96 protein-coding genes, 2 tRNA genes and 1 pseudogene (2 of these 99 cut by a window edge) are annotated in these 115,343 nt (G+C 41.6%); 48 read left to right on the plus strand and 51 right to left on the minus strand.

Annotated features, from left to right (window positions below; all coding sequences use genetic code 11):
• From OLM56_RS00240 to OLM56_RS00255, 4 genes are all read right to left on the minus strand, one after another.
• Window positions 1-378: the 5' portion of a putative porin gene (locus OLM56_RS00240; protein WP_264527918.1), read on the minus strand. 1,593 nt of this gene lie to the left of the window's left edge; the window shows 378 of its 1,971 coding nt (coding positions 1-378); it begins with the start codon at window positions 376-378; the stop codon falls past the left edge of the window.
• Between the two features lie 94 nt (window positions 379-472).
• A complete protein-coding gene (locus OLM56_RS00245; protein ID WP_264527919.1) occupies window positions 473-2,329 on the minus strand; it encodes a S8 family serine peptidase in 1,857 nt (618 codons plus the stop codon).
• 112 nt (window positions 2,330-2,441) lie between these two features.
• Complete coding sequence (locus tag OLM56_RS00250) at window positions 2,442-3,971, minus strand: RagB/SusD family nutrient uptake outer membrane protein (protein ID WP_121375072.1); 1,530 nt, start codon at window positions 3,969-3,971, stop codon at window positions 2,442-2,444.
• A gap of 14 nt (window positions 3,972-3,985) precedes the next feature.
• Window positions 3,986-7,126, minus strand: coding sequence for a SusC/RagA family TonB-linked outer membrane protein (locus tag OLM56_RS00255; RefSeq protein WP_121375073.1), 3,141 nt, complete (start codon window positions 7,124-7,126; stop codon window positions 3,986-3,988).
• Window positions 7,127-7,320: 194 nt separating this feature from the next.
• Between OLM56_RS00255 and OLM56_RS00260 the strand changes: the two genes are divergently transcribed.
• Entirely contained in the window at window positions 7,321-7,929 is a 609-nt protein-coding gene (locus OLM56_RS00260; protein ID WP_264527920.1) for a ribonuclease HII, read from the plus strand.
• Here the strand turns inward: OLM56_RS00260 and lipB are convergent.
• Window positions 7,926-8,645: a lipoyl(octanoyl) transferase LipB gene (gene lipB, locus OLM56_RS00265; protein ID WP_264527921.1), complete on the minus strand. Its 720-nt coding sequence runs from the start codon at window positions 8,643-8,645 to the stop codon at window positions 7,926-7,928. The two genes, OLM56_RS00260 and lipB, sit on opposite strands and share 4 nt — an antisense overlap.
• 169 nt (window positions 8,646-8,814) lie before the next feature.
• Between lipB and OLM56_RS00270 the strand changes: the two genes are divergently transcribed.
• The 5 genes from OLM56_RS00270 to OLM56_RS00290 all read left to right on the plus strand — a co-directional run bounded on the left by OLM56_RS00270 (window position 8,815) and on the right by OLM56_RS00290 (window position 13,070).
• Window positions 8,815-9,627 carry a GEVED domain-containing protein gene (locus OLM56_RS00270; RefSeq protein WP_264527922.1) on the plus strand — a complete coding sequence of 271 codons (813 nt, stop codon included), beginning with the start codon at window positions 8,815-8,817 and terminating at the stop codon, window positions 9,625-9,627.
• Window positions 9,628-9,757: 130 nt separating this feature from the next.
• Window positions 9,758-11,461: a lysine--tRNA ligase gene (gene lysS, locus OLM56_RS00275; protein ID WP_264527923.1), complete on the plus strand. Its 1,704-nt coding sequence runs from the start codon at window positions 9,758-9,760 to the stop codon at window positions 11,459-11,461.
• Between the two features lie 309 nt (window positions 11,462-11,770).
• A complete protein-coding gene (locus OLM56_RS00280) occupies window positions 11,771-12,097 on the plus strand; it encodes a hypothetical protein (RefSeq protein WP_264527924.1) in 327 nt (108 codons plus the stop codon).
• A 153-nt stretch (window positions 12,098-12,250) separates the two neighbouring features.
• The gene (locus OLM56_RS00285; RefSeq protein ID WP_264527925.1) at window positions 12,251-12,673 is read left to right on the plus strand and encodes a hypothetical protein; all 423 of its coding nucleotides are present in this window, start codon (window positions 12,251-12,253) and stop codon (window positions 12,671-12,673) included.
• Between the two features lie 79 nt (window positions 12,674-12,752).
• A complete protein-coding gene (locus OLM56_RS00290) occupies window positions 12,753-13,070 on the plus strand; it encodes a hypothetical protein (protein ID WP_264527926.1) in 318 nt (105 codons plus the stop codon).
• Between the two features lie 55 nt (window positions 13,071-13,125).
• Here OLM56_RS00290 and hemL read toward each other — a convergent pair whose 3' ends face one another.
• From hemL to OLM56_RS00310, 4 genes are read right to left on the minus strand one after another with little or no spacing between them, the layout of a single operon-like run.
• Window positions 13,126-14,412: a glutamate-1-semialdehyde 2,1-aminomutase gene (hemL, locus tag OLM56_RS00295; RefSeq protein ID WP_264527927.1), complete on the minus strand. Its 1,287-nt coding sequence runs from the start codon at window positions 14,410-14,412 to the stop codon at window positions 13,126-13,128.
• 48 nt (window positions 14,413-14,460) lie between these two features.
• On the minus strand, window positions 14,461-15,342 hold the full coding sequence (locus OLM56_RS00300; protein ID WP_264527928.1) for a glucosaminidase domain-containing protein: 882 nt from the start codon (window positions 15,340-15,342) through the stop codon (window positions 14,461-14,463).
• Window positions 15,335-16,237 (minus strand): 1-aminocyclopropane-1-carboxylate deaminase/D-cysteine desulfhydrase, encoded by a 903-nt coding sequence (locus OLM56_RS00305; RefSeq protein ID WP_264527929.1) that lies wholly within the window; start codon window positions 16,235-16,237, stop codon window positions 15,335-15,337. Before OLM56_RS00305 ends, OLM56_RS00300 begins: the two co-directional genes overlap by 8 nt.
• 13 nt (window positions 16,238-16,250) lie before the next feature.
• Window positions 16,251-16,592 (minus strand): hypothetical protein, encoded by a 342-nt coding sequence (locus OLM56_RS00310; RefSeq protein ID WP_121375082.1) that lies wholly within the window; start codon window positions 16,590-16,592, stop codon window positions 16,251-16,253.
• A 28-nt stretch (window positions 16,593-16,620) separates the two neighbouring features.
• Here OLM56_RS00310 and OLM56_RS00315 point away from each other — a divergent pair, with 28 nt between their 5' ends.
• From OLM56_RS00315 to OLM56_RS00335, 5 genes are all read left to right on the plus strand, one after another.
• Complete coding sequence (locus OLM56_RS00315; protein WP_121375083.1) at window positions 16,621-16,800, plus strand: DUF5522 domain-containing protein; 180 nt, start codon at window positions 16,621-16,623, stop codon at window positions 16,798-16,800.
• Window positions 16,801-16,894: 94 nt separating this feature from the next.
• Entirely contained in the window at window positions 16,895-18,877 is a 1,983-nt protein-coding gene (locus OLM56_RS00320) for a urocanate hydratase (RefSeq protein WP_264527930.1), read from the plus strand.
• Window positions 18,878-18,895: 18 nt separating this feature from the next.
• Window positions 18,896-19,063 (plus strand): hypothetical protein, encoded by a 168-nt coding sequence (locus tag OLM56_RS00325; protein WP_170148736.1) that lies wholly within the window; start codon window positions 18,896-18,898, stop codon window positions 19,061-19,063.
• Window positions 19,064-19,099: 36 nt separating this feature from the next.
• The gene (locus OLM56_RS00330) at window positions 19,100-19,636 is read left to right on the plus strand and encodes a DUF4136 domain-containing protein (protein ID WP_121375085.1); all 537 of its coding nucleotides are present in this window, start codon (window positions 19,100-19,102) and stop codon (window positions 19,634-19,636) included.
• Between the two features lie 150 nt (window positions 19,637-19,786).
• Window positions 19,787-21,544 carry an aromatic amino acid hydroxylase gene (locus OLM56_RS00335; protein WP_264527931.1) on the plus strand — a complete coding sequence of 586 codons (1,758 nt, stop codon included), beginning with the start codon at window positions 19,787-19,789 and terminating at the stop codon, window positions 21,542-21,544.
• A gap of 32 nt (window positions 21,545-21,576) precedes the next feature.
• On the opposite strand, the gene OLM56_RS00340 is transcribed toward OLM56_RS00335, so the two are convergent.
• From OLM56_RS00340 to OLM56_RS00360, 5 genes are all read right to left on the minus strand, one after another.
• The gene (locus OLM56_RS00340; RefSeq protein WP_121375087.1) at window positions 21,577-22,188 is read right to left on the minus strand and encodes a DUF4230 domain-containing protein; all 612 of its coding nucleotides are present in this window, start codon (window positions 22,186-22,188) and stop codon (window positions 21,577-21,579) included.
• A gap of 75 nt (window positions 22,189-22,263) precedes the next feature.
• Window positions 22,264-23,214, minus strand: a complete 951-nt coding sequence (locus tag OLM56_RS00345; RefSeq protein WP_264527932.1) for a GSCFA domain-containing protein — start codon at window positions 23,212-23,214, stop codon at window positions 22,264-22,266.
• 105 nt (window positions 23,215-23,319) lie between these two features.
• Window positions 23,320-24,324, minus strand: coding sequence for an MvdC/MvdD family ATP grasp protein (locus tag OLM56_RS00350; protein ID WP_264527933.1), 1,005 nt, complete (start codon window positions 24,322-24,324; stop codon window positions 23,320-23,322).
• Between the two features lie 48 nt (window positions 24,325-24,372).
• Window positions 24,373-25,347 carry an MvdC/MvdD family ATP grasp protein gene (locus OLM56_RS00355; protein WP_121375090.1) on the minus strand — a complete coding sequence of 325 codons (975 nt, stop codon included), beginning with the start codon at window positions 25,345-25,347 and terminating at the stop codon, window positions 24,373-24,375.
• 113 nt (window positions 25,348-25,460) lie between these two features.
• Window positions 25,461-25,688 (minus strand): microviridin/marinostatin family tricyclic proteinase inhibitor, encoded by a 228-nt coding sequence (locus OLM56_RS00360; protein ID WP_121375091.1) that lies wholly within the window; start codon window positions 25,686-25,688, stop codon window positions 25,461-25,463.
• Window positions 25,689-26,368: 680 nt separating this feature from the next.
• On the opposite strand from OLM56_RS00360, the gene OLM56_RS00365 reads away from it, so the two are divergent.
• The gene (locus OLM56_RS00365) at window positions 26,369-26,791 is read left to right on the plus strand and encodes an SRPBCC family protein (RefSeq protein ID WP_264527934.1); all 423 of its coding nucleotides are present in this window, start codon (window positions 26,369-26,371) and stop codon (window positions 26,789-26,791) included.
• Between the two features lie 24 nt (window positions 26,792-26,815).
• A complete protein-coding gene (locus tag OLM56_RS00370; protein ID WP_264527935.1) occupies window positions 26,816-27,232 on the plus strand; it encodes a VOC family protein in 417 nt (138 codons plus the stop codon).
• 62 nt (window positions 27,233-27,294) lie between these two features.
• On the opposite strand, the gene alaS is transcribed toward OLM56_RS00370, so the two are convergent.
• Window positions 27,295-29,931 (minus strand): alanine--tRNA ligase, encoded by a 2,637-nt coding sequence (alaS, locus tag OLM56_RS00375; protein WP_264527936.1) that lies wholly within the window; start codon window positions 29,929-29,931, stop codon window positions 27,295-27,297.
• Between the two features lie 232 nt (window positions 29,932-30,163).
• Here alaS and OLM56_RS00380 point away from each other — a divergent pair, with 232 nt between their 5' ends.
• From OLM56_RS00380 to OLM56_RS00400, 5 genes are read left to right on the plus strand one after another with little or no spacing between them, the layout of a single operon-like run.
• On the plus strand, window positions 30,164-31,141 hold the full coding sequence (locus tag OLM56_RS00380) for a M23 family metallopeptidase (protein ID WP_121375096.1): 978 nt from the start codon (window positions 30,164-30,166) through the stop codon (window positions 31,139-31,141).
• Complete coding sequence (locus OLM56_RS00385; RefSeq protein WP_121375097.1) at window positions 31,141-31,473, plus strand: MerR family transcriptional regulator; 333 nt, start codon at window positions 31,141-31,143, stop codon at window positions 31,471-31,473. Before OLM56_RS00380 ends, OLM56_RS00385 begins: the two co-directional genes overlap by 1 nt.
• A 58-nt stretch (window positions 31,474-31,531) precedes the next feature.
• On the plus strand, window positions 31,532-32,119 hold the full coding sequence (locus tag OLM56_RS00390; protein ID WP_182492670.1) for a LemA family protein: 588 nt from the start codon (window positions 31,532-31,534) through the stop codon (window positions 32,117-32,119).
• 12 nt (window positions 32,120-32,131) lie between these two features.
• Complete coding sequence (locus tag OLM56_RS00395) at window positions 32,132-32,569, plus strand: TPM domain-containing protein (protein WP_121375099.1); 438 nt, start codon at window positions 32,132-32,134, stop codon at window positions 32,567-32,569.
• A complete protein-coding gene (locus tag OLM56_RS00400; RefSeq protein ID WP_264527937.1) occupies window positions 32,570-33,382 on the plus strand; it encodes a TPM domain-containing protein in 813 nt (270 codons plus the stop codon). It abuts the gene before it with no gap.
• 66 nt (window positions 33,383-33,448) lie between these two features.
• On the opposite strand, the gene OLM56_RS00405 is transcribed toward OLM56_RS00400, so the two are convergent.
• From OLM56_RS00405 to der, 3 genes are all read right to left on the minus strand, one after another.
• Window positions 33,449-34,903 (minus strand): glycoside hydrolase family 30 protein, encoded by a 1,455-nt coding sequence (locus tag OLM56_RS00405; RefSeq protein ID WP_121375101.1) that lies wholly within the window; start codon window positions 34,901-34,903, stop codon window positions 33,449-33,451.
• Window positions 34,904-34,968: 65 nt separating this feature from the next.
• Window positions 34,969-37,761, minus strand: a complete 2,793-nt coding sequence (locus tag OLM56_RS00410) for an outer membrane beta-barrel protein (protein WP_264527938.1) — start codon at window positions 37,759-37,761, stop codon at window positions 34,969-34,971.
• 203 nt (window positions 37,762-37,964) lie between these two features.
• On the minus strand, window positions 37,965-39,275 hold the full coding sequence (gene der, locus OLM56_RS00415; RefSeq protein ID WP_121376221.1) for a ribosome biogenesis GTPase Der: 1,311 nt from the start codon (window positions 39,273-39,275) through the stop codon (window positions 37,965-37,967).
• Window positions 39,276-39,434: 159 nt separating this feature from the next.
• On the opposite strand from der, the gene OLM56_RS00420 reads away from it, so the two are divergent.
• A complete protein-coding gene (locus OLM56_RS00420) occupies window positions 39,435-39,929 on the plus strand; it encodes a hypothetical protein (RefSeq protein WP_182492674.1) in 495 nt (164 codons plus the stop codon).
• On the opposite strand, the gene era is transcribed toward OLM56_RS00420, so the two are convergent.
• Window positions 39,930-40,814: a GTPase Era gene (gene era / locus OLM56_RS00425; RefSeq protein WP_121375104.1), complete on the minus strand. Its 885-nt coding sequence runs from the start codon at window positions 40,812-40,814 to the stop codon at window positions 39,930-39,932.
• A 117-nt stretch (window positions 40,815-40,931) separates the two neighbouring features.
• Between era and OLM56_RS00430 the strand changes: the two genes are divergently transcribed.
• Both OLM56_RS00430 and OLM56_RS00435 read left to right on the plus strand, forming a co-directional pair.
• A tRNA-Met gene (locus OLM56_RS00430) sits at window positions 40,932-41,004 on the plus strand.
• A gap of 58 nt (window positions 41,005-41,062) precedes the next feature.
• Window positions 41,063-41,135, plus strand: a tRNA-Met gene (locus OLM56_RS00435).
• Window positions 41,136-41,194: 59 nt separating this feature from the next.
• Here the strand turns inward: OLM56_RS00435 and OLM56_RS00440 are convergent.
• The gene (locus tag OLM56_RS00440; protein ID WP_264527939.1) at window positions 41,195-42,136 is read right to left on the minus strand and encodes an NADP-dependent oxidoreductase; all 942 of its coding nucleotides are present in this window, start codon (window positions 42,134-42,136) and stop codon (window positions 41,195-41,197) included.
• 65 nt (window positions 42,137-42,201) lie between these two features.
• On the opposite strand from OLM56_RS00440, the gene OLM56_RS00445 reads away from it, so the two are divergent.
• A complete protein-coding gene (locus tag OLM56_RS00445) occupies window positions 42,202-43,059 on the plus strand; it encodes an AraC family transcriptional regulator (RefSeq protein WP_264527940.1) in 858 nt (285 codons plus the stop codon).
• Window positions 43,060-43,409: 350 nt separating this feature from the next.
• Entirely contained in the window at window positions 43,410-46,526 is a 3,117-nt protein-coding gene (locus OLM56_RS00450) for a choice-of-anchor D domain-containing protein (protein WP_264527941.1), read from the plus strand.
• A 69-nt stretch (window positions 46,527-46,595) separates the two neighbouring features.
• Here OLM56_RS00450 and OLM56_RS00455 read toward each other — a convergent pair whose 3' ends face one another.
• The 4 genes from OLM56_RS00455 to OLM56_RS00470 all read right to left on the minus strand — a co-directional run bounded on the left by OLM56_RS00455 (window position 46,596) and on the right by OLM56_RS00470 (window position 54,553).
• Window positions 46,596-48,497, minus strand: coding sequence for a heavy metal translocating P-type ATPase (locus OLM56_RS00455; protein ID WP_264527942.1), 1,902 nt, complete (start codon window positions 48,495-48,497; stop codon window positions 46,596-46,598).
• A 15-nt stretch (window positions 48,498-48,512) separates the two neighbouring features.
• A complete protein-coding gene (locus OLM56_RS00460) occupies window positions 48,513-49,778 on the minus strand; it encodes an efflux RND transporter periplasmic adaptor subunit (protein WP_264527943.1) in 1,266 nt (421 codons plus the stop codon).
• 7 nt (window positions 49,779-49,785) lie between these two features.
• Window positions 49,786-54,132 (minus strand): CusA/CzcA family heavy metal efflux RND transporter, encoded by a 4,347-nt coding sequence (locus OLM56_RS00465; protein WP_264527944.1) that lies wholly within the window; start codon window positions 54,130-54,132, stop codon window positions 49,786-49,788.
• Between the two features lie 97 nt (window positions 54,133-54,229).
• On the minus strand, window positions 54,230-54,553 hold the full coding sequence (locus tag OLM56_RS00470; protein WP_264527945.1) for a DUF6660 family protein: 324 nt from the start codon (window positions 54,551-54,553) through the stop codon (window positions 54,230-54,232).
• Window positions 54,554-54,894: 341 nt separating this feature from the next.
• On the opposite strand from OLM56_RS00470, the gene OLM56_RS00475 reads away from it, so the two are divergent.
• The 6 genes from OLM56_RS00475 (at window position 54,895) to OLM56_RS00500 (ending at window position 59,395) form a co-directional block, all read left to right on the plus strand.
• Window positions 54,895-55,872, plus strand: a complete 978-nt coding sequence (locus OLM56_RS00475; RefSeq protein WP_264527946.1) for a hypothetical protein — start codon at window positions 54,895-54,897, stop codon at window positions 55,870-55,872.
• Window positions 55,873-55,878: 6 nt separating this feature from the next.
• Complete coding sequence (locus OLM56_RS00480) at window positions 55,879-56,430, plus strand: T9SS type A sorting domain-containing protein (protein WP_121375113.1); 552 nt, start codon at window positions 55,879-55,881, stop codon at window positions 56,428-56,430.
• Between the two features lie 118 nt (window positions 56,431-56,548).
• Window positions 56,549-57,412 (plus strand): helix-turn-helix domain-containing protein, encoded by an 864-nt coding sequence (locus OLM56_RS00485; protein ID WP_264527947.1) that lies wholly within the window; start codon window positions 56,549-56,551, stop codon window positions 57,410-57,412.
• Between the two features lie 88 nt (window positions 57,413-57,500).
• The gene (locus OLM56_RS00490; protein WP_182492685.1) at window positions 57,501-57,734 is read left to right on the plus strand and encodes a hypothetical protein; all 234 of its coding nucleotides are present in this window, start codon (window positions 57,501-57,503) and stop codon (window positions 57,732-57,734) included.
• Between the two features lie 65 nt (window positions 57,735-57,799).
• Entirely contained in the window at window positions 57,800-58,762 is a 963-nt protein-coding gene (locus OLM56_RS00495; protein ID WP_264527948.1) for an NAD(P)/FAD-dependent oxidoreductase, read from the plus strand.
• Window positions 58,763-58,798: 36 nt separating this feature from the next.
• Window positions 58,799-59,395, plus strand: coding sequence for a short chain dehydrogenase (locus OLM56_RS00500; protein WP_264527949.1), 597 nt, complete (start codon window positions 58,799-58,801; stop codon window positions 59,393-59,395).
• Between the two features lie 64 nt (window positions 59,396-59,459).
• Here OLM56_RS00500 and OLM56_RS00505 read toward each other — a convergent pair whose 3' ends face one another.
• The 7 genes from OLM56_RS00505 to OLM56_RS00535 all read right to left on the minus strand — a co-directional run bounded on the left by OLM56_RS00505 (window position 59,460) and on the right by OLM56_RS00535 (window position 65,683).
• A complete protein-coding gene (locus OLM56_RS00505) occupies window positions 59,460-59,873 on the minus strand; it encodes a DUF6157 family protein (protein WP_264527950.1) in 414 nt (137 codons plus the stop codon).
• Between the two features lie 81 nt (window positions 59,874-59,954).
• Window positions 59,955-60,917: a S41 family peptidase gene (locus OLM56_RS00510; RefSeq protein WP_264527951.1), complete on the minus strand. Its 963-nt coding sequence runs from the start codon at window positions 60,915-60,917 to the stop codon at window positions 59,955-59,957.
• 115 nt (window positions 60,918-61,032) lie between these two features.
• Window positions 61,033-61,512: a DinB family protein gene (locus OLM56_RS00515; protein ID WP_264527952.1), complete on the minus strand. Its 480-nt coding sequence runs from the start codon at window positions 61,510-61,512 to the stop codon at window positions 61,033-61,035.
• Between the two features lie 18 nt (window positions 61,513-61,530).
• Window positions 61,531-62,838: an alpha/beta fold hydrolase gene (locus tag OLM56_RS00520; RefSeq protein ID WP_264527953.1), complete on the minus strand. Its 1,308-nt coding sequence runs from the start codon at window positions 62,836-62,838 to the stop codon at window positions 61,531-61,533.
• 71 nt (window positions 62,839-62,909) lie between these two features.
• Window positions 62,910-63,686 carry a hypothetical protein gene (locus OLM56_RS00525; protein ID WP_264527954.1) on the minus strand — a complete coding sequence of 259 codons (777 nt, stop codon included), beginning with the start codon at window positions 63,684-63,686 and terminating at the stop codon, window positions 62,910-62,912.
• Between the two features lie 108 nt (window positions 63,687-63,794).
• Complete coding sequence (locus OLM56_RS00530) at window positions 63,795-65,132, minus strand: tetratricopeptide repeat protein (RefSeq protein ID WP_264527955.1); 1,338 nt, start codon at window positions 65,130-65,132, stop codon at window positions 63,795-63,797.
• Window positions 65,133-65,311: 179 nt separating this feature from the next.
• Entirely contained in the window at window positions 65,312-65,683 is a 372-nt protein-coding gene (locus OLM56_RS00535) for a DoxX family protein (protein ID WP_121375123.1), read from the minus strand.
• Window positions 65,684-65,781: 98 nt separating this feature from the next.
• On the opposite strand from OLM56_RS00535, the gene OLM56_RS00540 reads away from it, so the two are divergent.
• The gene (locus OLM56_RS00540; RefSeq protein WP_264527956.1) at window positions 65,782-66,135 is read left to right on the plus strand and encodes a winged helix-turn-helix transcriptional regulator; all 354 of its coding nucleotides are present in this window, start codon (window positions 65,782-65,784) and stop codon (window positions 66,133-66,135) included.
• Between the two features lie 46 nt (window positions 66,136-66,181).
• Window positions 66,182-66,964 (plus strand): alpha/beta fold hydrolase, encoded by a 783-nt coding sequence (locus OLM56_RS00545; protein ID WP_264527957.1) that lies wholly within the window; start codon window positions 66,182-66,184, stop codon window positions 66,962-66,964.
• Window positions 66,965-66,986: 22 nt separating this feature from the next.
• Here OLM56_RS00545 and OLM56_RS00550 read toward each other — a convergent pair whose 3' ends face one another.
• The 5 genes from OLM56_RS00550 to OLM56_RS00570 form a co-directional block, all read right to left on the minus strand.
• On the minus strand, window positions 66,987-67,262 hold the full coding sequence (locus tag OLM56_RS00550) for a hypothetical protein (protein WP_264527958.1): 276 nt from the start codon (window positions 67,260-67,262) through the stop codon (window positions 66,987-66,989).
• Window positions 67,263-67,266: 4 nt separating this feature from the next.
• Window positions 67,267-68,109, minus strand: a complete 843-nt coding sequence (locus OLM56_RS00555) for an FRG domain-containing protein (RefSeq protein WP_264527959.1) — start codon at window positions 68,107-68,109, stop codon at window positions 67,267-67,269.
• A 177-nt stretch (window positions 68,110-68,286) separates the two neighbouring features.
• Entirely contained in the window at window positions 68,287-68,928 is a 642-nt protein-coding gene (locus OLM56_RS00560; protein WP_264527960.1) for a DUF6266 family protein, read from the minus strand.
• Between the two features lie 502 nt (window positions 68,929-69,430).
• Window positions 69,431-69,730: a bZIP transcription factor gene (locus tag OLM56_RS00565; protein ID WP_121375130.1), complete on the minus strand. Its 300-nt coding sequence runs from the start codon at window positions 69,728-69,730 to the stop codon at window positions 69,431-69,433.
• 177 nt (window positions 69,731-69,907) lie between these two features.
• Window positions 69,908-70,438, minus strand: a complete 531-nt coding sequence (locus tag OLM56_RS00570) for an HD domain-containing protein (protein WP_264527961.1) — start codon at window positions 70,436-70,438, stop codon at window positions 69,908-69,910.
• 203 nt (window positions 70,439-70,641) lie between these two features.
• Here OLM56_RS00570 and OLM56_RS00575 point away from each other — a divergent pair, with 203 nt between their 5' ends.
• A complete protein-coding gene (locus tag OLM56_RS00575) occupies window positions 70,642-71,088 on the plus strand; it encodes a KTSC domain-containing protein (RefSeq protein WP_121375132.1) in 447 nt (148 codons plus the stop codon).
• A gap of 121 nt (window positions 71,089-71,209) precedes the next feature.
• Here the strand turns inward: OLM56_RS00575 and OLM56_RS00580 are convergent, their stop codons facing one another.
• The 4 genes from OLM56_RS00580 to OLM56_RS00595 are packed head-to-tail and all read right to left on the minus strand — an operon-like array spanning window position 71,210 to window position 76,188.
• Window positions 71,210-72,622, minus strand: a complete 1,413-nt coding sequence (locus OLM56_RS00580; RefSeq protein WP_264527962.1) for a sensor histidine kinase — start codon at window positions 72,620-72,622, stop codon at window positions 71,210-71,212.
• A gap of 6 nt (window positions 72,623-72,628) precedes the next feature.
• On the minus strand, window positions 72,629-73,297 hold the full coding sequence (locus tag OLM56_RS00585) for a response regulator transcription factor (protein WP_121375134.1): 669 nt from the start codon (window positions 73,295-73,297) through the stop codon (window positions 72,629-72,631).
• Window positions 73,298-73,330: 33 nt separating this feature from the next.
• A complete protein-coding gene (locus tag OLM56_RS00590) occupies window positions 73,331-74,212 on the minus strand; it encodes a diacylglycerol/lipid kinase family protein (RefSeq protein WP_121375135.1) in 882 nt (293 codons plus the stop codon).
• A complete protein-coding gene (locus OLM56_RS00595; protein ID WP_264527963.1) occupies window positions 74,209-76,188 on the minus strand; it encodes an LTA synthase family protein in 1,980 nt (659 codons plus the stop codon). Before OLM56_RS00595 ends, OLM56_RS00590 begins: the two co-directional genes overlap by 4 nt.
• 140 nt (window positions 76,189-76,328) lie before the next feature.
• Between OLM56_RS00595 and OLM56_RS00600 the strand changes: the two genes are divergently transcribed.
• A complete protein-coding gene (locus OLM56_RS00600; protein ID WP_264527964.1) occupies window positions 76,329-77,204 on the plus strand; it encodes a hypothetical protein in 876 nt (291 codons plus the stop codon).
• Here OLM56_RS00600 and OLM56_RS00605 read toward each other — a convergent pair.
• Window positions 77,187-80,852: a metallophosphoesterase gene (locus OLM56_RS00605; RefSeq protein ID WP_264527965.1), complete on the minus strand. Its 3,666-nt coding sequence runs from the start codon at window positions 80,850-80,852 to the stop codon at window positions 77,187-77,189. The genes OLM56_RS00600 and OLM56_RS00605 overlap by 18 nt on opposite strands.
• Before the next feature lie 99 nt (window positions 80,853-80,951).
• Here OLM56_RS00605 and OLM56_RS00610 point away from each other — a divergent pair, with 99 nt between their 5' ends.
• Complete coding sequence (locus tag OLM56_RS00610; protein ID WP_264527966.1) at window positions 80,952-82,136, plus strand: Pycsar system effector family protein; 1,185 nt, start codon at window positions 80,952-80,954, stop codon at window positions 82,134-82,136.
• Here the strand turns inward: OLM56_RS00610 and OLM56_RS00615 are convergent.
• Entirely contained in the window at window positions 82,133-84,508 is a 2,376-nt protein-coding gene (locus OLM56_RS00615) for a GAF domain-containing protein (protein WP_264527967.1), read from the minus strand. The two genes, OLM56_RS00610 and OLM56_RS00615, sit on opposite strands and share 4 nt — an antisense overlap.
• 414 nt (window positions 84,509-84,922) lie before the next feature.
• Here OLM56_RS00615 and OLM56_RS00620 point away from each other — a divergent pair, with 414 nt between their 5' ends.
• The 5 genes from OLM56_RS00620 to OLM56_RS00640 all read left to right on the plus strand — a co-directional run bounded on the left by OLM56_RS00620 (window position 84,923) and on the right by OLM56_RS00640 (window position 92,171).
• Complete coding sequence (locus OLM56_RS00620) at window positions 84,923-85,984, plus strand: efflux RND transporter periplasmic adaptor subunit (protein ID WP_264527968.1); 1,062 nt, start codon at window positions 84,923-84,925, stop codon at window positions 85,982-85,984.
• 7 nt (window positions 85,985-85,991) lie between these two features.
• Entirely contained in the window at window positions 85,992-89,081 is a 3,090-nt protein-coding gene (locus OLM56_RS00625) for an efflux RND transporter permease subunit (RefSeq protein ID WP_121375142.1), read from the plus strand.
• Between the two features lie 4 nt (window positions 89,082-89,085).
• On the plus strand, window positions 89,086-90,402 hold the full coding sequence (locus tag OLM56_RS00630; RefSeq protein ID WP_264527969.1) for a TolC family protein: 1,317 nt from the start codon (window positions 89,086-89,088) through the stop codon (window positions 90,400-90,402).
• Window positions 90,403-90,480: 78 nt separating this feature from the next.
• Window positions 90,481-90,963, plus strand: a complete 483-nt coding sequence (locus OLM56_RS00635) for a DUF1761 domain-containing protein (RefSeq protein ID WP_264527970.1) — start codon at window positions 90,481-90,483, stop codon at window positions 90,961-90,963.
• Between the two features lie 59 nt (window positions 90,964-91,022).
• Window positions 91,023-92,171, plus strand: coding sequence for an 8-amino-7-oxononanoate synthase (locus OLM56_RS00640; protein ID WP_264527971.1), 1,149 nt, complete (start codon window positions 91,023-91,025; stop codon window positions 92,169-92,171).
• A 5-nt stretch (window positions 92,172-92,176) separates the two neighbouring features.
• Here OLM56_RS00640 and OLM56_RS00645 read toward each other — a convergent pair whose 3' ends face one another.
• Complete coding sequence (locus OLM56_RS00645) at window positions 92,177-93,052, minus strand: diacylglycerol/lipid kinase family protein (protein ID WP_264527972.1); 876 nt, start codon at window positions 93,050-93,052, stop codon at window positions 92,177-92,179.
• 62 nt (window positions 93,053-93,114) lie between these two features.
• Between OLM56_RS00645 and OLM56_RS00650 the strand changes: the two genes are divergently transcribed.
• Window positions 93,115-94,101: an App1 family protein gene (locus OLM56_RS00650; protein WP_121375146.1), complete on the plus strand. Its 987-nt coding sequence runs from the start codon at window positions 93,115-93,117 to the stop codon at window positions 94,099-94,101.
• Between the two features lie 31 nt (window positions 94,102-94,132).
• On the opposite strand, the gene OLM56_RS00655 is transcribed toward OLM56_RS00650, so the two are convergent.
• Window positions 94,133-96,037, minus strand: a complete 1,905-nt coding sequence (locus tag OLM56_RS00655) for an ABC-F family ATP-binding cassette domain-containing protein (RefSeq protein ID WP_264527973.1) — start codon at window positions 96,035-96,037, stop codon at window positions 94,133-94,135.
• Between the two features lie 70 nt (window positions 96,038-96,107).
• On the opposite strand from OLM56_RS00655, the pseudogene OLM56_RS00660 reads away from it, so the two are divergent.
• A pseudogene (locus OLM56_RS00660) lies at window positions 96,108-96,490 on the plus strand (DUF983 domain-containing protein).
• 1 nt (window position 96,491) lies between these two features.
• Here the strand turns inward: OLM56_RS00660 and OLM56_RS00665 are convergent.
• From OLM56_RS00665 to topA, 7 genes are all read right to left on the minus strand, one after another.
• Window positions 96,492-97,541, minus strand: coding sequence for an NAD(P)/FAD-dependent oxidoreductase (locus OLM56_RS00665; protein ID WP_264527974.1), 1,050 nt, complete (start codon window positions 97,539-97,541; stop codon window positions 96,492-96,494).
• A 66-nt stretch (window positions 97,542-97,607) separates the two neighbouring features.
• Complete coding sequence (gldN, locus tag OLM56_RS00670; protein WP_264527975.1) at window positions 97,608-98,495, minus strand: gliding motility protein GldN; 888 nt, start codon at window positions 98,493-98,495, stop codon at window positions 97,608-97,610.
• 49 nt (window positions 98,496-98,544) lie between these two features.
• The gene (gene gldM / locus OLM56_RS00675) at window positions 98,545-100,086 is read right to left on the minus strand and encodes a gliding motility protein GldM (RefSeq protein ID WP_264527976.1); all 1,542 of its coding nucleotides are present in this window, start codon (window positions 100,084-100,086) and stop codon (window positions 98,545-98,547) included.
• 54 nt (window positions 100,087-100,140) lie between these two features.
• On the minus strand, window positions 100,141-100,788 hold the full coding sequence (gene gldL / locus OLM56_RS00680; protein ID WP_121375152.1) for a gliding motility protein GldL: 648 nt from the start codon (window positions 100,786-100,788) through the stop codon (window positions 100,141-100,143).
• Between the two features lie 67 nt (window positions 100,789-100,855).
• On the minus strand, window positions 100,856-102,226 hold the full coding sequence (gldK, locus tag OLM56_RS00685; protein ID WP_121375153.1) for a gliding motility lipoprotein GldK: 1,371 nt from the start codon (window positions 102,224-102,226) through the stop codon (window positions 100,856-100,858).
• A gap of 146 nt (window positions 102,227-102,372) precedes the next feature.
• Window positions 102,373-103,524, minus strand: coding sequence for a formimidoylglutamase (locus tag OLM56_RS00690; protein ID WP_264527977.1), 1,152 nt, complete (start codon window positions 103,522-103,524; stop codon window positions 102,373-102,375).
• A gap of 3 nt (window positions 103,525-103,527) precedes the next feature.
• On the minus strand, window positions 103,528-106,047 hold the full coding sequence (gene topA, locus OLM56_RS00695; protein ID WP_264527978.1) for a type I DNA topoisomerase: 2,520 nt from the start codon (window positions 106,045-106,047) through the stop codon (window positions 103,528-103,530).
• 396 nt (window positions 106,048-106,443) lie between these two features.
• On the opposite strand from topA, the gene OLM56_RS00700 reads away from it, so the two are divergent.
• From OLM56_RS00700 to OLM56_RS00730, 7 genes are all read left to right on the plus strand, one after another.
• Entirely contained in the window at window positions 106,444-107,994 is a 1,551-nt protein-coding gene (locus OLM56_RS00700) for a vitamin K epoxide reductase family protein (RefSeq protein ID WP_264527979.1), read from the plus strand.
• A gap of 252 nt (window positions 107,995-108,246) precedes the next feature.
• On the plus strand, window positions 108,247-108,468 hold the full coding sequence (locus tag OLM56_RS00705; RefSeq protein WP_182492721.1) for a hypothetical protein: 222 nt from the start codon (window positions 108,247-108,249) through the stop codon (window positions 108,466-108,468).
• Between the two features lie 266 nt (window positions 108,469-108,734).
• Window positions 108,735-110,927: a peptidase domain-containing ABC transporter gene (locus tag OLM56_RS00710; protein ID WP_264527980.1), complete on the plus strand. Its 2,193-nt coding sequence runs from the start codon at window positions 108,735-108,737 to the stop codon at window positions 110,925-110,927.
• A gap of 1 nt (window position 110,928) precedes the next feature.
• The gene (locus tag OLM56_RS00715; RefSeq protein WP_264527981.1) at window positions 110,929-112,221 is read left to right on the plus strand and encodes an HlyD family secretion protein; all 1,293 of its coding nucleotides are present in this window, start codon (window positions 110,929-110,931) and stop codon (window positions 112,219-112,221) included.
• Window positions 112,222-112,334: 113 nt separating this feature from the next.
• Entirely contained in the window at window positions 112,335-113,783 is a 1,449-nt protein-coding gene (gene miaB, locus OLM56_RS00720) for a tRNA (N6-isopentenyl adenosine(37)-C2)-methylthiotransferase MiaB (RefSeq protein WP_264527982.1), read from the plus strand.
• A gap of 32 nt (window positions 113,784-113,815) precedes the next feature.
• On the plus strand, window positions 113,816-115,072 hold the full coding sequence (locus OLM56_RS00725) for a sigma-54 interaction domain-containing protein (RefSeq protein WP_264527983.1): 1,257 nt from the start codon (window positions 113,816-113,818) through the stop codon (window positions 115,070-115,072).
• A 27-nt stretch (window positions 115,073-115,099) separates the two neighbouring features.
• Window positions 115,100-115,343: the 5' portion of an LptE family protein gene (locus OLM56_RS00730; RefSeq protein ID WP_264527984.1), read on the plus strand. The gene runs 260 nt beyond the window's last position; 244 of the gene's 504 nt are visible here — the first part of the coding sequence; the start codon lies at window positions 115,100-115,102; its stop codon lies beyond the right edge, outside the window.

Here is a 115,343-nt window from a genome sequence, read left to right on the forward strand (position 1 = left end):
TTCCAAGTAATTGAAATGTTTTCCAGCAAAACCAAAACTTGGATAGGCAGTACTTTTATTAAGTCCGTATTGAAGCGTATTGAATGTCTGTCCTTCATTTGAAAAAGGAAGCAACCCAAAATTATCTTTTCTCAGATAATTAAACTTATATTCTTTTTGAATGGTCAGCGATGTATCTACATACGTAGTATCATGTTGCAAAGTGATTATCTTATACAGATCAATTGTAGCAATCGAGTCATTTTTAGACGGTTCAGCTAATTTAGATTTTTTGGCCTTATTTGTAACAGCGACATTTTCTTTTGTCGGCAAATCTTTCTCTTGTGCAAGCGCAAACAGAGGTAATAAAAATATCGCTACATAAAAAAACTTTGCCATCTAAAAAACAATTTGAGCAAAGATACTTTTTTTAAGTAAAATAAAAACATAAAAAAACCCGCTTTAAAAGCGGGCTTTAGAACATCATATAGAATTATTGTTTGATGAATTTTCTTGTAACCGTTTTATCTTGGCTAGAGAACTTAGCAAAATAAACTCCTGATTGAAGATTAGAAACATTAACAGAATTCGATGAAAAGTCTTTACTTGAAATAACTAATTTTCCTGTAATATCAAAAATAGAGATATCTGACAGCACGATATCATTAGCTAATGAGAAATTAAGATTGTTTGCAACAGGATTCGGATATACAACGATAGAATTATCAGCAATAAAATTATCTCTGTTTAAAGTCAACCCATTATCACTATTTGCAATCAATGCAAATTCTTGCGAACCGTTTACTAAAGTTCCTTTGTGAGTAACTTGAATCGTATAAGTTCCAGCCTGCGCTACATCGATTTCAACTTTTTCAACATTGTCAACTTCGTTATCTGAGTTGCGAGTAGCACCAGAAAATTGATCATCTGGATTCATTTTCCATGGATAGTAAGTAGTACCGTCTTTTAAGATTTTCAAATCCAGATTGTTTCTAAGTCTTGGAACTCTATTATTTAAGGTACCTGCAGTATTTAATGCTCCAACAGGATCTGTCCAACAAATTGTAACTTGTAATTTTTGCGGACCGCTTATGCTAATATTCTTAGTAAAAGTCTGTGCATTTGCCAAAGTATTTTCTTCTAAGATTGTTGTCGTACCTTTACCAGAAATAATTCTAGCAGCTGCTTCAGCATTCGCTAATCCCCATCCAAATTCATAATCAGGACCTGGATTTGCACCTGCCTCACTCGCAGAATGGCAAATTAACCCCCTAACAGTTGCCGCTTTCATGTAAGCTGCATTAATGTTGTTATAGTGTTTTTGTAATAGCACAACCATCCCTGTAATTGCAGGAGCTGCCATAGAAGTTCCATTTAACTCTCCGTAAGCTGTATCAGAGCTGCTCACTGAAGATGACACATTAACACCTTTAGCAGCAATGTCTGGCTTAATACGACCATCATCTGTAGGGCCATAATTACTGAAATCACTCATTACAACACTTCCGGCCCCTGTATAATTCAATACTTCATTTACAGCCGCAACAGTAATTCCGTTTTTTGAAGTTCCAGTTCCAGATAATAAATCATATCCTCCATTCTGAACAACGTGAGCAAAAGACTGATCTCTATCATTACCGGCAGCAATAACAATCTGATAGTAAGGATAAGCATTAGCTAACATATCAATTTCTCTTGAAGAAGTATCGTATTGCCCAAAAAGCCAAACGGGTAATGAGGCAGAAGCATATCCATAGGAATGATTAGAAACCAAGAAACCTTGGCTACCAAAACTAACCATTTCATCATAATCATTATCCCAATCATGAGTAAGTGCTTGTGCTTGATAGGCAATACCTCTACGTGCTCCTAATCCGGCTCCTCTTGCTATAATTGTTCCAGTAACGTGAGTCGCATGTAAGCTTAATGTAGTTGCAGCATCGTTTAATAGTACTCGGCCTGTTTGAAATTCGGTATGTGTATTTCTAACTTTACCGCCATCCCATACACCAGCAGTCATACCAGAACCAGTAATATTAAGACCCAAAGATCCCCCTGGATATAGTGTATTCGTTTTTATGGTCTGAGAAGAACCTGCATTGGAAGTAGTGAAGAATATTGGAATACCATTAAAAATTCGTTGCAAAGAATGTGTTTCACTTTCGACAAATAGATTTTTTGCCTTATAGTCATCAATCAGTTTCTTTTGCTCTAAGCTACGTGCTTTTGAATATTCTTTCAGTTGTTCCACTTCTTTCTTGTCGTAAGAAGTTATAATCTTCTGCCTTTCTTCTGCATTTTGAGAAAAAACATAGACAGGCATTAATAAAAATAGTAGTAATCCCTTCATTTTTAATAGTATTGAATATTTTTAGATTTAACAAATGTAAAATAATAACGAAAGCAATAAAAAAAAAAGCTGTTAAAAAATAACAGCTTTTTAAAATTTTAATTACTAAAAACTAGTAATCTGTATTTTGTTGGATATTTCTATTACCTAACATCTCATCAAGAGGAATAGGCAATGTAAATCTGTGATCAGTAAGAGGCAAACTACAAACAGGAACGTTGTTTTCTTCGCAATCTCTAAAGTATCTGTCGATTGTTACGTTAGCCAAACCACCTAACCTTTTCAAGTCAATGTAACGGTGACCTTCAAAACAAAGTTCGATACGTCTTTCTTTTAGGATATCAGCCCAAGCCTCAGTAGCAGAAGCATAATTTGGAAGAGGCTGAACAAGACCTAGATAGTTTCTTCTATCTCTTATTTGTTTCAAGATAGCAGCTACTGAATTTGTAGCTCCATTTATATTACCAGTTGAAGCTAAAGCCTCAGCTTTGATGAAGTACATTTCAGACAATCTGAAAACTTTCAAATCATTTGTTAAATCACCTCCGGCTTTACCAGGATATTTATCAATCAATAAAACGTCTGCTCCTTTATAATTTGCAACAGTTGCAGGATCAGCAGCAATAACAGAAGTTGGATCAATATAAGCTCTTCTTCTGATATCTCCTTGCTCAAATGTTCCTAACAAGTTGAAAAGATTTCTTCCCATATCGTGGAAAGGACCTCCAGACAAGTTCGTTCTGTTGAAATAGAATGTACCAGCAATACCACCTTGAGCAGCAGGTCTAGCCAAGCTTAAGATAATCTCACCTTGATTAACGTCTGCAAACATTTGACGGTATGGGTTAGTAGTAGTCGCAGTGTAGAAGTTACCTGCTACATAAGGAGTAGCAGCAGTCAAATTCAATCCTGAAGTATTGATTACGATATCAGCATATTGTGCAGCAAGAGTATAGTTACCTCTGTAAGCATACATTCTAGCTCTGAAAGCGTTCAAGAAATTTTTAGATACAAACTTAAAGCTATTAGCTCCAGCTTGGTCAACTAAGTTAGCATCAGCATAAGTCAAATCAGATTCGATTAATGCGAAAACTTCACCGTTTGTATTTCTAGGTAACTCTTCAGTTAATGCAGGAACTCTATCCATCAAGATTACACCCAATGCATTGTCATCTTTGATATTCTCAGAGAAGAAAGAAAGCAATTGGAAGTGACCGAAAGCTCTTAAAGCTCTTGCTTGAGCAACCATAGAATTATACGCAGCTACTTCATCAGCTTCTGGAGTAATTCTAGCGGCACCTCTTAAAAATCTATTTGTATAGTTAATCAAAGTGTAGTGTGATAACCACATAGCAGCAGGCTCAGCTGTTGCACTATTCAATGTATATTTATACAAATCAAGATTTTGACCCGCATTTTGAGAACCTATACCTAATTCATCTGTAAATACAGCACTGAATGCAATCTCATTAGTAATTGTTGCTCTATTGTAAACTTGGTTAAGATACAATTGCATGTCATCTAGAGACTGAAAAGTAACGTTTTCACCGAATTCACCGTCTTGTTCAATACGATAAGCATCCTCGCAAGAAAAAAGCGACAAGCCTATGGCAAACAAAAGTATTAATCTTATTTTTTTCATAATTATCTTTTTTTTTAAAATTGTAAGTCTACACCGAAAGAAATAACTTTAGGAGATGGATATCCTCCTTGGTTGCTAGAGTTTAATCCTTCAACATCAAATCCTCTCCATTTAGACCAAGTCAAATAGTTTTCTAACTGAGTATAGAATTTTACTCCTGAGAATAATGTCTTATCAAGCAATTTAGCAGGGAACTCATATCCAAAAGATAAGTTTCTCATTCTGATATAATCAGCATCAACTAAGTATCTATCAGAGAAAGTCTCAGCAGCATTAATATTTGTAGCTGTTAATGAAGGAACATTAGAACCAGTGTTTGTTGGCGTCCAAGCATTTAAAAGCTCAGAAACTACAGGGCCTGTTCCGATTCCACTAGCTGGATTTGACAAGTTCAAAAGGTCAAAATCAAATCTGTAAATATCAGCTACGAAAGAGAAGTTTGCGTTAACAAAGAATCCTTTGTAAGATGTATTGAAACCAAATCCACCTTGGTATTTTGGGATCATTGATTTTCCAGAATTTCTTCTATCTTCGTTTGTTGGAGTTTCTGTAAGATTATTGTTTCTATCTAAGAACAATAAGTTACCATTATCAGGATTAACTCCTACGTAAGGAACAACAAAATAAGTATTGATTTGGCTACCATTTTGTTGAACAAAATTGTCAGCTACTTGGATAAAATCATTTGCTGGGTTTGGATATACTAAATCAGCCCATTCGTTTTTGTTATAAGAACCGTTTACGAATAAATCCAATTTAAAATCACCTTCTTTGAAAACATCATATCTCAATAACAACTCCACACCACTGTTAATAATACTAGATTGAGTATTAGCAGCGATAGTATAAAGCTGGTTAACAGCTGATACGTAGTTGTCATCAAATAAGTCTATAGTCTTTTTTCTATACACATCTAACGAACCAGATAAACGTTTCCACATTGTGAAATCAATACCCACGTTAGCTTGTTTAGTAGTTTCCCATTGAAGGTCAACGTTTGCAATAGTTGCTACACCAAGTGAAGCTGCGTTGTTATAACCTGCTTGAGAAGAGTTCAAATCTCTTACGTTGTTGTTAGCCAAGTATAGAGGGTTAGCTCCATAAGCCGCTGCCAATACGTTTTGGTTACCTGTAGTACCGTAAGATGCTCTTAATTTTAAAACATCAAAGATTGAGTTTTCCATGAAAGCTTCTTGATCGATGTTCCATCTTGCAGAAACAGACCAGAAAGTACCCCAAGTATTGTCTTGGATAAATTTGTAAGAAGCATCTCTACGAACAGTTGCCTCAACACCATATTTAGAATCATAATCATAACTTGCAGTAGCAAAGTAAGAGAACAATCCAGCATCTCTTTTCAAACCACCAATAATTCTATTATATAATGTAGGTGTTGCTGGGTTGAAAGGAACAAAACCAGTACCTGCTCCTAAAGACCAAGTTCTTGGATCAAGACCTTGTTGTGTCCAGTTTTCAGCTCTTCTGTGAGCTTTGATGTACTCATTAAACACAGATACTTCAACAGTATGTTTATCGTTGAAAGTTTTGTTATAGCTCAACTTGTTAACAAGATTGAAAGAGAAATCTCTATCTGTTTGTTGTTGCTCAATACCACCAAACTGTGCACCTGCTGGTGTTGCAACAATTGCCAAATAAGATTGTGGCGCTCTTGCAAAAAGTCTTTGGTTTAATACATAATCAATACCCATTGTAGTAGTGAAGCTTAATGCATCAGTAAAATTATATGTAGCTGTAGCATTAGCTAAAATTTTAGTCTCTTCGAATGAGCTTGGGATATTTTCAGGATTTAAATAATCCATCAACATGAAAGGATTGATTTCGAAACTTGGCGCTCCAAATTCATCAAACAATTGTTGACCATTCACATACTGCGCTGGGTTTAAATATGGCTGAGAAGCTAAAAGACCTTGTAATGGGTTTTGAAGTGTATTCGCATTAATGTCAGTTCTTGTTTCTTGCTCTAACTGAACCCTTTTAGAGTAAGCAGCAGTTAAATTAGTACCATAAGTAAATTTACCATCTGCAGACTTACCTGTAAAGTTAGTTCTAAAAGTAAATCTTTTGAAACCTGTATTTGGAACAATACCATCTTGGTCGAAATAGCTCAATGACGTAAAGTTTGTCATGTTCTCACTACCTTGAGTAAAGCTAAGGTTATGATTTTTTGAGATTCCAGTTCTAAAGAAAACCTTTTGCCAATCTGTATTTGTACCCCAATATTTAATTTGGTTTTCAGTCAATCCTACTGACAATTCAGGAGTTAATGGAGAATTCCAGCCCGCAACTTGCTCTGGAGTTAACGTTGCACCCATACCAGCACCCACTATGTTCTCCAATGTAAGAAGCTGTTGAGCGTTTGTAAGCTTATAATCGTGATCTTGCAAATTTGTAAAACCTGTTGTAGCAGTGTATCTTACTTTCAATTTTGAATTATAAGAACCTCTCTTAGTTTTTACAACAATAACCCCGTTTGCTCCTCTATTACCATAAATAGAAGTTGCACCGGCATCTTTAAGAACGTCAATACGCTCGATATCCTCAGAGTTGAAACTTCTGAATACGTTTTGGTTAGCAGCAACTCCGTCAATAATGAACAAAGGCTCTGTGTTACCATTCACAGAAGAAAGTCCTCTCAAGATTACGTCAATTTTTGCAGAACCTGGTGAACCAGATGATGTTGCAATATTCAAACCTGCAACCTGAGACTGAAGTGTTTGCAAAAATGAAACGTTAGGTCTTCCTTCCATAGTCTCTGAAGTAATTGTAGCAACAGCATTCGCTGATCTTTTCTTACTTGTAGTTCTATAGCTATCCACAACCACAGTTTCCAAAGAAGTCGCTTCTTCTTGCAAAGCCACATTTACTGAGCTAGAAGCTCCAACAGTTACTGTAGAAGTTTTATGACCTACATACGTAAACACCAAAACCTCTCCCTGACTTGCAGCGATGGAATACTTACCATCAAAATCAGTTTGTGTTCCACGAGTTGTCCCTTTAACTACAACTGCAACGCCAGGCAATGGTAGGCCTTGGCTATCGGTAATTGTACCAGAAATAGTTTTCTCCTGTGCGAACGAAAACTGCATTGAAAACGCTAGTAAAAGCGCAAAAATCCATTTGAACTTCGATCTCATATTTAAATTTATTTGAGTTAGTTATCCTGCAAACTTCTTAATAATTTCTTAAATAAACAAATATTACTCCGGAATAATATTTTTACGAATGTTAAAAAAGACCATTACTTCAGATTTTTGCACATAATCTACCTATTAGATACACAAAAATCAAAAGGTTGCGTTATTTTTTATAGTTTTGCTAAAACGCAGATATGTTACTTACTAGTTATTCCAATTTGACATTTGAATGTGGCACCGACGAAGCCGGCCGAGGATGCCTTGCAGGCCCTGTGACTGCCGCTGCCCTAATACTTCCGGAAAACTTTATCAATGAATTATTGAATGATTCCAAACAGCTTTCAGAAAAAAACAGAGACCTTTTAAGACCTATAATAGAAGAAAACGCGCTTTGTTTCTCGGTAACGCATATTGATCCTATAATTATTGACGAAATTAACATCTTGAACGCTTCGATACATGCCATGCAGTCCTGCATAAAAAAGCTAACTCCCATACCTAATTATATAATTGTAGACGGAAATCGTTTTAAGCCCGTAGAAAACATCCCGCACAGCTGTATCATCAAAGGTGACAGCAAGTACTTAAGCATTGCCGCCGCTTCTGTTTTAGCTAAAACATATAGGGATGAATACATGAATCAAATTCATGAAGAATTTCCAATGTATAATTGGAAACAAAACAAAGGTTACCCGACAAAAGAACATCGCGAAGCCATACGAAACTATGGCACCACAAAATACCATAGGATGTCATTCCGACTGTTGCCAGAACAATTAGAAATCGATTTTCAAGAATTTTAGACTGTTTCTTTTTGGAAAGCCACAAACTGAGATTCGAAAAGCTCGGTAAAATGCTTCTTGATCTTTTCTTTCACTTCGGCCACATCTACTTCTTCAACACCAAGTTCGACATTTAAAGAAGTTACCGCCTTCCCTCTTATTCCACATGGGATAATATTATCAAAATAGCCCAGATCAGAATTTACATTCAAGGCAAACCCATGCATCGTAACCCAGCGGGAAGCACGAACGCCCAAAGCACATATTTTTCTAGCAAATGGCGTCCCGACACCCAACCAGACTCCTGTCTCGCCTTCGCTCCTAGTGCCTGTCAAGCCATAATCAGCCAAAACCCGAATAAAGACTTCTTCTAAAAAACGCAGGTATTTATGGATGTCTGTGAAAAAATTCTCCAAATCCAAAATAGGATAGCCCACGATCTGCCCTGGCCCATGATAGGTGATATCGCCGCCTCGGTTGATTTTATAAAAAGTAGCCCCTTTGTCTTCTAGCTGCTTTTCGCTCAACAGCAAATTGCTCAAATCGCCACTCTTTCCTAACGTATATACATGCGGATGTTCTACAAAGAGAAAATAATTTGGAGTTTCTAGTTCCAACTCTTCTCTTCTGTTCCTGATTTTTAGATCCAGTATGTCCTTGAACAAATCTTCTTGATATCCCCAAGTTTCTTTATAATCTTTTTGACCTAAGTCTAGAAGTTGAATTTTTTTGTTCATTTCAATTTAACCTTTTAAGAATACAAAGTTACAAACTAAAATGCCATGATCTATAAAACTCATTCCTTACTTCTAAACCACAAAATCACACCTGATTGTCAGATATTTAAATCTTTTTATATATTTACAATAACGTAATATTAACATTAACCCCTAAAACTTTACATTTATGATTAGAAAAACTACTCTTAAAAACCAAAATCCACTATTTGGTAAAAGCTTTTTTCGCAACTTGAAATTCGTTTTCGGAATTGCTTTCTGCTCTCTGGGATTTGAAGCCCACTCACAGTACTGCGAGCCTTTTTTAGACTGCACGGATGACGATCTGATCCTAAATGTCTCGCTAGCAACATTAACGAACGCGAGCACATGCGGCGGTGACGGTTACAATGATTTTACAGCCATGGCTGCGCCAACTCTTACTATGGGAACCTCCTATCCTATTTCTGTAACAGTTGGAGACGGATGGTCAAATGAATCTGTCAGCGTTTGGATCGATTATAACGGAAATGAAATTTTTGAAACTTCAGAATTTACCTATATCGGTACCGGAAGCGGAAGTGTAGTTACAGGAAATATCACAATCCAAACTGCAACAGCAGGCAACAAGAGAATGAGAGTTCGTGTAGCAGCAGTTGGAGCAGTGGCAGCAACAGGCGAGCAAGCCTGTGATGAAGAGGATGAATATGGCGAAACAGAAGATTACACCGTAAACATCCAACCTCTTTTAAGCATTGACGACGTAAATGCGGCAAACAAACTGGCAATTTCTAAATCAAACGGCATGTTAAACATCAACAGCGCTGCCGACTTAATTGAGCAAGTTGAATTATATGATCTTACAGGCAAACTGATTTATTATAAAACAGGCATCAACAACAATGTTTCAAGCCTGGACAGTTCGCTTTTTGCCAATCAAATTTTAGTATTGAAAGTAAGGACTGCCGATCAAATTACGCATATCAAAAAAATAGCAAACTAACCCTTGCTCAATCCAAAATCATAAAGGCTGTCGCTTAAACGTGACGGCCTTTTTATTTTATCTTTTCAAGTTTTTGATTTTCTGACTTTCCAACTTTTAACTATCTTTGCACGCTTAAAATTAATACGATATGCAACTTTCAGAACAAGAAATCATCAGAAGAGAAAAATTGGGCAAGTTGAGAGAACTCGGCATCAACCCATATCCGGCTAATTTGTTTCCAGTGGATCACACCTCGAAACAGGTCAAGGACGCTTTTGAAGAAGGAAAGAAAGTGATTGTTGCAGGCCGCGTGATGAGTACTCGTATTCAAGGAAAAGCTTCTTTTGCTTCCTTGCAAGACAGCGAAGGACGCGTACAGATTTATATTAATCGTGATGAGCTTTGCCCAGGCGAAGACAAAACCTTATATAATGAGGTATTCAAAAAACTGGTAGACTTAGGCGATTTTATTGGAGTTGAAGGTGAATTGTTCACTACGCAGGTAGGTGAAAAATCAATCCGCGTCACGAATTTCACCCTATTGAGCAAAACCCTTCGTCCGTTGCCTCTGCCAAAAACAGATGCTGAAGGCAATCTGCACGATGGTTTTACCGATCCAGAATTGCGTTACCGCCAGCGTTATGTAGACCTAGTCGTGAATCCGGAGGTAAAAGAAGTTTTCGTAAAAAGAACAAAATTGTTCAATGCGATGCGAAACTTCTTCAATACGGCCGGATACATGGAAGTCGAAACTCCTGTATTGCAATCTATCCCTGGAGGTGCTGCCGCTAGGCCATTTATCACGCATCATAACTCTTTGGATATTCCTTTATACATGAGAATTGCCAACGAATTATATCTGAAAAGATTGATCGTAGGTGGTTTTGACGGCGTATACGAATTCTCCAAAAACTTCAGAAATGAAGGAATGGACAGGACGCATAATCCTGAATTCACCGCTATGGAAATCTATGTAGCCTATAAAGACTACAACTGGATGATGGAGTTTACTGAAAATCTTTTGGAACATTGCGCCATTGCCGTAAATGGAACTGCCGATGCTACCTTTGGAGAGCACCACGTAAGCTTCAAGGCGCCTTACGCAAGAGTTACAATGACCGACGCTATCATAAAATATACTGGTTTTGATATTTCTGGAAAATCGGAAAAAGAAATATTCGAAGCTGCAAAATCTATGGGAATTGCTGTAGATGAAACTATGGGTAAAGGAAAGCTAATCGACGAAATTTTCGGAGAAAAATGTGAAGGAAACTTTATCCAGCCGACTTTCATTACCGATTATCCAAAAGAAATGAGTCCGCTTTGCAAAGAACACCGCGACAACCCAGATCTTACAGAGCGTTTTGAATTGATGGTCTGCGGAAAAGAAGTAGCAAATGCGTATTCCGAGCTAAACGACCCGATCGACCAAAGAGAACGTTTTGAAGCACAGTTGAAATTGTCAGAAAGAGGCGATGACGAAGCAACTCAATTCATCGACAATGACTTCCTTAGAGCCTTAGAATACGGAATGCCTCCTACGTCAGGCTTGGGAATCGGCATGGATCGTTTGATTATGTTCTTGACCAATAACGCTTCGATTCAAGAAGTCTTATTCTTCCCTCAAATGCGTCCTGAGAAAAAAGCAGTAGAGGTAGAATTATCTGCTGAAGAAAAAGGAATCATTGAAATCTTGAAAGCCAATGAAAATGCCATGCCTTTGAACTTATTAAAAGTCAAAGCAGACTTAAGCGGTAAAAAATGGGACGCTGCCATGAAATCTTTGTCCAAACATGCCTTAGTAAAAGTAGCCGTAAACGGCGAAGACAAAATAGTAGAACATATAGGATAATTTTCCTGACTCTAACCAAAAGGACCGTTTTAATGAACGGTCTTTTTTAGTATAATCAATTGCCAAACAGCAAAATCTTTAATGCACACTAAAGCCCTTAACCAATCAAGAAAGTCTTCAATCCAAATAAAAAAGCTTCAACCCACACCATATAATGCTATTTTAGCATAAACTTTCGAAACTCATCCTATTCAAAGACAGCAATCCTGTTAAAAAAATTTACAAGTCATAATTTTACCATTATATTTCTTTGATTTTATTTTTAAATGATTTAGATTTGGTTTCTTAAACCTATTCAAATCAACAATTATGAAAAAAATATTCGCTATTCTTGCTCTTTTCTTAGCATTCTCAATCAGCGCAGTAGCTCAGGAAGGACAAAAAAATCCTGATACGGCAGCAGCGGCAGATTTTGCAGCCTTAAACAAGGTAGTTCCAATATCAAAAGCATCAGAAAGAGAAATCAAAGAAGCGTTTTATGCGAAACATAAATTCTTAACGCAGACAGATCTTACTGCAGAGCAAAAAGCACAAATTTCTACAGAAACTGAGGCAAAACTAGCAGAACTATTATCGCCAGAGCAGCTTAAAAAACTAAAAGCAAACAGAGAACTTTACAAAAAATTAGTTCAATAATATACAAAACCAAAAGCCCGCTTATAAGCGGGCTTTTTTTCGCTCCTGTTTTTCTGAAAGTCTTAAATAAATCAGAAAAAACACCTTCTCATTAAACCTTTTATTTTTATCAAGGTCTTACCATCAAACTAAAAATTAATAAAAGGAAAAATTATGAAAAAAATGTTTGCACTTGCAGTATTGATGATCGGAATGACGTCGTTTGCACAAGAAAAGCCAGCAGAAGGCAAAAGAGCAGAAAAAGCTAGAATGGAAAAATTGACTCCAGAACAGCGTAATGAAAAACACCTGAAAAAGCTGACTGCCGATTTAAGCCTAAGCGAATCACAGCAAAAACAGATGGCCGCGGTACTTTCTGAACAATCTGCAAAAAGAGAAGCTAAAAGAGCCGAAAGAGAAAAAGTGATGGAAGCGAAACGTTCTGAAAGAAAGGCGGAAATGGAAGCCACAGACGCAAAAATCAAAGCCATCCTGACTCCAGAACAGACTAAAAAATGGGAAGCTATGAAGACAGAAAGACGCGAAAAAGCCAAAGAAAAACTGCAAGACAGAAAAAAAAGAGCTGAAAAAAAGTAAGCAAAAGTTGACTCTTTTTTGAAATTATCTTAAATTGGCTTCAAATTTGATATACTATATCAAAACAAATTCATTTATTATGAAAAAATTTATTGCTATTCTATCTGTATTTTTTGCCTTCACGATTGCTTCTTTTGCACAAGCAAATCCATCCGAACAAGCAAAAAAAGATGTTGCTTCCTTATCTGAGGCGGTAACGCTGAGCGAGCAGAATAAAGCCACATTCTTAGAACTTTTCAAAAAGAAACATGAAGCGTTGTCAAAACCAGGACTTTCAGATGACAAGAAAAAAGTCATTTACAAATCGATCGATGCTAAATTGAGAGGTACTTTAAATGCCGACCAGATGGCCAAAATCGACAGCAATCCTGCATTATTAAAACAATTGACTCAATAATAACAATTGAGCATGTAATAGAAAAAAGGCTTTCCGATCGGAAAGCCTTTTTATTTTAGAACTGTTTTGTTACTTTGTCTACAGCCTTTATAGTAAAATCTAAGTCTTCGTAAGTCAAAGCATCGGTTATGAACCACGTTTCATAAGCAGAAGGAGCAATATAAATACCTTCTTGTAGCAATCCGTGGAAGAATTTCTTGAAATATTCGTTATCGCCTTTTGAAGCCGATTGCAAATCCGTTACCTGACTTTCGTCAAAATGAATCGAAATCATCGAGCCTACCCTATTGATGGTAAACTTGACGTTATTTGCCGTCAATTTTTCTCGTATCCCTTTTTCAAGATAAGCCGTTTTTTCTTCCAAACGTTGGAAAACTCCGGCATCTGTGCGTAAAGCTTTCAGCATTTCCAGACCTGCCGCCATCGCCAGAGGATTCCCAGATAATGTTCCTGCTTGATACACAGGCCCAAGCGGTGCCAGATAATTCATGATTTCGTTTCTTGCCGCAAAAGCTCCAACCGGGAGTCCGCCGCCAATTACCTTTCCAAAAGTCACGATATCCGCTTTAATACCAAACAATTCTTGCGCTCCGCCTTTTGCCAAGCGAAATCCGGTCATTACTTCATCAAAGATAAGCAATGTGCCGTTTTTATCGCAAAGTTCTCGTAAAGCCTGTAAAAACCCTTTTTGAGGAGGAATACAGCCCATGTTTCCTGCTACTGGCTCTATGATGATGGCCGCAATTTCATTTGGATTGGCAGCAAACAATTCGGCTACATTCTCAAGATCATTGTATTTCGCCAGCAACGTATCTTTTGCAGTGCCTTGCGTCACGCCTGGGCTGTTTGGCGCTCCGAAAGTAATCGCTCCGCTTCCAGCTTGTATCAAAAACGAATCCGAATGTCCGTGATAACAGCCTGCAAATTTGATAATCTTATCTCTTTTGGTATAGCCTCTTGCCAAGCGGATCGCACTCATGCAAGCTTCTGTCCCTGAATTTACAAAACGAATCTTGTCAATATTAGGCACCATCGAAACGGCCAATTCTGCAATTTCTGTTTCTAAAGCTGTCGGCATCCCGAAAGATGTCCCGAGCTTCGCCCTTTCGATTACGGCATTGACAACTGGATCAAAAGCATGGCCCAAAATCATCGGTCCCCAAGAGTTGATATAATCGATGAGCTTGTTACCGTCCTCGTCGAACAGATACGCCCCTTTAGCAGATTTGACAAAAATCGGCGTACCGCCAACGGCTTTAAACGCACGGACTGGAGAATTGACTCCTCCAGGAATTACTTTTTCAGCTTCAGCAAAAAGCTGGCTGCTTCTTTGGTATAGCATATTTTTCTATGAAAGAACCCGGAAAGGATTTAAAAACTCCGAGTTGAATTATTTTACTTTTATGAATTGTCCGATCGAAATAGCATTATCCGAAAGATTGTTCAATCTTTTCAGATCATCGACCGTAGTGTTGAATTTTTTAGAAATCGAATACAAAGTATCTCCCTTGGTTACTTCATAAAAACCTTCTGAATTGTTCGGAATTGTTGTGTTTGAAGCTATCGGCTGGCTTTTTTGGATCGGCGTAAACGTGGTACCCAAAACTTCAGAATCGTATTGGTGCAGATTATAGCGCTCGATATAGCTGATTAATTTGTCTGGGTATTTTGGATCGGTAGCATATCCTGCCGCTTTCAGTCCTTTTGCCCACGCTTCATAATCGCCTTTCTCTAACTTGAAAAGACTTGCGTAACGGCTACGTCCAGTCAAAAATTCAGCATGGTCTTTATAGGATTCTGCTGGGTCATTGTATTTTCTGAAACATTCTTGGTCCGAATCATCATCATGACGTACGCTTTCTCCTGTCCAGCCCGTATGGCATTTAATTCCAAAGTGATTGTTTGCTGTTTTGCTTAAGGTTCCTGAACCAGCACCCGATTCCAAGATACCTTGCGCTAAAATAATGCTCGCAGGAATTCCGTACTGTCTCATGTTGCTTTTTGCGATTTCCTTGTATTGGGAAACATAATTGTTTACCACTTCGCTATAAACGACTGTTCGTGAAGTAGATTCGATGACTTCAGTAGAGCGATTGTTAGAAGCAGAACTCGATTTTGTAGTTGCCACTGGCTTTCCAGTGTGAGATTTCCTAGTAACCACTTCCCTTTTCGGCTTATAAGCCGTTTTTTTAGTCGTTGCTACTTTTGACTTTGAAGAACCGCAGCTTGCCAGTGTTACGATTGCCAATAGAAATAAGATTTTTTTAAACATTGATTTTTATTTTGGGTAATTGTTTCTTCTCTAATACCTTGTTCATCCCCTCGATTCCTTGCAATCCGCCTGTATGGATAATCAAGATTTTTGAATTCGCCGGAAAATAATCTTTCTCAATCTTATCCAAAATTCCGAAGGTCAGTTTACTAGTATAAACGGGGTCTAGCGGAATATTATTATTTTGATTGAAATTATTTATAAAATCAATCAGCTCTGCATTCACCTTTCCGTAACCGCCGAAATGATACTCCGTAACCAGCTCCCAATTTTCATTTGTGGCAAATTTACGAATTTCTTCTTTTAGGAAATCCCCTTTTAACGCTGGAAAACCTAAAACCTTTTGGTGCGGCAAGGCCGAATTACTAATTCCCGAAATCGTGCCTCCTGTTCCAACGGCACAGCAGATATAGTCATATTGCGAATCTTCCTCTGTCACTATTTCTTCACAACCTTTTACTGCTAACGCATTTGTGCCTCCTTCTGGAATCAGATAAAAATCGCCAAACTTATGTCTCAATTTTTCGATGAATTCGGGATTTTCCTTGTCCGAATACTGCGTTCGCGAAACAAACTCAAATTCCATACCGTTTTCCTGGGCAAATTTTAAGGTCGGATTTTCCGCAATCTTATCCCTTAATTCGTCTCCTCGAATAATTCCGATCGTTTTAAAACCATTCTCCTTTCCTGCAAAAGCAACAGCAGCGATATGATTCGAAAAAGCACCGCCGAAAGTCAATAAAGCAGCATGACCTTCTTCTTTCGCTTTTAGCAGATTGTATTTTAGCTTTCTGAATTTATTTCCCGAAACAAAAGGATGAATAAGGTCTTCTCGGCGAATTGCGACCGAAATTCCATTTTTTGTTATGGGCAGATAGTGTGTTGGGATTTTCAAAATTGTTATTTGCTTAAATCGGTTTTGCTTTTAGATATTTAAAGGAACTCCAGAATTTTCGCGACGGCAGATACTCTAAATTTCTTTCGTTGCCATACGCTTCTCTTTCAAAACTGATATTCCTGTAAGCTTCATTTTTGTTTTTATACTGCATCAATCTGACCAAGTACTCCAAAAAATACCACACAAAAAACGGAACAATCAAGAGTTCCAACTGCTGGCGGATGTGGATACTTTCATGATTTACCAATACTTTATTTTCCTTGTCAAAAAGATTTTTGAGAATCACAAAAGGAAACACCGTCAGGCCTCGATATCCTTTAGGAATTAAATATTTGGAAACGATTAGAAACATTCATTATAAAGTTTATAAATTTGTATTTATGAATGAGCAAAATAATGAAAATAAATTAAAAGAAGGCGAAGATTTTTATTATACACCCGAAGGTTACAAGTGCTTTACTGAAAAATTTCACCTAAAACGCGGCTACTGCTGCAAAAGCGGATGCCGCCATTGTCCGTATGGCTTCGACAAAAAGACGGGCACAAACAAAAAACCTTGACGTTTAATTTAATTATATAAAACTAAATTTGCTGAGCCTTCAAAAATAAAACCTTTGAAAATCAGCAACTAAAAAACCTAGCAACTACAAAAAAATGACTTTCCAAGAACAAATACAGCAAGGAATCCCTTCCGTTTTGCCACAGCCTAAACCTTACGAAACTACTATCAACCATGCTCCAAAGCGAAAAGAAATTCTTTCTGCCGAAGAAAAAAAACTAGCCGTCCGAAATGCCTTGCGTTATTTTGACGCTAAAGACCATGCGGTTTTGGCAAAAGAGTTTTTAGAAGAATTGGATACGTACGGCAGAATCTACATGTATCGCCTTCGTCCGGAGTATAAGATGTATGCCCGTCCGATTTCAGAATATCCTGGAAAATCAGAACAAGCAAAAGCCATCATGCTGATGATCCAAAACAACTTGGATTATGCCGTAGCACAGCATCCGCACGAATTGATTACCTATGGCGGAAACGGTGCTGTTTTTCAAAACTGGGCACAATACCTGCTGACCATGAAATACCTTTCGGAAATGACTGAAGAACAAACGTTGGTCATGTATTCCGGACACCCGATGGGACTATTCCCTTCGCACAAAGAAGCACCAAGAGTTGTCGTTACCAACGGAATGGTCATTCCAAATTATTCCAAACCGGACGATTGGGAAAAATTCAATGCCCTAGGCGTTTCACAATACGGACAAATGACAGCAGGCAGCTATATGTACATCGGACCGCAAGGAATTGTCCACGGAACCACGATTACCGTTTTAAACGGATTCCGAAAAATAAAAAAATCCCCAAGCGGCAGCTTATTTGTCACTTCTGGATTAGGAGGAATGTCTGGAGCACAGCCAAAAGCCGGAAACATCGCCGGATGCGTTACCGTTTGCGCCGAAGTCAATCCTAAAATCACCCACATACGCCATTCGCAAGGCTGGATCAACGAAATTATCGAAAATATAGAAGAACTCGTTCCAAGAGTCAAAAAAGCGTTAGAAAACAAAGAAATTGTTTCTATTGCTTATTTAGGAAACATAGTAGATGTTTGGGAGCGCTTTGACCAAGAAAACCTGCATATCGATTTAGGTTCCGACCAGACATCGTTGCACAATCCTTGGGCCGGAGGCTATTATCCGATGGGCTATTCTTTTGAAGAATCCAACGAATTGATGGCCAACGATCCTGAAAAATTCAAGAACGAAGTACAGAAAACATTGCGCCGTCACGCAGCAGCTATTAACAAACACACCGCAAAAGGAACTTATTTCTTCGATTACGGAAATGCCTTTTTACTAGAAGCTTCCCGTGCCGGAGCAGATGTGATGGCCGAAAATAATATCGATTTCAAATACCCGAGCTACGTACAAGACATCATGGGACCTATGTGTTTTGACTATGGATTCGGTCCTTTCCGTTGGGTTTGTGCTTCCGGAAAACCCGAAGACTTGGCTAAGACAGACGAAATTGCCTCAAAAGTGCTAGAAGAAATGTCGAAAACAGCACCGATCGAAATCCAGCAACAGATGCAAGATAATATCCAATGGATTAAAGGCGCACAAGAAAACAAACTAGTCGTAGGCTCACAAGCAAGAATTCTCTATGCCGATGCTGAAGGAAGAACCAAGATTGCAGAAGCCTTCAACCAAGCCATTGCCAGAGGCGAAATTGGATACGTCGTTTTAGGCCGCGACCACCATGATGTTTCTGGTACCGATTCTCCTTACCGAGAAACCTCAAACATCTATGACGGCTCTAAATTTACGGCAGACATGGCCATCCATAATGTTATTGGCGACAGCTTTAGAGGCGCTACTTGGGTTTCGATTCACAATGGCGGCGGCGTGGGCTGGGGCGAGGTTATAAACGGTGGTTTTGGTATGGTTCTTGATGGCTCTAAAGAAGCTTCAAGACGCTTGGAATCAATGCTTTTCTGGGATGTAAACAACGGTATTTCCAGAAGAAGCTGGGCCAGAAACGACGGAGCTATATTCGCTATAAAAAGAGCCATGGAAGCGCAACCTTTATTAAAAGTTACCATCCCTAATAAAGTTGATGATGCGCTTTTAGACTTTTAATATTTTCATCAAGCAATTATGAAGAAGCTGAATAGTATTTCATTAATGTTTATGAGCCTCGGATTTTTTATTCTAGGTCTGCTTTTTGAAAATATACGATTAAAAATTGTAGTCTTATCGGCTGCCGCAATCCTAAGCATTGTTGCCGCCATAAGAAGCTTTCAAGAAAAGAAAAAGAACAAATAACACATTCATCAACACTAGGTATTAAAATAAACTGCTATGAAAACTATTAAATTATTACCCCTGCTTTTTCTATTTGCTGTCGCCTCCTGCTCCTCTGTTAGAGTTGCTACTGATTTTGACAAAAACGTCGATTTTACGAAATACAAATCATTTGCCTTTTTCAAATCCGGAGTCGATAAAGTAGAAATTTCTGATCTGGACAAAAGAAGAATCTTAAATGCTATTGATGCAGAATTGACCGCAAAAGGCTTTACAAAAAGCGAAAGTCCAGATCTATTGGTAAACATTTTTACCAAATCGCGCGAGCAAGTCGATATCAACCAATTTAACGCCGGATGGGGTTACGGTTGGGGATGGGGCTGGAGCCCTTGGATGTGGGGCGGACGAAGCACTACCGTTTCAACTTCTACGGAAGGAACACTATACATCGATTTGATCGATGCTAGAAAAAAAGAACTCATCTGGCAAGGTGAAGGTGTCGGCGTGCTGACACAGAACATGAACAAAAAAGACGAGCGGATCCAAGAATTCGTCAAAAAAATCTTGGCAAAATACCCGCCTGAAAAAAAATAAGCCAGAAATAACACAAAACCAAATCAAGACCGCAATCCTGTTGCGGTTTTTTTATGCCGATAACAAGACCGAGAAGCATTTTTTATGTTTTTTTAAGACTTGTTTCTGCTAAAGATTTGTAATTTTACCAAAACTACAACGTTTGAAAATATGAATGCAGCATTTGAAAGCAACCCTTTGATTGATAGACTTCCTGAACATTTAAAGCAATTTATTAAACCACAGGATTATGCAGACTATACGCCTATAAACCAAGCGGTTTGGCGCTATGTGATGCGCAAAAATGTAGATTACCTTTCAAAAGTAGCACACCATTCGTATCTCGACGGACTGAAAAAAACAGGCCTAGAGATTGAAAATATCCCTAACATGTACGGAATGAACCGCATCCTAAAAGAAATAGGATGGGCTGCCGTTGCAGTCGACGGATTTATTCCCCCGAATGCCTTTATGGAGTTCCAAGCCTATAATGTCTTGGTAATCGCTTCAGACATCCGACAGTTAGAACACATCGAATATACTCCCGCTCCAGACATTATCCACGAAGGAGCCGGCCATGCCCCTATTATCGCCAATCCGGAATATGCTGAATATTTAAGACGTTTTGGTGAAATCGGCTGCAAGGCCATTTCTTCTTCTAGAGATTATGAAATGTATGAAGCCATTCGTCTCCTTTCTATCCTGAAAGAAGCCGAAGGAACACCTCAAAATGAAATCGATGCCATCGAGATAAAAGTAGACGACCTGCAAAACGACATGGGCGAATTATCCGAAATGGCTCTTATCCGAAACTTGCATTGGTGGACTGTGGAATATGGCCTGATTGGCGATATTGATAATCCTAAAATCTACGGTGCCGGATTGCTTTCTTCTATCGGAGAAAGTGCTTGGTGCATGACCGATAACGTAAAGAAAATACCTTACGATATCAATGCAGCGTACCAAAGTTTCGACATTACGAAACCGCAGCCGCAACTATTCGTGACCCCTGATTTTGCACAATTAAGTTTGGTCTTGGAAGAATTTGCCAATAAAATGGCACTCCGAACCGGAGGTCTTTCAGGCGTCCAAAAACTCATCCAGTCAAAAGCATTGGGCACGATCGAATTGAGCACGGGAATTCAGATTTCTGGTGTTTTTACGAATGTAATCGAAAGCGACGGCAAGCCTATCTATGTGCAAACTACAGGAAAAACCGCGCTATCTTACAGAGAAAAAGAATTAGTAGGCCATTCCACATCGTATCATGCTGAAGGTTTCGGCAGTCCTATAGGAAAACTGAAAGGAATCAACCTAGCGATAGAAGACATGAGTCCTAGAGACCTGCAAGCTTACGGCATTTATGAAGGCGAGCGCGTTTCGTTAGAATTCCAAGGCGATATTACCGTTACAGGAGAAATTATTACGGGAACCCGAAACATTCAAGGAAAAATCATCCTGATCAGCTTTAAAAACTGTACAGTAACCCACAATGATACCGTATTGTTCCAGCCAGAATGGGGCATCTATGATATGGCAGTAGGCAAAAAAGTAATTTCTGCTTTTTCCGGTCCGGCCGATGTAAGAAGTTTTGACCTCAGCAGCCATGTGCCTTCAAGCCATACCATAAAAGCTAAAAAAAGTACAGAAAGAGAAGAACTCGAAAGCCTCTACCTCAACATTCGAAACATACGCGAAGGAAAAACATCCTTCATGACTATCGAGAAAACATTTGAAACCCTAAAAGAAAACCATCCAAAAGACTGGCTTTTAGCTGTTGAAATTGCTGAACTTTTAGACAAAAATCACCAGACCGATTTCTTGCAGAAAGTCATTATCTATCTGGAAAAACAAAAACAAAATCGTCCAGAAGTAGCACACCTGATTTCAGGAGGACTCGAACTGATTTTTGAAAACGAAAGCGTTTAAAAAGAAATAAAAAAAGAACAAGAATCGATTGGCTAAAGCAACACTTTGTCAATCGATTCTTCATTTATAGTCTTTCCGTCATATCGCAAGGTCCAGCCCATTGAATTGGTCGTAATCAGAATCTTCGAAAGCTCGCTAATCAAGCGATTTTGAGCATTCGTTTTTAAAGTCGATTTTTCAATCTTTTTCGCCAGATTAGCCTTCACCGATTTGCTGATTTTATTATAATCATCGCCCGTAAACGGATTCATTCGGCTCTGATTCACATCATAAAACTTGATATCCGGATTAATCTTGATCTCTTCCTTTGGAATATACGTAATCGTAATCGTCTTGTCCTTCTCATCAATATCATATTTCATCTGGCGCAGGTCGTACGCCACCGTAACTTCAGCATTAACGATAACCAACGCCTTTTTCTCAAAAGAAATCAAGTCCATCAAATACTTGTCCTGATCTTTATACGTCAGCACTTCGGCAAAATGCCCTTCTGTAACGACCAATTTGCCAACATTCACGATACGTTCCTGAATCAGATTCGTATCATATTCTATCGTAGCGCTATCCCCTTTCTTGAATTCGCAAAAGCGAAAAGCCAAAATAATAACTACCACAATTCCCACAAAAATGAGGATTCTTCGCATCGCTTTTTTTTATAAAGTTAGAAAAATAAAATCAAGAAGCTAAAAAGAAACAAACATATCGTCCCAAAAAAGAAGTTAAAACTGAATAAAAGGAAACTGATATTGCACCGCCTGTATGCTGTTCTGCAAACCTTCCAAAAACTTTCGGTGCTGTTCAGAATCCGGATGAAAAGAACGATGCGCCAATCCCCTCTGAATCCTTTCCACTTCCTGCATCATTGAAAAAGCCGATTCTGCTACCCACGTTTCCGCAAATCGCTTCCAAATATAATCAATAGCAGTCGTGCTCGGATGAATCATGTCCTCCGCATAAAAACGATAATCGCGAAGCTCGTCCATCATGATTTCATAACTCGGGAAATAATATGCGATTTCAGATTGCTGCGTTCTGACTTGATGGACAGCCGAAATCAAATTTGCTTTGCTCCACTGGTTTTCCACAAAACCATCCTTGATATGGCGGACCGGAGAAATCGTAAAGATTATTTTTGCCTCCGGATTGATAGAAGAAACCGATTTGATCATTTCCTCAAGTCCCTGCGTAATCTCTTCTACAGAAAGAAGTATCTTTTTAAATTCCTTTTGAGGCACTTTGTGGCAATTGGCAACCAATTGTCCGTTTTCGACCCTGCGGTATACCCAAGAAGTCCCGAGCGTAATTATTAAATGCGAACAGCCCACTATAGCCTCATGAAGAAGCTTTACGTTTGAATTGAGCAGTTCTAGAAATTCGTCTTTAGAAGCCCGACTCAAATCAGAATGAACGTCAAAACAATGCCATCTTTCGTTGTGGAAGAAAACAGCACTTTCGGTAAACTGCTCCCGCAAGACAGCCTTCTGGATTATCTTATTCAACGCTAGAGGATGAAACAAGATGCCAAACGGATTAACTGCATTCTGGAATTTAAAATAATCCAGCTTTTCAGCCATATTCACCGCAAAACACGAACCCAAAGAAACAATCTTAGAATGATAATCTATCGGATGATTGCTTTTAAATATCGGAATTGGAGTAGTGAAATGCATGGATTGAAAAATTTTAACTCAAAGATACGAAGTTGAAAAATGTAATGACTAAAAAAAATCCCCAGCTACTGAAGCTAGGGATTATAATGATTCTGATGCAGAAGCCTATTGTAATACCGGCACATAACGTCGAGGCGCTTCTCCTGCCAGCACTTTAGCTATCTGATCTGATATGGCTCCATCAATCAAGCGATCCAGCCAGAAGAACTCTCCAGCCGAATTGATTTCCAGAAAATAATGCTCATTCTCCGGAGTAACGATAATATCTACCGCCCCGTAATTGATCTGATAGATATCCATCATCTTTAATAATTTTTCTTGTACCGATTCCGGCAGTTCATAAGGCTCCCATTGGTCTAGCAGCTCTACACCTTCCCTGCGCCAGTCTACTTTGGCATTCTCTAGTTTTTGAGAATCCACGGCAAACGAAAAAACAGCGTCACCTACAATCGTAATCCGCAATTCCTTCTGTTTCTCGAGCTTCTCCTGAAACTGCATCGGGCAATACTGCAGGCTATCTATCGAATCCAGATTATCTTCCGTGATGACATTCGTAAAAACCACATGTTCTACTCCTTCCTTATCGATAGCAAAAGAACTTTGCATTTTCGTAATCGCGCCCTTAGAATGCGAGCGAACAAACCTTTTCGCCTCTTCTGGATTATTTGTAATGCACGTTTCCGGAATTTTCAATCCCAAAAAAGAAGCAATTTTCATCTGCTCCTCTTTGCTGTCCAGCCTTCGGTATTGGCTGAATTTGCCAATCTGAAAACAATTCATGCTTTCCAGCATGCCAAAAAGCGTAGCCCTCACCTCTCCGTGCACAGAAGCCAAATATTCTCCTTCAAGCACGCTGCCGAGGCCGCTGCCCAAATTATGGCTCCTTCTGTACCATACTGCTGCAATATCATGCAACGATTCCCTTTCTCCGTTATAATCAAGATAGACCTTCCATTGGCCGTCTTCATAACAGCTTGACAAGCCGTAATACAGCGGATATTGGTCTACATTAAAACGTATTCCCCTTGCATTGTATTTTTTTAGCTGTTCAGAAACAGTCGCTATAGATTCGTTATCGTTGCTATGTGTAATGATTAATATTTTCTTCATAATTTGATTCAGGGGAAAAATTTAAATAAATATAAGCCCTATTTCTTATCAGGACAATTTTGAAACTAATTTTTCAGCGATAGTCTCGCCAATAGGATACCCAAGATCCCTTTGCAGCATGCCCCACTCGCCTTGAGGATTCACTTCTAAAAAAACATAACGCCCATCCTGATGACGGATCATATCGATAGCCCCAAAAAAGAGACCCAGCTCGCGCATCATTTTCGTGAGCGAAGCCGCAATCCCATCAGGCAATACATACGGTTCCCATCCCAAATAAATATCAGTCGCAATACGCCAGTCCGTCTTGCCCCGTTCCGATTGGCCCGCGTTGATTTTTCCGGCAAAAAACGCACCATCCACATACACAATCCGAAGCTCGTATGCTTTAGGAATCATCTCCTGAAAAATCATCGGACAATAAATCAAGGTAGCAAGATCATCCAAATTAGATTCTTTAATTAGCGTAGTAGGAAAAAAAGGCGTATCCCCCAACATACTGCGAGACAAAGCACCATGCAGCTTGCCGATCATCTGGCTGTTGCATTCTTCATAAAAAAAAGCCTTGACTTTTTTCTGGTCGTTCGTAAAAAGACTTTTGGGCACCTCAATGCCATTACGAGCCGCTACAGACAATTGTTCGAATTTATTGTTGCTGACTTCATGATCGCGCGCCATCGGATTAAACCAAGGCACTTCTTTCAAAGACTCAAAAAAGATATTCCGCATCGTAAAATACTCTTGGAAATAAATCTCTTTAAAATCATCGTCAAGCTCTTCAGGAATCTCTGCCGTCCATAATTTGCGATACCAAACCGCTTCAATATCGGCAACGGCAATACTTTGCTCCCCTATTTGTATGTGGACATTGCTTTTGGCAGTGTCAAGCGAATAGTCAAAAGATAATTTAGAAGAAAAAAGGTCTGTATTCATTCTATACGCCTCTTTCCCTAACTCTTTCAGCCTTTTCATTACTATATCTATCGTATAGTGATCATTGCTGTGTGTAAGACAAAGTATCATTAAAAAATCTGGAATTATTAAATAAAAAAAAAGCCCAAGACATTCAAATCCCGGAGCTTAAAAAAAGAAGCAACAGCATTCCTTATCAAGAACACTGTTGCTATCAATGCATTTTAAGACTTAACTCCATCCTCATCATTATCCGATGGATACTTCATCGTCTGATAAAGATCTTTGATTCTGCTAGTGATGATTTGGCCTGGACCATCTTCACCATCAGATGGAAATTTTAAAGTTACGGCGTCAGTACCACCGTTAATTTTTTCTAGCTCCTTCTCAGGCACTTGGCTTTCCAAGAAATTAGCAAAGAAAGGCTTCTTTAATTTTTTTTCATTTTCCATAGTAATACTAATTTGGGATTAATAATATGTTTATTTTTCAGTCCTAAGATAAAAAAAATTACACTACAAAAACTACCTGAATACAGGTAAATTAAAAATTTAACATATTTATTGACAATTAGTTAGTAGCGAACAAGTAAGAAATAGCCCACAATCCCTTTATTTAGTCAGCTCCCATAAAATTCTTCTGTTGTAAAAAATAATTACAACCTCCGGAAATTATTTTTCCTCTTGCGGAACCCTTTTTCCTCCCTTCCGGCACTAATTTGCCGCTTTCCGAAATCAACTATCCTCCTTCCGAAATTACTTTGCCACTTTCCGAAGCTCATTTTGCGCCTTCCGAAACTAGTTTTACCCTTACGGAAATTACTTTGCCGCTTTCCGAAGCCTATTTTCCGCCTTCCGAAACTAGTTTTCCCCTTACGGAAATTACTTTGTCGCTTTCCGAAGCCTATTTTTCGCCTTTCGAAACTAGTGTTACCCTTACGGAAATTACTTTGTCGCTTTCCGAAGCTCATTTTCCGCCTTCCGAAAACTTCCAAAATCAAAAATCTTCCCTCCTAAATCCCCCCTGTCCTATTTTGCCCCCAACATTGTCTAATATGCAACCTTTCGGTTTACTTAATTGCAGCTACATTTGTCATAACAAAAACAAAATCAATCATTAAAAAAAGTAAGCAATGGAAAATCCAAAACAACCTATTACAGTAGCTGCAACCGTAAAAGCACCGATTCAAAAAGTATGGCAAAGCTTTACGGCACCAGAACATTCCGTAAACTGGAGCTTTGCCTCAGACGACTGGCATGCGCCAGAAGCCGAAAATGATTTAAGAACCGGCGGAAAGTTCAGAACCAAGATGGCCGCAAAAGACGGCAGTATGAGCTTCGATTTTGAAGGAGTGTACACCAATGTAGAAAACCACAAAAAAATCGAATACAAGCTAGGAGACGGCCGTTTCGTAAGCATTTCCTTTGAAGACCTCGGAGACAGCGTAACCGTAACCGAGACTTTCGATCCAGAAAACACCCATCCTGTCGAATTTCAAAAAGCAGGCTGGCAAGCTATCATGGACAATTTCAAAAAATATACAGAAACATTATAACCTTAGTAATCAAAAAATAAAGACATGGCAAAAGAATTTTGGGTCAATCTTCCCGTAAAAGAGATAAGCAAATCAAGAGCATTTTTCAAAGCAATTGGCTTTACAGAGAATGCGCAGTTTAGTGAAAATCCTACCATGGCCTCCTTTTTCTTAGGAGACAAGAACGTAGTCGTTAACTTCTTTCCTGAAGACCTTTTTAAGAGCTTTAGCAATACTGAAATTGCAGACACAGCAAAAGGCACCGAAGCCCTCTTTTCTATCGACGCACAGTCTCCTGCCGAAGTAGACGAAGTCGCGAATAAAGCAGTAGCAGCCGGAGCAAAATTATACGCAAACCCAGGCGAGAAAGACGGCTGGATGTACGGCTGCGGTTTCAGCGACCTCGACGGCCACCGCTGGAACGTACTCTATATGGATTTTAGCAAAATGCCAAAACAATAAACCTATTACCAATAAAAAAGCCACAACTAACTGTTGTGGCTTTTTTTATATTCAGAAGAATTTTATTTCACAAAATCTTTCGCTTTCTCTAAAGCCTCAGGAATGCCTCCTGCGTTCTTTCCTCCCGCAGTCGCAAAGAAAGGCTGTCCACCCCCGCCGCCTTGGATGTATTTACCCAACTCGCGTACGACCTGTCCAGCGTTCAAGTTCTTTTCGGCTACCAGCTCTTTCGAGATATAGCATGTCAGCATCGGCTTTCCTTCCTCTGCCGTAGCCAGTACCAAGAAAAGATTGTTTCCAAGGGTTCCCAATTCATAAGCCAGATCTTTAGCCCCTTCCGGATTTAGATCGACCTGTTTTGCTAAGAATTTAATACCGTTGATTTCCTCTATTTCTGAAGCCAATTCCCCTTTCAGGTTTTTCGCTTTTTCTTTCAATAAAGCTTCAAGCTGTTTTTTCAGCCTGGCATTCTCTTCCTGCAACGAAATCACTGCCTTGATAGAATCCTGCGGATTTTTCAATGTCTCTTTTATCTCTTTCAGCGTATTTTCCTGCGAAGCAAAAAATTCTTTTACGCCTTCATTCGTAATCGCTTCAATACGGCGTATTCCTGCCGCAACAGCACCTTCGCTCACGATCTTGAAGTACCAGATGTCTGCCGTGTTTTTCACGTGGATACCGCCGCAAAGCTCCATGCTTTCTCCGAATTTTATCGCTCTTACGTTATCGCCATACTTCTCTCCGAACAAAGCCATAGCGCCTTCTTCCACAGCCTGATTGAACGGAATGCTTCTTCTTTCGATCAGCGGCAATTGCTCTTGGATTCGTGCATTGACAAAATCCTCCACTTCCTTTAATTCTTCATCCGTCACTTTAGCAAAATGCGAAAAGTCAAAACGAAGATGGTTTGGCGCCACCAAAGAACCCTTTTGTTCCACATGCGTTCCTAACACATGTCGCAAGGCTTGGTGCAATAAGTGAGTAGCCGAGTGATTGCTCGCCGATTCGCTTCGTAATTTTGTATTGACCAGCGCCATGAATTTCCCTTCTGGATTCTCCGGAAGTTCTTTTGCAAAGTGCAAGATCAAGTTATTTTCTTTTTTCGTATCGATGATTTCGATTGCCTGATTAGGCGTAAATAACGTTCCTTTATCACCAACCTGACCTCCGCCTTCTGGATAAAAAGGCGTAGCGTCTAAAACGATCTGGTATAATTTACCGTCCTTTTTAGAATCTACTTTTCTATATCTTGTAATCTTGACTTCCTTTTCCACTTCGTCATATCCTACGAAAGTTTCCGTATTTCCATCTACCAAAATCGTCCAATCGTCTGTAGAAGTTTCTGATGCCGCACGCGAACGATCTTTCTGCTTTTGCAATTCGACATCGAACTCTTTTTCGTTATACGACATTCCTTTCTCTTTCAAGATCAAGGCTGTCAAGTCTTTCGGGAAACCAAACGTATCATACAATTCAAATGCCTTAGCACCTGAAACCTCTTGTCCTTTAGTTTCTTTCACTACGTTTTCAAGCAACTGTAATCCCTGATCTAACGTTCTCAAGAAAGAATTCTCTTCTTCTTTGATGACATTCGTAACCAAATTCTGCTGTGTCTTGATTTCCGGAAAGAATTCGCCCATCTGGTTGGCTAAAACAGCCACCAATTTATAAATGAAAGGCTCTTTCGTATTCAAGAAAGTAAATCCGTAACGGATAGCACGACGCAAAATTCTTCGGATTACATAACCCGCACCAGTATTCGAAGGCAGCTGTCCGTCAGCAATCGCAAAAGCAACGGCACGAACGTGATCCACGATAACGCGGATTGCAATATTCGTCTTGTTTTGCTCTTCGCTTATATCCTTAACTTCGTTGGAAGTATACTTGTAACCTGTAATTTTCTCAACTTCTTCAATCAATGGCGTAAAGACATCCGTATCATAATTAGACGTTACGCCTTGCAAAGCCATGCACAAGCGCTCAAATCCCATACCCGTATCTACGTGCTGCGCTGGCAATTTCTCAAGAGAACCATCCGCTTTACGGTTGAATTCCATAAAAACGTTATTCCAGATTTCCACTACCTGCGGATGGTCATTATTGACCAAGCTTTTTCCTGAAACCTGCGCTTTCTCTTCCTCGCTTCGCAAATCCACATGAATTTCTGAACACGGTCCGCATGGTCCCTGCTCACCCATTTCCCAGAAATTATCTTTCTTATTTCCAAGAATGATTCGGTCTTCATCAACCAACGTTTTCCAGATGTCCCAAGCTTCTTGGTCAAACGGCACGTTCTCGGCAGGATTACCTTCAAAAACAGAAACGTACAAATTCTCTTTCGGAATTTTATACACCTCCGTCAACAATTGCCACGCCCAGTTGATGGCTTCTTTTTTGAAATAATCGCCAAAGCTCCAGTTCCCCAACATTTCGAACATCGTATGGTGGTAGGTATCAAAACCAACATCTTCCAAATCATTATGCTTTCCCGAAACACGCAGGCATTTTTGAGTATCTGCAATCCTTTTGCTTTTCGGTACGGCATTCCCCAAAAAGTATTCCTTGAACTGGGCCATCCCAGAATTGTTAAACATCAAGGTCGGGTCGTCTTTGAGCACGATTGGCGCAGAAGGCACGATCAAATGGCCGCGTTCTTCGAAAAATTGTAAAAATTGCTTTCTGATATCCTGTGATTTCATCTGAAATTGGGTTTTATGATCTTTAAGTTAGGATTCAACGCTTTAGGAAGCCATCGTACCCTTCACTATTTTAAAATTGCTTTTCTAAAAAATAAATAAGGCGAACCAATGAAACATTTATTAAATTTGTTCGTCTAACATTGTAACTGTTTGTAATTTATTCTACGTACAACTGGTTATAAAGTTATAACTTTAGTTATACAAAAAGTGCAAAAGTAGCATATTTTAAAATATGAAGAAGGTAAAATATTATTACGATACCGAAAATTTAGCCTACCGAAAAATCAAGCCGAAGAAAGGACAAAAATTAGGCGTAATTGCCTTATTTTTATTAGCTTCCGGATTGTTTGGGTTCTTGTGTTTCGTAATCTTGATTAATACCCCGTTCTTTGAAACGCCTAAAGACCGATTGCAAGCGCGAGAAATCGAAAACATGAAAATCAACTATGCCATCCTGAACAAAAAGATGGACCAGATTGACGAAGTTTTAGAAAATGTTGCCGAACGCGATAACAACTTATACCGTGTCTATTTCAACTCATCGCCTATTCCAGAAGAACAGCGAAAAGCAGGCTTTGGCGGTGTCAATCGCTATAAAGCTCTTGAAGGATATGACAATTCTGAACTCGTTGTCAGTACGACAAAACGCGTCGATGTCATATCAAAAGAATTAGTAATCCAGTCCAAATCTCTAGATGAAATCTTGAAATTGGCGAAAGAAAAAGAAAAATTATTATCTGCAATTCCAGCCATCCAGCCTGTCAAGAATGAACAGCTAAAGCAGATGGCTTCTGGGTTTGGATACAGAAGCGACCCGTTTACGAAAATCAGGAAGTTTCATGCCGGGATGGATTTTTCAGCTAAAACCGGAACTCCGATTTATGCTACAGGAGATGGCGTTGTTGAACGCGCCGACAATACCGCGTCAGGATATGGAAACCATATCGTAATTCGGCACGGATTTGGATATGAAACTTTATACGGACATTTGAGCAAATACAAAGTAAGGGCCGGACAGCATGTGAAACGAGGCGACATCATCGGATATGTAGGAAGCACCGGACGTTCCGAAGCACCGCATTTGCATTATGAAGTCCATAAAAACGGAGAAGTCGTGAACCCTTTGAATTTTTATTACGGAAATATTTCGGCGGCAGAATTTGCAGCCATATCAAAATTAGCGAACCAAGAAAACCAATCTTTAGATTAATGCATTTAGACTTATCGCCAGACAAAAGATATTACAGCATTGGAGAATTAGCCAAGGCATTTGACGTGAACGCTTCGCTTATCCGCTTTTGGGACAAAGAATTCGATATTCTAAAACCCAAAAAAAATGCAAAAGGCAACCGCATGTTTACGCCCGAAGACGTAAAAAACCTCCAGCTGATTTATCACTTGGTTAAAGAACGCGGCTTTACGCTCGACGGTGCCAAAACACATTTAAAAGAAGGCCAGAAAAAGACATTGGATAAGTTTGAGATTATCAGCAAATTGGAATCGATAAAAATGCAGCTGACCAACATTAAAAACGAATTATAGCGTTACGCTTTAGTAAATAGAAAACAAATCAATAAATAAACTCTAAAAACAAAAACAAATGAGAAAATGGATTATTATCGGGGTGATTTTAGTTGTAATCTTCGGAATCTACAGCTGGGCTAAGGGAATCAACAATACGGCTGTTTCTCTAAATGAAAACATCAGAGAAGCTTGGGGGAATGTGGAAACTTCTTACCAAAGAAGAAACGACCTTATCGGAAACCTAGTAAACACTGTAAAAGGTGCTGCAGATTTTGAGAAAGGAACGTTGACGGCTGTTATCGAAGCGCGTTCAAAAGCAACTTCAACTACAGTTGATCCAAGCAATATCACGCCAGAACAATTAGCAGAATTCAGCAAAGCACAAAGCGGTGTATCTTCTGCCTTATCAAGATTATTGGTAACTGTTGAAGCCTACCCAGAATTAAAAGCAAACCAGAATTTCTTGAAATTGCAAGACGAATTGGCTAGTACTGAAAATCAGATTTTAACAGCTAGAACTAGATTCAATGAAGCCGTTAAACCGTATAACAATCACGTCTTGACTTTCCCAAATTCTATATTTGCAGGAATGTTTGGATTTAAAGAAAAAGCGTATTTCGAAGCAGCAGAAGGCGCTGAAAAACCTGTAGAAGTAAAATTCTAAAACAAAAACTCAATGTCAAAAGTAGAAGATTTCCTAACTCCAGAAGAGGAGAGCGAGATTGTGAAAGCCATTTCGCAAGCCGAAAAAAACACTTCGGGAGAAATAAGAGTCCACATTGAAAATCATAATGAAAAACCTCCGCTCGAAAGAGCCCAGGAGGTTTTTAATTTTTTGGGTATGGACAATACGTTGATGCGAAACGGCGTGCTGTTTTATGTAGGCGTTTCAGACCATACATTTGCTATTATAGGCGATGAAGGGATTCACAAGGTGGTTGAAGAGGATTTCTGGGACTGTACGAAAGACACCGTTATTTCTCATTTCAAAGAAAAGAAATACAAAGACGGGTTGGTTGCCGGAATTTTAAGAGCCGGTGAAAGATTACAGCAGTATTTTCCTTTTAGCAATGACGACTCTAATGAATTATCTAACGAAATATCTAAAGGATAAATGAAACTTTTCTCTATAAAAAAAACCTACTCCTTATCCTTTCTTTTAGTACTGCTCATTCAGGCTGTCGGATATTCGCAGTTTAATATTCCGCCCAAACCTGATTTCCAGACAAGCGTATATGATTATGCTAAAATTCTGAGCAACTCTGAAAAAACCGATTTGGAAGCAAAGCTTATTCGCTATTCCGATTCGACTACTACGCAGATTGTAGTCGTTACCGTTGAAACTATAAATGGTGAAGATATCGGCCTACTGGCTCCTAAATGGGGGCACGCTTGGGGCGTTGGACAAGCAAAAGAAGATAATGGTATTTTTATCCTTTTGGCAGTAAAAGAAAGAAAAATTCAGATTGCGCCAGGCTATGGCGTTGAAGACCGTCTGACAGCAGGAATTACTGGAGAATTGACCCGAAATATAATCATTCCCGAATTTAAAGCTGGGAGTTATTATAGAGGGCTAGACAAAGGTGCCGATGCTATTTTTGATGTCTTAAAAGGAAAATACAAAGGAACGCGGAAACAAGACAAAGAAGAATCTAACCCAGGAGGGCTGATCTTTTTTATAATTATTTTTATCGTGATCATCGTTATCATTTCTAAAAATAAAAATAACAGAAACGGAGGCAATCGCGGAGGCGGATTAGATCTGTCCGACATCATTATCTTGAGCAGCTTGGGCCGTGGCTTTGGAGGAGGTTCTTCCGGAGGAGGCTTTGGCAGCGGCGGTGGTTTTGGTGGCGGAGGCGGTGGCTTCGGTGGAGGTTTCGGCGGCGGCGGCTTTAGTGGCGGCGGCGCTGGAGGAAGCTGGTAACAGCTAAACATAAAACAAAAAAGACTGCAAATTGCAGTCTTTTTTTTATAGCTAAATCGTTCTAAATTAATACAACAACGTTTGGATGGCATGAGCTGGAATCACGACTTCTGATTCTGATTCGTTTACAAACAATTTATATTTTATTTCATTGTCTGATTGGTTCATCACGACAGTTACCATTTCTCCGTTAGCATTCTGGAATGAAGTGCTCAACAATTGGCTTCTGCTGGCTGCCGTACTTACTCTTTTTGCCTCTGGGCGGATAAATTTTGAGAAATGCCCGATGTAATAATACGATGGCGTATAAATCAATTTTCCAGCCGCTATATCCCCGTGGATTGGCGCAAAACAGAAATTAGAAACATGGTTAGGCCCTCCTTTTTCATCTAAAAGAATATTCCAATCAGTCCAAGCAACGGTTCCATTGTTGAAATCATTGATCATATTGATTCCGTAACGCTCAGCATTCGCCCAAAATTGATAACGCGCTGGATTAAAAGCTTCGATACAACCTTCGGTAAACATTAGTTTTTTATCCGGAAATGAGTCAGCAACTAGTTTTACGTTATCAAACATCGGCTTGCCGCCATTCCAGGTTTCATACCAGTGAAAACCCATTCCCCATGCATATTTCGATGCTTCAGGATCTGAATAAATAGTATTGGCACGCTGTACCATCAAATCTCTATTGTGGTCCCAAACGACTATTTTTTTATTTTCGAAGCCATTCTTTTCCATCGTAGGCCCAAGGTATTTTTTCAAGAAATCTCTTTCTTCTTCTGCCGTAAAAATACAAGATTCCCAGGTCTGGGTTGCCATTGGCTCATTTTGCACGGTTATTCCCCAAATCGGAATCCCTTCCTTTTCATAGGCCTTGATGAATTTCACATAATAATTTGCCCAAGCCTGATAAAATTCCGGAGCTAACTTGCCGCCTTTCAGCATGCTTTTCGAATCTTTCATAAAAGCGGGCGGACTCCAAGGGCTTGCATATAGCGTCATCTCTTTTCCGGCAGCTTTCAGTGCTTCCTTGATTAAAGGAATCCTGAACTTTTTATCGTGATCGATCGAAAACGACTTTAATTCCTTGTCATTTTCATCGACATAGGTATAGCTCGCACTGCTAAAATCAGAACTATGGATAGTCGTCCTGATTAAAGAATAGCCAATACCTTTTTCCTTGCTGTAATAGGCATTCAAGAATTCTTTCTGCTGTTCTTTTGTAAGCTTTGCATACACTTCGGCGCTGGCATCGGTAATAGCCCCGCCAATTCCCATAAAAGTCTGGAATTGTTTGTTCGGATTTACAAAAACCGAAACTTCGTTTTCTAAAGGTTGTTTTGAAGGCCTGAATTCAAGATTTGTTGCTGATGGTGACAGCCTCAACTCGGTATTTTCTGCCGTGGTATACACCTTGATTTTTTTTCCGCTTGCTGAAAATGGCTTGTTCTTCGAATTCTGGCTGAATCCGGCAAAACAAGTCAGCGCCAACAAGACACTTACTACTTTTTTTCTCATTTGAATATTTAATTTTGGTTTGCTAATTTACCAAATTGAATATTAAAATTTCTTAAAAGCTGTCCTTAAAAGCCAAAACCGCCTTCCTCTTTTTTCTTTCCTCCAAATTTTTCGATCTTATACGTCAGTGAGAACATGGCATACCTTTTCAAAACCGTATTTTGGATATCCTGAATCGATTCTGGATTGATATATCTTACGGCACTTTGGTTCTGATTCAGCACATCATACACTTTTACCTTAAACAAGAGCTTATCGTCCATAAAATTATAGCCTAAACTGGTATTTAGGAGGTAGAAGTCTTTTTTATAGCCATCCGAAATATTCGAATTGTAAGTATACCCGAAGTCATTCCCGAAAACAAAATGCTTTGGCCAATGGCTCGTTGTCTGTACCTTGAAGTTATGAGTAAAATTAGAAGAGCTTTTTACCGAATAATTCGTGTAATCTGTCATATTTAAAGAATAGGTGTACGATGGCTCGATTGTCAGCAATTCGCCATAATCCCATCCTACGCTAACTTGTTGTTCGAGGGTAACTCCTCTTGCTTCGTACAAGGCATTATTTGTCAATCCTTTGTTTAGATTAAAGTTTGTGTTGGCGCCTAAACTAAACCTAAATGTATTTTGTTCTTTTTTTATAGACTTGCTCCAATTCAAACCTCCATAGCTATAATACGTATCATTTATGTTCTGGTAGTCCGCTCGATTTATCAAATCAGTAGGATTGAAAACTCTTGAAAAAACAATCTGCTGTTCGTAATAATTAAATCCTGCGTACAGATAAAAACCTGATTTCGAAGCGTAGTCGTAGTTGTTGAAATTCAAATGAAAATTATGGTTTTTTGTCGGCTTCAAATTCGGATTACCCATAACTTGATACAACGGATCCGTCAAATCGACAACTGGAAGGATCTGCGCTGCTGTAGGCAATTGAACATCAAAATTATAGTTTATATACAACGATTTTGATTTGGAAATCCTATAATTGAACCAAGCGTTTGCAGACGGATATACATAATTTTTATCTATGTTGCTTGTCGTTCCATTATACAGCGACGTATTTTCCATAGTGATGACTTTCGTACCGAGCGTAATTCCTCCTGCATATTTGTTCTTTCTTAGGCTCAAGGAAGCATTCGGATTCAGCGTGCGTGTCTTTGACATGAGATTATAAGAAAGTAGGTTATTAAACTCTGAATACTGACCGGAGGCTTCATTCAGATTGAAGGTCGACTTGCCATTGTCATAGTCTTTCCACTCATAAGAAGTCCTGACTGTCAATGTTAAAGAATCCGTTATCGGTTCTGAATATCCTATTCGGGTATAATAGGTATTGTCTTTTATATCATCAAATACTCTTTGGCGACGAATATCCTCTGTCCTGTCGGGATCTTGAAAGAAATAGGTTTCAGAGTTTGTGATATTGTCCCTGTCATTACTTTTGTTGGTATTGTTAAAAGTAAAACCAAAGTTTCTTCCTTTCTTCTTGAATCTTTTGTGAAGGTACATTTCGTTTCCGAAACTAGACGACGCGTTGTTAGTCTTTGCAGAGTTGGTGCTTTCGTTCACCAAACCTAAATTATTAGTTGAAGATTGTTCCGAGAAATCTTTCGAAATCGAATTGCTTTTCACCAAACTTGGACGTACAGACAGCGTCAATAACGAGTCGATTTTATACTCAAATTCAAGATTAAAATTATGTCCGTCGCTTGTTCTTCGTGTCGTACCTTTTGATTCTGTTATAAAAGTGCTGTTCGTTCCGTCTTCAGATGTTAGAAGATTTTCCGTCCTGCTTCGAGTATCGTTATCGGTTTTAGAATTGGTGTAAAAATAACTTCCATTAGGCTCCAATTTCTTGAACCATTCATCGGCAAAATTAAGGCCTATCATGCTCGACTGCGTAATTCCTTCATTGCCGCCGCCGAAATTCATCCCGTCTATTCCAAACGAACCATTGCCGTTTACATATGTATTTCGCCCGCCGCCCATGGCATCGAAAATCTCGTCCATGGAAAAGCCTACTGAATTGATATTATTTGAAGAAGCCAATACGCTGATTTTCTGCTTGTCCTTGAAATAATTTACAAGACCGCTGGATTCGTATCTTTTATCCGTTCCATAACCGCCCGTAAATTTCCCAAACAAACCTTTATTCTTGTCTTCTTGGATTGTAATGTTGATACTTTTGTTATTGGAACTTGCACCATCGCCGGACAATTTTTCTTCTTTAGTTTTCGTATCCGAAACTTGGATTTTGTCAATGATTTCCGAAGGAAGATTTTTTATGGCTACTTTTCCATCTTTCCCGAAAAACGATTTTCCATTCACGAGAAATTCGTTTACCTCTTTTCCGTTTACCTTGATCTTTCCGTCCTTGTCAATTTCCACTCCTGGAAGCTCTTTCAGTAAAGCTTCTACATTGGAATCGGGACGAACCTTAAACGAAGAGGCATTAAATTCTAACGTATCGTTCTTGATTCGGATTGGCGGTGCTTCGCTTACGATAACAACTTCTCCCAAGTTTGTGACAGCGTCAGAAACAAAAACATCGCCCAAGTCGATATCCGATGTCAATTTTGGATATTCCTTTTCCCAAGTCTGATAGCCCAAAGAGGCTACCTTCACTATAAAAGGCTGATTGATTTTTTTGACTGTAATTAAAAAGTTACCGTTCTTGTTTGTAATCGTATAATCAATTACTGTGGAGTCTTTTGCAGAAGTAATATAGACCGTTGCTGATTCAATCGGCTTATTCACTTCTTTACTGATTGCTTTTCCTTTGATTGTAAAAGAATTTTGCCCAAATGCTGCATACGAAAGCAGGGCAAAGAGAACATGGAGGATGATTCTTGGCATTAAGTTAGTTTTTTGATTGATGATTGTAAGAAAATAAAACTGCGAATTACAACTTTTATTGTCAAAAGAAATAATTTCTTACATAATTTTTAACAAACTGTATAAAAAACCTCACATTCAAAAATAACTCAAAGATTTTTTGTATGACAAAAAAAAGGGATTGCTAGAAAGCAATCCCTTGGTTCGTTTAAAATTTTAAACTATTATTTTTCTCTGATGTAAATATCAATTGGCACTCCTGAGAAATCCCAGTTTTCACGGATTTTATTTTCTAAAAATCGTTTGTAGGGTTCTTTTACATATTGCGGCAGGTTGGCAAAAAACACAAACTGCGGCGTAGGCGTTGGCAATTGCATGCAGAATTTGATTTTCACATACTTCCCTTTTAAAGCTGGCGGTGGATAATTTTCTATGATTTTCAGCATGTGGTCATTGAATTTCGAAGTTGCGATTCGCTGCTTTCTGCTTTCAAAAACTTTTACCGTTTCTTCCAACGCCTTCAACAAACGTTGTTTTGTCAAAGCCGAAGTAAAGATAATCGGCACGTCTGTAAACGGCATTAATTCTTTACGGATTTTTGCTTCGTATTCTTTTGTCGACATGGTATCTTTTTCAACCAAGTCCCATTTATTGACCAAAATAACGACGCCTTTTCTATTTTTCTCGGCCAGCCAGAAGATATTCTGATCTTGTCCTTCAAATCCTCTTGTAGCATCGATTATCAAGATACAGACATCAGAATGCTCAATCGCACGAACAGAACGCATTACAGAATAAAATTCTAAATCTTCTTTTACTTTTGCCTTGCGTCGGATTCCCGCCGTATCGACTAAATTGAATTCAAATCCAAAACGGTCAAATTTGGTATCGATCGCATCACGAGTAGTTCCTGCAATATCAGTCACGATATATCTATCTTTTCCAATCAAGGCATTGATAAAGCTTGATTTTCCTGCGTTCGGACGGCCAACAACTGCAAAACGAGGCAATTCTAGCTCTTCTTTTGTAGGCTCTGGTTTTTCAGGAAACGCTTCAATCAATGCATCTAGCAATTCTCCTGTTCCACTGCCCGAAATACTGGCAAACGTATAATAATCTCCTAATCCAAGGTTATAGAACTCAACTGCATCTTTTTCGCGCATGGCGTTATCCACCTTATTTACGGCAAGCAACACTGGCTTTGTTACTTTACGAAGCAATTTCGCGACAGCATCATCCATCGGCGTAATACCTTCTTCGACATCAACAACAAAAATAATAACGTCGGCCTCATCGATTGCCAATTCGACCTGCTTTCTGATTTCGCCTTCAAAAACGTCTTCAGAACCGCGAACATAACCGCCAGTGTCAATAACAGAAAACTCTTTTCCATTCCATTCGCTTTTCCCGTAATTTCTGTCACGGGTAACACCCGATACAGAATCTACGATAGCTTCTCTTCTTTGAATCAACCTATTAAAAAGTGTTGACTTTCCTACATTTGGCCTTCCGACAATGGCAACGATATTGTTCATATTATTTTTGAAATATTTTGCAAAGGTACGTTTTTTGTTTCAAGTAAAAAGTGTAAAGTTAAAGGTTGTTGTTTTGGTCTCATTTCTAGACAGAGGTTTAACGACAATTTAGCATTTTCATCAAAATAAAAACAGTAATTTGGTGTTATAGATTTCAAGATGGATTTTGATAAAAACATAAAGCTTCGCCCTAAATTTGAGCAGTTTTCACCAAAGACAATTGATGAAATCAAATTGTCGTATGAAAAAGTGAAAACGTTCGAATCGGAAGATTTTAAATTCAAAGATGCTGGAAACCACATCTGGCTGGGCGTTGGATTGTTCCGAAGAGAATACTGGTCGCCATCACTTCATATTGAATTAGACACGTATGAAGACGGCAGAACCTACGTAAAAGGAATGTTCGGACCTGACCCGGTCTTATGGTTTATCTTTTTGGCGATGCACTTTATTGTCGGCGGGTTGTTTATCCTTTTCGGAATTATTGCTTATTCGAAATGGACATTTTCACAGTCGAATGAATTTGACTTAGTCGTGATGTTCGCGCTTCTGAATGCTTGGCTCCTGCTCTATTTTATCGCACGACTAAACAGAAAAAAAGGAGCTACCCAAATGCGGGAACTCCTTTCGCTAGCCAATAAAATTATTGCCTGATTATCTATTGTTGTAGCCGAATCGCTTTAGCTGATACGCACTATTTCTCCAGTCTTTGTTGACTTTCACATACAATTCAATATGAATCTGCTTTCCGAAGAACTTTTCTAAATCTTCTCGCGACTGCATTCCTACTTTTTTCAATGCAAGGCCTTTGTGTCCGATAATAATTCCTTTCTGCGTATCGCGTTCGACCATGATTACCGAACGGATTCGGATGATATTTTCATCTTCTAAAAATTCTTCTGTCTCGATTTCTACAGAATACGGAATCTCTTTTTCGTAATTGATCAAGATTTTCTCACGAATGGTTTCATTCACAAAGAAACGTTCGGGCTTGTCTGTCAGGGCATCTTTTGGATAAAACGGTGGCGATTCTGGCAAAAGATCAATAATTCGCGCAAATACTTCTTTTACATTAAAGTTTTCTAAAGCGGAAATAGGGTGGATTTCAGCATTAGGCACTTTTTCTTTCCAAAGCGCAATCTGTTCTTCTAACTGGTCTTGGTTCGACTTGTCAATCTTATTCAAAAGCAATAAGACTGGAATTTTTGCATGTATGATCTTATTAAAAAAAGCTTCATCTTTTAGTTCCTTCTCTCCTATCTCGACCATGTAGATTAAAATATCGGCATCTTCAAAAGCAGATTTCACGAAATCCATCATTGAAGACTGCAGCTCATAAGCCGGCTTTATAATTCCTGGCGTATCCGAAAGCACCACCTGGAAATCTTCTCCATTTACGATTCCTAAAATTCTATGCCGTGTTGTTTGTGCTTTTGACGTAATTATGGACAGCCTTTCTCCAACAAACGCATTCATTAAGGTCGATTTTCCAACGTTAGGATTACCAATAATATTTACAAAACCTGCTTTATGTGACATCTCAAAAATAATTTATGTTGCAAAGGTAATCATATCAGTCCAATAGAAGAAATAAAACATTTTTCATAAAAACGCTTGTTTTTCAAGATAATCGTTGTAAATTTGCACCCGAAACATCGCGGGATAGAGCAGTAGGTAGCTCGTCGGGCTCATAACCCGAAGGTCACTGGTTCGAGTCCAGTTCCCGCTACTAAGTTTATTGAGGTTTTGCCCAATAACAAAGACATATTGAGAATACAAACGCACATCGCGGGATAGAGCAGTAGGTAGCTCGTCGGGCTCATAACCCGAAGGTCACTGGTTCGAGTCCAGTTCCCGCTACTAAGAAAGCCACTAATAAAAATTAGTGGCTTTTTTTATTTCGATACTTTTTAGTTTTCTTATTCTGAAACCTTCACGATTACTTTTCCAACACTTCTAGCCGTTTCAACATACAGATGTACATCTGCTAATTTCTCAAAAGGAAACGTTTTTGAAACATGGGCTTTAAGGATTCCTTTTTCCAAAAGAGAAGCAACTGTCTTCATGTCTTCACCGCTAGAATGTACCATAATAAAATAGCCATCTACATTTTTTGCTTTTGCTTTTTCAACCAGCTGTTCGTTCAATCCAGACGGAATGCTAATCAAGGTGCCGCCTGGCTTGATTACTTCTAAAGAGCGGTCGATATTGTCTCCTCCGATAGTATCCAATACAAAATCGATATCTTTTACGACATCTTCAAAAGGCTGTGCTTTATAATCCAAATGTTCGTCAGCGCCAAGCGATAACACAAAATCTTTGTTGACCGCAGAAGACGTACCGATGACATACGCTCCAAAATGTTTCGCAATCTGCACTGCAAAATGTCCTACTCCTCCAGAAGCCGCATGAATCAGCACTCGGTCGCCCGCTTTTATCTTTGCATTCGTAATTAGTGCCTGCCAAGCCGTAAGAACCGTAAGCGTTGCTGCTGCCGCTTCATCAAAAGAGATGTTCTTTGGTTTTAAAGCCAGCTGTGATGCCGGGGCCGCTACATATTCAGCATACGCTTTTCCGTGTCCGGGAAAATTAACCATTCCGAAAACCTCATCTCCCTTTTTAAAAAGTTCAGATTTAGACTCGACCACAACCCCTGAAACATCCCAACCGAGAATTATCGGACTTTCATCTTTTATTTTTCCATAAGTCCCATTTCCCTTTCGCGTCTTGATATCTACCGGATTGATACTGATTGATTTTGTTTGTATTAAAACTTCACCCTCTGTAATAGTAGGGATAGGTACTTCTGAAACGATCAAATTTTCAACTGTTCCAGGCTCTTTTAAAATTATTGCTTTCATTGTTAGTGTATTTTAAAGCAAATTTATACTGATAAATTTAATATTATTGGTATAATATTTCCAAAATGCAGTACATTTGCATCATGAGAAAAGAAAATCTACATCAGCCGTTTTCCATTACTTATATGACTTTGGATGTATGTCCGAAACAAGAACACACGCATACTTTCTTTGAACTCGTGTATATTATTTCCGGAACCGGTAAACAGTGCATCAACCAGAATAAATTTAGCTATTTCGCCGGACATATGTTTTTGATTACTCCAGAAGATTGCCATTCTTTTGAAATTGAAACAACTACTGAATTTTTATTCCTCCGCTTCAATGATATCTACATCCAAAATGGTGGTTTGCCTACCGAAAACATAAAGAGGCTTGAATATATCTTGCAGAATGCCAACCATCAGCCTGGGTGTATCTTAAAAAACCAAATCGACAAAAGCTTGGTAAAGCCAATGGTAGATGCAATCGTAAGAGAATCCATAAACGCCGATCTTTTCAACAAGGAGCTTATTCATCAATTGGTAAATACGCTTATTATTATTGTTGCCCGAAATATCGCCAAATACCTTCCGGAACAAGTAAATACCAGCACCGAAGAAAAAGCAATGGACATTCTGCAATACATCCAGAGCAATATTTACCATCCTGAAAAACTCAAAGCAGAAAACATCAGTACGAAATTCGGCATCTCAAATGCCTATCTGGGCAAATATTTCAAACGCCATACGAACGAAACCATGCAACAGTATATTGCTACGTACAAAACCAAGCTCATCGAACACCGATTGCAGTTTAGCGACAAACGCATCAACGAGATAGCAGACGAATTCGGATTTACTGACGAAAGCCATCTCAATAAGTTTTTTAAGAAACAAAAAGGCAGCAGTCCGAAAGCCTACCGAAAGACAATCAGAATGTAATTGTTAGGTAATTTACGATTTGTAAAATTTAGGATAACTAAAAAGATAATCACAAATTGAGATTCGAATTGTCTTTTCTATTCGCAAGCCAGTGTCCGCCTTAAATTCTCGTTTTTTGCCCTAATAAATATAAGCAAGAAATCAGAAAATCGCGTGCTTCATTTGTTATTAATACGTAATTTAAACTATTAAATACTAGATAGTTAGTAACCATTTTTTAATAAATCCTTATTCTAAAAATCCGTTCTTCAAAAATTATTAAAATTAAATTTGGAATGTTAAAGCGATAAACCCTGCAGGTATAATATCCTTTATAAAACGATTTCCTTCCAATCTTAAATTTTATAATTATGTTTAAAAAACGATTTTTATTAGCTTTAGTATTCGCAAGCATGTCGGGACTTTCCTTTGGGAAATCGTCTTCTGCCAACAGCCTGCAAACCACGAATGTTTCTACAGCTTCTACTGCAGCAATGCTTGCAAATCCATTCCAAGGATTCAACCTTTTTAATCCTTCTGCTTCTTTTGCTTGGAATTTCTTCGAATGTACAGGCGGTGGTTCTGAAACCTTTTCAAACCTAGGTGCTGCTTCTAGTACTTATGCAACCAGAACATGGACAGGCGACAACGGCGTAGCTTGGTCTGCAACAGACGCAAGAACTGACCAAGATCTTACAGGCGATGCTATCGCTTTAAGAACAAGTACTTTAAAAAACACTAGTACTGTAGCGAACGGTATCGGTACACTTTCTTTCAAATACAAAAGAGTTTTCTCTGGAAATTCTACTTTAAAAGTATTTGTTAATGGAGTTCAGTACGGTGGTGACATCGCTGTTACTTCTGATGTTACTGCAACTACATTCTCACAAGCCATCAATGTTTCTGGAAACGTAGTTATCGAGATCAGAAACAGTGGTAACAGAACTATTGTTGACGATTTATCATGGAACTGCTACTCAGCTGTTGCTGGTCCAGAACTTCAATTAGCAGATGCAGCTGGGACAAACCGCGAGTGCGGAAGCCTTGCTGTTGATTTTGGTTCTCACCCTGTAGGCCAATATCACGATGCAGTTTTCTCTGTTAAAAACCTTGGCACTTCTGCCTTGAACGTGACTGCTTTGACATTAAGCAACACTACAGACTTCTCTATTATTTCACCATCAGTACCTTTTACGGTTGCTCCTTCAGGTTCAGGATTGGTTTTGGTTCGTTTCCAAGGCGCTGTTGCTGGAAACAAGATTTCTACACTGACTATTGCAAGCAATGATGCTGATGAAGCTTCTTGTGTAGTTAATTTGACTGGAACTGCTCTTCAGCCATGTATTGCACCAGTTATTACAGGTGCTGACGTTACTGTTTCTAATATCGCTTACGCTTCTGCTGACGCAGCGGTAACTAGCGCGACAGCTGACAAATATCTTGCTGTTCTTTCTACTTCAAGTACTTTATCTGCTGCTCCAGCTAACGCTACAAGCTACAACGTAGGTGACAGCCTTGGAGGCGGAACAGTAGCGTATAACGGAACTAGTGCCAACTTCTCTCTTACTGGTCTTACAGAAAACACGCCATACCACCTTTTCGTATTCCCTTACAACAATACAGATTGTACTGGAGGTCCATTATACTACACAGAAACTTCAATTGACGAAACTTTCACAACTACTGCTGCTCCATGTATCGGTGGAAACGAAACGTTCTCAAACTTAGGAACTGCTTCTAGCACATACACATCAAGAACTTGGACAGGTGATAATGGCGTGACATGGTCTGCAACTGACTCTAGAAACGACCAAGATCTAACTGGAGACGCTATCGCTTTGAGAACTGGAATTCTTACCAACACGACTCCTGTTGCTGGAGGTATCGGAACGTTGAACTTCAACTACAAAAGAGTTTTCAGCGGTGATTCTGTATTAAAAGTATTCGTAAACGGAACACAATACGGTGCTGATATCAATGTTACTTCTGACGTTACTACTGCTTACTCTCAAGCTATCGATCTTTCTGGTCCGATTACTATCGAAATCAGAAACAGCGGAAACAGAACAATTATCGACGATTTGTCTTGGAATTGCTACACGACACCTGACGGTCCAGAATTGCAGTTATCAGACAGCGAATTGATCTTGAAATCATGTGGTGATTTTACAATTGATTTTGGTGCGGTATTGCCTAGCACAGACAAAGTTATCATCTTTACTATTGAAAACTTAGGTACTCAAGATTTAGAAGTTAGCGCTCTTACGTTAAGCGATGCTGTTAACTATTCTATCGTTAACCCATCTGTTCCTTTCACATTAGTGCCTTCAAGCGCAATTGAAGTTGAAGTAAAATTCAACAGTGCTACATTAGGAAACAAACTTGGAACTCTTACTGTAGTAAGCAATGATGCAAACGAAGGCTCTTGCGTAATCGACCTTAAGGCTAGCGCTCAAGAAAACTGTGTGGCTCCAGTTGGAACTGCTGTTATCTCTTCTTCTAACATTACTGATACTACTGCTTCTGTTGCAGTTTCTGGTGTTACAGCTACTGGATATCTTGCCATGATCAGTACAACTGGTGTAGTTACAGCTCCAGTTAACGGAACAGCTTACCAAGTAAATGATATGCTAGGTGCTGGAAAAGTAGTTTATGTAGGTACAAATGCAAACTTTGCCCTTTCTGGATTGACTGCTAATACTAACTATTCTATCACTGTATATCCATACAATGCTGAATGTATCGGAGGTCCTCTATATGCTGCAACGCCTGCAAACGACGAGATCTTGACTACTGGCGCTCCATGTGTTGGAGGTACAGAAACATTCTCTAACTTAGGAAGCAGCGCTAGCTCTTATGCTACTAGAACTTGGACAGGAAACAATGGTATCAATTGGTCTGCAACTGACGCTAGAACTGACCAAGACTTAAACGGCGACGCTATTGCTTTAAGAGTAGGTACTTTGACAAATACCACTTTTATCACAACAGGTATCGGTACGTTGTCTTTCAACTACCAAAGAGTTTTCACAGGTGATTCTGTATTGAAAGTTTTTGTTAACGGTGTACAATACGGTGCTGATATCAATGTTACTTCAACTGCTACAGCTACTTATTCTCAAGCTATCAACGTATCTGGAAACGCTACAATCGAAATCAGAAACAGCGGTAACAGAGTAATCATTGACGATGTAGCTTGGACTTGCTATGGTACTTCTCCAAGAGCAGCTGCAGAAGTTAAAAAAGGTACTGCAGCCTTGAACAACGAAGTAAAATTATACCCAAACCCTAGCAATGGCCAATTCCAATTGGATTTTGCAGGTGAAAATGCAGATATCACTGTATTCGATTCTTTAGGAAAAAACATCCTTTCTAAAAAAGTAGCTTCTCAAGAAGTTATCGATTTAGGAACTTCTCAAAAAGGAATCTACATCGTTGTTATCAAATCTGGGAACACTACAACTACTAAAAAAGTAGCTATAAAATAAGACCTCTCTTATTGAACTTGCCCAGCAAGCATAAAAAGAAACCATCAATTTAATTGATGGTTTCTCTATTTAATATATTCTCATCCTTTGAATCCTGACGGCGTTTACTATAGCCAGCAGTGCCACGCCTACATCGGCAAAAACCGCTTCCCATAACGTAGCCAGTCCGCCGGCTCCTAAAATAAGCACGACCACTTTTACGCCAAAAGCCAGCGTAATATTCTGCATGACGATTCTTCTTGTCACCTTGCCCATTTGTATCGAAGAAGCAATCTTGCTCGGCTGGTCGTTCTGGATTACGATGTCTGCGGTTTCAATCGTAGCATCGCTTCCCAGTCCACCCATGGCAATTCCAGCATCGGCAAGCGCTATCACGGGAGCATCATTTACGCCATCGCCGACAAAAGCTATCGTTCTTCCTTTATCCTTCAATTCCTGTACTTTTTCAACTTTGTTCTCCGGAAGCAAGTCGCCATAAGCCGCATCAATCTGCAACGCTTGCGCTACCTTATCTACGATGCTCTGCTTGTCGCCGCTCAGCATGACAGTTTTGATACCCAGCTCATGCAGTCTCGAAATAGCAACGTGAGCATCTTCTTTCAGCTCGTCTGCAATCGTAAAATAGCCTACATATTCATCATTAACGGCTACGACAACTATAGTTTCCACTTTCGATTCGATAGCCTTGTCGTACGCAATACCATATTTTTTAAGCAATTTCAGGTTTCCGGCCAGTACTTTTCTGCCTTCGACTGTACCTGACAGTCCGTGCCCCGCAATTTCTTCCACATCTGAAACCGAAACGGATTTATAACTGTCTTTTGAATAACGGACAATCGCATTTGCAATAGGATGCGTCGACTTGCTTTCCAAAGCCGCCGTCAAAACCACCAGCTTGTCTTTATCAATCGTATGAGCTATCACTTCCTGCACTTCAAAAACACCTTTCGTCAAGGTTCCCGTCTTGTCCATGACCACCGTGTCTACTTTTGTCATTACGTCGAGATAATTGCTTCCCTTAAACAAGATGCCGTTTCGCGAAGCCAGTCCGATACCTCCAAAATAACCCAGCGGAATCGAGATGACCAAGGCACACGGACAAGAAATCACCAAGAAAACCAACCCGCGATATAACCAGTCGTTAAAAACATAGTTTGCTACAAAAAGATACGGCAGTGAGACAATCGCAATAGCCAAGAAAACTACAATCGGCGTATAGACCTTGGCGAACCTTGAAATAAAAAGCTGTGTTTTTGATTTCCGGGCCGTCGCCTCCTGCACCATCTGTAATATTCGAGAAAGCTTGCTATCTTTGAATAAAGCTATGACTTTTACTTCCGCTAAAGTCTGCAGATTGATCATGCCCGCCAAGACCGCCTCCCCTTTTGTTTTGGTATCCGGCTTGCTTTCTCCTGTCAGGGCAGCCGTATTAAAAGCGGCCGTTTCGGATAACAATTCCCCATCCAAAGCGACCTTCTCGCCCGGTTTTATCTGGATAATCTCACCTAGGGTTACTTCTGACGGATTGACTACTACAGGCTCATTATTGCGAATTACAGTCACCTCATCAGGACGGATGTCCAGCAAGGCCTTGATGCTCCGCTGTGCCCTTTCGACTGCAGCATCTTGAAACAGCTCCCCTATCGCATAAAAAAGCATGACAGCGACACCTTCAGAATATTCTCCAATCAAGAAGGCGCCTATCGTGGCAATGGACATTAAGAAAAACTCTGAAAAGATATTGCCGTTCCGGATTTCCTTTACCGCTTGATAATTGACTTTCAATCCCACCAAAATGTAAGCAGCAATATACCAGACAAGCGTAACCGGATAGCTGAAAAATACCGCTTCGGTTTGTTCCAGCAAGATTCCCGACACCAAAAGCAAGAAGCTGGCTGCAGCCGGAAAATACGTTTTCCATTGGCTGTCGTGGCTGTGCGAATGCCCTATTTCGCTATGATCGTGTGCCATAGTTGTATTTTTAGGTTAATGTTGGTGGCCTCCGCCCCCCTCGCTTTTCAGCAGGTGGCTCTGGATATAATACGCTCCTTTCAAAACGATTTTGGCGTCGGCATCAATTTTTTGCAAAACCGAAACCTGTACGAATCCCAATTGCGAAGTGCCGGTTTTTACTTCGATGCGCTGAAAATGGAACGTCTTTCCCGCCTCTTCATGAGCATGCCCGTCCTCATGCGAATGCCCCTCTTCTTTATCATGCGAGGCTTCTTCATGTCCCTCTTCCAGTATAAAGATAAATTCCCTTCCTTCCGCCTTTATCACGGCCTCTACCGGAAGCGCCTGCACGTCTTTGGCACCCACATCAATCAAGGCATTGACATACATTCCCGGAATCAGCGTCTGGCTCTTGTTCGCAATATCGGCATGAACTGCCACCGATTTGGTCTCGTTCTCAAAAGCCTTGCCGACATTAAAGACCTTCCCGCTAATCTCCGTATTGTCCTGATTGGTCAGTACGAATCGGATGTTCTGCCCCGGCTTTACCTTCTGCAAGTCCTTTTCATACACCAGCAGGTCGACATGCAATTGCGAATTATCCACAATGCTCAACAGCGGCTTGCCCACTTCCGCATTGCTTCCTATCTTGATGTTGATTTCGGTGATATAACCTGAAATCGGAGCCAGGATAGGCATTACCGAGCTCGGGCTGTTGCTTCCGCTCAAGTTGAGCACCGCCAATTGCTGTCTCAAAGAACTGAGCCTTGCCTTTTCCATCTCAAATTCCGCCTTCGTCTTCTGGAAGACTTTCTTCGAATTCACATTTTCTTCGCTCAGCGTCTTCTGCCTTTCATACTCCAGCGTCAGGAATTCCAGATTGCTTTTCGAAGTCAGGTAGGCTTCCTGCAATTTAGCAAATTCTGGGCTTTCTATAGTCGCCAGCACCTGCCCTTTTTTAACAGACTGCCCTTCGATGACGTTTATAGACTTCACGATTCCGGTTATGTGCACCGAAACATCAGCCTGGTTCTGAGGCGGCAGCTTGGTATAGCCATTGGCATTCACGACCTCGCTTAAGTTTTTCATCGCAAAAGTCCCCAGTTCGATTCCTGAGGCTTTGTATTGCGCTTCGTTCAGCTCTACTTCTTTAACAGGAGCCTGTTCTTTTGGTTTCACTTCTGCTGTCGCTTCTCCATGACTATGCCCGTCATTTTCGGCAGGACGGAGCGAAAAATAGAGAATCAGGGCAATCGCAATCGCCGCAAGGCTTCCGTATACTATAGTTCTTCTGTTCATCTTGATATTATTGATTCGCCAGAAACTGCAAGTTGATTACAGTCTGGTTAAAGTTATTTACTGCATTGATATAATTCGTTCGGATGCCCAAAGCCGTTTCCAGCCCCTGCACGTATTCCACATAAGAAATGTCCCCATTCATATACGCCTTTCCTGCATTTTTAGTAATCAGGTCGGCATTAGGCAAGGCTGTGGCTTTATAATAATCGACCAGCGACTGAAACGTATGCAGCTGCTGCAGCTGCTGTTCGTGTTGATTAATCAGCTGCGACTGCATATAATCGGCATTTTTCTGCTGCATTTCAATGTTGGTCTTAGAAGCCTGTATCTTAGCAATACTGCTTCCTGCAAAAATCGGCAGCGAGATGCCTACCGAAAATCCTTGAAAACGCAGCGAACCGTCATATGAAACCGTTTCGCCGTTCACCTCCTGGCTTCCCTTGAAAGATTGTATAAAATAGCCTGCCGTAAGGTCTGGCAATAGAGCCGCCTTCTCCACTTTGCGGCTTGCTTCGGCCACATTCACTTGTGCCGCGGCGAGCTTAAGATTCGGATTCTGCTTCACCAAAGCACTGTCTAAAACAGCTAACGAAGGCAAGGCTGCAAAGACAGTATCGCTCACGGCAAAATCTTCTTTCCGATTCAAAAAAGTCTTGATTTTGGATTTTTCGACCCAGATCATGGCTTCGTTCTGCTTGATGCGCTGTTCCAGTTCCTGCTGCTTTGCCACGGCCGTCGTTTTCTCCAGCGAGTTCGTCTCACCCGTATCAAAACGGAGCGAAGCCGAACGCACGAACTTTTGCATAAGGCTGTTCTGCCTAGAAAGCATCTTGTTCAATTCAGAGTAATACAATATCGCATTCCACGACTGACGGATGTTGAACGTAATTTCCTGTCGGGTCACTCCCGCTTTCAGCTGGCTCAAGTTGCTGTTCTCTATCAGCAGTTTTCTTCTTGCGCCATATTGAAACGGACTGAACGTTTGGGATATGCTGAAATTCTTATCCTGTGCATTCGAATTGATCTGTCCGAACGTTCCCGTCACTTCCGTCTTCGGCAGGTCGAACGCAGTACCTTTTAGCTGCGACTGCATCTTGCTTTCCAGCTCAGACGATTGGATCAGCGAATTGTTCTTTATTCCCGACTCGATGGCCTGTTTTAAATCGAGGCTTTTCGGAACTTCTTGTGCGTTGGCATTAGCTGTAAAAAGCGCCAAGATTACGATTGAGAGCAATGTCGTGTTTTTGTTCCTTTTAAATCCTTTTTCAAAATAATAATACAAGATCGGCAGTACAATCAGCGTCAAGATCGTTGCAGTCAGCAAGCCGCCGATTACTACGGTAGCTAACGGCTTTTGTACTTCTGCTCCGGCACTGCTGCTGATCGCCATCGGCAAAAAGCCCAGCGACGCTACCGAGGCTGTCAAGATTACCGGCCTCAGTCTTACTTTGGTTCCCTCTTTGATACGTTCATAAATATCGTTCATTCCTTCTTTTTTTAATTGATTGAAATAGGCTATCAGTACGATTCCGTTTAATACCGAAACCCCAAATAATGCGATGAATCCGACTCCCGCCGAAATGCTGAACGGCATGCCCCGAATCCACAAGGCAAAAATGCCTCCGATGGCCGATAACGGAATTGCCGTAAAAATCAACAGCGACTGTTTTACGGAATTGAAGGTAAAATACAGCAAGATAAAAATCAGTCCCAACGCAATCGGAACCGCCACCATCAAGCGCTTGTTCGCGTCGATCAGGTTTTCAAACTGTCCGCCATACGTAGTATAATAACCCTCTGGAAGCACGAGGCTCTTGTCTAGCTTGGCCTGGATTTCTTCAACAACGCCCTTCACGTCCTTGCCTCTCACGTTAAAGCCGACAACAATCCTGCGCTTTCCATCCTCACGGCTGATCTGCATCGGGCCATCTTCATATTGGATATCAGCCACCTGCTCCAGCGGAATCTGGTTGCCAGACGGCAGCGTAATAAACAACGATTTCAAGTTGGAGATATCCTGCCGGCTGTCAGCTTCCAGCCGCACTACCAGATCAAATCGTTTTTCTTTTTCATAAATCACCCCTGCCGCCTCTCCGGCAAAGCCGATGCGGATGACCCGGTTTAGGTCACCGATGTTCAATCCGTAAAGCGCCAGCTTGTCTTTGTTGTAGCGTACCGTAATCTGCGGCAGTCCTGCAACCCGTTCGAGCTTGGCATCAGAAACACCTTCCACGCCTTGAATTAGCTGCAGCGCCTCATCGCCCTTGCTCACGAGCATGTCGATATCGTCTCCGAATATCTTGACGGCCACATCGCTCCGCACGCCTGTCATCAGCTCGTTAAAACGCATCTGTATCGGCTGTGAGAATTCGGTCGTAGCACCCGGAATATCCTGCAGGGCTTTTTCCATCTTTTCCATCAATTCCTCCTTGGTCTTGGCCGATGTCCACTCTTTTCGGTCTTTCAGCAAGATAATCATGTCTCCTGCCTCAATCGGCATTGGGTCGGTCGGAATTTCGGCGCTCCCTATTTTGGTCACCACCATCTTGATTTCCGGAAACTTGGCCTTGAGCAGCTGCTCCGCTTTGGTTGTCGCCTCGATTTCCTGCGAAAGCGAACTGCCAGAGGCAATAATCAAATGGGTTGCAATGTCCCCTTCGTCTAACGTAGGGATAAACTCTCCCCCTAACGAACTGAACACGAACAACGATACGGCAAACAATCCTACTGCCGCAGCAATGATAGTTCCTTTGATCTGTAGCGCTTTCTGCAGTATTGGACTGTAGAATTGCGTAATCGCCTCAATAATCCTGTCGCTTATATTTTTAGTATGCCCTGTCTCTTTTTTCAAGACCAGCGCACTCATCATCGGCACATAGGTAAGCGAAAGTATAAAGGCTCCCAAGATGGCAAACGAAACCGTCTGTGCCATCGGGCTGAACATCTTTCCTTCAATGCCTACCAGCGCCAAGATCGGCAGGTAGACAATCAAGATGATAATCTCGCCAAAGGCCGCACTGCTTCTTATTTTTACGGAGGCTTGGTATACCTCATTGTCCATCTGTTCTGCGGTAAGCACCTCTCTTTTCCGGACCTGCAGCCTGTGGATGATGGCTTCTACGATAATCACCGCCCCGTCAACGATAATTCCGAAATCGATCGCTCCCAAGCTCATCAGGTTGCCGCTTACGCCGAAAAGCCGCATCATGGCGATTGCGAACAGCAAGGCCAGCGGAATCACGGAAGCCACGACCAGTCCGGCACGCCAGTTTCCGAGCAGTAAGACCAATATAAAAATGACGATAAGCGCTCCCTCAATCAAGTTGGTCTGTACTGTATGGATGGCCTTGTTGACCAATTTCGTACGGTCCATAAAAGGCTCGATAGAAACTCCTTCCGGGAGCGATTTCTTGATCTGTTCCATCTTCTCCTTTACTCTCTTCACGACTTCGCCGCTGTTCTCGCCCTTGAGCATCATGACCATGCCGCTCACCTCTTCGCCTTTGCCGTCTTTGGTCACGGCGCCATAGCGGATGCTGCTGCCTATCTGTACCTTTGCGATGTCGCGTATCAGGATCGGAATCCCGTTCTGATTTTTTACTACAATCTTGCTGATGTCGTCGATATTGCTCACCATCCCGATACCGCGTATAAAATAAGCGTACGGCTTTTTGTCGATATAAGCGCCTCCCGTATTCTCATTGTTCGATTCCAACGCCTCAAATATCTCAGGAATGGTCACATCCATGCTCTTCAGCTTGTCTGGCTGCACGGCAATTTCATACTGCTTGAGGTTGCCGCCCAGGGTATTCACTTCTGCTACGCCCGGCGTTCCGATCAGCTGCGGCTTGATGATCCAGTCTTGTATGGTACGCAAGTCGGTCGCATTGTATTGGTCTTCGTAGCCTTTTTTAGGAAATACGACATACTGATAAATCTCCCCCAGTCCCGTGCTCACAGGTGCCATTTCGGGCGTGCCTACATTTTTCGGAATGGCATTCTCTGCCTCCTTGATGCGTTCCGATATCTGGGCTCGGGCCCAATAGATGTCTACATCCTCTTCAAAAACGACGGTCACGACGCTCAGCCCGAAACGGCTGATGGAACGCAATTCGACGATTTTAGGAATCGGCTTTACGGCCTGTTCGATAGGATAGGTGATAAACTGCTCTACTTCTTGCGTAGCCAAAGTAGGCGAGCTCGTAATGACTTGTACTTGGTTGTTGGTAATGTCTGGCAGGGCATCGATCGGAAGGTTGTAAAGCGAATAGCCTCCCACAACGACCAGTGCCAGCGTAAACAGTCCGATAATAAATTTATTATGGATGCTGAAATGGATAATCTTGTCTAACATAGATTATAAATTACTATAATGTTGATTCTATCCGAAAGTATCCGGATTCGTTTGCGGAAATCCCGCGATAAATCAGCCGACTCTCATCGGCAAAACATTATACTAATTGCGGCGGCTGCCAGATCGACCCGAAGAAGCTGGATGCGATCGATTTGTAAAAACTTGGCGTTTTTGTATAGGAATTTTCAAAATAAGGCACTTCAAAAACAGCAACCGACTGCATGATAATCGGGGTAGTACAGCAGGCGCAGATGCAAAACGGCGTACAGAAATCTTCATGGTGCTGTTCGTTCTGCAATTGCGAAACATGAGACAAGGCCGCCGATTCCGGATGCGCATGCGCATCATTGCACGGCAAGACCATCAATACCAGCAGGTACACTGATAAAATAGACGTTAGTATATGCCTCGCTTGTTTCATGGAGTAAATGTAGGAAAAAATAATTTACAGACAACCAAATCAATGCTATAGAATCATCTAGCTACCCTATAGCGGGTAGGGTTTGCCTAAGCAGCCCTAAAACAATACCATTTTGCTGCGGATAGCTCACACAACCCAATACTACAGCCAAAACCACTACAATATGCGACAGCCACTATAAAAACCAACACATTGAAGAACAGAACACTACAAACAAAAAACTAACTTTTTTCTTACTTTATTATTCGCAAAACGAGAATTTGTTACATTTCCTATCTTTCGATTAACGGTACTTCTTATTATTTAAATTTACAGTATTAACCTATTAAATTTTATGTAAAATGAAATCCAAATCACTATTCATTGGCCTATTTGGCCTAAGCGTTTTATTTGCGAATGCGCAAAATGTTCAATCCAACAGCCTCTTAACGAGCGGCGGGCTCAATGCCGGAAGCGGCGGTGCCGGACAAAACACCTATTACGGATATGAAGCCGGTATGACCAACACATTGGGCAACCACAATACCTTTATCGGTAACTTCAGCGGAAAGTATAATGCCAACTGGGGAAATACCTTCCTAGGGTCTTATGCCGGACAAAGCAACAGTTCCGGTTTTGCAAATACCTTTGTTGGTATTGCTGCCGGAGATGAAACCAACGGGCACTCCAATACCTACGTGGGCGCCTATTCGGGTTATTTAAACAACGACACGCACAGCACGTTCCTAGGCCTTGAATCTGGAAACAACAGTTCTGGAGGCTACAATGTCTATGTGGGCGCTGGTGCGGGAGAAGGAACCATAGGCGAAGGAAACGTCTTCTTGGGCATCCGATCCGGATTCAGCCAGACTATAGACGGCGCTTTTATCGTAGAAAACTACAACTATTCCCAGCCTAATCCGCTTATCAAAGGAGAATTCGCAACTGGAAAAGTCGGAATCAACGTCACAGATTTCCCTTCAACAGCAGGCTCCGTAGATGTATCTGGCTATAAATTCTTCGTCAAGGGAGGGCTTCTTGCAGAAGAAATCCGCGTAGCTACTACTTGGGCCGACTATGTTTTTGAAGAAAGCTACAAGCTTCCATCCCTAAAAGAAGTAGAGCAGCACATTGCCGAAAAAGGACATCTTATGAATGTGCCGTCTGCAAAGCAAGTCGAGCAAGACGGTATTTCTGTAGGCGAGATGGCAAAAATCCAGCAAGAGAAAATAGAAGAACTGACGCTTTATATCATCGAGCAGAACAAAATCAATGAAAAACAAGCCGAAGAGCTGAAAGAATTGAGAGAAATGGTACAAAGCCTAGCCGCTAAAAAATAAGATGCTATGAGAAAATGTATACTCTTTCTGACCTTCATTCTTGGGGCAGTACAGCTGCAGGCCCAAGGATGCGTGCCCGACATCACCCTCACTACCTATGAAACAACCACACCTGTCTTACATCAGGCTTCCAATACCGTAGTAGGTTCCTCGGGCTATGGAGTGAGTCCGGGCTACGACAGCACGCTTCGTGCAGGAGTTTTGGTAGAGCTCAAAGACGATGTCTATATCAAATCGGGCGCCTTGTTTCTGGCTCATATTGCGCCATGCGGCAAGCCAAAAGCAAGACAGCAGGGACTCTCTGACAAGTCTGCCGCTATCTCAGCCCTTATGGCCTACCCGAATCCGGTACAATCGACACTGAACCTTTCTGTAGACCATGCAGAGTTATCAAAAATAACGCTGGCCACGCTCGACGGAAAAGTGATCGCAACGCACGAAGCCAAAAACGAAACGTCGTTGCAATTAGAACTCGGCAACTATTCCTCTGGAATCTACCTGATTACGGTAGAGACCGCTGACGGACAAGTCTTCCGAGACAAAATAGTCAAGAACTAAAAACAGAAGCCCTGCCCATGCAGGGCTTTTTTATTGGCCCGTTAAGCCCGACACGCCAACCCATTTTTTTGCTATATTTGAATCTCATAAAAGCAACCCTGCAGCATTATCTGGTAGTATGGATAAAATTCCGGTACGGCATATCCCCGAAACCCAAAAAGAACCCGGCCTGTCCGGCGGCTTCAGCATACGGGATATCCAAGAGCTGCTGGCAGAAAAAGACATGGTGCAGGAACTCCACAGGCACGATTTCTTCTTTATCCTGATCCTTAAAAACGGCACGGGCTTCCATGAAATCGACTTTACGCCGTATGAAGTCTGCAACCATTCCGTGTTCCTGATGCGTCCGAGGCAGGTACATAAGCTCACCTTAAAGGCAGGCAGCACCGGATACCTCATCCAATTCCGCAATGATTTTTTCTATTCCCAAAACAAGCTCTCGCAAAGGCTGTTGGGCAAGGCAAGCAACAAGAACTTCTGCTCGCTCGATTCCGAAACCTTCCAAAAGCTAGATTCCATCCTTGCGGCTATCCTAAAAGAGTATACCGACAAGCAAGAAGGCTATGACGAAGTCATCAAATCCAACCTCAGCATTTTCTTTATCGAGCTCGTCCGGCACCGCAAAAACAGAGAGACCGGCGCTGCTGCTATCAATCCTTATGTACAAGAACAGCTTGATAAGTTCCTAGACCTTCTCGAAGCCAACAGCACCCAGCACAAGCAGGTTTCTTATTATGCCGACCTGCTGCACCTTTCGGCCTACCAGCTCAATTCCATCACAAAAGCAGTAATGGACAAGACGGCTTCCGAATTGATCAACGAACACCTCCTGTTAGAATCCAAAAGGCAGCTGCTCGCTACCTCGAACCAAGTAAACCAGATAGCCTACAATCTTGGCTATGAAGACGTTTCCTATTTTATCCGTTTCTTTAAAAAACATATCGGCCTCTCGCCAGAAGCCTTCCGCCATAATTTCAAATAAGTCCTATTCAACTTTATTTTTGTCCTATCCTTCCCCTTGCATCCAGAAGTAACTTTGCACTTGTACTAACACTTCAAACGCAAGCTGTATGAAAACAAGAATGAAACTACTGGCTTCTCTCAAGATATGGGTAGTTATCTATCCCTCTATCACGCTGTTTCTCTACCTGTTCGGAAAGCCCTTATCCGTATTGCCCTTATACCAGCGAACCCTACTGCTCACGCTGGCTTTGGTTCCGTGGATCATTTTTATCGGCGTTCCCTTGGTCGATTTTATCCTCCGAAGGCTTTTGCCCAAAGACCCTAAAAACAGTCCGAGATGAAGGCAGGAAAAAAACTCCCGGCTTCTCCCTCCCAACGCGAATTTATCAAGCAGGGCGGGCTCGCCATGACTGCACTGGCCCTCCCATTTTCAATAACTCCATTTTCAAAATACGACGACATGAAAGACAACAGCACATTTGATGTAATCATCATCGGCGGCAGCTACTCCGGACTTGCTGCAGGCATGGCTCTAGGAAGGGCCTTGAAAAAAGTCCTGATCATCGACAGCGGCAAGCCCTGCAATGCGCAGACGCCCCATTCCCATAACTTCCTTACCCAAGACGGAAACACCCCTGCGGCCATCGCAACCCTAGCCAAACTGCAGGTACAATTCTATGATACCGTTTCCTTTTTCATCGGGCTTGCTATCGGCGGCAAGAAGACGAGCAGCGGTTTTGAAATCCAGACTGCATCAGGCGAGACCTTCCATGCCGGGCAATTAATTTTTGCCACGGGCGTACGCGATATCATGCCCGAAATAAGCGGATTTTCCGACTGCTGGGGAATTTCTGCCATCCACTGTCCCTATTGCCACGGCTACGAAGTGCGCAATGAAACGACCGGCATAGTCGGCAACGGAGAACACGGCTACGAAGTATCCCGTCTTATCTCCAACTGGACCAAAGACCTGACCCTATACACCAACGGCCCTTCCATACTGACTCCCGAACAGGCAGAAGCCATCCAGAAGAACCGTATAAAAATAGTCGAAAAAGAAATCGAAAGACTAGAACACGTGGATGGCTACCTCCACCATATCGCCTTCAAGGACGGTACAAGAGCACCGCTGAAAGCCCTCTATGCTCCCAGACCCTTTGAACAGCACTGCAGTATTCCTGAAGCCCTCGGATGCGAGCTGACCGAAGAAGGCTATATCAAGGTCGATGCCCTTCAGGCGACGACCATAGACGGCATTTTTGCCTGCGGCGATAACACTACCCGCATGCGTGCCGTGGCCATGGCCGTTTCGGCAGGAACAATGGCGGGCGTAGCCGCAAGCAAAAAGCTAATTTTCGAGGCGTTTTAAGACGCTCATCCTACCCACTTAAAAAAATCACAAGACATGAAAATCATAATCGTAGGCGCAACCGGAACCATGGGAAGACACCTGGCAGCCGCATTTGAAAAAGAACACGAAATCATAAGAGTAGCTTCCAAAAGCGGCGACATACCAACCGATATCACCTCTGCCGCATCCATAGAAAATATGTTCAAGCAGGCAGGACCTTTTGATGCGCTCATCTCTACCGCAGGACCTTCGTATGTAGGCCCATTGAAGACCATGACCGGAAAAGAATTCCAAAAAGGAATCGACGGCAAGCTGATGGGACAAGTCAACCTGGTACTCATAGGCCAGCACTACATCAACCCCAAAGGCTCCTTCACCCTGATTACCGGAGCGCTGGCACAAGAGCCGGTACTGAACTTTGCCAGTGCATCGGCCGCTAACGGAGGCGTCGAGGCTTTTGTACGCGCCGCCGCCATCGAATTAGAAAACAGCATCCGAATCAATGCCGTAAGCCCTACCGTCATCGAAGATTCGCCCCAGTATTTCCCTTTCTTTCCCGGCGATATTCCCGTGACCATGAAACAGCTGGAATACGGCTTCCGCAAAAGCGTCTTTGGCGCCAACACCGGACAGGTCATAAAACCCTATTGATGTCTTAGGCCATAAAAAAGCCCTGCTGTTGCAGGGCTTTTTTATTGTATCTATCACAGACAGGCTATTTGCGCGACCTTACGGCCTTTACTATCTTAAGGTTCTTGTCCTTTCGAAACGCTTCATAAGTATCCGTTTCGCGTCCGTACAGCGCTACCTTTCCGTTGCTATCGTTGTGGATGCCCCAGCCGTAGCGTTTTGTCAGCGGCGAAGTCCGGAGGCATGCCTGTCCTTTTGAAAAGAACTGTTCCCTTGCCGCCGCGAGCTCGCCAGGAGACAGGTCGTTCCGCAGCGCATATACCTGAAAGAGTATATCGTCTGACGTAAATTGATACGGGTTCCTGCTCAAGAGGTCAAACTGAATATTCGCTATCGTTTTAGCGTCTCCCTTTACAGGCGGCAGTTCTCCTTTTACGGCCGGACAGTCTTCTGCCGCCTCGATAAAAGTATCCTTGTAGTTGGTCGTATGCGTTTTCATCGGGTATTGGGCCTGCTGTTTTTGTATAAAGCATCCTGTACCAAATATAACCAAAAAGCCATTTCTTGGCAAGGTGCTCTCCTATTTTTTAGCCTTGAGATACGTCTCGATTTCATTTACATACTCCTGCAGCTCGTTGCCCTTCACCAGAATATCCGGCGTTATCCCTTCACCAATGACCTTATATTCTTTCTTGTTTCGGTCTACCAGATTCCCTACCGTCAATATCAGCATGGCGCCGTCAGAAAGCTTGTACTCCGTATTGGCAGATGTCAGCCCCTGCGTATTCTTCCCTACCAGCCTTACGTTTTTCTGTCCCACAAAACTTACCGCAGTAAACTCTCCCGAACTCGACGTTTTTTTGCTTGTCAGTATAAAAATAGGCCTAGAAGCCGTTTTTAATTTCACTAGCCTGTTTTCGAACACGTGATCCAGCTTGCCGTCATAAAACACCTTTCCGCCCGAGTACGAAAAGTACCTTGTCTTGCCCTGCGGGTCGATATCGCCCACCACCTTTTTCTTGTCCAGAAACGGCTGTATGGCCGCATACATCGGATGGAACATGCCGCCGTCGTTATCCCTCAGATCGATAATCCATGCCTCAGGATTGGCCTTGTCGAGCCTTGCTGCTTTTTCATACACCAATCCTACGTACTCTTTCCAATCTTCCTTGTTGAAGTTTCCTATTGGCGGAATCGTAATATAGGCATACTTGCCCACTATCAGGCTGTCTTTTGCTTTCGGAAAATCGTAGCGTTGGGAATACTGCGCTACCATTTCGGGAACTGCAAAATTAGAATGGCTGTCTTCCAGGCTGTGAAGCGCCTGTACAAGCGACGGATAAGTCTCGCGTAGGGTCTTGCATTTTTTTACAGAATCATAAGCCGTGCGGTACAGCTTGTCCCAATCGAGCCGGTGCTTGTTTACAGAATACTGCTTCATCACGCCTAAAGCTTCGGCAACATAATTCTTGATGCTGTCGGCTTGTGAATAGCCATCAAGCGAGACAAAAAGCAACAGGGATAGGGCAATCATTTTTTTCATTATAGGTAAGTGTTGTTTATTGGATTGAATTTGAACAAGGCAAATGCTGCCATTGTCCAGACAGCAAGCCGTATCCTTGGCGCTGCCAGCAAAAAGACAAGCCTGCGCTGCAGGCCTATTCCATTAATTTTAAAGTTATCGCAATCTGACCCAGATGGTAAATATCGTGCTGTATAAGCCCCTCCAGGAGCCCTCTCCAATCGTGGCCGTTCCCGTTATAGGTTTCCTCCAAAAAAGCATCCTCGCGTTTTTCCAAAAGGCTAATCAATGTTTCGGCGCTTTCATAAAACTCCCTTTTGAGCCGTTCCCAGCCCTCCTGCTTGAGGAGCTCGTTGTCTTTCCAGTTCTCCGGACTCTCCATTGTCAGTCCCGTAGGCTGGCCTTTCAGCTTTCCGATAATCGAGTCCCTCCATACCGTGATGTGCGAGATCAGCTCTGCCACGGTATGCACTCTGGCAACCGGACGTTCAAAAGCCTGCGCTTCCGTAAGTCCGTCGATCTTATTCTTGAAATTCTCTCCATACCAATTCTCCCCTCCGATCACGTTTCTTTGGGTCTTGACGATATGGCTCATGTCTTTACTCCTGTCTTTCATAAACATATGCATCTCTTGTTATTTCTTTAAAAATTCGAGCACTTCCTTGTTAAACAGCTCCGGATTATCGGCCACCACATTATGCGTCTGCCCTTTGAGCAGCAGCAGCTGTGCGCCCGGAATGCTGGCGGCTATAAGCCTCGTATGCTCTTCCAGTATCAGGTCATGCTCTCCCGCCATCACCAGCGTCTGGGCCGTGATGGTGCTGAGGCTCTCCGGACTGATGTTCGGTTCCTTCAGCAGCATTTCCATCAGGCGGATAACCACAGGATCTGCATCCTTTTGGTCCTTCATCTCTTTCAGGTCCTTGGCTACCTGCTTGAGTATCTTTTTATCCAGCGCCTTGTCCGAAGGGTTGAGGTTGGCCCCCATAGTAACCAGCTTCTTGACATAGCCTGGGTATTTGCTTGCCAGCAGCAGCCCCGTATTGCCTCCGTCGCTCCAGCCCACGAGGTTCACCTGTTTCAGATGCAGCGAGTCCAGCAGCACCTTCATATCGTCGGCAAACTGATTGTATGAAAAATAGCTTGTTGTCGTGTCTAGGCTTTTGCCCTGCCCTCGGGTATCTACGGCTATGACCTTATAATTTTTAGAAAAGGCTTCAATCTGTCCCGCAAAACTGCTGATCGAACCGCCGTTGCCATGCAGCAGCAGCAAGGATTCGCCCTGGCCATAGATTTCATAATAGATTTTTGTGCCTGCGCTCGTGACATAGCTGCCCGCTCCGGCATTGTTGCCATAGAGTGCCCTTTTGACGATGGTACCGCCTTCGGCATGGATGTGCAAGAACTGCCCTCGGCCGCGCTCCTTCTCCAAAGAAGCAGTGACCCCTTTCTTCGTGGCCGACTCGGTATTCTTGAATCCCTTGAGCGGATTTTGGGCAGGCGATTTTTCGAAATCGCCGTTCTCTACCGGTATGTCTGTCCACCCCTCGCCTTCTTTGATCTTGAACCGGACCGCATCAAACCAAAAGTCGCCATTGCCGTAGGTAACCAGCATCGCCCATATCTTATGCGCTTCGGCATCAATGGTACCGCTGACGGTATAGGTATTCCATCCTGCAGTACCGCTCGGTACCATGGCTCCTTGGCGGGCGCTGTTGATATAGTCCCAATCCTGTTTTTTTGTCTGCAGGCTCATGATTGCGCTGCCGCTGATGGAATCGGCGGGCTGGCTTTTGATATCGACCACAAGCTGGAATTGCTTTCCTGCATATTTCTTGGCCTCGATAAGCTTGACGAGCCCGACATTGGTCGTTGTATATTTCAGCTGTGAATGTACCTGCAGCTGGCACATCAGAAAAAAGCCTGCGAGTAGGTAGTTCATCTTCTTGTCGTGTTTGTTCCTACAAAACTAAAGAGGCTGGCGCAGTAAAAATTGTAAAAATGGAAAGAGGCTTAGCCGCCAAACGCTTTTTCGGTCTCATACGGACTCTTGAAGGTCATCCACTGGGTGATGGCGCCTTGTTTTCCGTCAATGCTGGTCGGCGTAAACCGAACCTTGTAGGTTCCTTTACGGGCATACGAAAACGGTCCACCGCACATGTCAAATCCGACCCACAGCTTGCCTTCTTCCGAAGGAATATAAAAAACAGTCTTTTCGCCCGTCTTGTTTTCTACCAATTCGGCCTTGTACCAGATTTCGTTTTTCCCGCCTGCCTTGCTCTTGAAGATGGCGTTTGCGGCATCGCCGCACCCAAATACCTGCCATTTATTGCTTACATAGGTTATCTTGGTGGCAGGGTCGGGCGCTGGCTGCTCGCTCGCGGTTCCCGTCTGCCAATACACCCGTTCTCTTTTTCCGGTCGACGGATCGTTTCGCTGCATCTCCGCTGCCTCTGCTTCCGTCTCCCCTTCAAAGTGCAAGGTATAGCGCCTGTCGGGCAATAAGGTTCCCGACACCTTGAAAAGAGCCTGCGATACGCCCCTGCGTCCTTTCAGAACCTCAACGAGCTGCAGTTCGGTAATCTGTCCCTCAGCATCCTTCAAGTAGGCCTTTCTGCTGCCAAAACTTTCGATGGTCTTCTGGCTGCGGGAATAGCCTTGGACAATAAACATCGGATTCAGGGAGATTTCTTTCTGCCTCGGGAAAAAATCCATGCCGCTCATCGCGCAGTCTGCCTGCACGCTGCCGACTCCGATAAAAAGGAAAAGAAATGCCACTATATTTTTCATCTTGTTCTGGTTTTTTGCAGGCTGCGAAATGCTTCTGCTTTACGGCTTAAACGCTACGCCTGTGTTTTTTATTTTAACTGGATAGGTTGGCATCCCTTCCTATCTGTCCTAGGCAAAATAAGATCCCGGCACCGGGCTCTCGATCATAAAAACATACCTGCTGCTGCCTGCCTCCGAGCCTATTCCTTTCAGGTAGTCCCGTCGGGAAGCATAAAACTCAAGATGCGGGTCTGCTTCAGGCTCTTCGGATTCCGCATTAAAAATATCGGCTGCGATTTCTTCGGGCTGGCGGCTGTCTGGCTGCGTTTCTTCTAAAGTCCCTTGCTCTGGATCTGTCAACTTAAAGCCCCCTCCGTTCCACGGAAACACATACGTCTGCGTCATAAAGCCGATAATATCCGGCGTCACGGCCGCAGCATCCAGCCAGCTATGGTTCAGCGAAAAGACAATCTGGCCGTTGCGTATGGTGCCCAGCTCTTGGTACTCCATCAGCAGCGAGCTGTCTGCGGCAACGATAAGGCTGCCCTCGTGTTCGCTTTCCGGACTGTAGGTGCCGAAGCCTATGCCGAGCTGCCTGGCCAGCAGCCTTCCGATAATCTCAGAATCCCGATCCCGAAGTGCCGCAATGTCTCGGAAAGAAACCGAAAGCCTGTCCGCCAGTCGCGCCAGCTTTTCGGCTGCCGCCTTTATCGATTCGTTAGAACCCCAGCTTGCCACATACCTGCCGCCTGCCACATAATCGTCGCTGTCTTCCCTTTCAAAAAAGTCCAGCATCACGCCGCCGTATTGTATGTACTGCCAGTCGCGTATGTGCGTCTGCGCTTCGGCTACCGTATTGTAGCGCTGCAGCGTTTCCTCCAGTTCTACAATCTTCATCCTTGGTATTTCAATTTCTTCTTCGTTGGGATACGTATCGATAACAGCCCTCAGGCCCGCCACAGCTTCTGCCACTCCGTCTAATTGCCCATGCAGCAGCTTGCACTTGTTCAAAAAATACATATTCCAGAAGTCGCCAAGGTCTGATTTCTTTAGCACTTCAACGGCCTTCCCTACCTCAAACTGCCTTGCATAACAGATGGCAAGGTTGTGCCGCGCCTCTTCGTTATCGGGCTGCAGCTCGACCGCTTTTTCATAAAAGGCCTGTGCCATGTCATAATACTGCTGTTCAAAATAAAAGCTGCCCAAGACATCGAATCCTTCGGCATTACGCATGTCGCGATAGACGGCTTCAAAGAGTTCTTGTTCGTCATAACCGCCCAGCTGCTTGAGGCTGTCCGCTGCCAGCCTATAGAGCGGCTTATGGCCCGCGTCTTTTTTAAAACCCCAAGACAAGGCCCGCAGGCTTTCCTGAAACTCGCCCTTGTCAAAATAATCTTTTGCCTTGTCCAGATCTTCCTTGGCAGGCGAATCGTTTTCTTTCTTGTCAAAAAAACCAAATAATCCCATTGCTGCTGTTCTAGTAATTGGTATAGCGGCCGACAGCCCGTGCTGCCCTGATGCCCGATGACCAAATATAGCAGCTTTCTTTATATGCCTGTATTTTTACCATTAAAAAAAGGCTGCCGTCAAGAAACGGCAGCCCCATAAAAAAAGGTCTATCCTATCGCGTCCAGCAGCCGGATCGCTTATAGCGTAATCTTAAACTGCTTGTCAGTATACAATAACACGACGGTCAAGACGCACATCGCCAAGGAATCAAAGTAATGATGGTATTCTTGATGCGCCATATGGGCCGTAAATGCACCTGCCGCAAACGGAGCCAAAAACAGGATGCCGGCGTTCTTGAGCTTGGGCTTCCACAGTCCGGCCACGACTATCAAGACGCCTATCAGCTCAAAGATGCCGATGGCGATCGTCCAGGCCGTATTAAAGCCCAGCGATTGCATGCTGGACATCATGGATTCTTTCTGGAATACTTTAAAAAGCGAGGCATAGCCGAAAACATAGACATAATAAGCATAACTCAGCCAATGCACGAGGGTGTTGATTTTTTTCATGATACTACTGTGATTTTGTTATTGCAAATATCTTTATTAGCTTGCAGGAATAACAGAACCTACAAAATTGTTGGATACTAACAAATAAGTAAGTACGTATGCGCAAAGAGAATTCTACCAACAGCATCAACGAAAAGCACCTCAACCAAAATTGCGGTATTTCTGCCACGCTCTCGCTCATCGGCGGGCGCTGGAAGATCAACATCCTCAGCTACCTGCTCAACGAAGACAGGCTCCGCTACAGCGCGCTCCGCTCCCGCCTCGAAGGCATCTCGGAACGCATGCTGATTTCAAAACTGAAAGAACTGGAGCAGGACGGACTCGTAAACCGTATCGTCTACCCGCAGGTGCCGCCCAAGGTAGAATACGAGCTGACAGCACTGGGCCATTCGCTTCGGGAAATCTTGGAATTGATGGACGAATGGGGAGAGCAGAAAGAGCCTTCTCACTAAAGCCGATACTCCAAAAAATGCCCACAACCTAACTCGTATGCCCTTGATGACACCACAAAATAACGGCAGGCTGATTACTATAAACGGACAAGAACTTTATATCGAATTCCAGAATACGCGCAAAGACCGCCCTACCTTGGTCTTCCTGCACGACTCTTTGGGCTGTACGGCACTGTGGCGCGATTTTCCGCAAAAGCTGGCCGAAGCCGCCCAATGCAATGTTTTGGTGTATGACCGATTGGGCTATGGCAAGTCGGCCCCAATGCTCACGCACGAAAGGCCCGTGCGCTATCTGGAAACGGAAGCGGCCGTATTGGACGGACTGCTGGCCGCGCTAGACATTCATGAGGCCCTCTTATTCGGACACAGCGACGGCGGTTCTATCGCCTTGATTACCGCAAGCCGTTACGGACAAAGAATCACAGCCGTAATCTGCGAAGCCGCTCATATTTTTGTAGAAGAAGTCACCTTGCAGGGTATCCGCGAAGCGATGGAAGCCTATAAGACCACCAGCCTGCCGGAGCGCCTGCAGAAATACCACGGCGACAAGGTCGGTACGCTGTTTAAGGCCTGGACCGAAACATGGACGCGGGATGATTTTAGGGAATGGAATATCGAATCTTTTTTATCGGGAATCACCTGTCCACTTTTGTTTGTACAGGGCGAAGCCGATGAATACGGTACTATGGAACAGGCAGAAAAAACAGTCAGCCAAGTGAGCGGGAAGGCTTTGTTATATAGCATTCCGGAAATCGGGCATACGCCACATAAAGAAGCTCCTGAGTTAACGCTTGCTATGACAAAAGAATTTATAGAAAATCTAGGATAACATTCCGCTTATTAATCCTATATCATACCTTCTTTTTCAATTTTCTTTTTGCTAACATAAAACCCATCAGTCCGCCTAGCAATAAGGTAAAAATGAGATTAAAAAGGGTTGGCGCAGGATGTCCTCCCTCACCAGGCGGGAAATTATAAAAAACATCAAAAAGAGCAGTTGTTGGATGGCTATGATAATAACACAAATCTGGAATTATTAACTGCTCAATTAATAGCAAATTCAACAGCAGCGCCATAACTGCACCTAAAAACACAAACAAAAAAATAACCGAAATCTTATATCCCATCTACCTATCGCTTTTCATTCAACAACTCAAATATCTTATCCTTTGGCTGGTATAATTTCTTAGAAGGAATGCGCCCAAAACCGTCGCCCCAAAAGCTCGGGTCTATCGGAATCTCAAACTTGGCAATCAGCCTGCGCGCAAAATCAAACTGAGGCACGCGCCTCGGGTTGTCTAGCTGGTAGTTTGGGAAAGGGCCCGCAAGGTAGCCTTCTTGAAAAAACGGACGCTGTGCCTGCGGCGGACATACGCCCAGCAGCTTCACATTCAGCAGTTCCTCATACGTATTGTATCCTATGCCGTCGGTCTGCCAAGGCATGCCGAGTACATAAACAATGCCCGTCTCTCCTTTGTTCCGGTCAAAAGCAAACGAACAGGCCACGTGCAGGGAATGGGTGATGTCTAACAGCGGCGTCTCGCAGATCTCATAATGCTGCAACAGCGACCAGGCAATCTCGGGATATTTTTTCAGCATCGAAATGCCTTCATACCGTACCTCGCTTTCAGAAAACAGCCGTTTGATATCGCCGACCTTCTCCTCCAGCAGGGCAAACTTTTCCTTGAGCATCAGCCTTTCGCCTTCCTTTTTCCTGTAGATGGTAGGCAGCAGCGTTGTCATGCCGTTCTTTTTATAGTCCTTCGACTGCCCCCTGTAATACAAGGCAAGGTTCCGATTGTAGAACATGATCTGGGCAACATCGGTCACCAAGTCGTCATACGTCTGTACCTTTCGGGCCTCAGACCTGGCTATGGCATCCCAAGGCGTGGCAGCCGCCCACCTCCTGTCGTCAGGATGGCTACTTTTTTCGTCAAGATTGGTATGGGAAAAAGAAGAGGAAATTAGTTTCATACAAAAGAAATGATTGTGCCGTATAAAGATATAAAAACTATGATATCTGCCTCCTACTAAATGCATCCGCACCTAAAAATAATGCTCCCCGCCCCGTACAGAACCCGTTGCGCGCGCCTATAAAAAAAGCCTCGGAGAAAAATCCTCCAAGGCCCCTTTCCTGCGCTGCTGCCAGCGCTACACCACCTCGACTATGCCCAAATAGACGCTGGTCGAATTCAGCTTGCCATTTTCAGAAGCAAATGCCATCCAGCAGTGCACCTGCGCTCCCGCATAATAGTCCGGAAGCGTGATTTCGGCAGCCGCTTGGTCGCGTGTTCCCACGGCCAGAAAAAAATCCGAGAAGCCGCTTTCGGCATCGTGCACGCCTATCATTAAGCGGTCGGTCGGCTTGGCCGTTGCCTGTCCCGAATTGTCTGCCCACGAAAAGCGCAGCAGGTTGCCAGCACTGGCAGTAACAACCGTCTGCGTCGTGCCCTGCAGATCGCCGCGGCTCAGCAGTACTTTGGCATAATTCATAGACAGCACGCTGCCATTTAGCACCACCGCTTCCCTAAGGTGGTAGCTCGTCGCCTGATTGGTTCGCGAACGGCCGCCGCTCGGCTGGCCAAAATAGCTCGCCAGCATCGGCTTGAACGGCAGCAGGAAGCGCGCGACCAGCGCAAACTTTTCGCGCTGCTGCAGCTGGTTTTCTGTCGGCGCACTAGTGCCCGCTCTCGGAAGGCTGCGCAGCACATCCATGCCGCGCCAGCTGGCACCTACCACGTTTCCGACCTTGCCGGAAAAAGCGCCCAGGATGCCTTTGTTGTACTTGCCCATAATCTTAAAAAATTAATGGTTAATAAATCGACTTGCAGACCCTAGTATCGCCTGCGGTGACACTAAGGTAAGTCGCTTTGTGTCAGACTGTAACGGCACGAAAGAAGACAATAGGAAAAGGCCGTATTCAATGCCTCTTGAAGCTTTTTTTCGCCTTTTGGGCAGATTATGCGTTCCGATTCGGGTTTTTGATGCTTTTGGAGACTTTTGAAAACGGGTACCGAAAGGCTAATTTTTGGCCTGTTTTTGGCACCGAATCGGTAGGGGTTTTGTTCGGGTTTCGTTCGGGTCTCGTTCGGGAAAATGACCCAAAAAAAGTTTCCTGCCGAACAAGTCCCGAACCACTCCCGAAGGAAGCCCGAACAGAGGGTTGCAGAACGGCTTTGCCGATTGCTCAAAATAAGGCATCGGAACGTAACGACAGGACAAGAAATAGCCTGCCTGAGCAGCCGCTATGGCATAAAAAAGAGGGTGATTTTCAGACTCCAGAAAGCAGGAACGCCTATAGGCCCAAGTCTTTTAGCAAAGACGGCGGGTAATGGCTTAGGTCTGAGGTCTTGAAGTTTTTGTAGCTCTTGAGCACCAGCATGTGCGTAAAATGGATCTTGGGATAGATAAAGGTTCCGCCAAAATGCTCGTAAGGAATCTGCTGCTGCTTCCGCATCTTGGCAATCTTGGTGTCGCTGCATTTGAATATCCTCATCAGGTCTGAGGTGTCAAACCAGCATTCGTTTTCGAGGCGCTGTATCTTGGCCTTGAGTTCTTCGTTTTCTTTGCGCAGTCGGTCGAGTTCTTCTTTCATTTGGCGTATAGTTTAACAGGTTTGTATCGGTTCGTATGTTTCTCCCATAACGGCAAAAACTTCGGAAAAGTATGCCTAAAATGTATTTTTTTTGGCGGGCTCAGGGGTCCTGAAGCGGGCGGCCGCAGCGATAAACAAAACAGTTTACCGGCCTATTCGTGATGTTGCTTTTTGGAGTTATTTCTTGAACATGGGCAGCGGATTAAGCGGATGGCGCAGCAGGTTCTTGAACGTGCCTTTGGCCAAAAAAAGATGGAAGCCCAAGTTGGGCCATCTTTTGCGGTTATCGCGGAGGCGCCTGCCATCGGTCCCGAACCGCATCAGTCCCAATGACACGTCGATCCAGTCGGCCTTGCGGAATGTTTCTACCGTGTGCTGATTTTCGCCCTTATAGGGCGTCATCTTGTGGTGCCAGTGGATCATCAGCGCAATCTCGCCGGCCCAGTCTGCCTTTCCGGCTTTGCTGAGGTAGGCTGCCGCCTGCTCGGCAGAAGGGCCGAGGTAGTCGAGCGTATGGTGCGTCCAGATGCCGATATCATGAAAGGCGGCGGCTATGGCATACTTCTCGCTATTCTCCACGGCACTGTCGAGCAGCATAGAGGCGGCCAGTACGCGGCACGTGTGGTTCTTGTATTTTTCGTAGTCGCCGCCAAGCTGCTGCCGGAAGGGCTGCAGCAGTGTTTCGATGGCCTGTTCCTGATGTTCCATAAGCTGTCTGTTGGTTTGTTAGGCTCGCTGTGCGACCTATAGTGCTCGCTGGATGCAAGATACGTATAAAAAGCGAATAGCGGCAGGTGGTTTTGCGCCGATTCGGGCCAATTTTGAAGCCAAAATAAATTAATACTGAACGGGTTAGGATTTTTTATTTTTATTTGCCTACTTTTGCGCCCGATTAAAAGAAAGTAGTATTTATGAAAAGAATTGTTGAGCACAGGAAGCTTTTGGGAGTCGACAAGACCGTTACGCTAAAAGAATTGAAAACGATCTACAGGAATGTGATGAAAGATTCGCACCCTGACAAGTTCGTAGATGATGAGGCTGGAAAGCTTGAGGCAGAAGAAAGAAGCAAGTCGGTGATCGAGGCCTACCACTTTTTGGTAAGCATCAATCCGGAAACACAAGAGCGTTTCCGCGACGAGTATACCGAGACTACGGCAAAATCGAACATCCATGATTTCTACTACGAAAAGCAGATCTTGGTCATCCAGCACCTGAACGGGAATTCGTATGAGTATATCGGGGTTCCGAGAAACACCTACATCAAGATGGTGAATGCAGAATCGCCAAGCCGTTTTGCCAGAAGACATATCTATGGCAGCTTTATCTACAGAAAATCAGGCGTTGCAGCCGAAGATTAATTGCTGCACGTTTTATAATAAGCAAGGCTCTTGGGAAACCGAGGGCCTTTTTTTATGCCCGGCTGTCCTGTGCCTACTCTTGGGATTCGGAAACCTATTCGCAGCCTGCATGCCTTGCCGATTACGGCTGGGGCACTATTGTTTCGAGATTAGGTGCGGCGGCAAGAATGACTTCGGCCCTTGTGCCCTTGCCTAAGTCGCTATGTATTTTTAGCTCGGCATGCAGCAGCGTACACAGCCTCTTTGCGATAGATAGTCCAAGACCTGTTCCTTTTACGGCTCGTCTCTGGCTTTCGGCCCTAAAAAATTCGTTATAGATTTTCTGAAGGTCATCTGGCGCAATGCCTACACCATTGTCGGCAATCGAGCAGACAATCCTGTCTTCCTGCCTTGCTAGGGCAATATCAATCCTGCCATTTTCTCCTGTATATTTCACGGCATTAGAAATCAGGTTATCGAGAATGACCGAGAAGAGGTAGGCGTCTGAGCGGATCCAGAAGTGTTGGCCTGATTCAAAGCCCAGCGCAATGTTCTTGGCCGCAATCTTAGAGGAGTAGCGTTCCAGTACCTGCAGGATGACCTCATCGACTGCCACGTCTTCAATATGCACGGCCGCCTTCTGGTTTTCGAACCGGGCAAGCAGCAGCAGCTGGTCTGCCAGGTCGTTAAGGCGGTTGACTTCGCTGATGCAGTAGCGTATCTTTTCTTCATATTCGGCGCTTTCGCGGGGCTTGCGGATCAGCACCTCAAGCGTTCCTTGAATGACGGCCAGCGGTGTCCGCAGCTCGTGGGAGGCATCTGACGTAAATTGGCGTTCCCTGACAACCGCATCTTCGATACGGTCCAGCAGCTGATTTATGGAAGCAGAGAGCTCAAATAGCTCGTCTTTGTTTTTTGGGAGTTCGATACGTTCGCTCAGGTTGCTGTTGGTGATCTTGCTCGCTGTATTGATAATGTCTACGGCGGGCCTTATGCTTCTTCCGGCAATAAAGCGCGTGACAAAGAACAGCGCTAGCAGCACAATAGGAAAGGCAATAAACAGCACGCGGCTCAGGTTGCCCAAGACCCGCACTTCTTCTTCTACCGACATGGCTATGATGACATAGCCTACCTTTTTGCCGTGGTTGAGGAGCGGCGCCTGTACCTGCCTGACAGGAATATCGACGAGATAGGTATCTTGGGAATGGATGTTTGTTTCTTCATAGCGGAGCTTGAGGTTTTCGCCTTTGAGGTTGTTGGATTTCTCGTAAAAACGCCCCGTGCTGTCAAAAATCTGGACAAATATGGGATTGACATCAATCTCGTTGTGCTCGGTCTCATCCCATTCGCCAGGCTCAACCAGCATGGGATGGCTCGACGGCTGGTTTGCCACATAGTCTTGATGGTAGCGGATCTCGGTACCGAGGTTCTGGTTGATATCGTAATTGACAGAAAGGGAGACTATAACATATACGACCGCAAATACTATTGCGATCAGCGTGGCCGCACTGATGAGGTTGTAGACGGCAATCCTGTTTTTAAACGACAGTGGCATGGGCTGCTAGATTTCATTTGCAATGTAGCCAATTCCGCGGATAGTCTTGATGTAGTCTTCTTCTTTTTTCAGCCCCAGCTTTTTGCGTATCGAATTGATAAACACATCAATTACTCCAGACTCGTAATCAAAATGGATATTCCAGACTTCCTTGATGATCTGGTTGCGGGTACAGACCGCGCCCTTATTCTTGATCAGGTATTCGAGCAGGGAAAATTCTTTATGGGTAAGATAGACTTCCTTGTCATGCGTAAAGACTTGGTGCTTTTCGATGTCTAATCGGATAGGCCCGAGCGTATAGGTCTTGTTTTCTGAGGCGGCCGAGCGAAACTGTACTTTGATGCGTTCCAGCAGTTCTTCAAAGCTGAAAGGCTTCTTGATATAGTCGTTGGCGCCTGCCTTGAGGCCCTCGATGGTTTCCTGCACGGTATCTTTGGCCGTAAGAAATACGATAGGCGTTGATTGGTTGGCCTTGCGAAAGGACCTGCAGACTTCGATACCGGACAATTTGGGCAGCATCCAGTCAAGCAGCAGCAGGTCAAAATGCTGTGCCAGAGCCAGCCGGAGCGCAAGTTCTCCGTCGGAAGCCAGGGTCACTGTATAATGTTCTTCTTCGAGTCCTTGTTTCAGGAAGTTTGAAATTCCGATCTCGTCTTCGGCTACTAGTATGTTCATAGGCGGCAATTTTAGATAAATAGGGTCAAAATATCAGGATACGAGCACGTTTAGCGACTTGGGCAATATGTCTACCTGCACCTTGTTGGTCTCTAGCCTGTGGTATTCGCCATCGATCTGCACGTCTGTAAAAATCCTATCGGGCAGCTCGGCGTTGAGGCTCTGGATCATGGCGTGTTCTGCCTTTTTGAATTTTTCTGACTGTTTGGTTACTACCAGGCCTCCAAAAAGCATTTTTTGCAGAAAGCTTATCTTGGGCACATAGAGCAGGTCTAAAAAGCCGTCTGACAGGCTGGCTTTTGGGGTAAGGCTCATGTTATAGCCCATTTCGTTAGAGTTGGAGATAAACAGCAGGAACGGATCTGCTTCTTGCTCTTTTCCGTTGTAGCGCAGTATGGCCTTTTGGGGCTTGTATTGCGAGCTGGCCTTGAGCGACGCGTTCACATAGGCAGACAGCGTACGCTTGTTGGCGTTTTCGTATTTCTTGATGATCATGGCATCGATACCGAGCCCCATGTTGCTGAAAAAGCAGTACTGGTTGACCTTTCCGGAATCGATGGCAACCGACTTTTGCTTTTTGATGATGGCTATGGATTTTGTGACGCACCTCGGGATATCGAGGTTAGATGCCAGGCCGTTGCCTGAACCGACCGGGATGATACCCAGCTTTATATTGGTATTGACAAGCTGCGAAGCGATCTCGCTGATAGTGCCGTCGCCCCCACAGGCTACGATGATATCGGGCTGCTGTGCTATGGCTTTTTCCGTCAGCGCTATGGCGTGTTTTTTATATCGGGAATAGTCGATTTCTATCTTGTAGGATGCAACAGGAAAATGTCCTTCCAAAAATTCTCTGGTAATCTGGTGTTTTCCTTTTCCAGAGATAGGATTGACGATAAAATGGATATAGGTCATTCTTTAAGCAATTTGTTCGTAAATAAATAATCTGCCGCCTGATAGCCGGATATGGCTTCTTCCAGGAATGCATTGTCCATCGGGACAGGCTTGAGCTCATTGGTTTTCTTGTTCCAGTCATAAAGGGCCTGCTGCTTCTGGTCAGACAATATCAGGGCCTTGTTCTTTTTCATATAGGCGAGCTTCCTGTAGGTGCCTACATAGGCTCTTTCTGTGTAGGTTCTTCCTAAAGCATTCTTCCCAAAGAAGTTAGAACGGTAATTCCAGCGTAACATTGCAAACAAGGTAGGAAATAGATCAATTTGCGAGCATTGCTGCAGTACCTTTTCCGGCGCTTGGGCCGGCAAATTATAAATAAATGCTGGAATATGATAATTTGCGACATCTATTTCGTCTTTTCCTGCACTGCTGGCACAGTGGTCTGCAATAATCACAAAGACCGTATTCTTAAACCAAGGCTTTGTTTTTGCTTTTTCGAGCATCTGGCCAAGCGCATAGTCGGCATATTTCACCGCTCCATCCCTGTTCTTGCCAGAAGGTATGTCGATCTTGCCCTCTGGATAGGTATAGGGCCTGTGGTTGGAAGTGGTCATCACGAAATTAAAGAAGGGCTTTTTTGAGGCGAAATGCTCGTCGGCCACTTGGAGCATCTTGTCGTAGATGTTCTCGTCGCAGATGCCCCAGGCGTTCTCGAAAGTCACTTCGCTGTCTTCTATATTGTGGCGCTCGGTCTTGATCTTATCACTCAGCACGCTTCCTCTCCCTCGGTCGTATATCGTAAAGCCGTTGCCGCCAAAATAGCAGTTCATATTATCGAAGTAGCCATCGCCTCCATAAAAGAAGCTATTCTGGTAGCCCTTCTCCTGAAAGACATTGGAAACTGTATATAGGTTCTGGTTGTCGGGACGCTTCACGATGCTCTGTCCTGGAGTGGGCAAGATGCATAGGGTAACGGCTTCCATGCCGCGCACGGTTCGGGTTCCGGTAGCGTAGAGATTGGTAAAGAAAAGGCTCTGCTGGGCCAGCTTGTCCATGTTGGGCGTAATGTCTTTTTCATTCCCGAATTCTTTCATAAAGCTGGCGCTCATGCTTTCCATCAATATGAAAACAACATTGGGTCTTGCTTCTGAAGGCAGCGAATCAGTGATTTCTCGTCGGATAGACGTTCCGCCTTTGATAAAGCGGCTGTCGGGTTCTGCTATTTCGTTTCTTACGGTCTCGAAGGCCTTTTTGGTATCGATTGCCGTATAGAACTGCGTGTATTTCATCTGGTTGTTTCGGAATTCGGCAAAAAACGAATAGATTCCGGCTTTGGAAATTTCATTATTATAGCGGTTGGAAGACCATTCGGCTTGGTTGTTTTTTATAAATCCGACATAGAAAGACAATATCAGGAAGGCGGAAATAAACAGGGACAGCTTCTGCTTCAGGGAAGCTTTTCCAGCAAATGTGGCCGCAAAAATGCCTCTTTTTTTAAACAGGAACACAATCAGCAAGGTGATGGCAGCAACGCCTAGGATAAGATACGGAAGCGGATAGGATTCTTGTATGTTGCGGACTACTTCATGGGTATAGATAAGGTAGTCGACCGCGATAAAGTTAAAGCGGGTTCTAAATTCTTCCCAAAAGGTTATTTCGGCAAAAAACACAAATACTAAGACAAGTACCGTAAGCGAAAAGAAAAAATAAACAACTATCTTATCTAGCAGGGAGCCGCTGTATCGATTTGGCAACAGCAGCAGATAGAGGATTCCTGGAAAGGCTGCAAAGCCGGCAACCGCACTGTCGAAAAAGGCTCCGGTTGCCAATGTCCTTAGCACCGTGACCAGGTTCCAAGAAACCTCATCTTTCTGCCAGAACATAAAGACGATGCGGAGCACCATTGACAGGAACAAGAATCCTTTGAAGAAATTCCATAGGAGCGAGAACCGCTGAGGCAGGGAAATTTCAAATTGAAATGATGATTTTAATTTCATGTCTGTTACTTTGTTTTGCAAATGTAACGGCACGAATTGCCTTAAATTGGATGCGCCAAGCAGTCTTAAGTGAATCTTAAGAATAGGCAGGCTATGTTTCTTGCGGGCGATTTCCTATATTTACCTATTAAAAATTGCTTATGAAACTACTTACGCTATCGCCACTATTATCGGTCCTACTCCTTTCCTGTTCTGGAAAATCGCAAGAGCTGCCGACGAATACAAAGAAACTGTCATTAAAAGAGGCTTCTGCCGTAGCGGTCTCGAAGGCTTCGCCTTATATCTGGGTGGCCGAAGACAGCGGCAATAAAAACCGAATCTATGGCCTGGATGCCGACGGAAAGATCGCGCATACGATTACCGTAACCAATGCGGCAAACGTAGACTGGGAGGATCTTGCTACCGACGAGGAGGGCAATGTGTATGTAGGGGATTTTGGCAATAACGACAACCTGCGCAAAGACCTTTGCATCTATAAGGTGAATGCGGGCGACCTGCTGCACGAGACGGCGGTATCGCCTGCCAAGATTTCGTTCTACTATCCGGAGCAGCAGCAGTTTCCGCCGAAGAAGTCGGAGCTTTTTTATGATGCGGAATCGTTCTTTTTCTACAAGGGCAACTTTTACATCTTTACCAAAAACAGAAGCAAGGGCTTTGACGGAACCGTCATGTTGTACAGGGTGCCGAACCAAAGCGGCAACCATAAGGCGCAGCTCTTGGGCACATTCAAGGCGTGCGACAGCTACCACAAATGTGCTATTACCAGCGCCGACATCAGCCCTGACGGGAAGAAGGTCGTGCTGTTGAGCGCAAGCAAGGTGTGGCTGCTTTCGGGTTTTTCGGGAACTGATTTTCTGGGCGGAACGACCGAAATGTTCGAGCTGAATGACGTGACCCAAAAAGAAGGCGTCTGTTTTAAAGACAACGAGACGCTTCTTATCGTGGATGAAAAAAGCAAAAAGACGGGCGGCAATCTTTATGAGATCAAGCTGGCCGACCTAAAATCCAAATCCTAGTCCTGCCGAAATCCTGACACCATCTGTTGAGTTGAACAGGGAGACTTTACCTGTAACCAGATTCACGCCGTTGATCCAGATACCGCCACCATAAGCTTGGTGCCATTTGTCTGACTCTTCGCCCGGAACCCAAACGCGTCCGTAGTCGAATCCTCCAAAAACACCATAGCGCAAAGGCGCAAAGCCGTTGTCTACCTTGCCGAGGTTCCAGCGCAGGTCGGTGCTTTGGTAAAAGGACTGCTTGCCGGAAAAACGCTGGTTTCTAAAACCGCGCAGGTCAAAGTCGCCGCCTACGGTAGCCGCTTGGTAGAACTCGTATTCGTCGTCAAATAAGACTTTTCCTTTGAGCAGGGTAGCCAATACCCAGTTGCCGCTGGTCGAAATCTTATAGGTAAAGCCTAACGAGCTTTCCGCATACGGGAATTTCTTGCCGGTTTCATTGATATTTATGGTATAGCCGCCTAGCATTGAGAAGACCATTCCCAGCGTAGCATTCGATGGGTTGTCGTAATTTTCAAACGTATATTTGGCGCTCAGGTCTACAAAGTTCTTGTAGTCGAAAACATCAGGGTTCACGACACCCGGCAGGGTAATAAAGCGTCCGGCGGTCTTGTCTACCTGTACGCGCTCAAAGCTGGCCTGCACCACGGCCGAACCGCCCATTTCTCCAGTCCACTGCAAAGAAGGAGTGGCTTTTAGCCTACGTATCTTCACGCGGTTATAATCCATGTCGATATCATCGTCTGGATTTTCGGTCTCGTTACCGAAACCAAAGTAGTTGATACTAAAATTAGGACTGGTATAGAGGGCATCGACTACAAAATTCCATTTTCCGACTTGGTGCGGAAAAATAGCTTTGTAGTACAATTCGAAGCCGCTGGTCGCAAAATAGTAATTGGCGCCTACGACGTGTCTTTGTGAATAGGGGAACCTGTTGAAGCCGTTTACGGTATAGTTGACCCTGGCTCCTACCTTGACACCGTCATCAGGGTTGAATCCTAATAAGGGATATCCTGCCAAGACGTTGTATTTCGGTTTTTCGTAATCGTAGGTATTGATCTGATAGGAATCGGAAAGCATCTTTTCTCCTTTTCCAGTGCTGGTGATCGTATTGTCTTTGGTAGACGAGTCATAGATTCGCACTTTCTTGCCGCTTTCTACGTCATAGGTATCGTGATTCTGTCCGCCAAGAAGACGGATCTTGAGTCTTTTTCGGCCTTCGCCTTTTACTTCAAAGATATCATCGTCGTCTAATCCGTATACCCACAGTTCTTTGGTTTCCGGACAGTGGTAGGTTCGTTCGTGGATGAGCTCTTCTTTGTCTTTTTTGATACGGTAGACTTCTACTTTGGTAGCATCTCCAGATCGGGTAATGACAAAACGGTCTTTTTTGTCAGTACCGACAACGAGTACTGTTTTCTGCAGCACTTCATAGTATTCTTGTCCGTATTTTTCCAGGTATTTCTTTCTGGCTTTCAGGTCGGATTTGATCTTGTCTATCGAGGCGTCCTTTACTTCGTTCGGCAGCTTTTCGAATGCCTTGTCGATTTCGGCGTTGGAAAGGTTGTCGGTAATGTATTTGGCTTCTTGCTTCCAGACGCTTCCGTCTGATTTGGTAATAAAGGCAAGGTCTAGTGCATAGGCTTCGCGGTTGAACCATTTGACGTTGTCGAGCTTGTCGTCAAAAGAGCGCATGTGGCGCAGCGCCGGAATGTTCATCAGTATCGACAGCAGCGTGCCGTCGTATCTGGAGAAGGCTTGGTCTCTGTCACGCGGAATCGGACGGTAGATTACCTTTCCGTTTTCTTTGTATTCGCCCCATCTCCATTGGTCAGAATGCCTGTCCCAATCGCCGATAAGCATGTCGAACAGCCTGGCTCGGATATAGCTCTGCTCGTCTACTTCGTATTTTTCATCGGAGCGGACATTGGCCAGTACGTCATCTGTACTCACGATCTTGCCGGGCTTGCCGAAACTTTTCAGGTCCTTGAATTCGTCCATCGGTCGTTCTTCGATCATATAGAGCTCGTCGCCATAGTCTTCATTGAACAGGGCCAGCCTGTTTTGTTTTGGCACATAGAACAGCTTAGGGTTGGAATGGCTTATACCTACCCTGTCGGCCAATTCGGCTACTACAAAAGGCGTATACGGATGGGCCGTCGTGTAAAAGTCCATTATAAAGTCTTCTGCATAGGTGTCACGGAAGTCTTTCTCTACGGCTTGGTCTTTGAAAGCTACGGATTGCAGGAAGCGCGTAGCGCTTTTTCTCAGGGCCCTCATCACATATTCCTTTCCGTTTTTGTCTACCAGCCTGAGCGATTTAGACTGGTGTCCGCCGCCAGAAATGGTAGGCGTCAGCCCGCCGTATAGCGTATCGAGGCTTACGGCTCTTGCTTTTATCGGGGTACTGTAGATCTTTCGGTAGTGCTTGCCCCAAAGGAAACGGTAGGCGCCGCCTTTGGTCGTCATTTTTGAAGTATAGATGGTCGTGTCCTTATGGGTGGGAAAAGTATTCGGGAATTCTCTCAGGTTCGGTTTTGGCCTTGGGAACGTAGGCTGCTGTTTGTATAGCAAGCCTTCTTTTCCTTTGGAATCGGCACCATAATACGACACTTTTGAGGCGCCGTTGTTGAGCACTTCGAGCACGGCATAGCCGTTGTTTCCGAAAGAGAAGTCATTTTCATTGATCGCTCTGGCGGCCTCGTGTTTTGATCCGGCGCCGCTGATGATCTGCTTGACATTGTCTTTGTCTATGTATTGCAGGTTGTGGTCATGCCCCGAAACTACGACCACGTTGCTACGGGTCTGTATCAGGGTCTTGATTCTTTTTACAAAGGCATTGTATTTTTTATTCTGCAAGTCCTGCGGGCTGATGCCAGAGGTCTTGCGCAGCAGGTTGACGACCGTTCCCAAGACCGGCAGCGGTATTTTTTTGCTGAACGGAAAAAGATGCTTTTCTAGCGAAAACTCGCCGCCATGGGTGCCGTTGCTCATCAGCGGATGGTGGATGGCAATGATGGTGGTCTTTTTTTGGTAGTCGTTCAACTTGTTTTCTAATTCTTCAAAAAACTGCTCGCGTGTCTTGATGTCGCAGTCGTTGTTGATGGTAGGATGCTGGTCCCAGTCTTCCAGATACCACTGGCTGTCGATTACGATCAGTCCTAGGTTGTCGTTGATATTGATATGGTCGATCCCGCAGTTCTTTCTCGGAAGGAAGGATTTTTTCTGCTTGAGGTACTCGTTGACCAGCCTTTCTTGTTCTTTTAGTCCTTCTACTCCGTTATACCAGTCGTGGTTGCCGGGTATGAATATGGTCTTTCCTTTGAAACTCTTGGAGAGCGCCAGCTGTATGTCGAGCTTTTCTTCTGCCGTCTTTCTGTCGGGGCTTTCTTTTGGCGGCATGCCCAGCGGGTAGATGTTGTCTCCCAGAAAAAGCAGGGTACTGTTGGTATCGGCTTTTTTGAGCCTTTCTTCAAACAGCTTTAATAGCTGCTGCGATCTCACCTCATCGGCATTGCCTGCGTCGCCTACAAGATAAAAGGTATGTGAAATGGCTTTGGGGTTATCAAAGTTGTCTTTGATCGTAACAGGGGCCTTGCTTCCAAACTGCGAGTGGTTCGTGGCGCAGGACTGTAAAAAAATTATCAAGCAGGCATACTTGAATAGCGTTATATTTCGTTTACTAGTTACATTAAGCCAAAATAATTTCATAATTTGGTAGTGGATTTAATTCAATTGATATTTGACATGAATATTCTTCAAAAAGCCGAAAATTTTATATTCCAATTATTCAAAGATAGCTTATCTTCTGATTATATTTACCATAATTTTAATCATACTTTACGAGTTGTTAACAGCGTGCAGATACTGATCAAAGGCGAAAATGTGTCTGCAGAAGAAGCTGAAATGCTGGAAATTGCGGCTTGGTTTCACGACGCGGGATATATTGAGGGCGGCGAGAAGCACGAGGAACGGGGCGCTTTGATTGCGGCCGACTTTTTGAAAGAAAACGCATATCCTGAGGAAAAGATAGACAAAATCAAGTCGCTTATCATGGCGACGGAACTGAAAAGCACTCCTGTAGGCCATCTGGAGACAATCATACGCGATGCCGACTGCTCTCACTTTGGGCATAAGGAATATCCTAATTTTTCGGAACTGCTGCGCCAGGAGTGGAAAATCATCTGCGACAAGCAATATACTGACTTGGAGTGGGCAAAAGAAAACCGTACTGTTTTCTTGAAATACCATCGTTTTTATACGGATTTTGCCAAGCAAAACTGGCAGCCGCAGAAAGACCTGAACCTTTCTGACATACAGGACAAGATCACTTCGCTTGAGAAAGGAAAAAAGGAAAAGCCGAAAGACATCTTGAATAAGAAAAAGCTGGAAAAGCTGGAAAGTCCGGAACGGGGCATCGATACTATGTTTCGGGTGACACTTAACAACCATACCAAGCTCAGCCAGATTGCCGATAGCAAGGCAAACATACTGCTTTCTGTCAACGCGATTATCATTTCGATTGCGTTATCGACCTTGATTCCTAAGCTGGACAGCCCGACGAATGCGCATTTGATAGTGCCTACGTTCGTAATGCTGCTGTTTAGTGTGATCTCTATTATTTTTGCGATACTTTCTACGCGCCCAAAAGTCACCAGCGGACTTTTTACGCGAAAGGATATCGAGGACAAAAACGTAAACCTTTTGTTTTTCGGGAATTTCCACAAGATGCCGCTGGACGAGTACCAGTGGGCCATGAATGTGCTGATGAAAGACCGCGAGTATCTTTATAATTCGATGATCAAGGATCTTTATTTTCTTGGGCTGGTCTTGAACCGAAAATACAAATTGCTGCGCATTACCTACACGGTATTTATGTTCGGCATCATTATTTCGGTGATTGCCTTTGTATGGGCATTCAAGTCGGTTTAGTTCTTAAGGGCTAATTCTTTCACCAGGTCTTGGTAGGTATAGCTTTTCTCTGATTTTTCAGGCTGCGTATACAAGATTTCCACACGCAGTGCTTTTAGTCCGGTAACGCCCTGCAAGTCTTCTACTTCAAAAGTCTCGATAGCGCCCAGCTTGTTCTTGTGCTGCAACAGGCTGATGTATCTTCTGTATTCTGCTTCTTCTTGATGCTGTGAATAGACGATGGTGATCTTGCCTTTTTCTGTAATCCTTTCGTTGGTGCCTTTGATATTCGACTTGTCGATTCGTTTTTTCACGACTTCATAACGGGCATTGTAGGTACCGTCTACATCAAAACGTTTTTCGTCCATACGGAATCGGATGGATATCGGCGTGCTGAACACGAGGATCAGCGAAGTCACATCGAGGTCATACGGCAAGGAAGGACGCAGGTGGTAATATTCGTTTTCTAGCTCGCACAGGGCCTGAAGCTGCCACAAGCGCAGGTTGCTCAGATAGACAGGACTGAAGGACAATTGCGGGGCTATAGAAGCTCCGATATAGAGATTGTGCTCTACGCCGTCTGTCTTGAAGCGTTCGTAATAATGCGGAAAGAACGATTGGGCTTCTTCTTGCTTCTTGTCTAAGATAAAGGCCATTTTTTTATTGATCAGCGAAAGTGTCTGGTCAAAATCTTTCCTTGCATCATAGACCATCATAATCTTAGGGTCGAGCGATTTAAAATAGGCTTCTATTTTCTCGCGTACCTTGTCATTAGAAGTCTCGAAATGGTGCAGCATCGGATGGATCTCATTCAGAACATAGCTTTGGATAAGCGACTCGGTATCGGCTTTAAGGGTTTCTTTCAGCTGTTTCTCTAGGTCTTCGAGCTCGTAGATGTTCTGGTAGATGACCGGCAGTTTCAGGTTGTCGCTTATAAAGCGGAGCAACTGGAGCAGCAATTCGATCTGGGCCGTCAGGTCTTTTTCGATGGACTCGTTTCGGGCAACGGAGGAACCTTTGATATCGATCTGCCCGTATAGCGGATACACTTCCTTAAACACGATTTCTTTGAATGGCAGGTCTCTTGTATTTTTATCTGTAGTATGCAGTGAGGCTTCTTCCCTGAACTTCCAATAGACGCTCGGATGGATAGCAGTGTATTCTTTTTGGATGATGGCATCGATCTGATTCTGCATGTCGGAGAAATACCTGTCGATCGTGTCTACCAAGAAAGGCATGACCAGATCGAGCTTGTTGGCATTGATACTGTTTAGCTGTTTTGGCTCGGAGGAAACTAATTCTACGATGCCCAACAGCCTATCGTCTTTAACGACAGGTGCAAAAATACAGCTTTGTACGTTTTGCGCGAGCAGGTGTTCTGCCAGCTCTTTTTCTTCTGGATTTGTGACTAGAAATTCTTTTACGTCAGAAATAATAAAGTATTTCTTCTCTCCTACAAGGGTATCTAGTGGGCATTGTCCTAAGGCATTCAGGCATTCTTCTTCGTAATCTTTTGTCAAGATGAAGCTGTGCATCTCGTCTTCAAAATCGGCTTTTTTCAATCGGGTACCGTCACTGCTGAAAGCGGTAAAGCCCGTCCTGAGGTCTGCAATTTTGTAGATGGAACGGAATATGGTTTCAATGGTCTCTTTCTTGAATTCGGAATCTTCGTTGTTGCTCAGTAGGTTGCTTTTTAGATTAGAAATGGCACTTTCGACGGAATTGTCATAAAGTGTCATGATTCCGAAGCCCTTGAGTATCCAGCTTTCTGGCGGAAATTTTTCTTTCCACAGGTCGAGATCGTCGTAATTATCGATCAGCTGGTTGATGTCTTCTTGCGTAAGCGCCACCGATTTTTCTGTCGGGAACACCTCAAGGAAGTCGGCATTGTAAAGAATCCTGTAATGTTTTACGATACCTTCTGCATTGGGAATATCATAAAAAATAGGACTGCTGAAATCAATCTTGCAGCCGTAATAATAGTTTAGTATGATGGAACAGTTCATGACATAGAACCGATGCTCGTCGAAATCTCTAATAATGATCTCAAAATCGTCGCCGGCTTCCGTAAGAATCTTGTTCAGCCTTTCTGTCGTATTAAAAATATAATTGTCAAACGGAACAGTTACGGCTTTGATTTCGTTATGCGTTAGGGCCGTAGGAAACAAATCGGCCAAAAGGTATTTGATTCTGTTGTAGTGCTTTTCGATCTGCTGGTACGATTCGATACCGTCTCTCAGTTCCGGAAAGGGCTCTATTTCCTTCAAGAGTCCCTTGGCATAAGCCGCCCGATAATCAACATCAGAATCAGCTATTTGCTCTAAAACCTCAATGACTTTCTGAAAAGAAATCTTGATTTTAAACGGACTGGGATTCTCGTGAAGGGGATTCATATTTTGAGGATTCAAATTGTATGCAAATTTACGAAATAAATAGATTCGCAATTGTAAAAGAAAACAAAAAAGCCGTCGAAGGAATGACGGCTTTTTCAAATAAAAATCTAAAAACTAAATACTATTTATTTTGAAAAACAGAAAGCTGTTTTTGTGGGTTCGGTTTTAAATTTATTACTCTCGCTAATGTAGGAAACAAATCTGCTCGAAACAAATAAAATCGATGAAAAGCATGATTATTTAACGTTCGTATTTTAGGAGTTGGCAGGTCAAAAAAAGCTAATTGCTTGTGTATATGCTAAAAAATGTTAAATTATAGCAAAGGAGAACTTGGGTTTGAAGAATAAAATTTAGTTTTGTTTGGTGCCAAAATGCGGCTTTTCTTAACTTAAAATTATAATTACCTCGTTCCTCATGAAAATAAAACATCTAGTTTATGCACTGCTCATCCTTGGGATTGGGGCCATGATTGCCTACCGAATCTCCAGCAATAAAAAATCAGATTCAGAAAACGGAAAAGGACAGGGGAATAAAAAACCATCACGAGTAAGCGGCATCGTCGTACAGCCTCAAAACTTTGCAGACAATCTTTCGCTCTCTGGCTCTATTGAAGCAAATGAGCAGATTGATGTTAGAAGCGAGGTTTCGGGAATTGTTGAAAGCATCAATTTTAGCGAAGGTACTATGGTCGCCAAAGGACAAGTGCTTTTTAAAGTAAACGACATTGAGTTAAGAGCACAACTGGCACAAGCAAAAACAGCACAGGGACTGGCTTCTGAAAACGAGCGCAGGGCCAAGCTTTTATTGCAGAAAGAAGCCATCAGCCAAGAAGAATATGACATTGCCAGCGCCGATTTTAAATCTGCCAAAGCACAATCACAGCTGATCAGCGCGCAGATAGCCAAGACAACAGTACGTGCGCCTTTTGCCGCAAAAATAGGATTACGTTCAATTTCTGAAGGAACCTATGTCACGCCCACTACCATGATTGCAAAACTGGTAAACACAAGCCGACTGAAAATTACGTTTTCGATTCCAGAAAAATATGCGTCGCAGATGAAGGTCAACGGAACGCTTTCGTTCACGACCGCTGGTTCTACTGAAAAGTTTACCGCCAAGATTTACGCCATCGAACCTGAAATTGAAGTGGCTACGAGAACTCTCAGGCTGCGCGCTATTGCAGAGAATCCTGATGGCAAGCTTTATCCGGGAACTTTTGCGAACGTAACACTTCCTTTAGACAACATCAAGGATGCTTTGCTGGTTCCTACGCAGGCATTGATTCCGATCCAAAACGGAAAGAAATTGTTTGTTTCTCAAGGCGGAAAAGCGAAAGAGGTAATCGTGAAAACGGGAGCCAGAACGGACAAAGATATCTTGATCACCTCTGGACTGAAAGTTGGAGATACGGTACTGACTACCGGCGTAATGACCTTGAAAGACGGAATGCCAGTGAGCGTCCAAATCCTTAAATAGCCACCAGATGAGCTTATCAACTACAAGCATAAAAAGACCGGTACTGACAATTGTCTTGAACCTGATGCTGATTCTTTTTGGAATAATCGGGTATACCTATCTGGGCGTGCGAGAATTTCCATCCATCGACCCTGCGCAGATTTCGGTAAGAACGAGCTATGCAGGAGCCAACGCCGATATTATCGAATCGCAGATTACCGAGCCTCTTGAAAAAGCCATCAACTCTATTGATGGTATCCGAAACATTACGTCTTCGAGCAACCAGGGAAGCAGTAACATCACGATCGAATTCAACTTAGATAAAAACCTAGAGGAAGCTGCCAACGACGTGCGTGACAAAGTTTCGCAAGCTGTACGAAGCCTTCCGCAAGATATTGATGCGCCGCCTGTAGTTTCTAAGGCGGATGCGGATTCTGAGCCAATCATCACGATGACAGTTCAGAGCGACAACAAGAATGTCTTGGAACTTTCTGATTATGCGGATAATGTCATCGCACAAAGATTGCAGACCATTCCGGGCGTCAGCAGCGTGCAGATCTGGGGACAGCGCAAATACGCGATGCGTTTGTGGATTGATCCGGTCAAGATGGCTTCTTATGGCGTGACCGTTTCGGATGTGAGAAATGCCTTGGAAAGCCAAAACGTGGAGCTGCCTTCAGGAAAACTGACAGGTGCCAATACGGAATTGACAGTAAAAACCATCGGAAACCTTTCTACGGAAGAAGAATTCAACAATATCATCCTTCTTGCCGAAGGAGAAAAAATAGTCCGTTTTAGCGATGTCGGGAATGCCTCGCTGGAAGCGGAGAATTTAGAGACTAAAATGAGCGATTCGGGTCAGGAAATGGTCGGGATGGCTATCATTCCGCAGCCAGGAACAAATTATCTTGACATTGCAGAGGCTTTTTATATACAGTACGATCAGTTAAAAAGAGACTTGCCGAAAGACTTCAAATTAAACGTGGCGATCGACAATACGGTTTTTGTTAAAAAAGCGGTTGTAGAAGTTGCTGAAACTTTATTGATTGCTATCGTGCTAGTAGTCTTGATTATTTATTTGTTCTTTAGGAATTGGGCGATTGCCTTCCGTCCGCTGATCGATATTCCGGTTTCCTTGATTGCGACCTTTTTTATCATGTGGCTTTTTGGCTTCTCTGTAAACGTACTGACATTATTGGCTATCGTTCTTGCAACCGGATTGGTTGTGGATGACGGTATCGTTGTAACCGAAAATATCTTCAAGAAAGTCGAAGAAGGAATGACGCCTATAGAAGCCGCGATTAAAGGCTCGAATGAAATTTTCTTTGCCGTGATCTCGATTTCGATAACGCTTGCCGCAGTATTCCTTCCGGTTATATTCTTAGAAGGTTTTGTGGGAAGGCTGTTTCGGGAATTTGGTGTCGTGATTGGCGCTGCGGTATTAATTTCTGCTTTTGTTTCCTTGACCTTGACGCCTATGCTGAACGCTTACCTGATGAAGGGAGGCGAGCAGAAAAAGTCTAAATTCTATAATTGGAGCGAGCCTTACTTTTTGAAAATGAATTCGGGATATGCTGGAGCATTGGCAAAATTCATGAAACGAAAATGGCTGAGTTTCCCTATCTTGGTTATCTGTATCGGGCTGATTGCCTTATTTTTCAGCACGCTGCAGAAAGAAACCGCGCCCTATGACGACAGGAGCTTTATTGGGGTAAACGTAACTGCTCCAGAAGGCGCTTCGTATGATTATATGGACCGCTTTATGACTGAGTTATCTGACCTGATTAATGATTCAATTCCTGAGAAAAAAGTAAGCTTGATAATTACCTCGCCAGGCTTTGGTTCTGCATCTGTAAATAGCGGCCGTGCCAGGATTGCTTTGGTCGAGCCGGGAGAAAGAGAACGTTCGCAGAAAGAAATAGCGGAAGACCTTACTAAATGGACAAAGAGGTATTCGGAAGCCAAAGTTTCTGTTTCTGAACAGCCTACTATTGCCGTAAACCGACGCGGAGGCTTGCCGATACAATACATCATCCAAGCACAGAATTTTGAAAAACTGCGAGAGAAGATTCCAGAGTTTATGGACGAAGCGGCGCAAGACCCGACTTTTGCCATTACCGACGTAAACTTGAAATTCAACAAGCCAGAAATCTATGTAACCATCGACAGGGAAAAGGCGCAAAGTCTTGGCGTTTCGGTTATTGATATTGCCCAAACACTTCAGTTGTCTTTGAGCGGCCAGCGTTTCGGTTATTATATGATGAACGGAAAACAATACCAAGTGATGGGCCAGTTTGACAAAAAGGACCGCGAGGCTCCTATCGACCTGACCTCTATTTTTGTGAAAAACACTTCAGGTGAGCTTATACAGTTGGATAATCTTGTGACTATCGAAGAACAAAGCAGTCCGCCGCAATTGTACCACAACAACCGATATATGTCGGCTACGGTTTCTGCCGGACTTGCTCCAGGAAAAAGTATCAGCGACGGTATCGATGCTATGGAAAGAATCAAAGAGAAAGTGCTGGACGAAACGTTTACGACGGATTTGGGCGGCGAATCGCGAGATTTCGTAGAAAGTAATTCTAATACGGCTTTTGCTTTCGGATTGGCTTTATTACTCATCTACCTGATTCTTGCAGCGCAGTTTGAAAGTTTTATCGATCCATTTATCATTATCTTGACCGTTCCGATGGCAGTAGCGGGAGCCTTATTTTCGCTTTGGCTTTTTGGCCAGACTTGGAATATTTTCAGCCAGATCGGAACCATCATGCTGATCGGACTCGTGACGAAGAACGGAATCTTGATCGTAGAGTTTGCCAACCAGCTCCGAGAACAGGGCAAAGACAAAATGGAAGCTATTATGGAAGCTGCCGAATCGCGCCTTCGTCCTATCTTGATGACCAGTTTAGCGATTGCACTGGGCGCCTTGCCAATTGCACTGTCTCTGGGCGCTGCTTCTACCAGCCGTATCGGGATGGGAGTCGTGATTGTTGGAGGAACTTTATTTTCGTTAATCCTTACGCTTTTCGTAATTCCGGCAATTTATTTTATGTGGTCTAGACAAAAGAAACACAGGCCGGAATTTGACAACATAAAAGAATATGAAAAAGAATAATTGCATGAAACTTAAGATATTTTTCCAGATTGTATTCCTTTTCACAGCTTCGCTTATGGCAGAGGCTCAAGAACTGCTGACTGTCGAAGACGCGGTAAAGATTGCTTTAGAGAATAATTATGAAATAAAAATTGCCAGCAACGACCTGAAGATCGACCAGCAGAACGTAAGTCTTGCCAACGCGGGCGTGCTTCCGCAATTGAACGCTACGGTTACTGACAATAACAGCATATTGGACACCAAACAGACACAGTCTGATGGTTCTGAAAGAGAGCTCAACGGAGCCCGTAACATGAACCTAACCTATGGTGTTGCGCTAAATTGGACAATTTTTGACGGACTACGTATGTTTGCCCGTTATGACCAGCTGAAAGAATTAGAAAAATTAGGCGATGCCGAACTAAAGCTTGCCATTTTTACGAAGGTTTCTGACGTCATCACGACCTACTATGATCTTGTACAACAGCAACAGCAATTGAAAGCGCTTGATACGGCTATTGTAATTTCAAACCTAAGAATCAGTACTGCCGATAACCGTTATAAGATCGGGAAAGCTTCGAAACTGGAAGTCTTAAACGCACAGGTCGATTTAAATACAGATACCACTGCCCTGCTCCGCCAGAAAGAATTATATGCTAATACCAAAATCTTTTTGAATGAAATTTTGGCAAGGGACGTAAAAACAGACTTTTCGGTAGTCGACGAAGTTACTATAGACGAAACGCTTTTATTGCCAGAGCTGATGACCTTAGCGGAGAAGCAGAATCCGCAACTGCAGTCGCAGATTATCAACAAACGGATTAGCGAATTGCAGCTGAAGCAGGTCAAAGCCAACCGTTATCCGACTGTCAATATCACATCTGGGTATAATTTTACGCGTACGGAAGCTTCTCTTGGGTTTACGACACAGTCTACCGGGCAGGGATTTACGTACGGCATCAACGCGACCATGAATATCTTTAACGGAGGGCTTCAGAATCGCAACGAGAGAGTAGCTAAAATTCAAGTCGAAAATTCAAAAATCGTTATTGAACAGCAGCTCAAGATGCTTGAATCACAGCTGTCTTCTGCTTACCAAACGTATCTGACCAATTTGCAGCTGACAAAACTGGAAGCTAAAAACGAGGATATCGCAAAAGAAAATTTAGATATTACGCTGGCCAAATTTAAGATAGGAACTATCGCTCCGTTAGAATTTCGTGAGGCACAGCTCAATTATGTCAATGCGAAAGTGCGAAACAGCAACGCTCAATATGCCGCAAAAGTTTCTGAGATTAATCTGAAAGAATTGGCAGGAAATTTATCGCTTTCTCAAAATTAAGCTTCCAAATTGCCATATCCTTAATTTAATGTTAAAATTTTAATTATCTTTGATGAGAAACCCTTAAAACAAATCATCATGGAAGTAAATTTTTTAGCATTGGTAGTAGCAGCACTGTCAACTTTGGTTGTTGGCTTTATCTGGTATAACCCTAAAGTTTTTGGAACCGCTTGGATGAACGCAGCCGGACTTACAGAAGAGAAATTAAAAGGAGCCAATATGGCTGTTATTTACGGACTAGCTGTCTTATTTGCCTTTTTTATGGCTTTTATCCTCCAGTTTCTGGTTATTCACCAATGGGGCGCTCTTGCCGCTACTGGCGGAGATCCAGATAAGGTTAGTCCAGTATATGAAGCTTATATGGCAGAGTACGGAACGGCTTTTAGAACGTTCAAGCATGGTGCTTTGCATGGTTTTATGACTGGCTTGCTTTTCACATTTCCGCTGATTGCCATCAATTCAATGTTTGAAAGAAAAAGCTGGAAGTTTATTTTTATCAATGCAGGCTACTGGCTTGTCAACCTGACCATTATGGGCGGTATTATTTGCGCTTGGATTTAATCTTTATATCACCAAAAAAAATCTCGCCTTAACGGGCGAGATTTATTATTTTTCACCCTTTGAAAACTACCTTACGCTTTACCATTTTTACGACCACAACAGCGCTTCCCGAAAATTGGAATAGCTTTGCTTCGACTAACATATTTCTTTCAAAATCGTATCTAAAACTGTTAGAGACGGCAGCACCCGAAAACATGACCTGTCATTTTATCGGTCTTTTTAATGCCGAAAAACTGGTCGGGATCGCGCTTTCGCAATTTCTAGACCTGAGTCAGGTGAATTCGTACGGCGAAAGAGACAATTGCGCAAAAACGTCTATCCGGAAATTTATCTTTAAGAATTTCAGTTCGAAAGTATTGATTATCGGAAACAACATGCTTACAGGCCAAAATGCATTCGAATTTGACCCCAGCTTGGAATATTCTGAAGGATTGAAATTGTTAAGAAAAGCATCAATTGAAATCGAGAGAAAATTAAGCCTGAAAGGGATGAAAACTCATATCACGGTTTTTAAGGATTTTGAGAAAGACGAAGCCAGCCATTTTGAGATTTCAGAGTTTCAGGATTTTTACCAATTCAGTACTCAGCCAAATATGGTCTTTACTATCCCAAAGAATTGGAACGAGGCTGAAGATTATGTAAGCGCATTGAACAAAAAATACCGCGACCAATACAAAAGAGCACGGAAAAAATCGGAAGGACTTGTCAAAAAGAAATTGTCTTTGGCTGAAATTCAAGAACAGGAAAAACTGATTTATGATTTGTATTATTGTGTAGCCAAAAATGCTCCTTTTAATACTTTTTATCTTCCGGAGAAGCATTTTTCTAATTTCAAGCTGCAGCTGCAAGACAATTTTTTGTTTTACGGTTACTTTGAAAACAACAAAATGATCGGCTTCAACACGCTCATCAAAAATGGCGATGTAATCGATACGTATTTTTTAGGCTATGACGAAAACTGCCAAAAAGAAAAAATGCTGTACCTGAACATGCTGTACGACATGATCAGTCATTCTATAAACAAAGGCTTCAAGCAGATTATTTTTGCGCGAACAGCCTTAGAGATCAAAAGCTCTGTAGGAGCCATTCCTGAAAAGATGTATGGTTTTATCAAACACCATAATTATTTTCTGAACCTTTTTATCTCAAGGCTTTTTGGCTATCTAGAACCTGAAACGGTATGGAAAGAGCGGAATCCTTTTAAATAAGATTTTTAAGGAATCGCTACTTTCATCTGGTTGGGCAGAATCTTAACTTCTAATTTGCTGACTTCATCGCAATATTCGCCATCAATCTGAAAACTTACGGGCGAATCAGTAGTAATTGTCGCTTGGTCGGTAGAGATAATTTCCACATCGCCGTTTTCAATAGGCATATTTCCAGAAAGTATCTTGCTGAAAACAATCAGGTCTAAGTTTTTAAGAATTACGATTTCAAATTTTCCGTCGTTCATAACCCCATGAGGATTGATCGTTACGCCGGTACCATATTTCTGGGAATTGGCCACAACTACCATTCTCGCTTCTGTTTCTATTCTTCCTTTACTCGTTTCTATTACAGCATGAAAAGGATCTTTGAGTCCTGTGAGCGTGTTGATAGCTTGCAATGCGTAGCCTAATTTGCCGCGTATGTTGCTGTTTTCATAATTCTTGATCAGTTCGGCATTGATACCGATGTCGCTCAAATGCAGGCTTTTTTTGCCATTGATAGCAATCATGTCCATTTCCATATAATTGCTATGAAAGGCAATTTCTAGGTTTTCTTCAAGATTGTCTGGAAGGTTTAAGTCAACCGAAAGCCCGTTGGCAGAACCGGCAGGTAATATTCCTAAAATCACATCATGGTTTTCGACAGCTTCGGCGACCATTTTTATCGTACCGTCGCCACCGGCAACTATTATTCTTTCGGCCTTATTTTCTTCAAGCAATTTTTGGATTTTGGCTTCATCATTTTTTCCAGTTGTTTCAAAAATTGCCAGATTTATGTTTTCCTTTGTTGCAAAATTTTTAGCTGTTTCTATAATTTCAGTCTTGTCAACGTCGCCTGATATCGGATTAACTACCAGAATATAATTCTTTTGCGTGCTCATAATTTCTTTTGTGCTATAAATTTTGTAATTTGTTATATCGTAATATAAATATAAGACATTTTATGAAGCCAATCCTAAAGTTATACCGAGGTTATGCAAATGATCAGGAACTGATTGTGATGGGGCATATTTTTAAGCCTACTACAAAGGAAGATTACGATTTTCAAAAGAAAAATTTCAAGAATGCGAAATCTGTTATTCGTATGTTTCGGATTAAGACGCAGAAAAATGCTTCTGTCTATTTGGAGCATAACGGCATGAAAATCCACACTAAAAGTCTAGACGACGGTTATTTTAAATTCTGCATTCCGCTGACAAACGATTTGGCTTATGGCTGGAACGAATATAAAGTCAGCATTTATCACAACGACAGAGAAATCACGAGCAAAGGCAGCTACATACGCCCGCATGACGGAAACTGGGGCTTTATATCGGATATTGATGATACTTTTTTGGTATCGCATACTCGAAATCCTTTCAAAAAGCTCTACATCTTGCTTTTCCGAAACGTAAACGACCGCAAGATTTTTGAAGATGTCGTGCCTCATTACCAAGCCCTGAGTTCGGCAGGCAGGAATAGTGATACGGAAAAGAATGCTTTTTTTTATGTTTCTAGCAGCGAATGGAATCTCTATCGGTTTATCACACAGTTTACTGAACTGCATGAACTGCCAAAAGCCGTGCTTCTCTTAAAGGATATCAAGACGAGCCTTACTGATTTTTTTCTTACCGGACGAGGCGACCACAATCATAAGTTTGAGAAGATAAAGCATATTTTGGAGTTTTATCCGCATCTGAAATATGTGCTTCTTGGCGACGATTCACAGCATGATCCTTTTTTATATGAGGACATTTGTAAAATATTTCCGGTTACGGTAAAGGCAGTTTATATCCGTCAGACTGGAAAGCATAAAAAACAAAAAGCAATAGATGCTTTAGCTAATATGGAAACGATGGGCGTTGATACTTGTTATTTTAAAAATAGCAGTGAAGCTATCGAACATTCAGAACGAATTGGGATAACGGCAAATTCACTGTATACTTTATAAAAAAAGCCAGACGATTGATCTGGCTTCTTTTTTATGCATTTTCTATTTCCATCTGAATAGCTTCCCATTCTTCTAAAAGATTGTCGAGGTCTTTTTTCTTTTTGTTATAGGCCATAAAAAAAGAAGCGTCTTCGATATGCTTGTCGTAATTAGAAGCCAATAACTTGTCATCTTTTTGGATATCAATTTCAAGCTGCTTGATCTGGCTTTCGACTTTGCTCAATTTGTTTTGAAGTGCCTTGCCTTTTTTCTGTTCTTCGTAAGAAAGTGATTTGTCTTTTGGCACTTCTTTTTTGACCGCATCTTTCTTTTCAACTTCACGCATGTTTTCTAGATTACGCTGTTCCAAGAAGAAATTAATGTCGCCAAGATATTCTTTTATTTTCTGGTCTTTGAATTCATAAACAATATTGGACATACCTTGAAGAAAATCCCTGTCGTGAGAAACTAGAAGCAGTGTTCCTTCGTATTGTTGCAATGCTGCTTTCAAGACATTTTTAGATTTAATATCTAAGTGGTTGGTCGGCTCATCCATTACCAATACGTTAATCGGTTGTAATAATAATTTACAAAGCGCCAGACGGTTTCTTTCGCCTCCTGAAAGGACTTTTACCTTTTTCTCTACATCATCTCCTCTAAAAAGGAAAGAACCCAGCATATCGCGTACTTTTGAGCGGTTGGTGTCATTGGCAGCGTCTTGCATGGTTTGCAATAGCGTAATTTCGCCATCCAAATACTCCGCTTGATTTTGGGCGAAATAACCTAACTGTACGTTATGTCCTAATTTTATAGTTCCGCTATAGTCAATATCTTTTACGATTGCTTTGATAAAGGTAGATTTTCCTTGTCCGTTTTGTCCAACAAAAGCAATCTTGCTTCCTCTTTCTACTAAAAGTGAAATGTCTTTCAGTATGGTCTTTTCACCATATTTTTTAGTAACATTTTCGGCTTCGATTACGACTTTACCAGGCGTTATAGAAACTGGAAACGAAATATTCATGACAGAATTGTCATCTTCGTCAACTTCAATTCTTTCTACTTTATCTAGTTTTTTAATCAGCGACTGTGCCATTGAAGCTTTAGATGCTTTCGCTCTAAATTTTTCAATCAGCTTTTCAGTTTCTTCAATTTTTTTGGCTTGGTTTTTCTGCGTTGCCAATTGCTTCTCGCGAATTTCATGGCGTAATTCTAAATATTGGGAATACGGCTTATTGAAATCATAGGCTTTTCCAAGAGAAATTTCAATAGTTCGGTTGGTTACATTATCCAAGAACATCTTATCGTGCGATACGATTACTACAACGCCAGGGTAATTACGCAGGAAATTTTCGAGCCAGATAATCGATTCGATATCCAAGTGATTGGTTGGCTCATCCAGTAGCAGAATATCATTGGATTGGAGCAACAGTTTTGCTAATTCGATACGCATTCTCCAGCCTCCTGAAAAAGTTTCGGTCTGATTGTTGAAATCTTCTCTTTTGAAACCAAGTCCTAAAAGGATTTTCTCTGTGTCACCGACATAATTATATCCTCCAAGCAAATCAAAACGATGTGTATAATCTGCCAAATCTTCAATAATCTGGCTGTATTCTTCGCTTTCGTAATCGGTTCTTGTAACCAGTTGGTGGTTTATTTCCTCAAGCTTTTTCTCAACGATTTTAATATCTGTAAATGCTTCATAAGCTTCTTCCAAAACAGTTCTTCCTTGTTCAAAATCGATATCCTGACGCAAGAAGCCGATTTTGACTTCTTTTTCGGTAGCTATACTTCCTGTGTCGGGAGCGATATCTCTGGCAAGAATCTTCAGCATTGTTGATTTTCCCGCTCCATTTTTGCCGACAAGTCCCACTCGATCACCAGCTCCTAACCTGAAAGTAATTTCTTCAAAAAGATAGGTTCCTCCGAAAGAAACTGATAAATTATGTATATTAAGCATTTATTGTATTTTTTGTAAATTGTATGTGTAAATTTGCACTGCCGAACTTGGCAAACTAAATTTTTTGCAAATGTTAAAAAAAGGATCCAAATTATATAGCATTTTAACAGGAACTTGTCCTAAATGTCAGAACGAGAGTATGTATGTAGACAAAAATCCTTATAATCTGTCCCGAATTTTTCAAATGCATGAAAGATGCAGTCATTGCGAGCAAAAATACAAGATTGAGCCTTCTTTTTTTATGGCGCAATGTATGTTAGTTATGGTGTCGGAATTGCGTTTGGCGTTGCAGCTTTTATCATCTCGTATATTTTTCTAGGCACTAATCTCAAGATTGCTTTTATAGCAATTATTACTACGCTAGTTGCCTTTATGCCGGTTATCATGAGATTGTCAAGGAATATCTGGATCAATATGTTTGTAGACTACGATAAAGACTGGAACAAAAAATAAACTACCATTGTATCTTTCTGAACCTTTTGATATCGACTGAGCTGTCTAGAGGTTTTCCAAATTCTATGTTTTCGAACAATTCTTTGGCCATAGCCGGTCCAAGCATAACACCGCGAGTTCCAAGTCCGTTTAGCAAATGAACATTTTTATGGTTGGGATGAGTTCCAACCATTGGCCTTCTGTCTTTTACTGTTGGTCGAACACCGGCCAAATGCTGAACGATTTCAAAATCACAATGAAGTATTTCTTTTATATTTTCAAGAAGCTCTTGTTTACCTTCTTCAGTCGGCTGATTGGTTTTATCTTTCCAATCATAAGTTGCTCCAACTTTGTATAAATTATCTCCAAGGGGTAATACAAAAACAGATGTCTTGATAACAGCATCTAAATTTAAGTCAGGAACCTTAATTATTAGCAACTCGCCCTTTGTCCCATCTAAAGGAAGATGTCCGAAATATGGGTTTGAAATCATCCCGTAGCCTTCTGCAAAAATTATATTCTTAGCTTGGATATCTTTATATTGGACATATTCTTCTTTTAACTCAAGAGCTGCATAATCAAAAGTATCATTTGCAAGCCACTCTTTTTCTTTAAGATACTCATGATAGCTTATTAGCAAAGATTCCGTATCCACATAACCAGTCTGCAGGACTTCACCAAAATTAAAAGGAGAATCAATTCCGTTATACTTTTTAGAGACGAGCTTAGATGAAAGAAAAGGTGCTAGACCAATTTTATCTGTAGCCAGAAACCAGTTGTTCTGTTCTTCTACAGAAAACAATTTTCTATAAATAGGAATTTCAAAATTAAATTTTGAGCTTAATTTCGTTTCTAAATTCCCATAGAAGGAATGTAGCAAATCCAGTTGTTCTTGCGCTTTCCAGACTTCGCTAAATCTTTTGAGAATTACTGGATTATACAATCCGCCAGCAACTTTTGAAGATTGCTGAGAATTATTATCAAAGACCCGAATGGATTTGTTCTCCAGCAATGCCGTTTCTGCAAATGCAATACCTGCCAATCCGCAACCAACAATCAAGTAATCTACCATAGTGCAAAAATAAAAAAACTCTTGCCGATTAAAGCAAGAGTTTTATTTGTATTGGAGAAATTTTTATTAATAATTCCACATATCTTGTTCGAAGTTGCGGATCTTATCTTTAACTCTTTCAGATTCTAATAATTGCATCTGAGCGTTGTCTTTCATGTATTCATCGATTTTTCTATCGCCCATAACGTTTTCTTCTTGATAAATCACACCATTAAAGCGACGCGAATTTAAAAGGTGGTCAAACGTGATTGGAAGCGCAGAGTTCTTATCGTTGAAAGCTTTTGCTTCATGAAGAACGTCACGAACAGAAGGGAAATATACCCAAAACAACTCGATTGGATCTTCTTCTTCAGTTCCCATTGTGTAAACATCAGGAACAACAGGGCAAATTCCTTGCAAACGATATTTCAACTCACCTTGACGTTTGTCAAAGTACCAATATCCTTTAATCTTGTATCCCATAACATTCGCTGGTGTGATATCAGTCTTTACGATATACTCTTCAGAGATTTTCTCACCTGCATTGTATTGTTCTCTACCTGCATCAACCGTATCAATTTTTGATAGCGATGTTTCAATGTCTTTAAGTGATTTTTTAGTAGTAAAATAACTGTCATCATATACTTCAGTTATTTTGCCTTCTTTCATGTTATCAACAAGAACAGCGTAAAGAGACTTTCTGTCTGGACCAAGATTTCCGTCTACAGGAAAATACATTGGAAAATTGATTCTTTCATCAAGGTCAATAAATTCCCATACCATTTTTCCCATAAGTACATCACGATCATGAACATAACCATATGGAAGTGGCTTGTCGTTATCAGATTTAAGCTGTGCCTCAGTTTTTTTCCCGATTTCTTCAGGAGTCTTAGCATTTAAAAGATTAGACTGTGCAAAAGAAACACTAGAAACTAAGCTTAATGTTACTATCAATGAAAAATTTCTCCAATTCATTTTTTGTAATTTATTAGTTCGTTTAAGTAAAAACTCAAACTTTGAATAATTATTGTGTTATCTCGTAAGCAACAGGAGCAGTTCTAGGAAGCATGATTGAGCTACCTTCTAACTTAGTCTTAATTTCAGAAATAATGACTACATCACCTCTAGTTGCTTTTTGGATAGCAGCTTTCGCTCTTCCATCCATTTTGTTACCAGAAACTACGATTGTTGGCTGTCCAGGAACTTTAATGTTGAATCCAACAACATTTAATTTCACATCGAAATCAAAGTCTTCAAGAATAGCATTAACTGTTTGAACATCTAGGTTAGATTTAGGACCTTTAACAGTTCCAGTTTCTCTTCCTCTCAAAGCTCCTGTTGGTCCAGGAATATTTTTGATTCTGAATACTTTTTTAGAGTTTACAGCTTTACCGTCAGGTAATTTTCCAGTTACATTGATAACTACTTCACGACCTGCACCTGGGCTCATGTTATAACTTCCAGATTTCCCAGCTTTTGTCAAACCTGGCGCAGAAGCTGTTACATTGTTATCAGATACACCAGCAAATGAAATTGTCATTGGGTTAACAACACCACGGTAAACAACATTCATTTTATCCGCAGAAATAGTAGCTTCGTTTGGTCTTGGAACTACAACGTATTTTCCTTCAAATTTCAAAGGAATAGTTTTTCCATCTTCCAAGAAAGTAAACTGACCGTTGATAGATTGCTCACCAACACCACCAGCAGTTAACGAAATAACAGCTTGACCGTTTTCTAATTTACCAGGACCTTGGAAAGAAGTTGGTTTCGTATTTTCGTCATAACGACCCAATACTACTTTACCTTTTACGTTCTCACCTTGGAAATACGCATTTTTCTCTAAAACAACGATTGCTTGATAGTTGCTGTATGAAGCAGCTTGTACCGCAGCTTTTCCTAAAGCAGCACTGATTACATCAGATTCCGCTTTTTTAACATCACTTTGCCAAGCAGACAATTTAGCTAAAGAAGCAATTGCTGGAAATCCTTTGAAGTGATAGTTTAAGAATTTATCTTTTAGACCATCTTTAGTAGTAACATCAGAAACGTCGAAAGATTTGTTAACTTGGTTTAGGATAGCTGAATATTTTTTCTCGTTACCAAGAGCATTTTTCATTTCGGCTTTGTACGCTTCGATAGCACTCATAACTTCGTTACCTCTCTTCGTATATCCGTCACCAATGAACCAGCTGTTATCAAGGTTATCACCTTTATCCATTGATTCGTATGGTAATTTACCATTTTCTGGCTCGATACCTTTTACAGTTTCTGCTTTTAAAGTTCCAATGAAATCATAAAACTTTTTTGTAGCCGCCTGAACTTTATGAGCTGTTTCTGCCGCAACAGCAAATTCACCTTTAGCTTCAGCAGCTTTGGTATCTAATGCCTGCATCATCTGCTCATTAGTAGATTTCGCAGCTTCGTTTGCTACTTCAAATTTTTCATTCATTAGTCCAAAAGCAGATAAAACTTCTTTGGACATATTTAGTGCCAACATCGCGATGAAAACCAAGTACATCAGGTTAATCATCTTCTGTCTAGGGGTTAATTTTCCTCCTGCCATTTTTTCTAATTAGTTTAGTTTATTTTGTTTAATGAAAATATAGTCTTAAACTAATTATCCTTTGTTACTCATTGCAGAAAGCATACCACCATAAACATTGTTTAATGAAGCAATGTTTGCAGTCATAGATTGCATTTGTTCTTTTAATTTAGATGCATTGTCAGCGATTTCTTTGTTAGCTTCAGCATTTCTAGAAGCACTTTCCAATTGTACTTTGTACAAGCTGTTTAATGATTCCATTTGAGCAGCAGCCATAGATAATTCTTCGCTGTATTTTTTAGTAGCAGCAATTCCGTCAGCAGCTGGAGAGATTCCTTTTGCAGCAGATTCGAAGTTTTTGATGCTGTTTCCTAAGCTAGCCATCAATTCGCCATCGATTTTAGCTTCTTTTAATAAGTTATCTAATTTTTGAGACAATAAACCTTGAGCTTCAGCTGGGTTTTCTTTTTTAGCGTCTTTCTTTTTAGCCTCACCTCCTGCTAATTCAGGATATACCAGAGTCCAATCAATTTCGTTATCAACAGGTTCGAATGCAGATAAAGCAAAGATGATCGCTTCTGTCACAAGACCAATAGTCAACATCACGTTTCCTGTTAATGGTCCGATTTCAAAGTGAATAATCTTAAATAATGCCCCTACGATTACAACTGCCGCTCCCATACCGTAAGCGAAATTCATTGCTTTTTTGCTTAAAATTGCCATAATAATAAATAGTTTTTAGTTAGTTAAGTAAATAGTAAATATAAATAATATAAAGTTGGTTAAATTCTTATTTTGGTGTGTTTCCTGTATTTTGAACACCCATGTAATCTTGTACGGTTCTGAAACCGATAAAGCTTCTTGCTGAATCAGCATATTCGAAATCTCTTGTACTTACTTGCAAGAAATAAGCAACATCTTTCCAAGAACCTCCACGAGTTACTTTACGCTCATTTTTAGCGTCCGGCACGTTAGGGTTCATTGTAGATACATACTCATATGATGATGCATCATAAGAAGAGTTAGTCCACTCTGCTACGTTACCTGACATATTATACAAGTTATAATCGTTAGGATCGTAAGATTTTGCTTCTACAGTATATAAAGCACCATCTGCTGCATAATCTCCTCTGTTTGGTTTGAAGTTTGCCAAGAAACAACCTCTGTCATTTTTAGCATAAGGACCACCCCATGGGAAAGTTCCTGACTCTAGACCACCTCTAGCAGCATATTCCCACTCTGCTTCTGTAGGAAGACGGAAAGAGTTAATTTGGTTTCTTCCTTTTTTCTTTGCTTTGATAAATGCATTTTTGTATAATGTTCTCCAAGCACAGAAAGCTTTCGCTTGTTTCCAGCTAACCCCAACTACAGGATAGTCGTCATAAGCTTGGTGCCAGAAATAATCATTATGCATTGGCTCATTGTATGAGTAAGCAAAATCTTTAATCCATACCGTAGTATCAGGATAAATTTCGATTGGTTCTGTTTTTTTGTAGAAATCTTTTCTTCCTTTTTTCTTAACAGCCTCGTTTAGGTTTGCTTCAGAATAACGGAATTTTAATTTTGAAACATCAATAGTCCTTAAACCATTGTATGATTCAGCAGCTGGCAAGTACATTGAATCCATTACCTCAACATAATATTCATCTGGATATTTTTGAGGATCCGTAATCAATTTTACTTTTTTGTTCAGCTTTCTTCCTGCAAATTGATCATCATCTGTACCTAAACTATAGTAGTTCTCATACATATATTTATCATAAGGAGACATAGTTGCTGGATCCGTATCATCAAATGCGAATTCGCCGATACCACCGCTTCCTTTAGCCTGCCCCATCTCTTCTGCCAAGATAGCCAAACGCATTCTGATTGTTGAGTCTTTTACCCAATTCACAAATTGCTTGTATTCGCTGTTCGTAATTTCTGTTTCATCCATATAAAAGGATCGAACGGTAACAGTTTTTGTCGGAGCGTCCTGTACGTTGGCTAAATCATCATCTGATTTACCCATGATAAAAGCACCACCTGGAACCAGAGTCATACCATACGGTTTCTCTGGATGCCATTTTCTGCCTTTAACACCTACTAACTCCCCTTTATCGCTCGAACCACAGCTAGACAATACTGATGCTAATGCTGCTAATGCAATGAACTTCTTCATATAAATTTGGGTTATGATATATTCTTATTTTTTAAGGGCGTAAACCTATTTATTATTTTTCTAAAAAACAATTTTTTTATTAAAAATCCTTAAATAAAGTATAACATTAGTCTAAGGATGTGTTAAAAAAAATATAGGCTCGCCTGTTATATTATGTTTTTCCTTTGTGCCTTCCACCATCTTTCCGGGATTTCGTTGGCACAAGCACCTAGATAATCCTCATAAGTGCAAGGTAATAACGTATTTCTTTTTAATTTATTATTAACATTTGAAATAAAAGGTATTTCTATCCACCAACGCTCTGTTTTGTGGCTTTTAAAGAAAACCAATTCTTCATCTTCTAAAGGAACAATGTATTTTAAATAATTATCTCGACTTCCGAACGGATATTCATTCGAACGATAATGGAAACCTTCAATAAAATACCATATGATTTGTGCTATCAGGACTGCTTCTTGCTTCGAATTATTATGATTAAAAATGCCAAATATTGAAACTTTATCGCTTATTCCTGCATATCTTGATAAAGAACATATCTCTTTACCATTAAAACCGTTGGGTGTAAAAGTAATAAAATTACCGGAATCAGAAGATTTTACGGATGTTAAATCTACGCTCACAATATCTGCATCTCTAAAAACGGGTTCTGCAATCGAAATAGTATTGGAAACTTCGCCTAAACGGTAGGCATCGAAAAATAATTTTTCGACCAAATCAATTTCTTCTTGAGAGTTATAATAAGTCTGGAAGCCCAGATTGCTATAATTAAAAAGATTATTTGGCTCTTCAACAATCATCTTCGTAAGATAAGAATTTGCAGAAAGAGGCTTGTCGGCCGCTCCAAAATCAAACTTGCTGTCAATTGAAACGACATTCACCATCTGCTCCAATTCATCATACGCTCTATACAAAGAATACGTCAGATCTTGGGAACCTCCGATTACTATCGGGATGATCTTATTTTTAAGCAATGAAGCAACAACTTTTTTAAGAGCGAAATAGGTATCTTCTACTTCGTTACCTGCCAAGATATTTCCTAAATCTGCAATGGATGCTTCCCAGTTTCCAGGGAATAGCCCGTACAATTCTTTACGAATATAGGATAGTTTGGTATTTTCAATTTCAATATGGGCACCACGATTTTCTTTTACACCTATGATCGCTAGCCTGATTTTGCTCAAATCTGGAAAATCTTCACTCGTATGCAACACGACCTTGCTCCCTAGATTTTGGGAAGACAATCCGTTTATAAATTCAAGGATTTCATCATCTAAGGGCGATAGAAAATCAAATTCCATATATTATTTCTTTTTTACTGTAGTTTTTTTAGCCGCTGGCTTTTTAGCTGCCGTAGTTTTCTTTGCCGCTGTTTTCTTCGCAGGTGCTTTTTTCTCAATCATCTCTTGAACATCAGCAAGCGTCAATTTCGTCGCATCGACATCTTTGCTCAATTCAATCTTGATTTTTCCTTTGGTGATAACTGAACGTCCCCAGCGCGCTTTTTCAACTCGGATTCCTTCTTCTTCCCAATTGTAAATGACTTTGTCAATTTCTTTCTGAAGTTTGTCTTCAATCAATTCTGTAATATCAGATTGTGAAAGGTTGTCGAAATTATACTTTTTGCTGACATTGATAAACATTCCGTTCCATTTGATAAATGGACCAAAACGACCGACTCCTTTTTGTACCGGCTCATTTTTATAAGTCCCGATCGGAGCATCGGCTTGTTCTTTTTCGGCAATCAATTCTTTAGCACGATCAAAAGTGACATCCAACGGATCTTCACCTTTTGGAAGGGAAATGAACATTTTTCCGAAACGAACATACGGTCCAAAACGCCCATTGTTCACCTCTACTTCTTCTCCTTTGTGCGTTCCTAAGTTTTTAGGAAGCAAGAACAGATTCAGTGCTTCTTCCAAAGTGATATTTCCGATATTTTGATCTGCCATTAGGCTCGCAAATTGCTTGTCTTCGTCATCTGGCTCGCCAATCTGCGCCATCGGCCCAAATTTGCCCAAACGAACGCTTACTGGTTTTCCAGTTTTTGGATCTTTCCCTAAAATTCTTTCTCCGGATTCTCTTTCTGCATTGGCCTCGACGTCTTTTACATTAGGATGAAACTGGTCGTAGAACTCTTGCATCATTTTAGCCCAGTTTACGTTTCCTTCAGCAATTTCGTCAAAATCTTGCTCGACTTTTGCCGTGAAGTTATAGTCTAATATTCGTTCGAAATTTTTTACCAAAAAGTCAGTTACGATTACACCGATATCGGTAGGAACTAATTTTCCTTTATCGGAACCTGTGTTTTCTTTAAGCAATTTCTCGTCTAGCTTTCCAGATTTCAGAGTTAATTGCGTATAGTTTCTTTCTTGTCCGTCAAGATTTCCTTTCTCGACATAATTTCTATTGATGATAGTAGAAATTGTCGGAGCATACGTCGACGGACGGCCGATTCCTAATTCTTCTAATTTTTTCACCAGAGAAGCTTCGGTATATCTCGCCGGCGGTCTTGAATAACGTTCGGTTGCCGTGATATAATTATTTTGAAGCTTTTCATTCACCTTCAACGCTGGCAACATTCCTTCTTGTTCTTCGTCTTCATCATCATGTCCTTCCAAATATACTTTCAAGAAACCTTCAAAAAGCAAGACTTCTCCTGTTGCCGTAAATAATTCTTGGTGATTGTTAGCTTCAATTTTCACATTGGTTCTTTCCAATTCCGCATCGCTCATCTGAGAAGCCAGAGTCCTTTTCCAAATCAAATCATAAAGACGGGCTTGGTCTCTGTCGATATTCACGGTGTGACGAGACATATCTGTCGGACGGATAGCTTCGTGGGCTTCTTGCGCTCCCTTGCTCTTGTTGGCAAAAGTTCTAGGTTTTGAGAATTCCTTCCCATATGATTTTATAATTTCTGCCTGAGCCGCATTCATAGCTTCATTCGAAAGATTTACGCTGTCGGTTCTCATATAAGTAATAAGTCCCGCTTCGTATAATCTTTGTGCCAATTGCATCGTGATTCCAACCGGAAGGTATAATTTTCTTGCCGCTTCTTGTTGCAACGTTGAAGTTGTAAAAGGCGCTGCAGGTGTTTTTTTCGTAGGCTTGGTTTCTAAATCCGACACCTTATATATAGAACCGATATTTTTGCTTAAAAAATCTTCGGCTTCTTTTTTTGTATTGAAGTTTTTTGGAAGTTTCGCTTTAAATGTCTTTCCAGCTTCGTTAGAAAATTCTGCAACCACAGAATAAGAAGCAACAGCTTTAAAGTTTTGGATTTCTCTTTCTCTTTCCACAATCAGCCTTACTGAAACCGACTGGACTCTTCCGGCAGAAAGGCCTCCTTTAATTTTTCTCCATAAAACCGGCGAAAGTTCATAACCTACCAATCTGTCTAAAACTCTCCTCGCCTGTTGCGCATTTACCAAATCGTAATTAATTCCTCTTGGATTGTCAATCGCTTTTAATATGGCCGTTTTTGTAATTTCATGGAAAACGATTCTTTTTGTCTTGGCAGGCTCTAACTTTAATTCTTCGGACAAATGCCACGAAATTGCTTCTCCTTCACGGTCCTCATCACTCGCCAGCCAAACCATATCGGCTTTTTTAGAAAGATCTTTGAGCTTTTTAACCAACGCTTTTTTATCTGGAGAAACTTCATACTTTGGCTTGAAGCCGTTTTCTACATCTACTCCTATTTCTTTGGAAGGTAAGTCTGCAATGTGTCCATAACTGGATTCTACTTGATAGTCGCTTCCTAAAAATTTTTCTATGGTTTTTGCCTTTGCAGGCGACTCAACGATCACTAAATTCTTTGCCATAATGCTTTTGTTTGTGTCGCAAAAGTATATGAATTTTTTAAATATTGCGTTTCAGAAAAATTTAAAAGTAAATTCACATCATAGAAAAACCTATTTCAAAAAAAACAAATAACTGATTTTAAACCATTTATTTACATAAAAAAGCACTTTATAATTATTTTAGGTCTAAATACCAAAAGCTTTTCGATTCCTATTACACTACCTATTTCTTAATCATTTTGTAAGAAATGCTTTTTAAGTTAATTCGTTAAACAATCTTTTATTTTTTTCTTTATTCTGTTAAACATTGCAACTTGATAGCAGACTTTCATTTCTTATTTATAAATTTAGACCTATATAAGACAAGATTTTTCCTACTCAAAATCTAAAATAATTTAATAAAAAAAGAAAAATAGCGTGATTTCAGTCCTCAAAAAATACCTAGAACGCAATCGGCATGGCCATGTAGTGGAGGAATTTAAAGATCTTCATCTTTCTCATCCGAATTATCCAAGCTTGTATTCAATAACCGACACCTTAGATGTTTTGGGAATTGAAAACATGGCGGCAAATGTGCCAAAAAATCAGCTTGAAAATCTGCCGGATTCCTTTATTGCTTCCATAAAAAGTGAGACGATAGAAGGTTTTGTATTTGTCAGCAAAAACAGCGATATCATTACCTATGAAACAGAAAGCGACGAAAAGCACTCTCTTCCTATCGACGAATTCAGAAACTTATGGGATGGCTTGATTTTGGCGGTCGAAAAAAACGAAAAAGCAACCGATCTCAAAAAATCGAATCTGATATTACCTATTTCATTTGGCTTATTAGTTTTGATTTTTCTAGTTTCAATTTTTACTTATGGCTTCGAAATCTATGGTTTGATTTTCCGAGCCTTGTCCTTAGTCGGATTGTTTGTTAGTATTTTTATACTTCAAGAAAAGAATGAGGAAGCTAACGAACTCGTATCCAAAATATGCAGCTTTAGTGCGAATACTTCTTGCGACTCGGTTATAAAGTCAAAAAATAGCCAGATTACAAAATGGCTGAGCTTTACAGATCTGCCGATTTTATTCTTCTCTATAAATTTCATGGCGGTTTCACTAGGCAATTCTTCTTTCGGAATCATCGGACTGCTTAGTATTTTGTCTGTACCTGTCTGTCTCTATTCTATTTACCTTCAAAAAGCCACGCTCAAAAAGTGGTGCATCCTCTGCTTGGTTATTTCTTCTTTGGTTATTGGGCAGTCACTATTATATGCCTTCAATATAGATTTCTTAGGCATCCATTTAACTGCAGTCATCCAATATTCTATCATAGCCGCAATTTGCACATCTATTTGGTTTTACACGAAAAAAATCATGGAAGAGCGCAAAGATTTAGCCAATAGAAATATGGATCTTTTCCGCTTTAAGAGAAATTTCAGCCTATTTGATTTCCTTTCCTCAGAAGTCAAAGAACAGGATGAATTGATAGCATTAAAGCCAATCAGTATAGGAAATCCTAACGCAGCTTTGACCTTGCGATTATTTCTCAGCCCTAGCTGCGGGCATTGCCATACTGCTTATAAAAAAGGAAAAGAATTTGCCGAGATGTATCCAGAAAAAGTAAAATTGGCTGTCTATTTCAATCTAAATATCGATAATTTGGACAATCCTTATTTGGAAGTCGCTAGGAATTTGTTGGAGATTCATTTTAGCGGAGGCAACATTTTTGAAGCTATCGAAGACTGGCATGTATTGAATCTGGGACTTGAGAATTGGCTAAAAAAATGGAAACAGCAGACAATCAGCACGGAAGCCGAAATGGAACTAAACAATCAATATCAGTGGTGTGTAAAAAATGAATTTAATTATACTCCTGTAAAAATAATAGATTATAAATTATTGCCTAGAGACTATGAAATTGACGAGATAAAATATTTTCTGTCTGAACTAGAAGATCAAAAATCAGAAAAAAACCAGTAGAAAAGTGAAACAATACTCTGGCGCAAAACGCGCATAGGCACGATTAATTAAACTACTGATTTCCAAAAACAAAGAACTATGTTAATTCATTCAAAATAAGTTTGTAATCCATTTTTTAATTGTAATTTAACACGATAAATATTACTTATTTTATATTCTAGATTCAAAGTACTAAAAATATTGTTGCAACGATAGTCAGATCCTCAACTGACTTTAAATGCTTGAGCCAATCAATTTTTAATCTTTATTTTTATGTTAAAAGACATTTTAAATCTAAATGGTGTTCAAAAATTAGACAAACAACAACAAAAAGACACCGTAGGTGGGGATCTTGGTCCTATCCTACAAAATTGCTCTTATGACAATTATAGCGCAGCATTGTATGGATGTCCAGTACAACCTAACAATGGTTCTTGGCAACAAGCTACCTGCCACTATGTTTGCGTTCCTGGCGGTCGTTGGGTAAGACAATAATTCATTTTCTTATAAAACTTAAGATTGGATAAAACCGATCTTAAGTTTTTTTGGTTTAACCTTCCCTCTTTATCATACATCTAATATCATATATCTAAAATACCCCAATAGAGTCACTTCAGTCTTATCAAAGTTTTCTGCAAATTAAATACAACACTCCTACAGATATGATTTATTAAGAAAAAAGTATATCTTGTAAATAATTTATCCCACGCTATATATCCTAAAAAAATAAGAAATATATTTGACTAATATTCTGAAAATTAATGCAGAAATTTCCATTTTTTAAACAAGCAGACCAAAAAGACTGCGGCCCGACCTGCTTAAAAATTATTGCCAAATACCATGGCAAAAACATCAACATACAAAAGCTACGAAGCCTTAGCGAAACCACGCGCGAAGGAAGCAATCTGCTATCGTTGAGCGAAGCAGCCGAAAAAATTGGATTCCGAACATTAGGTGTAAAATTAAGCTTAGAAAAACTGGAAGAAGCACCGCTTCCTTGTATCCTGCATTGGAACAATAATCATTATATCGTATTGTACAAAATCAAAAGAGGAACTTATTATGTGTCAGATCCTGCTTTTGGGTTGCTTCAATACGGCAAAGAAGAATTCTTAAAATTATGGATTGGAAACAACGCGACCGAAGCCACAGAAGAAGGCATTGCCCTTCTTTTTGACACGACGCCAAAATTCTACCAGAACGAATTTGAGAAAGACACCAAGAATGTTTTTGGCTTTGGATTGCTTACCAGATACATACTGCGGTACAAATCTTTTATCATACAGCTAAGTATCGGGCTTTTAGCGAGCAGCTTACTGCAACTGATTTTTCCTTTTCTTACGCAAAGTATTGTAGATATTGGGATACAGAATCAGAATATTCATTTTGTATACTTAATTCTTTTCGCCCAATTATTTCTGTTTGTAGGAAAAACTGCTCTCGAACTTATCAGAAGCTGGATATTACTCCATCTTTCAGTAAGAATCAACATTTCGCTGATTTCAGATTTCTTCATCAAGCTTATGAATCTCCCTATTTCCTTTTTTGATGTGCGAATGACAGGAGATATCATGCAACGCATCAACGACCATCACAGAATTGAGAGAATACTTACGACTTCTTCGCTAGATGTGCTGTTTTCTATGATCAATATGATTATCATGGGAGGCGTCCTAGCCTATTATAACCTGAAAATATTTCTTGTCTTTTTTGCAGGAAGCTTACTTTATTTCCTTTGGATCATCTTATTTCTTAAACGAAGAGAAGCCTTAGATTATAAACGCTTTTCAGAAGTAAGCCAAGAACAAAGCAAAGTCATCGAGCTTATCAATGGCATGCAGGAGATCAAGCTTCACAATGCCGAAAAACAAAAACGTTGGGGCTGGGAATACATTCAGGCTCGTCTTTTCAAAGTTTCCATGAAAGGATTGGTACTCGAGCAGACCCAAAATATTGGATCGTCGACTATCAACCAACTTAAAAATATTTTCATTATTTTCTTATCAGCCAAGCTGGTGATCGACGGCGAACTGACACTAGGTATGATGATGGCAATTACAAGTATCGTCGGAAGCCTAGACGGCCCTATCACGCAATTGATCGGGTTTATTCGTGAAGTGCAAGATGCTAAAATATCGCTATCGCGACTGTCTGAAATTCATGAGAAAGAAGACGAAAGCCAGCAGGAAGAAAATCAGACACACGATTTCCCTCTAGATTCGGATATCGTATTAAAAGACGTAAGTTTCAGGTATGTTGGTTCGGATGTACTGGTCCTTGAAAATCTTAACCTTATCATTCCCGCAAATAAAGTGACGGCCATTGTCGGCACCAGCGGAAGTGGCAAAACAACACTTATGAAATTGCTGTTGAAATTTTACGAAAGCAATAAAGGAGAAATTTCTATCGGAAATACCTTGCTTAAAAATATTGCCCAGAAAACATGGAGAGCAAATATCGGAGCTGTCATGCAAGAAGGCTATATTTTCAACGATACCATTGCAAATAATATCGCCATTGGAGCAGACATTATTGACAAAGACCGCCTTGTCTATGCCGCTGATGTGGCAAACATCAAAGAATATATTTCTGGATTACCTTTGGGATACAATACGAAAATCGGAATGGAAGGCATCGGGATGAGCACCGGACAGAAACAGCGCCTTTTGATAGCAAGAGCTGTCTATAAAAATCCTGAGATGCTGTTTTTTGACGAAGCTACGTCAGCCCTTGATGCCAATAACGAAAAGGAAATCATGGAAAAATTGGACGTTTTCTTTAAAAACAAGACAGTCGTTGTTATTGCACACCGTTTGAGCACCGTCATGAACGCCGACCAAATCGTAGTACTCGATAACGGAAAAATTATCGAGCAGGGCAATCATGAAGCACTAGTAAAACTAAAAGGAAGCTATTACCAGCTGGTCAAGAACCAACTGCAACTCGGAAAATAATATGCCAGACAACAAACACATAGAGCTAAGAAGCGAAGAAGTTCAAGATATTTTGACGAAAGTGCCGCATTGGATGATCCGATGGGGAAATGTAGTCGTATTAACTGTGCTTTTGTCCCTATTTCTCATGTCATGGATTATAAAATATCCGGATATCGTTACGACAGAAATTACCATAACTACACAGATTCCGCCGCAAAAACTCATTACCAAAAGCTCAGGAAGGATCGAAAAGATTTTTGTTAAAAATAGAGAAAATGTTTCTGAAAATACAGCATTGGCCGTTATTGAAAATTCGGCAAGATATCAAGACGTTTTCAAGCTCAAAAGCATAATCGACACTTTAAAAATCGACAAAAACTTCATCAAATTCCCTTTTGAATCGCTTCCTACCATGCAATTAGGAGAAGTCGAAGGTCCTTTCGCCCTATTTGAAAAAGATTTCATCGCTTACAGCCTTAATCGCGACCTGCAGCCTTATAAAGTGGAAGGCGCCGCGCAAAGCTATGAAGTAATCGAAATCAAGGAAAGACTGAATCTGTTACAGCAACAGAAGCAAATAAGCGAAACCGAAATACAGCTCAAGAAAAAAGAACTTGAGCGTTATAAAAAACTACACGAAAAAGGCATCATTTCTACTCAAGAATGGGAAACCAAAAGCTTGAATTATCTTCAAACCGAAAAAGAATTAAGAAGCCTAAGCTCTTCCATTTCACAGATGAAATCTTCTTTAAACGACCTAAACAAAAGCAGCAAGTCGACAAAAATCAACGAGACTAAAGACGATGTGAGCCTTTTCCGAAATGCCATACAATCCTACAACCAGCTGAAAAAAGCAATTGCCGACTGGGAATTGGCGTATGTACTCCGATCTTCAATCGCAGGCGAAGTTTCTTTCATGCAAATATGGACAGAAAACCAAACCATTACGGCAGGCGATAATGTTTTCTCGATCATTCCAAAAGAAGTTGACAATTATATCGGAAAAATCAAAGCCAAAGCCCAAAATTCAGGAAAAATCAAAGTCGGACAAAACGTAAATATCCGCTTGGCAAATTATCCCGATAGAGAATTTGGAGTCATCAGAGGAAAAATTCAATCCATTTCACTAACTCCTGACAAAGACGGCAACTTGCTTATCGATGTTTCCTTGCCTAACAAGCTGGAAACTTCCTATCAGAAAAAAATTGCTTTCCAGCAAGAAATGAGCGGAACTGCCGACATTGTAACCCAAGATTTAAGACTGATTGAAAGGTTGCTCTATCAATTCAGAGACTTATTCAAAAGATCCTGACAAATAGCAAGAAAAGATTCCAAAAACATTGTTAAATCTAAGTCTGACATCTTGTCATATTGCTTCAAATAATTGTATCTTTGCAAACTGATTAAATTCCTCTTTAGGAGACTATGGAAAAGACAATAGAAGAAAGCAAACAGGGCGAAAGTCTTGTTCTAGAACATAAAACGGAAAACACAAAAAAACTTTTTATCGAAAGTTATGGCTGTGCAATGAATTTCTCAGATAGTGAAATTGTCGCTTCCATTCTTTCAGAAAATGGCTTTAATACTACCCAAATTTTAGAAGAAGCCGATTTGGTTTTAGTAAACACTTGCTCTATCCGAGATAAAGCCGAACAAACTGTACGCAAAAGACTCGAAAAATACAATGCCGTAAAACGCACCGTCAATCCAAAGATGAAAGTCGGCGTGTTGGGCTGTATGGCAGAACGACTAAAAAGCCAGTTCCTTGAAGAAGAAAAAATCGTGGATTTGGTTGTTGGTCCAGATGCCTACAAAGATTTGCCAAACCTATTGCAAGAAGTAGAGGCTGGAAATGATGCCATCAACGTTATCCTTTCTAAAGACGAAACCTATGGCGATATTTCTCCTGTTCGTCTTCAAAGCAACGGTGTTACGGCGTTTGTTTCCATAACACGCGGATGCGACAACATGTGTACTTTCTGCGTAGTTCCTTTTACACGCGGCCGTGAAAGAAGCCGCGAACCTCAAAGCATCATGGAAGAAATCACTGACTTGTCGAACAAAGGCTTTAAGGAAATTACGCTTTTAGGACAAAATGTTGATAGTTATTTGTGGTATGGCGGAGGGCTGAAAAAAGATTTTGAAAAAGCCAGCGAATTCCAAAAAGCAACTGCCGTAGATTTTGCCCAGCTATTAGAAATGGTAGCGTCAGGTTTTCCAAAAATGCGAATCCGTTTTTCAACATCGAACCCGCAAGACATGCACGAAAGCGCTTTGCATATAATTGCCAAATATCCAAATATTTGCAAGCATATTCATTTGCCGGTACAATCAGGAAGCGACAGGATTTTGGCCGCGATGAACCGCCTTCACACCAGAGAAGAATATTTCAGATTGATTGACACTATCAGAAAAACAATACCAGGCTGTAGCATTACCCAAGACATGATTTCTGGATTTCCTACAGAAACCGAACAAGACCATCAAGATACGTTAAGCCTGATGGAATATGTACAATATAGTTTCGGATATATGTATGCGTATTCGGAACGTCCAGGGACACTCGCAGGAAGAAAAATGGAAGATGATGTACCCGAAGAAACAAAAATGAGAAGGCTTCAGGAAATCGTTGATCTTCAAAGAAAACACAGTGCTTTCAGGACTCAAGAATTTGTTGGAAAAACAGTGGAAGTTTTAATCGAAAAAACATCTAAAAAATCTGAAGAGCAATTTTCAGGAAGAAATTCACAAAGCATTACCGTAGTTTTTCCAAGAGAGAACTATAAAATCGGTGATTTCGTAAATGTAAAAATCAACAGCTGTACGAGCGGCACCTTGATTGGTGAAGCCGTGGGATATAGCGACATGAATTAAAAATATAAAATTCATCATTTAAAATAATTTAAATGGAATCAGTTCAAGCCATAAAACAACGATTTGAAATCATCGGAAATGATCCGAAACTCAATCGTGCGATAGAAAAAGCAATTCAAGTTGCACCGACAGACATTTCTGTTTTAGTTGCAGGAGAAAGCGGTGTCGGAAAAGAAAGCATCCCAAAAATAATCCACTCGCTTTCACACAGAAAGCATGGAAAATATATTGCCGTAAACTGCGGCGCCATTCCAGAAGGAACCATTGACAGTGAACTATTCGGGCACGAAAAAGGCGCATTTACGGGAGCGACATCTACCCGTGAAGGTTATTTTGAAGTAGCTGACGGCGGTACTATCTTTTTGGATGAAGTCGGAGAATTGCCTTTAACAACACAAGTACGACTGCTTCGTGTTTTAGAAAACGGCGAATTCATAAAAGTAGGCTCTTCTCAAGTCCAAAAAACCGATGTCCGAATTGTAGCTGCCACCAACGTCAACATGTTCGATGCGATTGAAAAAGGAAAATTCAGGGAAGATCTTTATTATAGGCTGAGTACTGTCGATATCACGCTTCCTCCATTAAGAGAAAGAAAAGACGACATCCACTTGTTATTCAGAAAATTTGCTTCTGATTTTGCCCATAAATACAAAATGCCTCCGATCAAGTTAGACGACAATGCAGTTCATTTCTTGTTGCAATTCCGCTGGAGCGGAAATATCCGACAGCTTCGAAACGTGGCAGAACAGATTTCGGTTTTGGAAACCAATAGAGATATTTCTGCCGCAACCTTGCAATCGTATCTTCCGGCCGAAGGAAGCCAGCTTCCCTCAGTGATAAAAGACAAAAAAAGTGAAAGCGATTTCAGCAACGAAAGAGAAATTCTGTACAAAGTGCTTTTTGACATGAAAAGCGACCTTAACGATTTAAAAAAGCTGACCTTAGAATTAATGCAGAATGGCAATGCTAAAGTTCAGGAAAACAACAAGAATCTGATTCAGAAAATTTACGGAAGCAATCCGTCTGACAGCGAAATTTCTTTTGAAGAACAGCCTAATGTAGCCCTGATTACCAAGCCTAAAGCTGAAGAACATTTTGAAGAAAACGACGACAACTTTACATTTGCAGAAACCGTCGAAGAAGAAGAAATCTTAAAACTCGAAGAAAAAGAAATCGAGCTTATCAAAAAATCTTTAGAAAAAAACAAAGGAAAAAGAAAAGCAGCGGCTGACGAACTTGGGATTTCAGAAAGAACGTTATATAGAAAAATCAAACAGTTCGATTTGTAAAAACTGCTATATTTGACAAAATAAATTATGAAATACATTAAATATATAATTCTTCCGGTCTTGTTTTTTGCCTTCAATAGCTGTTCGGTATATAATTTTACTGGAGCAAAACCTATAGATGCCAAAACCTTTCAAGTGAATTTTTTCCAGAACAATGCAGAGCTTATCGAACCTGGAATAGAACGTACTTTTACGCAGACTTTGCAAAATCTTATTCAAAATCAGACCAACCTCAGTTTGACAAATTCAGGCGGAGATTTAGTCTATGAAG

Source organism: Flavobacterium sp. N2550, from assembly GCF_025947265.1.
Taxonomy (GTDB): domain Bacteria; phylum Bacteroidota; class Bacteroidia; order Flavobacteriales; family Flavobacteriaceae; genus Flavobacterium; species Flavobacterium endophyticum.

Excerpts from the sequence above, each read along its gene's own strand:
- OLM56_RS00340 (WP_121375087.1), bottom strand. The coding sequence starts at position 22,188 with ATGCGAAGAATCCTCATTTTTGTGGGAATTGTGGTAGTTATTATTTTG.
- OLM56_RS00365 (WP_264527934.1), top strand. The coding sequence starts at position 26,369 with ATGGAAAATCCAAAACAACCTATTACAGTAGCTGCAACCGTAAAAGCA.
- OLM56_RS00625 (WP_121375142.1), top strand. The coding sequence starts at position 85,992 with ATGAGCTTATCAACTACAAGCATAAAAAGACCGGTACTGACAATTGTC.
- OLM56_RS00690 (WP_264527977.1), bottom strand. The coding sequence starts at position 103,524 with ATGGAATTTGATTTTCTATCGCCCTTAGATGATGAAATCCTTGAATTT.
- OLM56_RS00405 (WP_121375101.1), bottom strand. The coding sequence starts at position 34,903 with ATGAGAAAAAAAGTAGTAAGTGTCTTGTTGGCGCTGACTTGTTTTGCC.
- OLM56_RS00705 (WP_182492721.1), top strand. The coding sequence starts at position 108,247 with ATGTTAAAAGACATTTTAAATCTAAATGGTGTTCAAAAATTAGACAAA.
- OLM56_RS00485 (WP_264527947.1), top strand. The coding sequence starts at position 56,549 with ATGGATAAAATTCCGGTACGGCATATCCCCGAAACCCAAAAAGAACCC.
- OLM56_RS00505 (WP_264527950.1), bottom strand. The coding sequence starts at position 59,873 with ATGAAAACGCATACGACCAACTACAAGGATACTTTTATCGAGGCGGCA.
- OLM56_RS00245 (WP_264527919.1), bottom strand. The coding sequence starts at position 2,329 with ATGAAGGGATTACTACTATTTTTATTAATGCCTGTCTATGTTTTTTCT.
- OLM56_RS00465 (WP_264527944.1), bottom strand. The coding sequence starts at position 54,132 with ATGTTAGACAAGATTATCCATTTCAGCATCCATAATAAATTTATTATC.
- OLM56_RS00440 (WP_264527939.1), bottom strand. The coding sequence starts at position 42,136 with ATGAAAGCAATAATTTTAAAAGAGCCTGGAACAGTTGAAAATTTGATC.
- OLM56_RS00545 (WP_264527957.1), top strand. The coding sequence starts at position 66,182 with ATGACACCACAAAATAACGGCAGGCTGATTACTATAAACGGACAAGAA.
- era (WP_121375104.1), bottom strand. The coding sequence starts at position 40,814 with ATGTCACATAAAGCAGGTTTTGTAAATATTATTGGTAATCCTAACGTT.
- gldL (WP_121375152.1), bottom strand. The coding sequence starts at position 100,788 with ATGGCAATTTTAAGCAAAAAAGCAATGAATTTCGCTTACGGTATGGGA.
- OLM56_RS00350 (WP_264527933.1), bottom strand. The coding sequence starts at position 24,324 with ATGAAGAAAATATTAATCATTACACATAGCAACGATAACGAATCTATA.
- OLM56_RS00390 (WP_182492670.1), top strand. The coding sequence starts at position 31,532 with ATGAGAAAATGGATTATTATCGGGGTGATTTTAGTTGTAATCTTCGGA.
- OLM56_RS00540 (WP_264527956.1), top strand. The coding sequence starts at position 65,782 with ATGCGCAAAGAGAATTCTACCAACAGCATCAACGAAAAGCACCTCAAC.
- der (WP_121376221.1), bottom strand. The coding sequence starts at position 39,275 with ATGAACAATATCGTTGCCATTGTCGGAAGGCCAAATGTAGGAAAGTCA.
- OLM56_RS00495 (WP_264527948.1), top strand. The coding sequence starts at position 57,800 with ATGACTGCACTGGCCCTCCCATTTTCAATAACTCCATTTTCAAAATAC.
- OLM56_RS00455 (WP_264527942.1), bottom strand. The coding sequence starts at position 48,497 with ATGGCACACGATCATAGCGAAATAGGGCATTCGCACAGCCACGACAGC.
- OLM56_RS00320 (WP_264527930.1), top strand. The coding sequence starts at position 16,895 with ATGACTTTCCAAGAACAAATACAGCAAGGAATCCCTTCCGTTTTGCCA.
- OLM56_RS00355 (WP_121375090.1), bottom strand. The coding sequence starts at position 25,347 with ATGATACTTTGTCTTACACACAGCAATGATCACTATACGATAGATATA.
- OLM56_RS00650 (WP_121375146.1), top strand. The coding sequence starts at position 93,115 with ATGAAGCCAATCCTAAAGTTATACCGAGGTTATGCAAATGATCAGGAA.
- OLM56_RS00525 (WP_264527954.1), bottom strand. The coding sequence starts at position 63,686 with ATGAAAAATATAGTGGCATTTCTTTTCCTTTTTATCGGAGTCGGCAGC.
- OLM56_RS00395 (WP_121375099.1), top strand. The coding sequence starts at position 32,132 with ATGTCAAAAGTAGAAGATTTCCTAACTCCAGAAGAGGAGAGCGAGATT.
- gldK (WP_121375153.1), bottom strand. The coding sequence starts at position 102,226 with ATGAAGAAGTTCATTGCATTAGCAGCATTAGCATCAGTATTGTCTAGC.
- OLM56_RS00635 (WP_264527970.1), top strand. The coding sequence starts at position 90,481 with ATGGAAGTAAATTTTTTAGCATTGGTAGTAGCAGCACTGTCAACTTTG.
- OLM56_RS00270 (WP_264527922.1), top strand. The coding sequence starts at position 8,815 with ATGATTAGAAAAACTACTCTTAAAAACCAAAATCCACTATTTGGTAAA.
- OLM56_RS00725 (WP_264527983.1), top strand. The coding sequence starts at position 113,816 with ATGGAATCAGTTCAAGCCATAAAACAACGATTTGAAATCATCGGAAAT.
- OLM56_RS00515 (WP_264527952.1), bottom strand. The coding sequence starts at position 61,512 with ATGAAAGACAGGAGTAAAGACATGAGCCATATCGTCAAGACCCAAAGA.
- alaS (WP_264527936.1), bottom strand. The coding sequence starts at position 29,931 with ATGAAATCACAGGATATCAGAAAGCAATTTTTACAATTTTTCGAAGAA.
- OLM56_RS00385 (WP_121375097.1), top strand. The coding sequence starts at position 31,141 with ATGCATTTAGACTTATCGCCAGACAAAAGATATTACAGCATTGGAGAA.
- lysS (WP_264527923.1), top strand. The coding sequence starts at position 9,758 with ATGCAACTTTCAGAACAAGAAATCATCAGAAGAGAAAAATTGGGCAAG.
- OLM56_RS00595 (WP_264527963.1), bottom strand. The coding sequence starts at position 76,188 with ATGAAATTAAAATCATCATTTCAATTTGAAATTTCCCTGCCTCAGCGG.
- OLM56_RS00490 (WP_182492685.1), top strand. The coding sequence starts at position 57,501 with ATGAAAACAAGAATGAAACTACTGGCTTCTCTCAAGATATGGGTAGTT.
- OLM56_RS00315 (WP_121375083.1), top strand. The coding sequence starts at position 16,621 with ATGAATGAGCAAAATAATGAAAATAAATTAAAAGAAGGCGAAGATTTT.
- hemL (WP_264527927.1), bottom strand. The coding sequence starts at position 14,412 with ATGCTATACCAAAGAAGCAGCCAGCTTTTTGCTGAAGCTGAAAAAGTA.
- lipB (WP_264527921.1), bottom strand. The coding sequence starts at position 8,645 with ATGAACAAAAAAATTCAACTTCTAGACTTAGGTCAAAAAGATTATAAA.
- OLM56_RS00420 (WP_182492674.1), top strand. The coding sequence starts at position 39,435 with ATGGATTTTGATAAAAACATAAAGCTTCGCCCTAAATTTGAGCAGTTT.
- OLM56_RS00260 (WP_264527920.1), top strand. The coding sequence starts at position 7,321 with ATGTTACTTACTAGTTATTCCAATTTGACATTTGAATGTGGCACCGAC.
- OLM56_RS00475 (WP_264527946.1), top strand. The coding sequence starts at position 54,895 with ATGAAATCCAAATCACTATTCATTGGCCTATTTGGCCTAAGCGTTTTA.
- OLM56_RS00550 (WP_264527958.1), bottom strand. The coding sequence starts at position 67,262 with ATGGGATATAAGATTTCGGTTATTTTTTTGTTTGTGTTTTTAGGTGCA.
- OLM56_RS00715 (WP_264527981.1), top strand. The coding sequence starts at position 110,929 with ATGCCAGACAACAAACACATAGAGCTAAGAAGCGAAGAAGTTCAAGAT.
- OLM56_RS00615 (WP_264527967.1), bottom strand. The coding sequence starts at position 84,508 with ATGAATCCCCTTCACGAGAATCCCAGTCCGTTTAAAATCAAGATTTCT.
- OLM56_RS00325 (WP_170148736.1), top strand. The coding sequence starts at position 18,896 with ATGAAGAAGCTGAATAGTATTTCATTAATGTTTATGAGCCTCGGATTT.
- OLM56_RS00285 (WP_264527925.1), top strand. The coding sequence starts at position 12,251 with ATGAAAAAAATGTTTGCACTTGCAGTATTGATGATCGGAATGACGTCG.
- OLM56_RS00380 (WP_121375096.1), top strand. The coding sequence starts at position 30,164 with ATGAAGAAGGTAAAATATTATTACGATACCGAAAATTTAGCCTACCGA.
- OLM56_RS00585 (WP_121375134.1), bottom strand. The coding sequence starts at position 73,297 with ATGAACATACTAGTAGCCGAAGACGAGATCGGAATTTCAAACTTCCTG.
- OLM56_RS00330 (WP_121375085.1), top strand. The coding sequence starts at position 19,100 with ATGAAAACTATTAAATTATTACCCCTGCTTTTTCTATTTGCTGTCGCC.
- OLM56_RS00630 (WP_264527969.1), top strand. The coding sequence starts at position 89,086 with ATGAAACTTAAGATATTTTTCCAGATTGTATTCCTTTTCACAGCTTCG.
- miaB (WP_264527982.1), top strand. The coding sequence starts at position 112,335 with ATGGAAAAGACAATAGAAGAAAGCAAACAGGGCGAAAGTCTTGTTCTA.
- OLM56_RS00255 (WP_121375073.1), bottom strand. The coding sequence starts at position 7,126 with ATGAGATCGAAGTTCAAATGGATTTTTGCGCTTTTACTAGCGTTTTCA.
- OLM56_RS00280 (WP_264527924.1), top strand. The coding sequence starts at position 11,771 with ATGAAAAAAATATTCGCTATTCTTGCTCTTTTCTTAGCATTCTCAATC.
- OLM56_RS00580 (WP_264527962.1), bottom strand. The coding sequence starts at position 72,622 with ATGCCACTGTCGTTTAAAAACAGGATTGCCGTCTACAACCTCATCAGT.
- OLM56_RS00710 (WP_264527980.1), top strand. The coding sequence starts at position 108,735 with ATGCAGAAATTTCCATTTTTTAAACAAGCAGACCAAAAAGACTGCGGC.
- OLM56_RS00480 (WP_121375113.1), top strand. The coding sequence starts at position 55,879 with ATGAGAAAATGTATACTCTTTCTGACCTTCATTCTTGGGGCAGTACAG.
- OLM56_RS00410 (WP_264527938.1), bottom strand. The coding sequence starts at position 37,761 with ATGCCAAGAATCATCCTCCATGTTCTCTTTGCCCTGCTTTCGTATGCA.
- OLM56_RS00600 (WP_264527964.1), top strand. The coding sequence starts at position 76,329 with ATGAAACTACTTACGCTATCGCCACTATTATCGGTCCTACTCCTTTCC.
- OLM56_RS00610 (WP_264527966.1), top strand. The coding sequence starts at position 80,952 with ATGAATATTCTTCAAAAAGCCGAAAATTTTATATTCCAATTATTCAAA.
- OLM56_RS00470 (WP_264527945.1), bottom strand. The coding sequence starts at position 54,553 with ATGAAACAAGCGAGGCATATACTAACGTCTATTTTATCAGTGTACCTG.
- OLM56_RS00530 (WP_264527955.1), bottom strand. The coding sequence starts at position 65,132 with ATGGGATTATTTGGTTTTTTTGACAAGAAAGAAAACGATTCGCCTGCC.
- OLM56_RS00535 (WP_121375123.1), bottom strand. The coding sequence starts at position 65,683 with ATGAAAAAAATCAACACCCTCGTGCATTGGCTGAGTTATGCTTATTAT.
- OLM56_RS00620 (WP_264527968.1), top strand. The coding sequence starts at position 84,923 with ATGAAAATAAAACATCTAGTTTATGCACTGCTCATCCTTGGGATTGGG.
- OLM56_RS00555 (WP_264527959.1), bottom strand. The coding sequence starts at position 68,109 with ATGAAACTAATTTCCTCTTCTTTTTCCCATACCAATCTTGACGAAAAA.
- OLM56_RS00565 (WP_121375130.1), bottom strand. The coding sequence starts at position 69,730 with ATGAAAGAAGAACTCGACCGACTGCGCAAAGAAAACGAAGAACTCAAG.
- OLM56_RS00310 (WP_121375082.1), bottom strand. The coding sequence starts at position 16,592 with ATGTTTCTAATCGTTTCCAAATATTTAATTCCTAAAGGATATCGAGGC.
- OLM56_RS00290 (WP_264527926.1), top strand. The coding sequence starts at position 12,753 with ATGAAAAAATTTATTGCTATTCTATCTGTATTTTTTGCCTTCACGATT.
- OLM56_RS00445 (WP_264527940.1), top strand. The coding sequence starts at position 42,202 with ATGCAGTACATTTGCATCATGAGAAAAGAAAATCTACATCAGCCGTTT.
- OLM56_RS00450 (WP_264527941.1), top strand. The coding sequence starts at position 43,410 with ATGTTTAAAAAACGATTTTTATTAGCTTTAGTATTCGCAAGCATGTCG.
- OLM56_RS00345 (WP_264527932.1), bottom strand. The coding sequence starts at position 23,214 with ATGCATTTCACTACTCCAATTCCGATATTTAAAAGCAATCATCCGATA.
- OLM56_RS00510 (WP_264527951.1), bottom strand. The coding sequence starts at position 60,917 with ATGAAAAAAATGATTGCCCTATCCCTGTTGCTTTTTGTCTCGCTTGAT.
- OLM56_RS00250 (WP_121375072.1), bottom strand. The coding sequence starts at position 3,971 with ATGAAAAAAATAAGATTAATACTTTTGTTTGCCATAGGCTTGTCGCTT.
- OLM56_RS00590 (WP_121375135.1), bottom strand. The coding sequence starts at position 74,212 with ATGACCTATATCCATTTTATCGTCAATCCTATCTCTGGAAAAGGAAAA.
- OLM56_RS00575 (WP_121375132.1), top strand. The coding sequence starts at position 70,642 with ATGAAAAGAATTGTTGAGCACAGGAAGCTTTTGGGAGTCGACAAGACC.
- OLM56_RS00370 (WP_264527935.1), top strand. The coding sequence starts at position 26,816 with ATGGCAAAAGAATTTTGGGTCAATCTTCCCGTAAAAGAGATAAGCAAA.
- OLM56_RS00360 (WP_121375091.1), bottom strand. The coding sequence starts at position 25,688 with ATGGAAAATGAAAAAAAATTAAAGAAGCCTTTCTTTGCTAATTTCTTG.
- OLM56_RS00520 (WP_264527953.1), bottom strand. The coding sequence starts at position 62,838 with ATGAACTACCTACTCGCAGGCTTTTTTCTGATGTGCCAGCTGCAGGTA.
- OLM56_RS00460 (WP_264527943.1), bottom strand. The coding sequence starts at position 49,778 with ATGAACAGAAGAACTATAGTATACGGAAGCCTTGCGGCGATTGCGATT.
- OLM56_RS00500 (WP_264527949.1), top strand. The coding sequence starts at position 58,799 with ATGAAAATCATAATCGTAGGCGCAACCGGAACCATGGGAAGACACCTG.
- OLM56_RS00645 (WP_264527972.1), bottom strand. The coding sequence starts at position 93,052 with ATGAGCACGCAAAAGAATTATATTCTGGTAGTTAATCCGATATCAGGC.
- OLM56_RS00560 (WP_264527960.1), bottom strand. The coding sequence starts at position 68,928 with ATGGGCAAGTACAACAAAGGCATCCTGGGCGCTTTTTCCGGCAAGGTC.
- gldN (WP_264527975.1), bottom strand. The coding sequence starts at position 98,495 with ATGAATTGGAGAAATTTTTCATTGATAGTAACATTAAGCTTAGTTTCT.
- OLM56_RS00300 (WP_264527928.1), bottom strand. The coding sequence starts at position 15,342 with ATGTTTAAAAAAATCTTATTTCTATTGGCAATCGTAACACTGGCAAGC.
- OLM56_RS00665 (WP_264527974.1), bottom strand. The coding sequence starts at position 97,541 with ATGGTAGATTACTTGATTGTTGGTTGCGGATTGGCAGGTATTGCATTT.
- OLM56_RS00655 (WP_264527973.1), bottom strand. The coding sequence starts at position 96,037 with ATGCTTAATATACATAATTTATCAGTTTCTTTCGGAGGAACCTATCTT.
- OLM56_RS00400 (WP_264527937.1), top strand. The coding sequence starts at position 32,570 with ATGAAACTTTTCTCTATAAAAAAAACCTACTCCTTATCCTTTCTTTTA.
- gldM (WP_264527976.1), bottom strand. The coding sequence starts at position 100,086 with ATGGCAGGAGGAAAATTAACCCCTAGACAGAAGATGATTAACCTGATG.
- OLM56_RS00570 (WP_264527961.1), bottom strand. The coding sequence starts at position 70,438 with ATGGAACATCAGGAACAGGCCATCGAAACACTGCTGCAGCCCTTCCGG.
- topA (WP_264527978.1), bottom strand. The coding sequence starts at position 106,047 with ATGGCAAAGAATTTAGTGATCGTTGAGTCGCCTGCAAAGGCAAAAACC.
- OLM56_RS00335 (WP_264527931.1), top strand. The coding sequence starts at position 19,787 with ATGAATGCAGCATTTGAAAGCAACCCTTTGATTGATAGACTTCCTGAA.